90 protein-coding genes and 1 tRNA gene (1 of these 91 only partly in view) are annotated in these 115,343 nt (G+C 42.5%); 45 read left to right on the top strand and 46 right to left on the bottom strand.

From position 1 onward, the window contains the following. Positions 1 to 18: 18 nt before the first annotated feature. The 6 genes from ACE38W_RS08175 to metG all read right to left on the bottom strand — a co-directional run bounded on the left by ACE38W_RS08175 (position 19) and on the right by metG (position 7,696). Complete coding sequence (locus ACE38W_RS08175) at positions 19 to 318, bottom strand: hypothetical protein (protein WP_375829974.1); 300 nt, start codon at positions 316 to 318, stop codon at positions 19 to 21. A 45-nt stretch (positions 319 to 363) separates the two neighbouring features. Continuing rightward, positions 364 to 1,143 (bottom strand): 5'/3'-nucleotidase SurE, encoded by a 780-nt coding sequence (gene surE, locus ACE38W_RS08180; protein ID WP_375829975.1) that lies wholly within the window; start codon positions 1,141 to 1,143, stop codon positions 364 to 366. A gap of 83 nt (positions 1,144 to 1,226) precedes the next feature. Further along, complete coding sequence (locus tag ACE38W_RS08185; protein ID WP_375829976.1) at positions 1,227 to 1,997, bottom strand: ABC transporter permease; 771 nt, start codon at positions 1,995 to 1,997, stop codon at positions 1,227 to 1,229. Further along, complete coding sequence (locus ACE38W_RS08190; protein WP_375829978.1) at positions 1,997 to 2,890, bottom strand: ABC transporter ATP-binding protein; 894 nt, start codon at positions 2,888 to 2,890, stop codon at positions 1,997 to 1,999. Before ACE38W_RS08190 ends, ACE38W_RS08185 begins: the two co-directional genes overlap by 1 nt. 8 nt (positions 2,891 to 2,898) lie before the next feature. After that, positions 2,899 to 5,298, bottom strand: coding sequence for a 3-hydroxyacyl-CoA dehydrogenase NAD-binding domain-containing protein (locus ACE38W_RS08195; RefSeq protein WP_375829979.1), 2,400 nt, complete (start codon positions 5,296 to 5,298; stop codon positions 2,899 to 2,901). Positions 5,299 to 5,572: 274 nt separating this feature from the next. Continuing rightward, on the bottom strand, positions 5,573 to 7,696 hold the full coding sequence (gene metG, locus ACE38W_RS08200; protein WP_375829981.1) for a methionine--tRNA ligase: 2,124 nt from the start codon (positions 7,694 to 7,696) through the stop codon (positions 5,573 to 5,575). 132 nt (positions 7,697 to 7,828) lie between these two features. Between metG and ACE38W_RS08205 the strand changes: the two genes are divergently transcribed. Beyond that, positions 7,829 to 8,743 carry an LD-carboxypeptidase gene (locus tag ACE38W_RS08205; protein ID WP_375829983.1) on the top strand — a complete coding sequence of 305 codons (915 nt, stop codon included), beginning with the start codon at positions 7,829 to 7,831 and terminating at the stop codon, positions 8,741 to 8,743. Here ACE38W_RS08205 and ACE38W_RS08210 read toward each other — a convergent pair. Together ACE38W_RS08210 and ACE38W_RS08215 are read right to left on the bottom strand one after the other, a co-directional pair. Then, positions 8,740 to 9,552, bottom strand: coding sequence for a ThiF family adenylyltransferase (locus ACE38W_RS08210; RefSeq protein WP_375829985.1), 813 nt, complete (start codon positions 9,550 to 9,552; stop codon positions 8,740 to 8,742). The two genes, ACE38W_RS08205 and ACE38W_RS08210, sit on opposite strands and share 4 nt — an antisense overlap. Before the next feature lie 14 nt (positions 9,553 to 9,566). Next, positions 9,567 to 10,916, bottom strand: coding sequence for a sensor histidine kinase (locus ACE38W_RS08215; protein WP_375829987.1), 1,350 nt, complete (start codon positions 10,914 to 10,916; stop codon positions 9,567 to 9,569). A 729-nt stretch (positions 10,917 to 11,645) separates the two neighbouring features. Here ACE38W_RS08215 and ACE38W_RS08220 point away from each other — a divergent pair. Next, on the top strand, positions 11,646 to 12,197 hold the full coding sequence (locus tag ACE38W_RS08220) for a YqgE/AlgH family protein (RefSeq protein ID WP_375829988.1): 552 nt from the start codon (positions 11,646 to 11,648) through the stop codon (positions 12,195 to 12,197). 557 nt (positions 12,198 to 12,754) lie between these two features. Here the strand turns inward: ACE38W_RS08220 and atpC are convergent. After that, entirely contained in the window at positions 12,755 to 13,015 is a 261-nt protein-coding gene (gene atpC, locus ACE38W_RS08225) for an ATP synthase F1 subunit epsilon (RefSeq protein WP_167015466.1), read from the bottom strand. Positions 13,016 to 13,085: 70 nt separating this feature from the next. Beyond that, positions 13,086 to 14,585 (bottom strand): F0F1 ATP synthase subunit beta, encoded by a 1,500-nt coding sequence (atpD, locus tag ACE38W_RS08230; RefSeq protein ID WP_375829990.1) that lies wholly within the window; start codon positions 14,583 to 14,585, stop codon positions 13,086 to 13,088. A 352-nt stretch (positions 14,586 to 14,937) separates the two neighbouring features. Here atpD and ACE38W_RS08235 point away from each other — a divergent pair, with 352 nt between their 5' ends. Next, complete coding sequence (locus tag ACE38W_RS08235; protein ID WP_375829992.1) at positions 14,938 to 16,149, top strand: metallophosphoesterase; 1,212 nt, start codon at positions 14,938 to 14,940, stop codon at positions 16,147 to 16,149. A 60-nt stretch (positions 16,150 to 16,209) separates the two neighbouring features. Here the strand turns inward: ACE38W_RS08235 and ACE38W_RS08240 are convergent, their stop codons facing one another. Both ACE38W_RS08240 and pnuC read right to left on the bottom strand, forming a co-directional pair. Then, positions 16,210 to 17,112, bottom strand: a complete 903-nt coding sequence (locus ACE38W_RS08240; protein ID WP_375829994.1) for a DUF4349 domain-containing protein — start codon at positions 17,110 to 17,112, stop codon at positions 16,210 to 16,212. Positions 17,113 to 17,137: 25 nt separating this feature from the next. Next, positions 17,138 to 17,785 (bottom strand): nicotinamide riboside transporter PnuC, encoded by a 648-nt coding sequence (gene pnuC, locus ACE38W_RS08245; RefSeq protein ID WP_375829996.1) that lies wholly within the window; start codon positions 17,783 to 17,785, stop codon positions 17,138 to 17,140. A 350-nt stretch (positions 17,786 to 18,135) separates the two neighbouring features. On the opposite strand from pnuC, the gene ACE38W_RS08250 reads away from it, so the two are divergent. Next, positions 18,136 to 19,596, top strand: a complete 1,461-nt coding sequence (locus tag ACE38W_RS08250; RefSeq protein WP_375829997.1) for a DUF6600 domain-containing protein — start codon at positions 18,136 to 18,138, stop codon at positions 19,594 to 19,596. A gap of 83 nt (positions 19,597 to 19,679) precedes the next feature. On the opposite strand, the gene ACE38W_RS08255 is transcribed toward ACE38W_RS08250, so the two are convergent. Then, complete coding sequence (locus tag ACE38W_RS08255; protein ID WP_375829998.1) at positions 19,680 to 20,189, bottom strand: GNAT family N-acetyltransferase; 510 nt, start codon at positions 20,187 to 20,189, stop codon at positions 19,680 to 19,682. Between the two features lie 9 nt (positions 20,190 to 20,198). Beyond that, positions 20,199 to 20,822, bottom strand: coding sequence for a hypothetical protein (locus tag ACE38W_RS08260; RefSeq protein ID WP_375829999.1), 624 nt, complete (start codon positions 20,820 to 20,822; stop codon positions 20,199 to 20,201). 85 nt (positions 20,823 to 20,907) lie between these two features. On the opposite strand from ACE38W_RS08260, the gene ACE38W_RS08265 reads away from it, so the two are divergent. From ACE38W_RS08265 to ACE38W_RS08300, 8 genes are all read left to right on the top strand, one after another. After that, a complete protein-coding gene (locus ACE38W_RS08265; RefSeq protein ID WP_375830000.1) occupies positions 20,908 to 22,071 on the top strand; it encodes a hypothetical protein in 1,164 nt (387 codons plus the stop codon). Between the two features lie 363 nt (positions 22,072 to 22,434). After that, positions 22,435 to 24,468 (top strand): M48 family metalloprotease, encoded by a 2,034-nt coding sequence (locus tag ACE38W_RS08270; RefSeq protein ID WP_375830001.1) that lies wholly within the window; start codon positions 22,435 to 22,437, stop codon positions 24,466 to 24,468. A 122-nt stretch (positions 24,469 to 24,590) separates the two neighbouring features. Then, positions 24,591 to 26,489 carry a DNA polymerase III subunit gamma/tau gene (locus ACE38W_RS08275; protein ID WP_375830003.1) on the top strand — a complete coding sequence of 633 codons (1,899 nt, stop codon included), beginning with the start codon at positions 24,591 to 24,593 and terminating at the stop codon, positions 26,487 to 26,489. Positions 26,490 to 26,603: 114 nt separating this feature from the next. Next, positions 26,604 to 28,244 carry a pyruvate dehydrogenase complex dihydrolipoamide acetyltransferase gene (locus ACE38W_RS08280; RefSeq protein WP_375830004.1) on the top strand — a complete coding sequence of 547 codons (1,641 nt, stop codon included), beginning with the start codon at positions 26,604 to 26,606 and terminating at the stop codon, positions 28,242 to 28,244. 225 nt (positions 28,245 to 28,469) lie between these two features. Next, positions 28,470 to 28,976, top strand: coding sequence for a GbsR/MarR family transcriptional regulator (locus tag ACE38W_RS08285; RefSeq protein ID WP_167015442.1), 507 nt, complete (start codon positions 28,470 to 28,472; stop codon positions 28,974 to 28,976). Between the two features lie 62 nt (positions 28,977 to 29,038). Further along, entirely contained in the window at positions 29,039 to 29,986 is a 948-nt protein-coding gene (locus ACE38W_RS08290) for a TIGR01777 family oxidoreductase (RefSeq protein WP_375830006.1), read from the top strand. An 18-nt stretch (positions 29,987 to 30,004) separates the two neighbouring features. Next, positions 30,005 to 30,379, top strand: coding sequence for a CoA-binding protein (locus tag ACE38W_RS08295; RefSeq protein ID WP_375830008.1), 375 nt, complete (start codon positions 30,005 to 30,007; stop codon positions 30,377 to 30,379). A gap of 373 nt (positions 30,380 to 30,752) precedes the next feature. After that, entirely contained in the window at positions 30,753 to 31,226 is a 474-nt protein-coding gene (locus tag ACE38W_RS08300) for a ribonuclease H-like YkuK family protein (RefSeq protein ID WP_375830009.1), read from the top strand. 238 nt (positions 31,227 to 31,464) lie between these two features. Here the strand turns inward: ACE38W_RS08300 and yihA are convergent, their stop codons facing one another. Continuing rightward, entirely contained in the window at positions 31,465 to 32,073 is a 609-nt protein-coding gene (yihA, locus tag ACE38W_RS08305) for a ribosome biogenesis GTP-binding protein YihA/YsxC (RefSeq protein ID WP_375830011.1), read from the bottom strand. Between the two features lie 56 nt (positions 32,074 to 32,129). On the opposite strand from yihA, the gene ubiE reads away from it, so the two are divergent. From ubiE to ACE38W_RS08330, 5 genes are all read left to right on the top strand, one after another. After that, positions 32,130 to 32,876 (top strand): bifunctional demethylmenaquinone methyltransferase/2-methoxy-6-polyprenyl-1,4-benzoquinol methylase UbiE, encoded by a 747-nt coding sequence (gene ubiE, locus ACE38W_RS08310; RefSeq protein ID WP_375830013.1) that lies wholly within the window; start codon positions 32,130 to 32,132, stop codon positions 32,874 to 32,876. Further along, on the top strand, positions 32,849 to 33,550 hold the full coding sequence (locus ACE38W_RS08315) for a porin family protein (RefSeq protein WP_375830014.1): 702 nt from the start codon (positions 32,849 to 32,851) through the stop codon (positions 33,548 to 33,550). Before ubiE ends, ACE38W_RS08315 begins: the two co-directional genes overlap by 28 nt. Before the next feature lie 30 nt (positions 33,551 to 33,580). Beyond that, positions 33,581 to 34,924: a dihydroorotase gene (locus ACE38W_RS08320; protein ID WP_375830016.1), complete on the top strand. Its 1,344-nt coding sequence runs from the start codon at positions 33,581 to 33,583 to the stop codon at positions 34,922 to 34,924. A gap of 205 nt (positions 34,925 to 35,129) precedes the next feature. After that, a complete protein-coding gene (locus ACE38W_RS08325; RefSeq protein ID WP_375830017.1) occupies positions 35,130 to 36,458 on the top strand; it encodes a DNA mismatch repair protein MutS in 1,329 nt (442 codons plus the stop codon). Positions 36,459 to 36,594: 136 nt separating this feature from the next. Next, entirely contained in the window at positions 36,595 to 38,139 is a 1,545-nt protein-coding gene (locus ACE38W_RS08330; protein WP_375830018.1) for a YifB family Mg chelatase-like AAA ATPase, read from the top strand. Here ACE38W_RS08330 and ACE38W_RS08335 read toward each other — a convergent pair. Beyond that, the gene (locus tag ACE38W_RS08335; protein ID WP_375830019.1) at positions 38,136 to 40,265 is read right to left on the bottom strand and encodes an elongation factor G; all 2,130 of its coding nucleotides are present in this window, start codon (positions 40,263 to 40,265) and stop codon (positions 38,136 to 38,138) included. The genes ACE38W_RS08330 and ACE38W_RS08335 overlap by 4 nt on opposite strands. A gap of 164 nt (positions 40,266 to 40,429) precedes the next feature. On the opposite strand from ACE38W_RS08335, the gene ACE38W_RS08340 reads away from it, so the two are divergent. The 3 genes from ACE38W_RS08340 (at position 40,430) to ACE38W_RS08350 (ending at position 43,429) form a co-directional block, all read left to right on the top strand. After that, positions 40,430 to 42,220, top strand: a complete 1,791-nt coding sequence (locus ACE38W_RS08340) for an ABC transporter ATP-binding protein (RefSeq protein WP_375830021.1) — start codon at positions 40,430 to 40,432, stop codon at positions 42,218 to 42,220. Positions 42,221 to 42,237: 17 nt separating this feature from the next. Beyond that, the gene (locus tag ACE38W_RS08345) at positions 42,238 to 42,678 is read left to right on the top strand and encodes a DUF983 domain-containing protein (protein WP_375830022.1); all 441 of its coding nucleotides are present in this window, start codon (positions 42,238 to 42,240) and stop codon (positions 42,676 to 42,678) included. Positions 42,679 to 42,964: 286 nt separating this feature from the next. Then, entirely contained in the window at positions 42,965 to 43,429 is a 465-nt protein-coding gene (locus tag ACE38W_RS08350; protein WP_375830024.1) for a hypothetical protein, read from the top strand. Positions 43,430 to 43,508: 79 nt separating this feature from the next. On the opposite strand, the gene ACE38W_RS08355 is transcribed toward ACE38W_RS08350, so the two are convergent. The 7 genes from ACE38W_RS08355 to ACE38W_RS08385 all read right to left on the bottom strand — a co-directional run bounded on the left by ACE38W_RS08355 (position 43,509) and on the right by ACE38W_RS08385 (position 56,540). Continuing rightward, positions 43,509 to 44,954, bottom strand: coding sequence for a RagB/SusD family nutrient uptake outer membrane protein (locus ACE38W_RS08355; RefSeq protein ID WP_375830025.1), 1,446 nt, complete (start codon positions 44,952 to 44,954; stop codon positions 43,509 to 43,511). Between the two features lie 42 nt (positions 44,955 to 44,996). Then, entirely contained in the window at positions 44,997 to 48,089 is a 3,093-nt protein-coding gene (locus tag ACE38W_RS08360) for a SusC/RagA family TonB-linked outer membrane protein (RefSeq protein ID WP_375830027.1), read from the bottom strand. Positions 48,090 to 48,935: 846 nt separating this feature from the next. After that, positions 48,936 to 51,401, bottom strand: coding sequence for a TonB-dependent receptor (locus tag ACE38W_RS08365; RefSeq protein ID WP_375830028.1), 2,466 nt, complete (start codon positions 51,399 to 51,401; stop codon positions 48,936 to 48,938). Positions 51,402 to 51,498: 97 nt separating this feature from the next. Further along, positions 51,499 to 51,825 (bottom strand): hypothetical protein, encoded by a 327-nt coding sequence (locus ACE38W_RS08370; protein ID WP_375830029.1) that lies wholly within the window; start codon positions 51,823 to 51,825, stop codon positions 51,499 to 51,501. Positions 51,826 to 51,904: 79 nt separating this feature from the next. Then, complete coding sequence (locus ACE38W_RS08375; RefSeq protein WP_375830030.1) at positions 51,905 to 53,491, bottom strand: DUF1501 domain-containing protein; 1,587 nt, start codon at positions 53,489 to 53,491, stop codon at positions 51,905 to 51,907. A gap of 19 nt (positions 53,492 to 53,510) precedes the next feature. After that, a complete protein-coding gene (locus ACE38W_RS08380) occupies positions 53,511 to 55,130 on the bottom strand; it encodes a DUF1800 family protein (protein ID WP_375830032.1) in 1,620 nt (539 codons plus the stop codon). 231 nt (positions 55,131 to 55,361) lie between these two features. Beyond that, a complete protein-coding gene (locus ACE38W_RS08385) occupies positions 55,362 to 56,540 on the bottom strand; it encodes an acetyl-CoA C-acyltransferase (RefSeq protein ID WP_375830034.1) in 1,179 nt (392 codons plus the stop codon). Positions 56,541 to 56,664: 124 nt separating this feature from the next. On the opposite strand from ACE38W_RS08385, the gene ACE38W_RS08390 reads away from it, so the two are divergent. From ACE38W_RS08390 to ACE38W_RS08400, 3 genes are all read left to right on the top strand, one after another. Continuing rightward, positions 56,665 to 56,737: transfer RNA gene (locus tag ACE38W_RS08390), tRNA-Lys, on the top strand. 405 nt (positions 56,738 to 57,142) lie between these two features. After that, entirely contained in the window at positions 57,143 to 57,967 is an 825-nt protein-coding gene (locus ACE38W_RS08395) for a DUF6597 domain-containing transcriptional factor (protein ID WP_375830035.1), read from the top strand. 60 nt (positions 57,968 to 58,027) lie between these two features. Further along, positions 58,028 to 59,473 (top strand): nitrilase-related carbon-nitrogen hydrolase, encoded by a 1,446-nt coding sequence (locus ACE38W_RS08400; protein ID WP_375830036.1) that lies wholly within the window; start codon positions 58,028 to 58,030, stop codon positions 59,471 to 59,473. 83 nt (positions 59,474 to 59,556) lie between these two features. On the opposite strand, the gene ACE38W_RS08405 is transcribed toward ACE38W_RS08400, so the two are convergent. Beyond that, positions 59,557 to 60,045 carry a lipocalin-like domain-containing protein gene (locus ACE38W_RS08405; RefSeq protein ID WP_375830038.1) on the bottom strand — a complete coding sequence of 163 codons (489 nt, stop codon included), beginning with the start codon at positions 60,043 to 60,045 and terminating at the stop codon, positions 59,557 to 59,559. 2 nt (positions 60,046 to 60,047) lie between these two features. Beyond that, complete coding sequence (locus ACE38W_RS08410) at positions 60,048 to 60,617, bottom strand: short chain dehydrogenase (protein ID WP_375830040.1); 570 nt, start codon at positions 60,615 to 60,617, stop codon at positions 60,048 to 60,050. Between the two features lie 86 nt (positions 60,618 to 60,703). Here ACE38W_RS08410 and ACE38W_RS08415 point away from each other — a divergent pair, with 86 nt between their 5' ends. The 6 genes from ACE38W_RS08415 to ACE38W_RS08440 all read left to right on the top strand — a co-directional run bounded on the left by ACE38W_RS08415 (position 60,704) and on the right by ACE38W_RS08440 (position 65,544). Beyond that, a complete protein-coding gene (locus ACE38W_RS08415) occupies positions 60,704 to 61,549 on the top strand; it encodes an AraC family transcriptional regulator (protein ID WP_375830041.1) in 846 nt (281 codons plus the stop codon). 196 nt (positions 61,550 to 61,745) lie between these two features. Then, a complete protein-coding gene (locus tag ACE38W_RS08420; protein WP_375830043.1) occupies positions 61,746 to 62,378 on the top strand; it encodes a hydrolase in 633 nt (210 codons plus the stop codon). A 326-nt stretch (positions 62,379 to 62,704) separates the two neighbouring features. Further along, positions 62,705 to 62,935: a hypothetical protein gene (locus ACE38W_RS08425; protein WP_375830045.1), complete on the top strand. Its 231-nt coding sequence runs from the start codon at positions 62,705 to 62,707 to the stop codon at positions 62,933 to 62,935. Between the two features lie 487 nt (positions 62,936 to 63,422). Then, positions 63,423 to 63,578 carry a hypothetical protein gene (locus ACE38W_RS08430; RefSeq protein WP_375830046.1) on the top strand — a complete coding sequence of 52 codons (156 nt, stop codon included), beginning with the start codon at positions 63,423 to 63,425 and terminating at the stop codon, positions 63,576 to 63,578. 159 nt (positions 63,579 to 63,737) lie between these two features. Then, on the top strand, positions 63,738 to 64,577 hold the full coding sequence (locus ACE38W_RS08435; protein ID WP_375830047.1) for an SDR family oxidoreductase: 840 nt from the start codon (positions 63,738 to 63,740) through the stop codon (positions 64,575 to 64,577). 52 nt (positions 64,578 to 64,629) lie between these two features. After that, complete coding sequence (locus tag ACE38W_RS08440) at positions 64,630 to 65,544, top strand: helix-turn-helix domain-containing protein (RefSeq protein ID WP_375830049.1); 915 nt, start codon at positions 64,630 to 64,632, stop codon at positions 65,542 to 65,544. 51 nt (positions 65,545 to 65,595) lie between these two features. On the opposite strand, the gene ACE38W_RS08445 is transcribed toward ACE38W_RS08440, so the two are convergent. From ACE38W_RS08445 to ACE38W_RS08455, 3 genes are read right to left on the bottom strand one after another with little or no spacing between them, the layout of a single operon-like run. Then, positions 65,596 to 68,841 carry a hypothetical protein gene (locus ACE38W_RS08445; RefSeq protein ID WP_375830050.1) on the bottom strand — a complete coding sequence of 1,082 codons (3,246 nt, stop codon included), beginning with the start codon at positions 68,839 to 68,841 and terminating at the stop codon, positions 65,596 to 65,598. 47 nt (positions 68,842 to 68,888) lie between these two features. Beyond that, the gene (locus ACE38W_RS08450; protein ID WP_375830052.1) at positions 68,889 to 70,457 is read right to left on the bottom strand and encodes a pentapeptide repeat-containing protein; all 1,569 of its coding nucleotides are present in this window, start codon (positions 70,455 to 70,457) and stop codon (positions 68,889 to 68,891) included. 47 nt (positions 70,458 to 70,504) lie between these two features. Then, positions 70,505 to 72,748 carry a pentapeptide repeat-containing protein gene (locus ACE38W_RS08455; protein ID WP_375830053.1) on the bottom strand — a complete coding sequence of 748 codons (2,244 nt, stop codon included), beginning with the start codon at positions 72,746 to 72,748 and terminating at the stop codon, positions 70,505 to 70,507. A gap of 878 nt (positions 72,749 to 73,626) precedes the next feature. Here ACE38W_RS08455 and ACE38W_RS08460 point away from each other — a divergent pair. Continuing rightward, positions 73,627 to 74,655 (top strand): DUF2167 domain-containing protein, encoded by a 1,029-nt coding sequence (locus ACE38W_RS08460; protein WP_375830054.1) that lies wholly within the window; start codon positions 73,627 to 73,629, stop codon positions 74,653 to 74,655. Between the two features lie 72 nt (positions 74,656 to 74,727). On the opposite strand, the gene ACE38W_RS08465 is transcribed toward ACE38W_RS08460, so the two are convergent. The 4 genes from ACE38W_RS08465 to ACE38W_RS08480 form a co-directional block, all read right to left on the bottom strand. Continuing rightward, entirely contained in the window at positions 74,728 to 75,858 is a 1,131-nt protein-coding gene (locus ACE38W_RS08465) for an RtcB family protein (RefSeq protein WP_375830055.1), read from the bottom strand. 369 nt (positions 75,859 to 76,227) lie between these two features. Continuing rightward, a complete protein-coding gene (locus tag ACE38W_RS08470) occupies positions 76,228 to 77,625 on the bottom strand; it encodes a RagB/SusD family nutrient uptake outer membrane protein (protein ID WP_375830057.1) in 1,398 nt (465 codons plus the stop codon). A 23-nt stretch (positions 77,626 to 77,648) separates the two neighbouring features. Next, positions 77,649 to 81,224 carry a SusC/RagA family TonB-linked outer membrane protein gene (locus ACE38W_RS08475; protein ID WP_375830058.1) on the bottom strand — a complete coding sequence of 1,192 codons (3,576 nt, stop codon included), beginning with the start codon at positions 81,222 to 81,224 and terminating at the stop codon, positions 77,649 to 77,651. 23 nt (positions 81,225 to 81,247) lie between these two features. Continuing rightward, the gene (locus ACE38W_RS08480) at positions 81,248 to 82,261 is read right to left on the bottom strand and encodes a FecR family protein (protein ID WP_375830060.1); all 1,014 of its coding nucleotides are present in this window, start codon (positions 82,259 to 82,261) and stop codon (positions 81,248 to 81,250) included. A gap of 264 nt (positions 82,262 to 82,525) precedes the next feature. Between ACE38W_RS08480 and ACE38W_RS08485 the strand changes: the two genes are divergently transcribed. Further along, positions 82,526 to 83,140 (top strand): RNA polymerase sigma factor, encoded by a 615-nt coding sequence (locus ACE38W_RS08485; protein ID WP_375830061.1) that lies wholly within the window; start codon positions 82,526 to 82,528, stop codon positions 83,138 to 83,140. An 11-nt stretch (positions 83,141 to 83,151) separates the two neighbouring features. Here ACE38W_RS08485 and ACE38W_RS08490 read toward each other — a convergent pair whose 3' ends face one another. Then, positions 83,152 to 83,577: a secondary thiamine-phosphate synthase enzyme YjbQ gene (locus tag ACE38W_RS08490; RefSeq protein WP_375830062.1), complete on the bottom strand. Its 426-nt coding sequence runs from the start codon at positions 83,575 to 83,577 to the stop codon at positions 83,152 to 83,154. Positions 83,578 to 83,750: 173 nt separating this feature from the next. On the opposite strand from ACE38W_RS08490, the gene ACE38W_RS08495 reads away from it, so the two are divergent. The 4 genes from ACE38W_RS08495 (at position 83,751) to ACE38W_RS08510 (ending at position 88,242) form a co-directional block, all read left to right on the top strand. Continuing rightward, entirely contained in the window at positions 83,751 to 86,174 is a 2,424-nt protein-coding gene (locus tag ACE38W_RS08495) for an ABC transporter permease (RefSeq protein WP_375830063.1), read from the top strand. Positions 86,175 to 86,326: 152 nt separating this feature from the next. Continuing rightward, positions 86,327 to 87,175 (top strand): alpha/beta fold hydrolase, encoded by an 849-nt coding sequence (locus ACE38W_RS08500; protein WP_375830064.1) that lies wholly within the window; start codon positions 86,327 to 86,329, stop codon positions 87,173 to 87,175. After that, a complete protein-coding gene (locus ACE38W_RS08505; protein WP_375830066.1) occupies positions 87,126 to 87,650 on the top strand; it encodes an RNA polymerase sigma factor in 525 nt (174 codons plus the stop codon). The genes ACE38W_RS08500 and ACE38W_RS08505 overlap by 50 nt, the downstream gene beginning before the upstream one ends. Next, positions 87,640 to 88,242, top strand: a complete 603-nt coding sequence (locus tag ACE38W_RS08510) for a hypothetical protein (protein WP_375830068.1) — start codon at positions 87,640 to 87,642, stop codon at positions 88,240 to 88,242. Before ACE38W_RS08505 ends, ACE38W_RS08510 begins: the two co-directional genes overlap by 11 nt. Positions 88,243 to 88,341: 99 nt before the next feature. Here ACE38W_RS08510 and ACE38W_RS08515 read toward each other — a convergent pair whose 3' ends face one another. The 5 genes from ACE38W_RS08515 to ACE38W_RS08535 form a co-directional block, all read right to left on the bottom strand. Continuing rightward, the gene (locus ACE38W_RS08515) at positions 88,342 to 89,646 is read right to left on the bottom strand and encodes a RagB/SusD family nutrient uptake outer membrane protein (protein WP_375830069.1); all 1,305 of its coding nucleotides are present in this window, start codon (positions 89,644 to 89,646) and stop codon (positions 88,342 to 88,344) included. Between the two features lie 18 nt (positions 89,647 to 89,664). Next, a complete protein-coding gene (locus ACE38W_RS08520; RefSeq protein WP_375830071.1) occupies positions 89,665 to 92,784 on the bottom strand; it encodes a SusC/RagA family TonB-linked outer membrane protein in 3,120 nt (1,039 codons plus the stop codon). A 100-nt stretch (positions 92,785 to 92,884) separates the two neighbouring features. Continuing rightward, positions 92,885 to 93,631: a DeoR/GlpR family DNA-binding transcription regulator gene (locus ACE38W_RS08525; protein ID WP_375830072.1), complete on the bottom strand. Its 747-nt coding sequence runs from the start codon at positions 93,629 to 93,631 to the stop codon at positions 92,885 to 92,887. An 87-nt stretch (positions 93,632 to 93,718) separates the two neighbouring features. Next, positions 93,719 to 96,184 (bottom strand): glycoside hydrolase family 9 protein, encoded by a 2,466-nt coding sequence (locus ACE38W_RS08530; RefSeq protein WP_375830074.1) that lies wholly within the window; start codon positions 96,182 to 96,184, stop codon positions 93,719 to 93,721. Between the two features lie 77 nt (positions 96,185 to 96,261). After that, positions 96,262 to 97,407 (bottom strand): FAD-dependent monooxygenase, encoded by a 1,146-nt coding sequence (locus ACE38W_RS08535; RefSeq protein WP_375830075.1) that lies wholly within the window; start codon positions 97,405 to 97,407, stop codon positions 96,262 to 96,264. A 133-nt stretch (positions 97,408 to 97,540) separates the two neighbouring features. Between ACE38W_RS08535 and ACE38W_RS08540 the strand changes: the two genes are divergently transcribed. After that, positions 97,541 to 97,927, top strand: a complete 387-nt coding sequence (locus tag ACE38W_RS08540) for an SRPBCC domain-containing protein (RefSeq protein WP_375830076.1) — start codon at positions 97,541 to 97,543, stop codon at positions 97,925 to 97,927. 80 nt (positions 97,928 to 98,007) lie between these two features. Here ACE38W_RS08540 and ACE38W_RS08545 read toward each other — a convergent pair whose 3' ends face one another. Next, the gene (locus ACE38W_RS08545) at positions 98,008 to 98,652 is read right to left on the bottom strand and encodes an SMI1/KNR4 family protein (protein ID WP_375830078.1); all 645 of its coding nucleotides are present in this window, start codon (positions 98,650 to 98,652) and stop codon (positions 98,008 to 98,010) included. A 78-nt stretch (positions 98,653 to 98,730) separates the two neighbouring features. Continuing rightward, positions 98,731 to 99,564 carry a metallophosphoesterase family protein gene (locus tag ACE38W_RS08550; protein WP_375830079.1) on the bottom strand — a complete coding sequence of 278 codons (834 nt, stop codon included), beginning with the start codon at positions 99,562 to 99,564 and terminating at the stop codon, positions 98,731 to 98,733. 331 nt (positions 99,565 to 99,895) lie between these two features. Here ACE38W_RS08550 and ACE38W_RS08555 point away from each other — a divergent pair, with 331 nt between their 5' ends. The 5 genes from ACE38W_RS08555 to ACE38W_RS08575 all read left to right on the top strand — a co-directional run bounded on the left by ACE38W_RS08555 (position 99,896) and on the right by ACE38W_RS08575 (position 109,606). After that, positions 99,896 to 101,410: a malate:quinone oxidoreductase gene (locus tag ACE38W_RS08555; RefSeq protein WP_375830081.1), complete on the top strand. Its 1,515-nt coding sequence runs from the start codon at positions 99,896 to 99,898 to the stop codon at positions 101,408 to 101,410. A 240-nt stretch (positions 101,411 to 101,650) separates the two neighbouring features. Continuing rightward, positions 101,651 to 103,054: an alpha-L-fucosidase gene (locus ACE38W_RS08560; RefSeq protein WP_375830082.1), complete on the top strand. Its 1,404-nt coding sequence runs from the start codon at positions 101,651 to 101,653 to the stop codon at positions 103,052 to 103,054. 58 nt (positions 103,055 to 103,112) lie between these two features. Beyond that, on the top strand, positions 103,113 to 104,651 hold the full coding sequence (locus tag ACE38W_RS08565) for a glycoside hydrolase family 28 protein (protein ID WP_375830084.1): 1,539 nt from the start codon (positions 103,113 to 103,115) through the stop codon (positions 104,649 to 104,651). A 129-nt stretch (positions 104,652 to 104,780) separates the two neighbouring features. Continuing rightward, positions 104,781 to 107,873, top strand: a complete 3,093-nt coding sequence (locus tag ACE38W_RS08570; RefSeq protein WP_375830085.1) for a SusC/RagA family TonB-linked outer membrane protein — start codon at positions 104,781 to 104,783, stop codon at positions 107,871 to 107,873. Positions 107,874 to 107,890: 17 nt separating this feature from the next. Next, positions 107,891 to 109,606 (top strand): RagB/SusD family nutrient uptake outer membrane protein, encoded by a 1,716-nt coding sequence (locus ACE38W_RS08575; RefSeq protein ID WP_375830086.1) that lies wholly within the window; start codon positions 107,891 to 107,893, stop codon positions 109,604 to 109,606. Positions 109,607 to 109,687: 81 nt separating this feature from the next. Here ACE38W_RS08575 and ACE38W_RS08580 read toward each other — a convergent pair whose 3' ends face one another. Continuing rightward, the gene (locus tag ACE38W_RS08580; RefSeq protein WP_375830087.1) at positions 109,688 to 110,086 is read right to left on the bottom strand and encodes a DUF1634 domain-containing protein; all 399 of its coding nucleotides are present in this window, start codon (positions 110,084 to 110,086) and stop codon (positions 109,688 to 109,690) included. A gap of 4 nt (positions 110,087 to 110,090) precedes the next feature. Continuing rightward, positions 110,091 to 110,927 carry a sulfite exporter TauE/SafE family protein gene (locus tag ACE38W_RS08585; protein ID WP_375830088.1) on the bottom strand — a complete coding sequence of 279 codons (837 nt, stop codon included), beginning with the start codon at positions 110,925 to 110,927 and terminating at the stop codon, positions 110,091 to 110,093. A 139-nt stretch (positions 110,928 to 111,066) separates the two neighbouring features. Between ACE38W_RS08585 and ACE38W_RS08590 the strand changes: the two genes are divergently transcribed. Next, positions 111,067 to 111,897: a S1 RNA-binding domain-containing protein gene (locus ACE38W_RS08590; protein WP_375830090.1), complete on the top strand. Its 831-nt coding sequence runs from the start codon at positions 111,067 to 111,069 to the stop codon at positions 111,895 to 111,897. 113 nt (positions 111,898 to 112,010) lie between these two features. Continuing rightward, entirely contained in the window at positions 112,011 to 112,211 is a 201-nt protein-coding gene (locus tag ACE38W_RS08595; RefSeq protein WP_375830091.1) for a hypothetical protein, read from the top strand. A gap of 190 nt (positions 112,212 to 112,401) precedes the next feature. Here the strand turns inward: ACE38W_RS08595 and ACE38W_RS08600 are convergent, their stop codons facing one another. Beyond that, positions 112,402 to 112,779, bottom strand: a complete 378-nt coding sequence (locus ACE38W_RS08600) for a hypothetical protein (protein ID WP_375830092.1) — start codon at positions 112,777 to 112,779, stop codon at positions 112,402 to 112,404. Positions 112,780 to 113,039: 260 nt separating this feature from the next. On the opposite strand from ACE38W_RS08600, the gene ACE38W_RS08605 reads away from it, so the two are divergent. Next, positions 113,040 to 113,270, top strand: coding sequence for a hypothetical protein (locus ACE38W_RS08605; RefSeq protein ID WP_375830093.1), 231 nt, complete (start codon positions 113,040 to 113,042; stop codon positions 113,268 to 113,270). Between the two features lie 30 nt (positions 113,271 to 113,300). Here ACE38W_RS08605 and ACE38W_RS08610 read toward each other — a convergent pair whose 3' ends face one another. Further along, a complete protein-coding gene (locus tag ACE38W_RS08610; protein WP_375830094.1) occupies positions 113,301 to 113,522 on the bottom strand; it encodes a helix-turn-helix domain-containing protein in 222 nt (73 codons plus the stop codon). A gap of 313 nt (positions 113,523 to 113,835) precedes the next feature. On the opposite strand from ACE38W_RS08610, the gene ACE38W_RS08615 reads away from it, so the two are divergent. Further along, on the top strand, positions 113,836 to 114,066 hold the full coding sequence (locus tag ACE38W_RS08615; RefSeq protein ID WP_375830096.1) for a hypothetical protein: 231 nt from the start codon (positions 113,836 to 113,838) through the stop codon (positions 114,064 to 114,066). 5 nt (positions 114,067 to 114,071) lie between these two features. Here the strand turns inward: ACE38W_RS08615 and ACE38W_RS08620 are convergent, their stop codons facing one another. Both ACE38W_RS08620 and ACE38W_RS08625 read right to left on the bottom strand, forming a co-directional pair. Further along, positions 114,072 to 114,320, bottom strand: a complete 249-nt coding sequence (locus ACE38W_RS08620; RefSeq protein WP_375830097.1) for a helix-turn-helix domain-containing protein — start codon at positions 114,318 to 114,320, stop codon at positions 114,072 to 114,074. 292 nt (positions 114,321 to 114,612) lie between these two features. Further along, positions 114,613 to 115,343 carry the 3' portion of a PorP/SprF family type IX secretion system membrane protein gene (locus tag ACE38W_RS08625; protein WP_375830098.1) on the bottom strand. The gene runs 196 nt beyond the window's last position, so only the last 731 of its 927 coding nucleotides appear in the window; its start codon lies off the right edge, out of view — the gene reads right to left on this strand; it ends in the stop codon at positions 114,613 to 114,615.

The following is a 115,343-nucleotide window of genomic DNA, read 5'->3' on the forward strand; positions in this document are numbered from 1 at the left end:
TCCCGTTACTATTAAAAATTATCTGATCAGTTTCAACATGAGTATAGCAATTGCATACAGCATGGTTACCAGAAATATTCCTTTTGCAGTAATATCTCTTCTTTCTCTGGTATAAAGGTAAAACACTACCCCATTCAATAAGAGGCAGATGCTGACTAATTTAGGAATCAACTGACGGTTTTCTTTCAGCTGTCCGATAAAGTTCCACAGGTCGATGTTTTTAGGCATCACTGCTACCAGATAATACACGAAAAAGGCAAGGACAGGTGTAATTAGCCCAAGCACAATTCCTAATGGTAGATTGTCTTTTTTAAGCATATTTTAGTTATAATGGCGATAAAATGAATTCCTGACAGAAGAGGGTTATAAGTCTTTCCACTCTTCTTCCAGTTTTTCTTTCATCTTATAGTTGGTCAGATCAAACTGAACAGGCACCAGCGAAGCGTAATTATTTTCCAACGCCCAGACATCTGTATCTTCTCCTGTATCACGATTCTTGAACTCTCCTGTCAGCCAATAATATTTCTTTCCATGCGGATCTCTTCTTTCATCAAACTCTTCTACCCATTTGGCATCTGCCTGACGACTTATCCTGATGCCTTTGAAGTCTTTCTCATCCACAACAGGGATATTCACATTAAACAATGTGCCAGCAGGCAAAGGCTTCGCCAACATGCGTGCTACCACGTCTCTGGCTACTTTTGCTGGTAAAGAAAAATCTGCTTCGTAATCATATTCCAGGAAAGAGAACCCTGCAGATGGAATGCCTTCGATAGCAGCTTCCATGGCGGCAGACATCGTTCCTGAATAAATCACGTTGATAGAATGGTTAGCGCCATGGTTAATACCACTCACACAAATATCCGGCTTGCGGCCACCAAGGATCTTATCACGGGCCAGTTTCACGCAATCTACCGGCGTACCGGAGCATTGCCAGGCTTCTATGCCTTCAAAGATGGTAACCTGGTTCAAACGTAACGGTACGCCAATTGTAATGGCGTGTCCCATGCCCGACTGCGGGCTGTCTGGTGCTACCACCACCACTTTTCCAAAAGGGCGTACTGCTTCTACCAGCGCACGTATGCCTGGGGCAGTGATGCCATCATCGTTTGTTACCAGTATTACTTTTTCCTGTTCTGCCATGGTTCCGTTTTTTCTTTACCCAACAAATTTAAGTCCTATCCCAAACATTTCGCTTTAAAAGAATGTGAAATATAAAGATACTGCTATAGATCAGACTTTAATATCTTTCTGAATACCAACCAGATGGCGAGTACGATATATCCCACCATAAAGATGAAATATACAGCAAGTGGATACTGTTCCACAGCTATCATCTTTTCTATTATTGGCGGCGGCATCAGTTCATCTCCAGTTTGGATAGGGAGTAATCCACCCACCTTTCCGATATAGTGTTTTATTATCGACACTATCGGTTGTTCGAGCATTGTATATGCGAAAAAAATGATGATCGCAATACCTGCTCTTTTGGTGTAAACGGCTATTGCCAAAGCGATGGAAAGCGTCAGTACTACCTGCATGAAATAGATCAGCACATAATGATAATTTTCAAAGCTGAAAGAAGTAGTACTCGCGGGTGCTTCTACCAATCCGATGAGTGTTGTCACTACCAGTGCGAGTCCTGAAATCTTCAACAACCAGAACAGTTTCGCATAAACGAAATCTCTGCGTTCCCAGCCATCAATAATATTCTGGCGATTAGTGCGGAAGGTATATTCGTTAGTAACAAGTATGATTAACAGCAACCCATACAAGGCAGATAAATAACTTGATATGCTGGCAACAGTAAGCCACAAATTCGGGAAGTCGAATGGGCTTCCCAGGAGTGCCTGTGCAGGTTTCAGTTGTCTATCTGCGAGTATTTTCTGTACAAAAACATTTCCTGATATATGCACTAGTAGGGCTAATATCAGCACGACCCAAAAGGTACGATAGCTCTTTACTTTAAGCCATTCAGTTAGTATTATTTTTTTCATTAGGCAGAGGTATGGGTCAGTTCAAGGAATGCGGTTTCAAGACTCTTTCTACGTAATTGCAGCTGTTGCAGCCATATGCCCTGTCCAGCGCACCAGCTGTTGATGTTAGCCGGATCTGGGGTAACAGTGAAAGTGGCGATTACTTTTCCGCCGGCAACTGTAGCTTCAGTACAATCTGGATATTGCAGTAATAACTTGGCTAATGCCTGATTATCGGCAGCTGCCATTTCTATAAAGTCATTACGCTGCAGCACCTGATTCACTGGTCCTGACAACAACAGGTTACCTTTCTGCAAAATAGCCACGTGGGTACAAACTTTTTCTACTTCATCGAGCAAGTGACTCGCTAACAGAATGGTTTTGCCACTGTTTGCCAATTGTTGGATGAGTGTACGTACTTCAGCTATCCCAGCAGGATCGAGGCCATTAGTAGGCTCGTCAAGAATGAGTACATCGGGATCCCCTAGGAGTACCCCTGCTATTGCAAGCCGCTGTTTCATTCCAAGAGAGTAGGTCTTGAAGGCTGCATCTTTTCTTTCATAGAGTCCGCATACTTTGAGTACCCGTTCGATATCATCTTTGCCATGTTGTTTGATGCTGGCAGAGATTTCGAGGTTCTTCCATGCGCTGAGATAATGATAGAAATTAGGGGTTTCCAACAGGGTGCCTATTTTGCGCCTTTCGTTGCCGGAAGCTGGCTTTTCGAATAGTTGGAAGCTTCCGCTATCTGCTTTGAGTACATCGGTGACAATGCCCAGTAGCGTGGTTTTGCCGCTTCCATTGGGGCCTAAAACACCAAAGACGCTGCCAGCTGGCACCTCGAAAGATACACCTGACAGCGCCTGTACGGCACCATACCTTTTGGAGATGCCTTGTAAGGTTAATATTGACATAGTATAGATTAGTTCCTAACTGGTTTCCCTGTTTTGATTACGCTCTGTAATCTTTCCAGGGTTTTGCGTTCTCCGCACAGACTAAGGAATGCTTCGCGTTCCAAGTCCAGCAGATACTGTTCGCTCACGAGGGTAGGTTCAGTCAGATCACCGCCGCACATCACGTAGGCAAGTTTCTGTGCTACCTTTTCATCGTGCTCAGAGATATATTTCCCGAACTTCATGGCGTAGATGCCGGCCAGCAAGGCTCCCAGCGCACTACGGCCCATTACCTTCACATCAGTTCTTTCAATAGGACGGGTATATCCTTCATCTGCCATTTCGATCACGCTGCGTTTAGCATCCGCGATGAGACGGCCAGGGTTCATCACTACCTCATCATGTCCTTTCTTCATCACACCCATATCGTAAGCTTCAAAGGCGGATGTAGCCACTTTAGCAGTAGCCACGGTCATGAAGTAGTCTTTCAATGGCTCTTCTTCAATACGGCCTTCTTTGAATTCGTTGCTGGCACGCAGCGCCATTTCTTTGGTACCGCCACCGCCAGGAATCAAGCCCACACCGAGTTCTACGAGACCTATATATGTTTCAGCTGCTGCTACTACTTTATCGGCATGAATTGCCATTTCGCAACCACCACCTAAAGTAAGTGCATGAGGTGCCACTACTACCGGAACGCCTGAATAACGTAAACGCATAGTGGAACGCTGGAATAAACGAACAGCCATATCCAGTTCATCATATTCCTGTTCTGCCGCCAGCATGAATATCATACCTACGTTTGCACCGGCAGAGAAATTAGCGCCATCGTTGGCTACTACCAATCCGCGGAAATCCTTTTCAGCGCGGTCTACCGCCTTATTGAGTCCTTCCAGCACTTCACCGCCAATCGTATTCATTTTTGTCTGCCAATCGAAGCAAACAACACCATCACCCAGATCTATCAATCTGCTGGCATTATTTTTCCAGAGTACATTACCGGAATAATTTTCCAGGATGATGAAAGAACCTTCTCCAGGCAAGGTTTTATAAGCCTGGCTGGCAATATCATAATAGAATTTCTTACCGTTATCAACTTTATAGAAAGACTTGATACCTTTAGCCAGCATATCTTTCACCCATTGTGCAACCGTAAGTCCTTTCTCTTCAATTGTTTTTACATAAGCTTCTACTCCCAGCACATCCCAGCTTTCGAAGGGTCCAATTTCCCATCCAAATCCGGCTTTCATTGCATCATCTACTTTGTACAGATCATCTGCAATTTCTGGTAATCGATGAGATACATAAGCGAAGAGATAAGCATGGAATTGCTGATAAAATTGTCCTGCTTTATCAGCAGAATGTGCCAGTATTTTCAGGCGTTGTTTCAGGTCTTCCACAGGCTTAGCTGCATCTATACTCGCAAACCTTGCTTTTTGTTTAGGACCATATTCCATGGTCTGGAGGTTGAGGGTAAGAATTTCCTTGCCACCAGGGCCAGTGGTTTTCTTGTAGAAACCTTGCCCGGTTTTATCTCCGAGCCAGTTGTTATCCACAACTTTCTGCAGAAAATCAGGAATCTTAAAGATGGAGATAGCCTCATCATTCGGACAATTTTCCAGTACTCCTTTTGCTACTTTCACAAGCGTGTCTATACCTACTACGTCAGCAGTACGGAAGGTAGCGGATTTAGGACGTCCGATGATAGGGCCTGTCAGCGCATCGATTTCGTCTATTCCCAGGCCCATTTCCTGCATAATATGGAAAATAGCCATGATGGAATAAACACCTACACGGTTAGCGATAAACGCAGGCGTATCTTTACACAGTACAGTGGTTTTACCCAGGTACAGATCTCCGTAATGCATGAGGAAATCTATAACAGCAGGATCGGTATGTGGAGTAGGAATTATTTCCAGGAGGCGCAGATAGCGCGGTGGATTGAAGAAGTGAGTACCACAGAAATTTTTCTGGAAGTCTTCACTACGGCCTTCCGCCATCAAATGAATCGGAATACCGGAAGTATTGGAGGTGATCAATGTTCCGGGTTTACGGAATTGTTCTACCTGTTCAAAAACAGTTTTTTTAACAGCGAGATTTTCTACTACTACTTCAATGATCCAGTCGCATTCAGCGATCTTTTTCATATCATCCGTAAAGTTGCCGGTTTTGATCCGTTTTACTACGTCTTTCGTAAAAACTGGTGAAGGATTTGATTTAATAGCTGCCTGTAAGGCATCATTCACAATCCGGTTTCTCACTGCAGGACTTTCTAAAGTAAGGTTTTTCTTCTTCTCAGCATCATTCAGTTCTTTTGGTGCGATATCCAGCAGCAGTACCTGAACGCCAATACCTGCGAAATGACAGGCAATCCTTGATCCCATAACCCCTGAGCCCAGTACGGCTACTTTATTGATGTGTCTTTGCATATTAAGGCCAGCTTTAATCTGTTAGTGAATACAAACTAAGTTTTAGATTCCTGAATTTAGGGTTTTTTAAGGTAGAAACATGAGCTGGAATGTTAAAAAAATCGATGCGATTTAAATCTCCCGATTGGCTGACTGCCGTGGGAGGTCAGCCAATCGGGAGATAAGACCCTCGCCGCAGACAAGGGTCATATCTCTCCAAAAAAGAGAAAGGGCTTAATACACTGCAATAGCAGCGCATTAAGCCCTTAAAATTCATATTATTAATTTAGTCAGATCAAGCTACACCGGAACCTGGTGTTACACTTTCGTTAGGATTAACGAAAACCAGTTTACCGTTATCCTCTGCCATCAGGATCATACCTTGACTTTCAATACCACGCATTTTACGAGGCGCCAGGTTAGTCACTAATGTAACCTGTTTACCTACAATGTCTTCAGGTTTGAAGTGCATAGCGATTCCAGAAACAACTGTACGCTGTTCAGATCCAATATCTACCAGTAATTTCAGCAGCTTATCTGCTTTCTCTACTTTTTCAGCTTTAATGATAGTACCCACACGCAGGTCCAATTTTGCGAAGTCATCAAACTGGATCTCTGGTTTAAAAGGAGCAATAGGCTTAATTTCTTCAGCAGTCGCCGGTGCAGCAGCGATATTCTGCTGTTTGGTAGCCTCCAGTTTTGCCAGCTGCGCATTGATTACATCATCCTCAATTCTTGCAAACAGCATTTCCGGCTCACGTAAAGAATAACCTACACTCAGTAATTTTTCTGATCCGGCATTTTCCCAATCCAGCATTTTCTCTACTACTTTCAGCATATGCAGCATCTTCTTAGCAGTGAATGGAAGGAATGGATTGATGAGGATAGCCAGGTTTGCAGTTAATTGCAGACAAACATGCAGACAGATATCAATTCTTTTCTGCAACATTTCCAGATCAGCAGCAGTATACTTGTCATGAGTCTCGCCTTTATTGATTTTCTCAATTGCCTTGGCAAGAATCCATGGCTCATTTTTCTGCATGTACTGGTTACCTTTTGTAGATAACGCCATGATCTCTGCTAATGCTTCTCTGAACTTGTACGTTTCAATCGCCTTCTCTATTTTTTCTTTTGCTATTGCAAATTCAGCGAGCATTTGACGATCTTCTTCATTCACCACGTCTTGATGCAGCGCAGGTACTTTACCTCCGCATAACTTGTGCATCAACACCATCGTACGATATACAAAGTTGCTAAAGTTACCAGACAGCTCACTATTATTTCTGGTCTGGAAATCTTTCCAAGTGAAATCATTATCCTTCGTTTCCGGTGCAGTTGCAGTGAGCACATAGCGCAGGATATCCTGTTGATCAGGGAAATCAGCGATGTAATCATTTACCCATACTGCCCAGTTTCTGGAAGTAGAAATTTTATCTCCTTCCAGGTTCAGGAATTCGTTGGCAGGTACGTTATCTGGCAGTACAAATCCACCATGCGCTTTCAACATCGCAGGGAAAATTATACAGTGGAAAACGATATTGTCTTTACCAATGAAGTGTACCAGTTTAGTATCTTCTTTACACCAGTAATCCGCCCAGTTTTCAGTCAGTTCTTTGGTAGCAGAAATATAACCTATAGGCGCGTCGAACCAAACGTAAAGCACTTTGCCTTCCGCATCTGGTAAAGGCACTTTAATACCCCAGTTGCTGTCGCGGGTCATAGCACGTGATTGCAAGCCACTGGACAACCAGCTTTTGCACTGACCATATACGTTATTCTTCCACTCTTTATGACCTTCTATCAGCCACTCATTCAGCCATGGTTCGTAGTTCTGTAAAGGCATGTACCAGTGCTTGGTTTTTTTCTTTACGGGAACAGCGTCGCTCAATGCAGAATGCGGGTTGATCAGTTCATCAGGACTGAGGCTATTACCGCATTTCTCACATTGGTCGCCATAGGCTTTATCATTGCCACAATGAGGGCAGGTACCGATAATATATCTGTCGGCCAGGAACATGTTGGCCTTAGGATCGTAGAACTGTTCAGATTCTTTTTCTTCAAACAGTCCGTCATTATACATTTTCAGGAAATAATCGGAGGCTGTTTGATGATGCACTTGATTGCTGGTGCGGGAAAAGATATCAAAAGAGATACCCATAGCGGCAAAGCTGTCACCAATAATTTTGTGGTATTTATCTACCACATCCTGTGGCGTAATGCCTTCCTTCATGGCTTTGATGGTGATAGGAACACCATGTTCGTCAGTACCACAAACAAACTTTACATCAGCTTTTTTAGCGCGGAGATATCGCACATAAATATCTGCAGGAATATAGCACCCAGCCAGGTGGCCTATATGAACAGGGCCATTGGCATACGGTAACGCCGCAGTTATTAAATATCTATTAAATTTTCCCATACTATCTTAAAGAATGCTTAAATAAAATTTAAATATTACACTGTTTTTGGAATAGCCGATAACATTCATCAACTTAGACCAAGCGTCTCACTACATAGCGGGACGAATCTTGCAAAGGTAAACAAAACTACAATGGTAAAAATTCCGCCATATCTGAAAAAAGGCGATTTAATTGGTGTTACCTGCTCCAGCAGCAAAATGGACCAGGCTGCGGCCGAATTTGCGGCAGAAGTGATGCGCTCCTGGGGGTATCGTGTACATCTCGGAATTACAGTAGGTACCAGTTTCCACAACTTCTCAGCCCCTGATGAGCTTCGTTTGGAAGAATTACAGGATATGCTGGATGACCCTGAAATCAAAGCAATTGTTTTTGGACGTGGCGGCTACGGTATGGTATGTATCCTCGATAAACTCGATTTCACCAAATTCCGTAAACATCCAAAATGGCTCTGCGGATACAGTGATGTAACCACACTACATGCACATGTTCAGCAACGTCTGGGTATCCCCACCATTCATTCGCTAATGTGTAACGGCATTTCAGCAGAAAACTTTGAGAATGAATATGTTCAAAGTCTGGAGCAAATCCTCAAAGGAAAGAAATACAGTTACTCCGCAGCCAAACATGAAATGAATAAGGAAGGCAGTACAGACGGTATCCTCGTTGGTGGCAACCTTTCCATGCTGGCAAATCTTTCTGGTTCAAAGTCACAAATAGACACAAAGGGTAAAATACTGCTGCTGGAAGATGTGGGCGAATACCGGTACAATGTAGACCGCATGATGTATAACCTGAAACGTGCCGGATGGCTGGATAAACTGGCCGGAATGGTTGTTGGTGGCTTTACTGAAGGAAAAGAAACAGCTACACCATTCGGCCAGTCTGAATATGAAATCATTCACAACATGGTAAAAGATTATAAATACCCTGTTTGTTTCAACTTCCCAATCGGCCACCAGGACGAAAACTACGCCGTGCGCCTGGGCATGAAACACCACCTTAAGGTGGGTGAAGCTAAAAGCGTCCTGAAAATAAAGGAAGATTAATCCTCTACATCTGGTACTATCTCCAGTCCGTAGTCATCTGCGGACAGGATACCATTTGTTCTTACTGTTTCGATCAATTCCTTATTGGCAGTAAGTTCATGCACTTTAGTTGTATTGTGGAGATAGTCCATACCATAGATTTTGTTGGTAAGACCCATTGGCACTTCTATCAAATATTTGATGATATCAGTTACCATATGCATACCGGTAGCTCCATGCGTAAAGCCCAATGCACCTGCATCATAATTGCGGTAATCATCGGTAATGTCCATTGCACAACGATAAGAAGCAGATACGCTGCCGTCAAGCATTGGCATATTGAAACCTCCATACCAGGCCAGCCAGTTATGCACTTCACCTACCACAAAAGGTTTATTGAAAGCAATACATGCATCATTTATCAACAGATGAGAAGGCAAATGCTGCGTACAATCTACCACAATATCAAAACCATCTAACAAGAAGCCCATTGCTTCAGGCTTTGCCTGCAATAGTAACGGGAAAGGCCTTGCATATGGATTAAAGCCATACATTCGGCTGGCAGCCATTTTAGCTTTATGCTTCTTTATATCCTGCATATGGTAGATAGGCTGACGATGCATATCTTCCGTATTTATGGTACCATAATCAGCGATACCAATAATTCCGATACCACTGGCCCCAAGATATTGAATAATTGGACTTCCGAGTCCACCGGCGCCAATCACCAGTACCCTGGACATTTTCAGCTTTTCCTGCATTGATAATCCGAAGCCAGGTACGGCAATCGGCGTCTTAAAATGTTGTGTTTCCTTTTCAGTCAGAATCATGCGCTATTCCTTTACTATTCCTGTGGAAACTCGAGGGTAAACTTACTTCCTTTACCTACAACGCTTTCCACTTTAATTTTACCGTGATGTGCATCTACAATCGCTTTCACATAGCTAAGGCCAAGGCCGAAACCTTTTACGTTATGAACATTTCCAGTATGTGCGCGGTAGAATTTTTCAAAGATACGTGAAATAGTATCGCGGCTCATCCCAATACCGTTGTCGCTAATCACGATGAACAGGCTTTTGCGGGTGTTATAAGTTTGGATCCCTACCTCCAGATTGTCTTTGGAATATTTAATCGCATTGTCCAGGAGATTGAAAATTACATTGGAGAAATGCACATCATCAGCCATTATGACAGGATTGATGGCATCTAATTGTAAATCTACCACTCCGTTTTTGCTGGCTAATTGTAATTGAAGGTTGTCAGTGGTATTTTGAATTACCGCATGAACGTCCATGGCCTGGAGTTTCAGACCGATTTCATCTTTTTCCAGGAGGGCAGACTGCAGAATAGATTCTACCTGCTTGTTCATACGCTTATTTTCTTCCTTAATGATACCAGAGAAATAGCGGATCTTATCTTTATTGTCCATCACCTTTTCATTGCCAATGGCATCGATAGCCAGGGAAATGGTAGCTAATGGTGTTTTCAACTCGTGGGTCATGTTGTTGATAAAGTCGGATTTAATTTCCGATAACTTTTTCTGATTCAACATGGTGCGGATGGTAAGTGCAAAAGCCGTGATGATGATCAGCGTAAAACATACCCCGCCAATAATCATCATGGTGAGTTGTTTTACAATTTCATCCTGTGTGGACATGATCAGGAATAATTGCTCCGGTGTGGCTGTGGGCTGAGGATCCAGCGGAATAAACACCATTTTATAGTCCTTCACATGATTAAGCGAATCCTGGTTCAGGAGGTTAAAAAGCCGCTGGAAGTCTTTGGTTTGAATACGCCACATTGACACAAACCCCGACAATGGCGCAGGTCCGGAGATAGCGAATTCGAAGTGACTGGTATCCAGTCGATGTTGTTTCAGGCTGTTTACGATTACTTTCTGGATATCCTGTGGCGAAAACAGGTCTGCAACTCCTTGGTAAACAGGCCTGTGCATATCGAAGGTGAGCCCATTGATCGGCACCTGATTGTTGAATTTCAATTGAATAGAGTTACTTCTATGAGAAAGAAAATATTTTCTTACCTCATCTACTACTTCCACAGCACGTTGATCCAGCTGTTTATTCTTAATAACGATGGCATTTTTTATCCAGTTAACCTGGATATAAATGATTCCAAAGAGAGAGACGGTGATCAGACCAACAATGACAGGGAAAATGCGCTTCAACGGTATCATGCAAAAATTGAGTAAGACCTAAATTTAAATAAATCAATGGCTATGAACAGCATAAAATTGTTAAAATAGATGCTTGCTATAGCAACAATGATACAAAATTAGGGGCTTAGTATAGCTTGTAGGTACTGCAGTATCAATTCAATATTACTTTAACGTAATTTTAACGGCGAAATGCTGATTTTTTTATTTCATCTTTCCTTACCTTTGCTTCATCAAACTGGTACTAAATTTGCTTAGTTAAGTTTGACAAAAGCACAAGAATTTAAACTTTCTACATACATCGACGTGGATTCGTTCCATAAGCGATTTAGATTTTGGTTGATAAAATGGTAAGGAGGTTGTCTAGCCTCCTTTTTTTATTTTCTTTACTTTTTGCTGGCGCCATTGGCGCTATTTTTTTTCTCGCAAAGTCCGCAAGAGGTGCAAGCCTCGCAAAAAATTCACATTTCTGATTTTCATTTTATTTTTTCAATTATTCTTTGGGAAGAATATTCACCCTTTATGATGCTATTTATTACTCCCAAAATTCGATTTCAGAGGAAAAAGCCTAAGAATAGGGCAATTTCATTGGTAAAATAATTGGTATCTCCCAGAAAAAACTTTCTGGATCAGATCAATATCCAGTGCTCCTTTTATGGACATTACGAGAGAGATCAACTGCCGAAAAACCGCAGAATTACGGGAAAGAAAAATCACTTAAATTTATGTAAGCGATAAAAATGATTGCATATGGATACGTTGTCGCCTGGAGCTTTATTGATTGCAGATCCCTTTCTGAAGGACCCCAACTTTGCCCGTACAGTGATATTACTTTGCGAACATCAGGAAAAAGGGAGCTTTGGTTTTGTTATAAATAAATTATTTGACCAGCGTTTGGACGAGCTGATACCGGAAGTATTGGTTACGGGCGTTCCGGTGTATACAGGAGGTCCGGTACAAATGGATACGATACATTTCATTCATCAACAACCTGATATCATTAATGGCGGTATGATGATAGCACCAGGTATCTATTGGGGCGGTCATTTCGATAATGTGGTGGAAAGCCTGAACCAAGGGAAGATAGATCTTGATAAGATTAAATTTTTCATTGGTTACTCCGGATGGAGTAGTGGTCAGCTGGAAGAAGAGATGCGGGAGAAGTCCTGGATAACTTCTACTGCTACGCCAGCCTTGGTATTTGAAAAAGGGGAACAGCATGTTTGGCAGCAGGCTTTGAAGAATATGGGCAGTAATTTTGCGATAATGGCTAATTATCCGATAGATCCTTCTCTGAACTGATTATGTAATAGTCAGCATTTTATATACCCTTGTACTTCACTAATATCTGTATCCTACAGTAATGGGTAGACAATACCCATAAAAATGAACAGGATTAAATATGATTTTTTAAAACAAATTAAATATCTTGCTAAAGTAACGATAAAGTGAAAGCGAGCATTGTAACCCATTTCAGGTAAATGAAATTGAGAACCGAATTACACCTATGAAGGCAAAACCTATGAAAAACAAACATTTTTGGCTCCTTCAGGCGGCGAAAGACCCGAATTTTACCTGCATTGAAAAAACCAAGTTTAATAACATAAATAACAACGCATTATTCATTAGGTAATAATATACAGCCTAAAAAGGCATCCCTGTTGGCGGGTGTATAACTGCTGGCGTCTGTGTAAAAGCAGGCGTTTCAGTCGGTATTGCATTCACAATGGGGTTTGGGAATCCCCGTCGGGTAATCATACTATTGATCGGGTTCTTCTAAGATTGGAATAGTTAGGACAAAACGAAGGCCGGGTAATCTTACCCGGCCTGGTCGTTAAAAACGTTATATAACTGGATGGTTACTTCTTTTCCACTGCAGTAGCACCTTCTACTAACACGGTAGCTTTATTACGTAAAACTTCTACGAAGCCACCACTGATGGTGAAGAATTCAGTGTGAGATTTGTCTTTCAGCACTTTCATCTTACCATTTCCGAGCGCTGCGATCATGGGCGCATGTTTATCCAGTATTTCAAAAGAACCGTCGATACCCGGGAGTTGTACGCCGTACACCTCACCTGTGTATAACTTTCTTTCCGGTGTTAATACTTCTAATAGCATGTGAATGTTCGTAAATGGTTACATATGTTGAATAATCCCCGCTGGTAGCGGGGATTATTGACTATATTAATTATTTAGCCTGTTCCAGTAATTTCTTACCTTTTGCGATAGCATCATCGATGTTACCAACAAGGTTGAACGCTGCTTCAGGATACTCATCTACTTCACCGTCCATGATCATATTGAAACCACGGATAGTTTCTTCGATTGGAACGAGTACGCCTTTCAGACCGGTGAACTGTTCTGCTACGTGGAATGGCTGAGACAGGAAACGTTGTACACGACGCGCGCGGGAAACGGTCTGTTTGTCTTCGTCAGACAGCTCATCCATACCGAGGATAGCGATGATATCTTGCAGCTCTTTATAGCGTTGCAGGATCATTTTCACACGCTGAGCACAGTTGTAGTGTGCTTCACCTACGATAGCAGGAGTCAGGATACGGGAAGTTGAATCCAGTGGGCTCACAGCAGGGTAGATACCAAGATCGGAGATTTTACGATCCAATACGGTGGTAGCATCCAAGTGAGAGAAGGTAGTAGCCGGAGCAGGGTCAGTCAAGTCATCCGCAGGTACGTAAACCGCCTGTACGGAAGTGATTGAACCATTTTTAGTTGAAGTGATACGCTCTTGCATCAGACCCATCTCAGTAGCCAGGGTTGGTTGGTAACCTACCGCAGAAGGCATACGACCTAACAGTGCAGATACCTCAGAACCAGCCTGAGTGAAACGGAAGATGTTATCCACGAAAAACAGGATATCACGACCACCACCTGCAGAACCATCACCATCACGGAAATATTCTGCCAGTGTCAGACCAGATAAAGCCACACGTGCACGTGCACCTGGAGGCTCGTTCATCTGACCAAATACGAAGGTAGCCTGAGAGTTTTTCAGTAATTCTTTATCTACAGCGGTAACATCCCAGTCACCGTGCTCCATTGATTCTTTAAATTTATCGCCATATCTCACGATGTTCGCTTCGATCATCTCACGCATCAGGTCATTACCTTCACGTGTACGCTCACCCACACCAGCAAATACAGAAAGACCTTCGTGCGCTTTCGCGATGTTGTTGATCAGCTCCTGAATCAATACAGTTTTACCCACACCAGCACCACCGAACAAACCGATTTTACCACCTTTTGCATATGGCTCGATCAGATCGATTACTTTGATACCTGTGAACAGTACTTCTGTTTCAGTCGCCAGATCTTCGAATTTAGGAGGCTGACGGTGGATAGAATAACCAGTGCTGGCATCCAATTGACCCAGACCATCAATTGCCTCACCTACCACATTAAACAAACGTCCTTTCACCTGGTCGCCAACTGGCATTTTAATCGGCGCGCCCTTATCCACAACGGCCATACCACGAACCATACCGTCAGTGGAGTCCATTGCCACGCAACGAACGCTGTCTTCACCCAGGTGCTGCTGTACTTCCAATACTACTTTCTGACCATTTTCGCGGGTGATTTCCAATGCGTTGTAGATTTCGGGCAATTTGTCTTCAAAGTGCACGTCCACCACGGGACCGATAATTTGTTTGATCTTACCTGTGTTAGGCATATTTTTAAAGAGGTTTATAAAATACTAAAAGTTATTTCCTCAAAAACTTAAGCTGTTGGCAAAAGTTTCCAAAATTTGCCGCAAAGGTAAGAGTAAAAGCATATAAATCAAAACACCAGAACGGAAAAATATCGCTTTCACACAGGTTTTTAAGCCCTTTTTGTTTTTATATAAGCCTGCTATCCCCTAAATCCCTGTCCATATCTATAATATTATAAAAATATTTAACTCATAATAATCTAGGAAAATTTCTCCTCCATCCTTCCTGCCATCCATAAAAAAAACCTCCCTCCCCTTCCAAACCTTGCTTATTTTGGGTTATCTACCTATTTGTATTAATAATAATCTGAACATGAAAAAAAACAGTGATCAATCGCGCCGCACTTTCCTGGGGAATATCTCCAAAGCCGGACTCCTCAGCATGGTAAGCATCGCCCCGGCCATAGCGAAAGCTGCCGCTCCGGAAGCACAAGAGACCAACCACAAATTTCTTTGCAAACCCTACCTTCAGTATCCTGCTCCCAACACTATTTCTGTTGTATGGCTCACCGCAAAGCCTTGCTATAGCTGGGTAGAATACAACCTGGAGGGTCAACCTCCCCAAAAAGCACATACCGTCAGTCATGGCCTCGTAGATGCGAACAATACCCTCCATAAAATTCCCCTCACCGACCTGGTACCCGGAAAAAAATATAGTTATAAGGTATTTTCCAAAGAAATCACTGATTTCCAGCCTTATAAACTGACCTATGGAGAAATAATTTCCAGCGATACCTATACTTTTACTGCGCCTGATCCGCAAGTAAAAGAAGTATCCTGGCTAATGATCAATGATATCCACGACCGTCCTGAATCCATTCCGCACCTGATGGGGCTCAACGGCAACAATCCTTATCACTTCGTATTCTTTAACGGCGATGTATTCGACTATCAGGCGGATGAACAGCAGATCATCAACCATATGCTGACACCCTGCGGTGAGTCTTTCTCTACGCAAACACCGTTTATGTACGTACGTGGCAACCACGAAACACGCGGTAAATACGCCCGCGAATGGCATCAGTATTTCGAAAATCCTGGCAGAGATAATTTCTTTTCTTTCACCTGGGGGCCTGTACACGCTATCGTATTGGACACCGGTGAAGACAAGGAAGACACCCATCCTGTATATGGAGGCATAGTAGATTTCGATCGCTATCGAGAGCAACAGGCAGCATGGCTGGAAAAGCAACTACAGTCGCCAGCTTATAAAAAAGCAAAGTATAAAGTCGTGATCATGCATATCCCGCACTATCATGGAGGCGAGTGGCATGGTACTGTACATTGCAGGGAGCAATTCGGTGAGTTGTTCAACAAACATAAAATTGATATCCTGATCTGCGGTCATACCCACACCTATGGCGTACATCCGCCGGAACCAGGTAAACATAATTATCCACTGATCATTGGTGGCGGCCCTAAAGACGGCAAACGCACGCTGATACAGGTAAAGGCAGATCAAAAACAATTGCTACTGACCATGTTGGATGATAGTGGTAATAAGGTAGGAGAATATAAGATCTGATGTAAAGTACTAGCGGCGCCACTTGGCGCCGCTAGTACTTTGTTATATGTTAACTATTGATTATTCTGCTTTCTTATTATTAGTAGTGAGATTAAAACCAAATGCCTCCAATATTTTCACCAACACCAATAGCCCTATCAGGCTGACTGCCGCTCCAAACATCAGACAAGCATAATACTTGATCGTCCATTCAAGTGCACGCGTGATGCGGGTCCATACGCCAATAACAGCAGTGGTTTTCTCAACTTTCTCATGCATGTAAATTTTAACAGAACAGAATTCATGAATAGCATCAAAATTCCCTAATTCTACACCCAGGTTCTGCAATTCTGTTTCCGTGGCATAAATCTTATCATGCAATTGTAAGTACTCTTCTATCTTCCCGGATTTATTCTTCAAATCGTTGAGAGAGGCCAATGTCTTTTCTAATGAAACCCTTTGTGCATTGAGCTTCTGGTATTCATTCGTCTTATCGGTTTTTGTCACTTCTCTTTCTACGACAACGCCTATACGTTGTGCCGCATTGTAGAATGAATCAAACTTTTCAGGGTTCACCCCAACGAGCAATTGCAATTGCCGTTCACCTTTGTTTCCTGTCTTATTTTCAAACTGGATAATAGATTCGGAAGAATCAATCAAATGATATAGTGTAGATTCATCTTTGTCGTATTGATTTGATTTTGTTTGCAACCGTGCTACTTTCTCATATTTCTGACTTGCAGCAGGAGAGGACATTGCGTCACCATCATGTATTACAATATCTTTTCCTTTTGATTGAATTTTTTCAGAAGCGTAATTTTTTAATCGTCCGAAATTGAATACTGCATTCGAGCTTTCATTAATGAAAGCATTTACAGGCTTGAATTTGTAACCATATATCAATCTGATAAAGAACATGGCAACAAAAATGCCTACACAAATAAGGATACTTCGTTTCAGTACCTTGCGGGAAATATTGAACATAGGTAGTCGGTATATTTTATACGTTTTATTGGGTGTGCAATTGTGATTTATAGGTTTTTATCCATTTTATCAACCCCATCGTTGCTATGATGAATAAAATAAAATATTCCATACCGAGGAAACGCACATTTTTTTGGAAATAAATGATGGTAGCGATTAAATCTACTGTTACCCAAAGCACCCAGTTTTCCCAGATTCGTTTGGCAAGCAGGATATTGGCGATAACGCTCAACACCGCAACCAGAGAGTCTGTATAAGGATAGGCTGCAGGTTTTTCAAATACAGCAGGGAACCAATTGTGTAGATTGCTGATAATAAATCCAGCAGTAATAGTTGCTACAACTGCTAATGCAAATAGCCAGCAGCGGACACGATTACTTAATGCATAAATGGGTTCATTTTCTGGTTTTTTAGTAAACCAGAATATCCAACCGTATACGCCTGTGGCAAAGAAATAGATTTGTAGAAACATATCTGCATATAGTTGCAACTGCCAGAATAATATGAAGAAACAACTCACATTGACGAGTCCTACCGGCCAGGTAAGAATATGATCTCTGGCTGCCAACCAAACGCAGAGTAAACCTGTTAATGTACCGAAGAATTCTATAAAACTAACCTGATAATCAAGTACTGTAAATAGTATATGCTGAATACTAAAAATATCACCCATGCAGCAATATTACAGTTTTGAAAAATTATGCATAAAGGGAATTTTATCTTAATAAATATAAAAATAAGAATATGTAATCATTATGGCCTATAAAAAACTGTTTTATAACAAGTTAGCATAGCAAAAAAAAGTTGGAATCAATTTTGCAATAGTAGCATTGAACGATGCTAAAACGTCTTTTATGCTTTAGCAAAGTGTTAACAAAATTCTTTCATCAAGCAGATTGATTATTCTGCTTTTTAGACCTTACCATTGGCGAAACATCCTTATAAATGTGAAAAGGTAAACCAAGTGACCCGTTCCCCGGAAAGTCTAAAATTACAGAAACCAATCGTTTAAAATACAGGAGTATGAACACAATGGTTAAAAAAACACTTATCCCTTTTGCGGCGATAACCATGTTCCTGACAAGCTGTGCTGGTAGTTATTACGCTTCAGGTGATTATGCCAGTGGCTATGGTTCTCAGGTGCAGGTTGGTGCTTCCGTTTCTTTCTACGATGCCTTGAGTCCTTACGGTCGCTGGACCAGCTACGGCGGTTACAACGAAGTATGGATACCAAATGTAGGTGGCGATTTCCAACCTTATTCCAGTGGAGGACACTGGGTATACACAGACTATGGTTATACCTGGGTATCTGATTATTCCTGGGGTTGGGCGCCTTTCCACTACGGACGCTGGATGTTTGATCAGTTCTATGGATGGATGTGGATACCTGGTTATGACTGGGCACCTGCGTGGGTAGACTGGCGCTCTGGTGGCGACTATTACGGCTGGGCACCAATGGGACCTTCCGGATACAGCTATCCAGTAAACAGATGGACATTCGTCAACAGACAATATATAGGTAGTCCACGTATCAGCAATTATTATGTTGATAACAGAAGAAATACAACTATCATCAACAATACAACTATTATCAATAACACCACGGTTTATAACAATAATCGTATTAACCGCGGTCCTTCTGCTCCGGCAAACACCAGACCAGTGAGGATTACTAACACAGACAGACCAGGGCAGAACCAACTTAACGGTAACCAGTTAAGAATCTATCGTCCAGATGGCGCCACTGTACAACGTAATGATAATAACCGATTCAATGCTAACCGTAATACGATTAACAACAATGCAAACAATAATAGCAATAACGGTGGCAGAATAAATCCAGGTAATAACAACAATAATGTTCCTGGTAATAATAACAATAATGGTGGTGGTAGAATTGTGCCAGGTGGCAATAATAACAACAACACTATCTTGCCGGGCAATAATAATAATCGTCCGTCAAGAATAGAAAACAACAACAATAATAATCAGCAGATTCCTGGCCAGATGAATAACCAGGGAGACAGGATCAGACAACAACAGATACAACAGCAACAAATTCAACAGCAACAACAGAACCAACAGAACCAACAGCGAATTCAGCGCGATCAACAGATACAACAACAACAGCAGCAACAGCAACAACAGAGGATTCAACAGCAGCAACAGGATCAACAACGTCAACAACAGATACAACAACAGAGAATTCAACAACAGCAACAGCAACAGCAGCAGCAACAACAGCAACAGCGGATTCAACGCGATCAACAGATGAGAGCGCAGCAACAGCAACAACAACAGCAGCAGAGAATTCAACAGCAGCAACAACAAAGACAGGCGCAGCAACAACAGCAAAGGCAGCAGCAGCAACAGCAACAACAGCAGCAAAGGGCACAACGTGTGATGGAACAACAACAACGCCAACCACAACCACAGCCACAACAACAAAATAATGGTGGTGAAAGGCCAAGAAGAGATCAGTAAGTTTTTAGTTTTAGTTTAGATTATATATCCGCCTTTTATGGGAAAAAAATAAGAGCGTCTGCATTTGCGGACGCTCTTATTTTTTACAGATGATAAACGGTACTATATAATGCTTTCTTTATGTAGACGAAATCAAGGCCTGGTGGCAAGCCCAGGTGCATTAGCTTTAATTGAAGAAAAGGATAACCTGGATAATAAGGCGGCTGCTCATAATATTCCGGAAAGGTTTGATAGTTTAGGCGTTCATAGAAATTAATTCTTCTGATCGCCTGTTCTGTATTGGGTGGTTCCACTTCCAGCACTATGCTTTTCAGTTCTTCTTCCAAGAGCTTCATGACGGTGGTACCTGCGCCTCCTCCCCTGGTTTCGGGGGAAATGGCAAAATATTCAATGAATGCAAAAGCTGGTAATTGCCAGTAAAATACTAAACCAGCAAATTTCCCTTCTTTCTCCAATGTGAGTAAATGAATGGCTCCCTTTTCCAGGAGTTTCAGCTGATCGGGCCAGGGCCTTCTCTCTTCCAGCGGGAAAGCCGATTCATATAGGTTCCGAACTTCGTCAGTAGCAGTATTGCTTCGGTGTAATGCTATCATAGCCTGAAGTTACTGATTCTGACGCATACCGGTGGAAGCGGCGCAGGCATTAGGATCCGGATCACCTGGGGTAATGGGCTTATCCACTGCCCAGCAGAAATTCATGGCCTGGCTGGTAATGCTGACAAGTTTCACCACTGCCTTGCTGCCTTTACGGCTGTTAGAAGCAGCGATGGATTGCTGTCCCTGGGCTGGTATACTCTTAATGGAATATTGTTCTGTTTTAAAGACTTCATTGTTGTTCCGGAGGTATTGGAGGGACACGACAACATTTTCCAGTGGATAATCTGTCTGATTTCTAATGATAATATTCAGGTCGCGGATACCGCCCAGAAAGCCCGTCCGGTAATCATTGAGGGAAACGGTGATGAATTGGTTCCAATTCCTGCGGAAATATGCCCGTCGATCTGTAAATTGGGCGTTTTGCTGCTGCTGCATATCTTTGCGATCTGAAATTTGTCGGGCTACCATGCCGGATTGCTGTAAACTGCTGCGCAGGTCACGGTTTTCGTTATGAAGGCGTTCATTCTCCGCAAGGATTTTACGAAGGTGTTGCTGTTGCTGACAATAGCCCAGACCCAGAACGATCGTGAGCAGGAAGAAAAAGGACGGAATGATATAAGTTCTGTTCATAACCATTTTTCATTGAAAAAATGATGCCAGTAGCCGGTGGCGATCATAAGGAAGCATTTTTATTATTTTTATACAAACAGTCCCTATGGAATTGATTATCGTAGATAACGAACAAAAGGCGAAACAGTTTCTGGATGTACATATACAATTAAACAAAGACGTACCTGGCTGGATTCGTCCATTTGACAAGGATATCAACCAGGTATTTAATCCGGAACTTAATAAGGCGTACAGACACGGAGAATGTATCCGTTGGATTTTAAAGGATGACAAGGGGAAACTAATAGGCAGACTTGCTGCATTTGTAAATAAAAAATACAAAAGCAAGGGAGATACCTGCAAAGTTGGTGGCGTTGGTTTTTTTGATTGTATCAATGATCAGGCAGCAGCTAACTTCCTATTCGACACGGCCAAACAGTGGTTAATGGAACGAGGAGTAGGCGCCATGGACGGCCCTATCAACTTCGGGGAGCGTAATAACTGGTGGGGATTACTCACAGAGGGCTTCCACGAACCATTGTATGGTATGAACTTTAATCCTGTATATTATAAGGATCTGATGGAGAGTTATGGCTTTCAGGTGTTTTTCAACCAGATCTGTTATGGTATGAAGGTAAATGACCAGCTGAAAGACAAGTTTTTTACCCGCCATGCGGCGCTGGCAAAGGACCCTAACTTCCGCTCGGAGCATATAAAAAAGGGCGAATTAAAGCGTTTTGCGGCGGAATTCTGTTCTATTTATAACCGTGCATGGGCCAAACATGCTGGTGGTAAGGATATGACCGAGGCACAGGCCTACCTGTTGTTCAAACAGATGAAACCTTTGCTGGATGAGAAAATAGCCTGGTTCATTTACTACAAGGATGAACCAATTGGCTGCTGGTTAAACCTGCCAGACCTGAACCAGTATGTAAAACATATGAATGGTAAGTTTGGGTTATTGCAAAAGTTACAGTTCCTTTTCCTTAAAATGAAAGGCGACTGTAAGAAATTTGTAGGTATCCTTTTCGGCATTGTTCCTGAGTTTCAGGGTATGGGTGCTGACGCATACCTGATCATAGAAGGCGCTAATGTGATACAGAAAAGCTCTCCTTATACTGATTATGAAATGCAATGGATAGGAGATTTTAATCCTAAAATGATCAATGTGGCAGAGGGTTTAGGTGCTAAGCCTACCCGTACGCTTACTACTTACAGGTATCTGTTCGACCGAAATGCTGAGTTTAACAGACATCCAATATTGGAGTAATCACCAATGATGAATAAGTCGTTTAAAGGGCCTCTACTGCGTAGAGGCCCTTTCTTGTTTAATAGCAGACGAATGTGATAACATACAATAAAGAATTAACATATATATTAAAAAAATATCCAATCATTTATCTACCTAAAACATTAACTATAAAGGGGTTTCAAAAAATCATATTTATATCCGATACTTGATTATTCAACATTTAGGGCTTGAATTGTGTCTTTAATTAAATCCCGATTCTAGTAACAATCGTATTTAACGTGAGGATTAGTTATGACCAACTTAAACCTGGGCTGCAGGTCTGATAGTGACCAAGCGGTTATTGCCACCACCATTCCAAACAGACTACAAAAAATGAGGGTCTTGGGCTTAATCATATTGTTCTTTTTGCTGTATGTGGTATTAATTTCCATCGCTGTAGCGCTTGCCCTGGGCTGTATTGCCGGCGGACTAGCGCTGATGAGATATTATTATGTGTTGTATTCAGTTATCCCTGGGATAGCGTTGATCGCGCTTGGGAGTAGTCTGTTATATTTCCTGGGGCGTTTTTTGTTTCACAGGAGCCAGCCTTCAAATCCATACCGTACGCAGATCAAGGCGGACAATCATCCGTTGTTGTTTGCTTTTTTAAAACAGTTGGTCACCGAAACCAGGATTAGTTTTCCCAGGAAGATATTTGTAGTACCTGATGTCCGGGCTTCTCTTTTTTATAATGCTAGCTTTATTAATCTCTTCTGGCCGGTACGTCGCAATCTTGAAATTGGGCTTGGGTTGGTAAACAGCGTCAATATTAGTGAATTTAAAATGCTGTTGGCCCATGAGTTTGGGCATTTCTCCAAAGGCCATTCTTCTCTTAGCCGTTATGTATATGGCTTGAATAAGATGCTGCATAATATGCTATATGAAAATGATGACTGGAATGAACTGGCTGGTCACCGCCATAGTGGTTCTATTAGTGGCTTCTTTATTCATATTACTCTCCTGGTATTAAGCGGAATGCAGTACCTGCTAAGGCAAATGCATCGTGTTATTAACAAATATTACCATGATATTAGCAGAGATATCGCTATACAGGCAGATGATATAGCTGTACATATAGCAGGTACGCAGGCTGCCACCAGTGCCATTCGCAGGGCAGATATAGGCAGCTACTGTATGGAGCATTGTATGCATAAACTGCCGGAGTTATCTGAACATAAGCTACGCTTTCAGAATATTTATGAGGTACAGCGTAACCTCATTAGGTATTATACATTGCAGAGTTATGGCCGGTTGGATGCCGAAGGTTTGCCGGTGGTAAATGGCCCTTTTACAAAAGCATATCTGAAGAGCAGGGTTCAGCTGCGGGATGAGTGGAGTTTGCAGCCGTCCCTGGAATCCAGGATCAGTATGTTTTTGCAGGCGAATATAGATAGGGAGCTCCATAACACCAGTGCCTGGCAATTATTCAATCAGCCTGCCGCTATACAGGAAGCGATGACCGGACAGGTATATAATGTATTGGCGATGGAAAGTAATGACTGTTCCTGGATATGCCCACAGCAGTTTGTGGAAGACCTGGAACAACGGCAACGGACATACGAATTCCCTCCAGCATTCAATAATTATTATGACAACAGATCCTTCTCACAGGCAGATTTTAGGTTTTTGCAACCACTGAGTGAAGAAGAGTTACAGCTAACCAGTCTGGAAAGCCTTTATCATCCGGATATTGTGATGCGCATGCGCACTTGTTACCGGGATTTACAGGACTCTGAAACCTTGCAGGCTATTGCTTTGCAGCAGTTGCAAACCAGGCATTTTGAATTCGATGGCCGTCGATACAGGGCTAATAAAGCGGCTAGATTAGCCCGCAAACTAAGCAGGGAGGCAGTAGAAGAAAAACAATGGCTTACCGGCAATGATTTGCTGGCTTGTCGCTACCATTATACAGTAGCGCTGTCAATAGGCCAGGAAGTGGCCGATAACCTGGTGAGGCGTTACCAGGAGATCCTGGACTACCAGAAAGATGCCAATCAGCTGAGTGATCTGGTGATCAGGATTATTCATGGTATCAGCCTGATTTTTAATTCCAACCACCAGACTATGGAAGAGGCTTTGCCTTATTTTGAATTGCTGACACAATCGGCCATCTCTTTCAGAAAACTATTGCTCCATCTGATAACGGCGCCGGCTATACGTAATAATTTACCTGTGCGCATAGAAGAAAGTATTGAATATTTCCGCCAGCATGATTGCCAGTTTATTCGCCATGCCATACCTGATTATGCCGGTATTAAAGAGTTACATGACGTGAGTAGTGGTTTGATGGAGTACTTGAACAACTGTATTATCCTAATGAAAAAAAGTTACCTGGAATTATTAATCGAGCATAATCATCTCCATACAGTCAATTAATTATAATAATAAAACATATATAATACAATTAACTATCAAATATTTTTGATAACAAAGCGAGTAAAAAAGCGAATCTCGGAATGTTCTTCGTATTTTCGACGCTCGCGAAAGCGTAGCAGTATATGGAGAATTTTATCGTTTCAGCCCGTAAGTACCGTCCACAGAATTTTTCAACTGTAGTTGGACAATCACATATCACCACCACATTAAAGAATGCAATTCGCAATCATCAGTTAGCGCATGCCTTTTTATTTTGTGGGCCAAGGGGAGTAGGTAAAACCACGTGTGCCCGTATCCTGGCCAAGACTATCAACTGTGAGAACCTGCAGCCGGATGGAGAAGCATGTAATGAGTGTCATTCCTGTAAATCCTTTAATGAGGGTAGCTCTTTCAACATCCATGAGCTGGATGCGGCATCTAACAACTCAGTAGATGATATCCGTACGCTGGTGGAGCAGGTTCGATTTGCACCACAGGCAGGAAAATACAAGATATATATAATAGATGAGGTTCACATGCTCAGTTCATCCGCATTCAATGCGTTTTTGAAGACGCTGGAGGAGCCGCCATCTTATGCCATATTTATATTAGCCACTACTGAAAAGCACAAGATACTTCCTACTATCCTGAGCCGATGCCAGATCTTCGATTTTAAGCGCATTACGATTCAGGATACGGTAGACCATCTGCAGGACATCTGTAATAAGGAGCATATCCAGGCTGACCAGGACGCATTGCATCTGGTGGCGCAGAAGACAGATGGCTGTATGCGTGACTCACTCAGTACGTTGGACAAGATCGTCAGTTTTACCAGTGGGCATTTGACTTATCAGAATACCCTGGAGCACCTGAACATCCTGGATTACGACTATTTCTTCAAGGTAATGGATTATGTATTGCAGCAAGATGTAGCTGCGGCATTATTATTATTTGATGAAGTTTTACAGAAAGGATTTGAAGGAGATAATTTCCTGGGAGGATGGGCAGAGTTTTTAAGGAACCTATTGCTCAGCAAGGAAGAAAAGGCTGTTCACCTGGTAGAAGTTTCAGGTAATTTAAAAGAGCGATATAAGCAGATGGCCGGCAAGGTGAGTCCTGCTTATTTGATTACCGCCTTGAACCTGTTAAACGAAACTGAGATCAATTACCGACTGGCGCGTAACAAGCGACTGCATGTGGAGATGGCTTTGATTAAGCTATGTTTCTTACAACAAGCAGTGACTTTAGTGAGTGAGGATAATACCGGAGAGGTAGCAAAAAAAAAACTAGTTCCTGATGGTAGTGCGCCGCAGAAATTGCGGGCGCCAATGGCACAGCCTGTTAGCGCAAAAGCCATAACCGAGAAACCAGCTACTACAGCCAGTATCCAGGCAGAACAAGTGGCAGCAGTACAGCAACCAGTGATGCCGGCAGCTCCAGTAGCTCCGCCACCACAGCCTATACAGCCAACTCCTACACCGCAACCACAGCAGCAAGCACCGGTTTCCAATACGCCCCAAAGTAATACTGTGGCCGTTAATACGGCCGGCGCCGCAGCTAAGCCGACAACGGGAACAGCTACGGCGACCAAGCTGACAGGGTTGGCAGCTATGAAAGAAGCTATGGCCGCCAAGCAGCAGAATAATCCTGTGCAAGAGATTACACCACTAACGATGGGTGCTATCACAGTATATTGGGAAGAATTCATCGACCGTTATAGGCAGGCCAATAAAATGACTGTGGTGAGTAATCTTGCGCTGGCAGTATTAAAGATGCTGAACACAGATGAGATTGGCATTGTGAGCAGGAATATTGTGCAGTTTAGGTTTATGGAAGAAGAAAAACTGGTGATTTCCGAGTTTTTCAAGGAGAAATTCAATAATCCGGCGCTTATATTGACACTTCAATTAGATGAAAGTCAGCAAACGCAGGATATTGGTCCGGCCCCATTATCTAGTAGAGAACAGTTCCAACAGATGTCAGAAAAATATCCGTTGGTAAAAGAGTTGAAAGACCGACTGGGGATGGAATTGGATTTTTAAGTCCAGACTTGAATGTATTTACTTTCTTTAGATATTTTTTGAACAGTTTAAAATTCCTTCTTTGCGTTTTTGAGCAAAAACGCGTAGGTTTGAACAAAATTTTGAATAAACACTATGGCAGAAGTTATCAGAATGCCCCTTTTGAGTGATACAATGACGGAAGGGGTGATTGCGGAATGGCATAAAAAGGTGGGCGATACCGTAAAAGCAGACGATGTTATTGCTGAAGTGGAAACGGACAAGGCAACGATGGAAGTAATGGGTTATGTAGAAGGAACCATTTTGTACATCGGTGTTGAGAAAGGGAAAGCAGCGAAAGTTAATGAAATCATAGCCATTGTAGGTAAACCGGGCGAAGATTATAAGGCATTACTGGATGGAAGTAATAATGGAACTGCTGCTCCTGCGAAAGAAGCTGCTGTTCCTGCTCCGGCGCCAGCTGCCGCACCTGCTGTATCTGCTGCTGATGACGCTGCAGTTAAAGAAGCGCTGAAAAATGCTACTGTTATTCGTATGCCGCTGTTGAGCGATACTATGACAGAAGGTAAAATTGTAGCGTGGAATAAAAAAGTAGGTGACACTGTAAAAAGTGATGATGTACTGGCTGAAGTAGAAACCGACAAGGCGACTATGGAAGTTATCGGTTATGCTGACGGTACTTTATTATATATAGGCGTACCAGAGGGTACTGCTGCAAAAGTGAATGGTATTATTGCTATCGTGGGTAAACCAGGTACTAATGTAGATGCTATTCTGGCTGCTGAAAAAGGTGGCGGCGCTCCGGCTCCTGCTGCAACTGAAGCTGCACCTGCGGCTACTACAGCTGCTCCGGCTGCTGCACCTGCTACAAATGCAGTTGCATCTACCAGCGCTGATGGTCGTGTTAAAGCATCTCCACTGGCTAAGAAAGTGGCTGCTGAAAAAGGCATTGATATTTCTCAGATCCCAGGTTCTGGTGATGGTGGTCGCGTAATCAAAGCGGATGTGGATAACTACAAACCATCTGCTGCACCTGCGGCTACTACCGCTCCTGCTGCTGGTCCGGCTGCTCCTGCATTCGTACCTGCTGGTCAGGAAGGTTTCACTGATACGCCGCTGACACAGATGCGTAAAGTGATCGCTAAACGCCTGAGCGAAAGCAAATTCACTGCACCTCACTTCTACCTGAAGATTGACGTGATCATGGATAAAGCCATGGAAGCACGTAAAGCTATCAACGAAGTATCTCCTGTTAAGATTTCCTTCAATGATATGGTGATCAAAGCATCTGCACTGGCGCTGAAACAGCATCCAGATGTAAATGCAAGCTGGATGGGTGATTTCATCCGTCATAACCATCACGTACATATTGGTTCTGCAGTGGCTATCGAAGATGGTCTGATCGTTCCGGTTATCCGTTTTGCTGATCAGAAATCACTGAGCCAGATCGCGGGTGAAGCGAAAGGTCTGTACGACAAAGCTAAAAACAAGAAGCTCCAGCCACAGGACTTCACTGGTAATACCTTCACTATCTCTAACCTGGGTATGCTGGGTATCGACGAGTTCACTGCTATTATTAATCCTCCGGATTCAGCTATTCTGGCGGTAGGTAATATCAAAGAAACTGCGATCGTTGAGAAAGGTCAGGTTAAGATTGCCAATATTATGAAACTGACGCTCAGCTGCGACCACAGAAGTGTGGATGGCGCTGTAGGTGCACGTTTCCTGGCAACACTGAAAGGTTACCTGGAAAATCCGGTTACTATGTTGGTGTAATGCACTAACTGTTGATATTTAAAACGCCGTCTCTACGCTGTAGAGACGGCGTTTTTGATTTTAGCGGATTATGGCTGGATTTGGGAGGCATTGCAAACCCGGGAGTGAGTGTAATAGCGCGGATAGAGTCCATCCTTAACCTTAATAAATAACAATTTCTTATTTCATTATTTTTTGAAAGTTCAAAAACTTGGTTTACATTTGCCAGTATCAAAATATTCTGTAATGAATTTACCTGAAGCAAAAGCGCAATTTATTCAAACATGGGGATCACTGGGTGCACAATGGGGCATTAACCGTACCATGGCCCAGATTCATGCGCTGCTGCTGGTGATGCCGGACCCACTCAGCGCAGATGATATCATGGAGGAACTGAACATTTCCCGTGGTAATACCAACATGAACGTGAGAGAACTCATCAACTGGGGCCTCGTAGAGCGTGTACTCATCCCTGGTGAAAGAAAAGAATATTTTATTGCTGAAAAAGATATCTGGAAAGTAGCTACTTATATCGCACGCGAACGTAAAAAACGTGAGCTCGATCCTATCATGAAAGTACTCCAACAATTGCAGCAGGCCGAAGGCGACCCTAAAGACAAAGAACTCAAAGCCTTCAAAGACTCTATCCAGAATATCAACAAGTTTGCACAGCAAACAGACAAAACCATTTCTGCTTTCATCAAATCAGAAGAGAACTGGTTCTATAGCAGCCTGCTGAAACTCATAAAGTAATTTTTTTTGCATCAATATTTCAATATTTTCTGAAAGTTCCGAATTATCAAAATAACTGCAAAATGAAAAACAAAAAAATCATCATAGCCGGTGGCAGCGGATTTCTTGGAAGGAGTCTGGCTAAATACTGGAGCCCCGACAACCAGATCATCATACTCTCCAGGGAGCCACATATCAATGCGGGTGCTATCTCCTATCAACAATGGGACGGAAAAACATTGGGTACGTGGACTGCCGCCCTGGAAGGCGCAGACCTACTCGTAAACCTCTCTGGTAAAAGTGTTAACTGCCGGTACAACGAAGCCAACAAACAAGCCATTTTTGACAGCCGCACCTTTTCCACGCAGGTTTTAGGCCAAGCGGTATTGCAGGCAGTGAATCCTCCGAAAGTCTGGATCAACGCAGCTTCTGCCACCATTTACCGACATGCGGAAGATCATCCGATGGATGAATTCAATGGTGAGTTTAAAAATGACTTTTCTGTACAGGTTTGTAAGAAATGGGAGCAGTCTTTCAATGAACTACAACTGCCACAAACAAGGAAAGTAATATTTCGTATAGGCATTAGCTTAGGTAGTGAGCCAGGAGGCGTGATGCATGCATATTGCAACCTCATTAAATTTGGACTAGGTGGAAAGCAAGGCAGTGGCCAGCAGAAATACACCTGGGTACATACTGAAGATGTAGCCGGCATGATGGCCTGGGTGGCTGAAACCCCTTCACTGGATGGAGTTTTCAACTGCACCTCTCCCAACCCGGTAAACAACCAGATATTTATGGCCACCTTGAGAAAAGCAACAGGGCATCTATTGGGGTTACCAGCGGCTAAATGGATGTTGACAATTGGAGCAGCCATCATTGGCACCGAAACGGAATTATTACTGAAAAGCAGATGGGTGGTACCTACCAGGGCATTACAATGTGGGTATAAGTTCCGTTATCCGCTACTGGAGCCAGCCTTGCGTAATATAATATCCGAGATGCCGCGTAGCAGTTATCACTTGTTTTGAATTTTGTAAATTCGGTATATGGAAACTACCGATAAAAAATTAACAGTTGTGTTGGGAGCCTCTCCCAATCCCTCCAGATATAGCTACCTGGCTGTTTCCATGCTGCAAAAGCATGGACATCCGATTGTGGCTATTGGTAACAGGGACGGCAACATAGAAGGCCAGGAAATCACCAAAGAGCATCCAAATGTTGCCAATGTAGATACAGTGACGCTGTATATGAATCCTACGCTGCAAGCATCTTACTACGACTATATTTTACAGTTGCATCCCAAGCGGATCATCTTTAATCCGGGAACAGAAAATCCCGAGTTAAAAGCGCTTGCCATCAAAAATGGTATACAACCGCAGGAAGCTTGCACACTGGTATTATTAAGCACAGGACAGTATTAAATACTGTCCTTTTTCTTTATTAACCTGTGCTATCTTTTTTATCTGGATCTTTCAGAGGCAGACAATTTGATAATTATCAGCAATGGAAAAATCATCACAAACGCTTACCTGTATTGAATTTGCAACAGACGCCTTCAGTATCAGCTGGATAATTCAGCGCTGCGCGCGGTAGGCTAACACCTGATCAGTGAATGGTTAGTCGTTGTGTTTTATATTTAAATCCGAATGGCTGCGTTCAATAACAAAAAGCATTTCGTATATTCGGTACGTTAACCCTATACCCAAAGCAAGGACTTACTACAATTGACAGGACCTGATTAATCATCTAATTAAATATTATGGCTACGCTTGTTCACCCTTTAATATATATTTTATGCAATGGAGAAGATTTAATGGAGAGCCCATTCATCTCCCGGTCAAAGAGGAAGTACGGCGGGCCATCATCCGCGAAACTGCGAGTGGCTACCGGCTGAAAGTATGCATTGGCACGGATTCACAGGTGAAAGGTCTGGATACCGAATTTGCTACGGTAATCGTATTTCTCAGGGAAGGCCATGGCGGGTTTATGTTTATCCAGAATGAAAAAACGAGGACCAGTTATTCCATCAAAGAAAGAATGCTGGTAGAAGTTTCCCGAAGTATTGAGATTGCTTATGAATTGTGCGACCTGTTTACAGAATATGAAGTAGATATGGAAGTGCATGCAGACATCAATACTAATCCACAATTTAAAAGTAATCTGGCATTACGTGAGGCCATGGGTTATATCCTCGGAATGGGGTTTGCCTTTAAAGCCAAGCCAGAAGCGTTTGCTAGCAGCTGCTGCGCTGATAAGATTGTAAATTAAGCAGCACTGTGTTATACCTCCTTCAATAATTACCGATGGGCGCTTGCCTACCGGCTGGTATTTTCTCCCCTCATTTTCTCCAAATTACTGTATTGTCATTGCTCGCCAACGATGTCTTTTGCGTAAAATATTTTAGGCAGATGCCTGTATTTTATTGACTATTGGCAAAAAGAGAGGGCACCAAAGGCGCCCTCTCTTTTGCGCACGCTGGTTATTACGTGCAATACAATGTAATGCATTATGCAATAGCCCTAAATTGAGCATTCAATTCTTCGATATAGCCCAGGATGGCGTCTCTACCCATTTTTTTAACGGTAGAAGTCACAAAATGAGGCGGTAAGAATTCCCAGGTTTCTCTCATTTTATTGAGGAATAGCTTTACATTTTTGCTTACTTCTGCCTGTGTGCCTTTATCAGCTTTGGTAAATACGATACTGAAAGGCACCTGCCATTCGCCCAGCTGGTTAATAAATTCTATATCGATCTTTTGAGGCGCATGACGGCTATCGATCAATACGAATACGTTTACCAGGTTTTCCCGCTTACGCAGGTAGTTTTCGATCATTTGCTCCCACTGGCGGCGCTGCGACATACTTCTTTTGGCAAAACCATAACCAGGCAGATCGACCAGGTACCAGGCATTATTGATGATGAAGTGGTTTATCAGCTGTGTTTTACCTGGTGTACCAGAGGTTTTAGCCAGTTTCTCGTTATTAGTCAGCAAATTGATCAGAGAAGATTTCCCCACGTTGGAACGGCCGATAAATGCATATTCCGGCCAGGTCGGCTTTGGACACTTTTCCCAATCTGGACTACTGATAAGATATTCTGCTGTCTTAATTACCATAATAATTACTTTGTATATTCTGTCATATGCCTACAAATTATATAACTTTGCGTGCTATGTCAGGAAAATTAAATGTTGAGAAGATTGTTCCCTTTTCGGAGTCAAAATTAAGCAAGAAGCAGCAGATAGCCACGATGTTTGATGACATTGCTCATCGCTACGACTTTTTGAACCATTTCATGTCTTTAGGTATTGATGTTATCTGGCGTAAAAAAGCGCTGAAATACCTGAAAAGCCTGCAGCCCAAAAATATGCTGGATGTGGCCACAGGAACCGGCGATTTCGCCATTATGGCTTCCAAACGCCTTAACCCAGACCATATTACAGGCATTGACATCTCTGAAGGAATGTTAGCCCATGGCCGTGAAAAGATCCAGAAACAAGGACTTTCGGACAAAATTACCCTGCAGCTGGGCGACAGTGAGACAATAAGTTTTCCAGATCAGACGTTTGATGCGATAACTGTAGCCTTTGGTGTGCGTAATTTTGAAAACCTTCAGAAAGGGCTTGCAGAGATGAGAAGGGTACTGAAACCTGGCGGCAAATTGATCATTCTTGAATTTTCCAACCCGACAGTTTTCCCTATTAAGCAATTTTATAATTTGTATTTTCGTTATATAACACCCCTGATCGGGAAATGGATAGCCAAGAGCAAAGCTGCCTATAGCTATCTGCCAGAATCCGTGAAAGCGTTTCCACAGGGAAAAGAAATGAGTAATATTTTAACCAATACAGGATTCCAGGCCGTTACATGCAAAACGCTCACATTCGGCATATGTTCCATCTATTGCGCTTCGCGCTAACAGGATTATTCCTGTTGCTGCTGCTTCCCGCAAAGGCTCAGCAGAATCTCAATATGATAGAACACGATGCAAAACCCTATTACTTCGGAATTACACTGGCTACTAACCAGTCTAATTTCAGATTATTACATGCACAGGCTTTCCTGGCCGATGACTCTATTATGATCGCCGAACCCCTGAAAACAATGGGGTTCAACCTGGGATTACTCGCAAATGCCCGCCTGACAGAGCATTTCGATTTACGTCTTAATCCCCAGCTGGTATTCGCTTCCAAAAATCTTTACTATAAAGAAACGTATCCATCTATGACGGATACGCAAAAGAAAATTGAATCCATCCTCCTTAGCTTTCCGCTGCAGATAAAATTCAAATCGGATCGTATCGGTAACATGCGTGTTTATGCTATTGGCGGGATGAAATATGATTATGACCTGGCTTCCAACGCCCGTATGAAGAAAACAGAGTCTATGATCAAAATCAAAAAAAGCGACTATGGCTATGAAATAGGCGCTGGATTTGAATTCTATTTCGAGAGCTTTATCTTCTCCCCGGAATTTAAAGTAAGCAACGGTATCGGCAACGTACTTATCAAAGACCCGAACCTGCGCTATTCTAATGTGATCGACAAGCTACAGTCGCACATGATCGTATTCTCCATACATCTTGAAGGATAAAACCAACCTGCGATTAGCTATATTTGCATCATGCAAAACTACATCATCAGGAATATAGCCGTGGTTAATGAAGGACGCACCACGGTACAGGATGTTTGGATCAAGGATAGCCGCATTGAAAAAATAGCGCCCAATATCTCTGTTAGTGGAAATTACAAGGAAATTGATGGTACTGGCAAACACTTGCTGCCAGGCGTTATAGACGATCAGGTACACTTCCGTGAGCCCGGACTGACAGAAAAAGCCACCATCTACACAGAAGCCCGCGCTGCAGTTGCCGGCGGCACCACCAGTTTCATGGAAATGCCGAATACCAAGCCTGCTGCACTTACACAGGAATTACTGGAAGATAAATATCAAATCGGCAAACAGCATTCCCTGGCCAACTACTCCTTCTTCATGGGAGCTGCCAATGATAATGTAGAAGAAATCCTCAAAACAAACGATAAGAAAGAAACAGTTTGCGGTGTAAAAATCTTTATGGGATCATCTACCGGAAATATGTTGGTAGATAATTACCTCACCCTGGAAACTGTTTTCTCCAACAGCGAATTGCTCATCGCTACGCACTGTGAAGATGAAAAGATCATCAGGGCTAACATGGAGCTTTTCAAAAAAGAAAAAGGGGATCACCTCACCGCTGCTGATCATCCGCTGATCCGCAATGTGGAAGCCTGTTTCGAGTCTTCACTGGTAGCTATCCAGTTTGCGCAAAAGCACAACGCACGTTTACATATTCTTCACATCTCTACTGCAAGAGAATTACAACTCTTCGGTAATATGTTGCCACTTGCTGAAAAGCGCATCACTGCTGAGGTTTGCGTGCATCATCTGCATTTCACTTCTGATGATTATGCAAAATATGGTAACCTGATCAAATGTAATCCGGCGATCAAATCTCCTGAAAACAGGGCAGGCCTCTGGGAAGCCTTACTGGATGATCGTTTGGACATCATCGCTACCGACCACGCACCTCATACCTGGGCGGAGAAACAACAGCCATATATGGAGGCGCCAAGTGGTGTGCCACTGGTACAGCATAGTCTGCTCCTGATGTTGCAATATGTACAGGAAGGAAAAATCTCTATCGAGAAAGTAGTGGAAAAGATGAGCCACGCTCCTGCAGTATGTTTCCAAATCAGAGAAAGAGGTTACCTGCGTGAAGGCTACTATGCCGACTGTGTAATTGTGGATATGAAAGGCGCTTCAACAGTTGAAAAAGAAAACATTTATTATAAATGTGGTTGGAGCCCGTTTGAAGGACATACCTTCCCGGCTGCTATCACACATACTTTTGTAAGCGGTCATCTCGCCTATGAAAATGGCAGATTCGATGAATCAGTGAAAGGTCAGCGATTACTGTTTAATCGTTAGTTTCCTGTAATTTATTTGTCTTGCGGATTGCAGTGCTTCGGTACAGGCATCCGCAAGACAAAACAAAAGCGAGCGCTGTCCGCGCTCGCTTTTGTTTTGTCAGACCAAGGCAAACAACAGGTGATGCAAAATGGAAAATTTATGGAATATCACCATCTTTGCATCCTATCCCTTGTATACGTATATTCACTAAAAAAAGGACTGCATGCAACTGGACAAAACATCCTATTACGACCTATCCATCTTCAACCGCGATGAGGAATACTCACTGTTCAGCAGGCTTGACTTTACCATTACTGCCGGAGGACGCGATTATCTGCGTCAGCTGTTTAATAAACCGCTGCAGGACATCAAATCGATCAAACAACGACAGGATGCGTTGAAATATATCCTGCAACTCGAAAATCAATGGCCTTCGGTAATTACGAATGGTACTGTGGTGGTTGTGGAAAACTATCTGGAAGCACAGATAGAGCCCATCAGCAATACGGAAGGATTAGGCCTCTTAATACAAACCGCATTACATAAAACTGTTTATTCGCCCGACTATAAACATATCAAGTTCGCTTTCACTGAGATGTTAAACCTACTAAGAGGCTTCAAAGCCTTTGTAGAGGTTTTCAACGGTGATGATGCACCACAGGTATTGAAAGTACCACTGGACAGGGCCGCCAGGTTGTTGAATCAGCCAGACTTCAACGCTATCCTTCGCGCAGATGCTGAAGACAGGATCAATGCCGCTAATATCCTTCGTTTTGATAACTATGTCCGTAAACGTAACCGTAAGGTTGTGCAGGAGCTTATTACACTGTATTATCAGTTGGATGCATTTTATGCGATGGCAAAAGCGATCAAACATCATCAACTCAATTTCCCGGAATTTCTGGATACCACAGCGCCGATTATCAGAGCAAAACAACTCTATCATATCATTCTTGATAAGCCCGTAGCCTATGATATGGGCCTCAACCAGGATAGTAATTTCATGTTCCTGACAGGCGCTAATATGGCTGGTAAAACTACGTTTATACGTGCTGTTGGTATTGCTACTTTCCTGGCGCATTTGGGTATGGGCGTACCTGCAGAAAAAATGGAGCTGAGTTTCTTCCATGGTATTTTCAGCAACATTCAGGTACAGGATAATATCTTCAAAGGCGAAAGCTATTTCTATAACGAAGTACAGCGTATTAAGAATACCATCTTACAAATTAATAATGGCAAAACATGGCTGGTATTAATTGATGAGATGTTTAAAGGAACGAATGTGGAAGATGCCCGCAATTGTTCTATTGCTGTGATCAAAGGATTGCTGAAAAGCAGTAACTGTCTGTTTATTCTTTCTACACATTTGTATGAGGTGGCGGAAGAATTGAAGCATGAAGCGAAGATTCAGTTTAAATATTTTGAATCCACTATTATTGATGAAGATCTTCATTTCACTTACCAGCTGAAAGATGGTATAGCAAAGGAAAAGATCGGATATCTGATATTACGGAGAGAAAAAGTTCTTGATCTGTTAGAGCAGATAAAGTAATATATTTGAAGCGCCTCCGGCGCTTTTTTTTTGCACACAAAGCAGCATAAGAGGCAAAGCAGCAAAGGATTATGTTTTGTTGTTTCTGTATTTTTTTGTGCAGATAATAATTTTTTGTTAACCCAGCTACATCCATATGATTGTTAAAACCTACGGCAGCGCCTTACAGGGCGTGCATGCCATTACGATCACCATTGAGGTGAATGTATCTTCACAGGGCAATAAATTCTTTATTGTCGGATTACCAGATAATGCGGTGAAAGAAAGTGAGCAACGGATTACTTCTGCTTTGCAACATTTGGGTTTGAAAATGCCCAGAACAAGAACCGTTGTAAACCTTGCTCCTGCTGATATCCGTAAGGTGGGTACTGCCTATGATTTACCTATCGCCATCGGTATACTGGCAGCCTGCGAAAGAATACCCGCTGACATACTAACAGGTTATTTGTTGATGGGAGAATTATCGCTGGATGGCACGCTGTTGCCGGTCCGTGGCGCTTTATCCATGGCGATGCAAGCCAGAACAGAAGGTTACACTGGCATCATATTACCGGCATCCAATGCGGAAGAAGCTGCACTGGTAGAAGGTATTGAAGTGTATGGTGCCAATCACCTCGAAGAAGTGATTACACATCTTGCCGGTGAAAAGTTATTAACATCTGCCAGCACCGCTGCGGGAGCGCGTTTCTTATCTGCGCAATTACATTATGATTTTGATTTCAATGAGGTGAAAGGTCAGCAGCATATTAAAAGAGCTTTAGAGATTGCTGCTGCCGGTGGGCATAACGCCATTTTGATAGGGCCACCAGGGGCGGGTAAAACGATGCTGGCCCGAAGGTTTCCTTCTATACTGCCACCCATGCTACCAGAGGAAGCACTTGAAACAACGAAAATTTATTCTGTAGCCGGGAAGCTGGCGCATGCAGCTGCATTGATTTCGCAACGACCTTTCCGCGCGCCGCATCATGGCATCAGCAATGCAGCGTTGGTGGGCGGTGGCAGTAACATTCAACCAGGTGAAATTTCGCTGGCACATAACGGTGTTTTGTTTCTTGATGAGTTACCGGAATTTAAACGCGATGTGCTGGAAGTAATGCGACAGCCTATGGAAGAGCGTTTGGTGACCATTGCCAGAGCAAAACAAACAGTAGAATTTCCTGCAGATTTTATGTTGCTGGCCTCTATGAATCCTTGTCCATGCGGTTATTTCAATCATCCTGAAAAGAAATGCAGTTGTGCGCCAGGTATGGTGTATAAATATCTGAATAAAATTTCTGGGCCTTTGATGGATAGGATAGATCTTCATGTAGAGGTGACACCCGTTACTTATTCTGCGTTATCTGCGCCTTTAGAAGCCGAAAGCAGCAGTATAATCAGAGATAGGGTCATTGCTGCCAGGATGTTGCAGCGCGAACGTTTTAAGGGGTTTACAGGCATCAGTTGTAATGCACAGATGAATGCACGTATGATGCGTGATCATTGCAACACCGATGATTATAGCAGGGAACTGCTAAAAAGCGCTATGAAAAAGCTACAATTATCTGCCCGTGCCTACGACAGGATATTGAAGGTAAGCCGCACTATTGCTGACCTGGACAAGAGTCCATTGATTTCTGCCATGCATCTGGCAGAAGCAATTCAGTACAGGAGTCTTGACAGGCAAAGCTGGGGCGGCTCTTAAACTTCCGCTTCTGTTTTGCGATAATCTTCACTGAGTTTTTTCTGGATCTCCGCAGGTACTGGCGCATATTCGGCAAAAGTCGATTTCAGCTTAGCTTTCCCTTGGGTAACATTGCGCAAAGCTGCGAAAAGCTTATCCAGCTCTGCTTGTGGCGTTCGTGCTTTGATCACCTGGAATCCATTCAGTGTATCCATTCCCGTTATAATGCTGCGATGACTTTGTAATTCGCTCATGATATCGCCCATCATTACATCGGGGGCAGTGGCTTCGAGGTCGAAGACTGGCTCCAGCAGCTGCGGTGCTGCCTGGTGGAAAGCGTCTCTGAAAGCCATCTTACCAGCAATTTTAAAAGACATGTCATTACTGTCTACCGGATGCATTTTACCATCATAAACGCTTACGCGGATATCACGTACATACGATCCCGTTAGTGGGCCTTCTACCATTTTTTCCATGACGCCTTTCAGTATGGAAGGCAGGAAGCGTGCGTCTATGGCGCCACCTACAATACAGTTATTGAAAACCAGTTTTCCTCCCCAGTTGAGAGCAATTTCTTCTGTTTCTCTGACTGGATATTCTTTTAGCTGGGGCATGCCTTCGTACCAGGGTTCTATTTTAATATACACTTCCCCGAACTGGCCTGCGCCACCAGATTGTTTTTTGTGGCGATAAGAGGAAAGTGCTGGTTTCTGGATAGTTTCGCGGTAAGGTATTTTAGCAGGCAGGAATTCTATCGGCATTTTATAGATATTTTCCAGTCGCCATTTGGTAACGAGCAGGTGAAGATCTCCTTGTCCATGGAGGATTACCTGTTTTAGTTCCCGATTGAACTCTACTTCGAGAGTAGGATCTTCCATGTGAATTTCCGACAATACTTCGCTGAGTTTTTCGTCATCAGCTTTATTCTTAGTTTCAATTGCCACTCTTACTTTAGGAGCCGGGAATTGAATGGGTTCTATTTGTCCGGAGAAATTTTTATCGCAGAGGGTATGATTGGTCAGCGTATTTTTTAGTTTGATGGTGCAGCCGATGTCGCCAGCGCGGAGATAGTCTACGTTATTACGATTTTTACCGTCAACGATCAGCAGTTGTGAGATACGTTCGGTAGTATTACCTTTTTCGTTTATAAGTTCCATTCCTGTTTTCACTTCACCGGACATAACTTTGAAGAAGGTGAGTCGGCCTACATGTGGTTCCAGTATGGTTTTATATACGAACAGGCAGGTAGGTCCGGCGGGGTCGCAGGGGATTTCCTTACCATCTTCGGTGATATCTGCGGGCATGTCGATGGCACTGGGGGCTACGTTATCGATGAAGCCCATTAGTCGGCCACTGCCCATATCATTTTTAGCGGAGAGGCAGAAGATGGGGAATACCTGGTGTTTGAGCATACCTATTTTAAGGCCTTCGCGGAGTTCATCTTCGTCGAGGTTACCTTTTTCGAAGAATTGTTCCATGAGGGTATCGTCGTTTTCGGCGGCTTTTTCGACTAATTCGTTGTGGAGTTTGTCGGCTTGTTCTTTTTCGTTATCGGGGATGGGGAGTTTTTCGGGTTTTCCACCGTTTGTGGGGAAACGGTACATGGTCATTTTGAGGAGATCAATGATGGCGTTGAATCCGGGGCCTTGATTGACGGGGTATTGCATTATGGTGGCAGCGTTTCCGAACACCCGTCTGGCATCTTCCACGGTCTTTGTAAAGTTGGCTTGTTCAGTATCTAGTTGATTAATGGCCAGTATGGTGGGTTTCCGGTATCTGTCTATATAGTCCCAAATCATTTCTGTACCGACCTCTACCCCATATTGTGCATTGAGCAATAATACAGCAGTATCGGAAACGCGGATGGATGCTATTACCTCGCCAATAAAATCTTCCAGGCCGGGGGTATCAATGATATTGATTTTGTAGTCTCTCCATTCCGTATGCATAGTGGTAGCATATACGGAATTACCGCGTTCATGTTCTATTTCGTGGTAGTCAGAAATAGTGTTGTTTTCTTCAACGGTACCGCGTTTGCTGACAATGCCGGCTTCGAACAGCATTGTTTCAGAGAGGGTAGTTTTTCCACTCTTGGCAGCGCCCAACAGTACGATGTTTTTAACATGTTTTTCATCATACGTTTTCATATGTGGAGATTTAGTGAGATGAACCGATTATCACTAGTAACCTTTACAAAGAACTTCTATATTAAGTTAGTCATTTTTGAGCAATGGCGGAACTACAATGTTATAACATCTTACCTTTGATAAACTATTTTAGAACAGAACCAAAGACTCCGTAAAATTGGATTATGAAACTACTACTACAGTATCTTAAGAAATACAAATGGCTTTGCTTTTTTGCTATGTTGCTGGCTGCAGTGAACCAGCTGTTTTCCCTGATGGACCCGTATATTTTCGGTCGTATCATTGATAAGTTTGCCAATCATCCTAAATTTTTTGATAAGCTCAATCAGGTTCCCCGGGCAGAAGGTGGTTATCTGAATGGTGTGCTTTTATTATTGGGCGCATCAATAGGGGTGGCGATGGTATCAAGGATTGCGAAAGCATTTCAGGATTATTTCGTAAATGTAATTGTGCAGAAATTTGGCGCACAGGTTTATACAGATGGCTTGAAGCATTCACTGCGTCTGCCTTACCAGCAATTTGAGGACCAGCGTAGCGGTGAAACGCTGGCTATTTTGCAGAAAGTAAGAACAGACTGTGAGAAATTCATCACCTCTTTTGTAAACGTATTATTTGTATCGATGATAGGCGTTGTTTTTGTAATGATATATGCCTATTTCGTGCATCCTACCCTTCCATTCGTTTATCTTATTGGTTGTGTATTGTTGGGGGTACTGATGAACGTACTGAGTAAGAAAATCAAGGTTATTCAGCGTACCATCGTAAAAGAAACCACTGCCCTGGCAGGTTCCACTACCGAGTCTCTCCGAAACATAGAACTGGTAAAGAGTTTGGGATTAACAAACCAGGAAGTGCGTCGTCTTAACAGTACAACGTTGAAAATTCTCATGCTGGAACTGAAAAAGGTGAAGAGTATACGCAGTATCAGCTTTGTACAGGGAACATTTGTGAACCTGATGCGTTCTGCTATCTTGTTCCTGTTGTTGTTCTATATTTATCATGATTACGTAACCGTAGGACAGCTGATGTCTTTACAGTTATATTCCTTCTTTATTTTCGGGCCATTACAGGAACTGGGTAACATTATCCTGAACTACAGGGAAGCGGAAGTTTCGTTGCAGAGTTTCAAACGTATCCTGGATACGCCGGTGGAAGCTATGCCAGCAGACCCGGTATACATCTCCCATATAGAAAAACTGGAATTTAAGCAGGTAGGCTTCAAGCATCTTACTGCTGATGGTAAGGCGCTGGACCATGTTAGTTTTAATGTAAAGCTGGGCGAAACGATTGCCTTTGTGGGGCCTTCCGGCTCCGGCAAAACTACCTTGGTAAAGCTGTTGGTGGGCTTATACAAGCCTAACGAGGGGGATATTTTGTATAATGGCGTTACAGCCAGTTCAGTGGATATGGAATCCCTGCGTCACCAGGTGGGCTTTGTAACACAGGATACCCAATTGTTTGCCGGTACTATCAAGGAGAATTTACTGTTTGTGAATCCGGGAGCTACCGATGCAGAGATTATGGACGCATTGGAAAAAGCATCTTGCTATACTATTCTGGCGCGTGCAGATAAAGGTATTGAAACTGTTATTGGGGAAGGCGGCGTAAAAATCTCTGGTGGAGAGAAACAGCGTTTGTCTATCGCCAGGGCGTTATTGCGTAAACCAAGGCTGATGGTTTTTGACGAGGCTACCTCCGCGCTGGATTCAATTACAGAAGAAGAAATCACCCGCACAGTGAGGGATATTACGGCTACCAGACAGCATATTACGGTGATGATTGCACATAGGTTGTCAACGATCATGCATGCGGACAGGATATTTGTACTGGAAAAAGGTCGTATTGTTGAAACCGGACGACATGCAGATTTGTTGGATGAGAAGGGGCTGTATTACGCGATGTGGCGTCAGCAGATTGGTGAGCGTAAGTTCGAAACGGAGACAGCTTCGAAGTAATTGATTAAATTTGCGGAATGAGTACGAATAAGCCTAAACGCCCGAATTACTTCCTGAGCATCCTGACAATGAAATGTCCAAGGTGCCGTAAGGGACCGATGTTTAAAGATCCGAATCCGTTCCATCTGCGTTTTTCGAAGATTTTTGACATGCCGGAGCATTGCCCGGTATGTGGACAAAAGTATGAGCTGGAAACCGGTTTTTGGTTTGGGACGGGGTATGTTAGTTATGCCTTATCAGTGGCGTTCAGCGTTTTCAATTTGATTTGGTATGCGTTAATTTTTGGTATTAGCTGGAGAGACAACAGTATATTCAAATGGTTGGCGGTAAATGGTGTGTTGCTGATATTAATACAACCATGGTTGATGCGGTTGTCGCGGGTAATATACCTATACTTTTTCGTGTATTATGATGAGGATACTGCAAATTTGGAGGCGCCTCATCACCATCATCATTAGTAAAAAATTGGTTTTAAAATATTTGGGGCTGTGAAAACAGCCCCTATCTTTTTCAACCAAAATCTGAACCAATGGTGGTCAGAAGAATTTTAGAGGCAATAACGAAACAGAGGGAACAGCGTGCAAAAGTTTAAGAATTAGAACATTCAATATTGCACAAAATGTAACTTTCGATGCTAAACTACAAAATCCGCATATATTCACTTCAAATAATTATACCAGTGGTAGATGCACCATATTTGCAGATATTCGCATTTTTGCAGCATCAAACGCAAACCCGATACTAATGACAAGAATAGGTTTTTACATAGCAGTCATCCTTTTTGCATGCCAGGCTTGCAGTAGCGCACCAGAGCCTGAGGAGGAAGTGCATGTGGCAGACAGGACCAGAAAGACCATTCATCCGCAACATTTCAAGCTCAAGTCTGGTCATCCTGGTGATGAATCGACTATATATACGGCTGCCAATATTACCATTACGGTGGAAAACGGGGCTGATTCTATGCAAACAATTACGATCAGTAACAAGGATAAGCGGTTGATCAACTATATCCGCAAGATTGATACGTTACCAGCGCCTTACCTATATATTAACGAGGGGGACACAATATTAGGATTGTTTACTGCCGGAAAATTTACGGCCTACAAGATAAGAAACAGTAAAGCATTATTGTTTGATCACTTCTTCACTCATGAGTTGCCGGAGTTACAGCGGCGCGATACGATATTAGAATTTATACATCATAAATAAAAAAGAGGGGCAGAGAAATCTGCCCCTCGTTTTTATTGGTTTTTTACTTTTTATATCAATCAAAATCAAGAAATACTGATTATTGAGCGTAGCCGTCATTCTGTTTCATCAGCTTATTCGCATTCAGTTCTGTTTGCGGGATAGGCATTACGAAGCGGAAGTTATCAGCAGGCAGCGTTACAGCATTTGCATTTGGAGCATCTGATGCAAGGCGGCTAACAGCCAGACCTCTTCTTTTCAGATCCCAGAAGCGGTGACCTTCGAAAGGCAGCTCTTTAAAGCGTTCGTCCATGATAGCGGAGATAGCAGCATCTTTGCTTGCCAGTACCACAGGAACATAAGCTTTAATACGTGCTGTACGGAGGTCGTTCAGATCACTTTCAGCGCTATTAGCACCAGTGAATTTATTCTGTTCAGCTCTTGCTTCAGCGCGGATCAGGTACATTTCACCTGTACGGAAAACTTTAGCATTAGCTACGTTTTCAGAAGTAGAGTTATAACCGCCGCCGGCATACTTTTTAATGATTTTAGACGGGCGGTTGTTATCTGCTGTCAGTAAAGGTTCATTTACCAGGTATGCAGTGAAACGGATATCGTTTGTCTGATCATACATATTCCACAGCTTATCAGAAGGCAACCAGGTGATGGAACCAACTTTCACTACGCCACCAGGAGCAGTGGAGGTACCACGCCAGAGGGAACCCAGACGAGCAGAGCTTGAAGGGCGTACGATCTGGTAAGATACTTCTGCTGTATTTGCATCAGTCCAGATGCCTGGGAATTGGGCCATAGTAGCCAAAGGCAGTTGGTTGATGAATTCAGTAGCATAAGTTTCTGCTTTAGCCCAATCTTTGGTGTAGAGCGCTACGCGAGCTTGTAAAGCGGAAACAGTTGCCTGGTTTACGCGGTTTTTATCTGCGAGTGATGCAGGTACGAGTGCTTTAGCAGCGGCCAGGTCAGCATTGAGTTTCTGGAAATAAGGTTCCATATCCATGCGTGACTGGTTAGACAGGGTTGCAGCCTCCATGTATGGCATAGCCATTTTACCTGGAATATAGTTTGTGCAATAGTATCTGAATAATTCGAAGTGTGTATAAGCACGGAGGAACAGACACTCACCTTTAATACGATCGCGGAGGGTGTTATCACCTGCACGAGTGGAATCAGACTTTGGTAATGCAGCCAATACGCGGTTTACCCTATCAGCAATGATACCATTAGTAGTGAGTGCGGTAAAGTTATCTCTGATGGTTACATCGGAGGCACTGAACTGCCATTCATGTACGGTGGCGGAGTTATAAAACTCACCTGGTTTTACTTCATCAGATAAAACTGAAGCGAAGAGAATGTCCATGTTGGTGGATAATTCTGCATAAGCTCCTATGGTACCTTGTTCACAGTTTTCCACAGTTTTCAGTGCCAGGTCACCTGCGATCAGATCCGTTTCTTTTATATCGAGTACTTTGCTGCAACCAAATGCGGTAGTGAGCAGCATTGCCATTCCAATTATATTTCTTGATTTCATGTTCTTTTCAGTTTAGATGGAAAAAGAAATAGTCCTTTTTCATTAGAAGTTAATATCAATACCAGCTGTAAAGATTCTCGGATTAGGATATTCGTTTAAGCTAATGTTGTTATTATCCTCAGGATCCTGTCCTTTCCATGGGCTCCATACGAACAGGTTATTAGCCTGAACATAAACTTTTGCTGATTTAATCAGTTTGGTTCCTTTAATTGCCAGTTCAGGAATAACGTAAGCAATATTGAGGCTTCTGAAACGGAGGAATTTAGCATCCATCAGATCGCTGGAAGTAAAGCCTCTGTCATATTGAGAAGACTGATAGAATTTAACATCGCCTGGTTTCTGCCATTGGTTGTTGATCAGGTCTGGACTAGCATTCAGAGAAGCCTGGTATCCAGGAGTACCTCTGGTGATGAAGTTCCATGCGTTATTGCTTCTTACTACGTCAAACTGGTAAGAGAACAGGGCACTGAGAGAGAGGCGTTTGTAATGTGCATCCAGTGTAAAACCACCAGTGTGTTTAGGTACATAAGAACCGAAGATTGCCATTTGTGGCGCCTGGCTTACATCGTAAACTGTTTTACCGTCTGCACCTTCGTACATTGGTTTACCAGTGGTAGGATCAGCACCTAAGTAATGGTAAGTATAGTGGGAACCAAAAGGTAAACCTTTCTTGATCAGGAATGTACCGAGTACATATTGATCAACAGATCCGAGGTCTTCGATGTTATTTTTATTGAATGCATGATTCCATCCTAATGTAACACCATAATCTCTCTGTTTAACTACATCAACACTCAAAGCCAGTTCAATACCTCTGTTACTCATTTTACCGGCGTTAATATCCAGGCTTGAGAAACCAGTGGTATAAGATAATGGCTGTTTCACGAACAAGTCGATAGTCATATTGCGGTAGTAATCTGCACTAAATCTTACGCGGTCTTTCAGCACAGCCAGGTCAAACCCAATGTTGAATTTTTTGATGTGTTCAATTTTGAGGTTATCATTACCAGGCGTTACTGGTGCGATACCAGAAATAGTAGAACCAGGGAAGCTTACAGTACCATAACCAGCTAACTGTGAACCCATGTAGTTGGTCACACCTACAAGTCCGTTGGAGTAAGTTCCGGTAGCGATACTTCCGATGTTAGGCACGATACCATAAGATGCTCTGAAACGTAAATCAGAGAGGATGCTGTTGTTAGCAAGGAAATCTTCTTTAATGGCGTTCCATGTAAAACCAGAAGACCAGGTAGTGATTTCTTTGTTAGCAGGGTTTAAGATACGAGAAGTACCATCTCTGCGGATTACACCACTAACGGTGTATTTATCGTTATAGGTATAACGCAGGCTTCCGAAGTAAGAACGGATACCGTAACCACTTTTAGCGCTGGAAGCTGGCTGAGAATAGCTGGCAGCACCACCTGTTGGCAAGTTACCAGCACCTTGTCCGGTAAGGGACAGACGTGGATCCAGGTTATAGAGGGTGAATCCTCCACCTTGTTGCCAGTTACGAACAATTTCAAAATATGCACCGGCTTCAACATCATGTCTGCCACCAAAAGTTTTGGCATAAACCAGGCTGGAAGTATTTACTATGTTAGCAACCACTCTGGTATTTTCCATATCAATACCTTTTTTCTCAGTAAATGCAGCACCAGTACCATAGTAGGAACCTGCCTGAACATAACGCTGAGTGAAGTCTGCCGCCACATCTATACCCACTACGTTACGAGCAGTCAGGCTAGGGAGGATTTTGAATGCGATATTCAGACCAGAGTTGATTTTAAACTGTTTGTCGCGCAGTGTAGATGACTGAATTGCGTCCAGTACGTCTGCCATTTGTTTCAATGCCAGGTTAGAGCTTGGGCCGATGTTCAGTGATCCATCAGGGTTGTATGGATTTTCGTAAGTTTTTGCTCTCCAAACCATTTGGAATACGTTACGGGCGCTGTTACCGAGGTATTCACCTTCAGCAAATTCGCTGATGGAATAACCAAGTTGGTTATTGAATTGAATGGATAAGCGGCCGAGAGTTTGGTCCAGGTTAAAGCGAGTAGTATATCTTCTGAGTCTTGATTTCAGGTCCATACCTTTTTGATCAAAGACACCTGCAGAGAAATAATATTTAGATTTATCGTTACCACCGCTTGCATTGATTTCATGCATTTGGGAGAAACCTTTACGATAAACGATGTCTCTCCAGTCTGAATTAATATTTCTCATACTGTCGAGCATAGTAGCGTATCTGTCTTTCTGATCCTGTCTGAGGCCTGCGTTTGCAGGGTTCAACGGAGAGTAGTTCCATCCAGGAGTACCAGCAATTTTCTCTCTTTCTTCATATGCCAGCATCTGTGATGAATTCATCAGGTCGAAGTTAGTAGGTTTAGGAGCTGTGGTAACACCTACCTGGCTACGAACTGTAAAGTTGTTTGTACCTGCTTTACCTCTTTTAGTAGTGATAACGATAACGCCAACACCACCACGAGCACCGTACAAAGCTGCAGAAGCTGCATCTTTCAAAACGGTCATTGACTCAAAGTCGTTCGGGTTGATAGTTGCCATGTCATTAGCTGGTAAAGGCACACCATCTACGATGTAGAGTGGTTGTATACCGGAACCGCTAATGGATTGAATACCACGAATAACAACGTTAGCACTTGAACCTGGCTGGCCAGAACCGGAGTTTACCAGAACACCTGGTGCACGTCCCTGGAGAGCCTGATCAAAAGCACCCATTGGTACCGCATCTACCACTTTATTACTCAGGACAGTGGAGGCCCCTGTATACTTGTTACGTTTAACACTACCGTAACCTGTAGAAATTACTACTTCATTGATGGTCCTTTCGGAAATCTTCATAGAAACATTCACTACGGACGAATTGCCGAGTTCTACTTCCTGAGTGGCTAAGCCTACAGCAGAAAAAACCAGCGCTTTAGCGTTATCCGGTACGGTGAGAGTGAAAATACCTTTTCCGTTAGAAATGGTTCCTTTTTGAGTTCCTTTTACAACAATCGATACACCCGGTAATAGTTCTCCCGTATTATCGGTAACCTTTCCGGAGATTGTTCTTTGGGCAAATAGCGACACTGTAGTTAACAGGCAGGCCACCAATGCAAATAGAATTTTTCTCATCTGCGATTTGTTAAGATTTAGTAATAAATAGTATGGCACATTCCCTCCTTCTAAGGAACTGCATCAACAATAAAAAGTCTCTAAAAATTATTATCGTATATCCGTATACGTTATATACAAGGACATAGATTTTATTGTAGGTTATGTATCCAACGTTATTGAAATACTGATTCAGGTATTGGGACCGGGCATAACAGTATTATTTCGTATATCCGTTGATGTTATACATGCGGAGATACTGATTCGATAAAGTAGTTGGTAAAATACTACAGACTATTTCATATGTATATTAACATTAATTACAAGCATTGAAAATTACAAGCATTGAATTCTATTCTAGCAATCACGATACTGCTATTTTTTTACAAAGTTGACAGCAAAGCCGAAGTTGACGGCGGCCAGGAACTAACTAAAAAAATTTGGGAGCTTTTTAATTGATGTACAGACTTTGGCGGCATTTTCACATTTCAAACAGACTTTCTCATAAGTCGGCGTTGTTACAATCATTATTGCAAACCCCTTACAGATTTTGGCATTTCCTCTCTCAAAAGCGATTTTCTCTATTCAAACTACTACAGTAAAATTTTTCTATTGCTCATTTACTATTCGCTGTTGTGGGAACTAAAGTACGAATTAATCTCGTGAAATCACAAACAAATTTAACATATATTTTTATTTTAAATATAAATAACAGGCTAAAATCTAGATAATTTTAAAATGAGAAAGAGCCATAACCAGGAAGCTCACACCACCAGTCATGACTCTCGCTTTAATGATCATCGCTGCATTATTTCAGCATATTCCTACCATCTCTATTTAAAAAATATTAGTAAGGAAAACTAACTATCAATTAAACTCCAATGGAATTGACAATTTCACACTGAAGGTTCTGCCCATATTAAACACACCTGCTCTTCCTGTCACTTCGTTCACTGGCGCATACTTCAGCCTGCTCAGATTATTCTGATACGCCACATCCGTAATATTATTCATCGCAAGATGTAATGAGAACAGCGTTTTGTTCTTCTTATTTACGAAATCAGTACCGATACCAGCGTTTAATAACGTATATGCTGATGTTGGTGTTTCTGTCTGATAAGCAGAAAAAACATCATTCTGTGCAAAGTTCATGTCCATTTGCAGGCCCACATAAGCATTCTGCAGACAACCTTTTCCTATCTTCTTAAACTTACCTTTTAATTCTGCCAACCATCTTCCTGCTGGAATATTAGGAAGATTTTTCGTAGAGTCGGTAGCGTTAGCAGCCGTACCACGTACGTAAGACAATGTATTTTCGAAGTGCAGCCAGTCTATCGGATGTGGATGTATATCCAGCATCATTTCGCCACCATAAAGGTTTGCATTGGTTTGCTGGTATTTAAATGCAGCGAATCCTTCTTCATTGTCATTTGCAGGAATTGAATCAGTGCCTGCTGCATTAAATAACTTACGGGAATAGATGAAATTATTAATATGGTTATAGAATACGTTAGCGGTGAGGGATACGTGCTGGGTATTGAAATCAATACCGATGTCGCCCTGTGTACTTACTTCCGGCTTCAGGTCTGTATTACCATATTCGTATTTGATTGTTCCTTCGTGCACGCCATTAGCAGAAAGTTCTGCAATATTTGGTGCGCGAAAACCGCGGGCAGCATTAGCTTTCAGCGTTACGCGATCGCTGACAGCATAGCTGATCCCCACACTACCGGATACATTATTAAAGTTCTTATTGAAAGCATCAAACTTGGTTTCCCCAGTAGCAGCTGGCTTGCCATCAGCATCCAGGAACAGGGCTTTAGAATTGAGTGAGCGATTGTCGAAACGCAGTCCACCGCTCAATGTCAGCTTATCGAATGTTTTACGAGTTACTGCAAAAGCGCCGATATCAAACAGGTCATAAGCAGGTATCAGGAATTCTTCTCCTTTATTTTTATTCGTTTGCTGCATACCGTTGATACCTACAGTAGTTTGCCAGCCGTTCATCTCTGGTAAGAAGTAACGCAGGCCATAGTTCAGCGTTTGCAGGTAAAGATATAAACCTGGCTGATTCGGATTTAATACATCACCAAATTCGCGGCGCTGATTCAATTGATAACCCAGCGTTAAGCCTATACGGCCGCCATTATTCAGGTACAGGCTATTGTCCCATACCAGTTTCTGGTGATTGATCTGCTGTTTAGGCACTGTCATGCTGTAATCTCTATGATCACTGTTGCTAACCGTTTCTTCATCTGCCACACCATTGTTATTAACAGGTTTTACAAACTGGCCGGTACTATCACGATCGCCTTCCACGAGGCCAAGATGTTGATTGAAGGAAGTAAACGTCAGATGTGAATAACCCCATTTCTTGTTGATACCAATGCTGGCGCCGTAGTTAGTGTTATTATATCTTGAGTTGAATACATAACCATCATATTTATTCTGGTAGTCATGCGCTTGTTTCTGGGTAATAAAAGCGCTCCAGTTAAAACCGTTCTGGTTACCGGCGATATCTGCGTGATAAGCCATGGTACCGTTGTTGGTCATATAGTTTGCATCCAGATTACCTTTGATTTTACCCACTGGCAACGGCGCTGGTGTTATAATATTTACTACACCGGCCAATGCATCAGAGCCATACATCAGGGAAGCAGGCCCTTTCAAAACCTCTATCCTGCTAACATTATAATCATCTACCTCAATACCATGTTCATCTCCCCATTGCTGTCCTTCCTGGCGTACATCATCGCTTACCACTACTACACGGTTATAACCTAATCCTCTAATGAAAGGCTTGCTGATAGCGGGTCCTGTAGACAATGTACTTACTCCCGGAACTTTTGAAATTGCATCAATAATATTTGTAGAGATGTTTTCATCGAGATAATCACGACGTATTATGCTGATAGGAACCGGATTGCTTTTGGCAGATGTAGCCAGATTCACACCGGTGATCACTACTTCGTTCTTTTCGATTAAGGTTTCAGAAAGCTCGAAATCCTGATGGGTAGCGCCATTAACGGCGATGGTGGTGGTATAGGCTGCATACCCCATGGAGTGCAGTTCTACCAGGAATTTTCCTTTTGGAAGATTTTTGATGACATAGTTTCCGTTGGCATCGGCAGAAGCTCCTACCTTCAGGTCTGGCATATAGATGGTAGCACCAGGCAAGGCGCTATGCGTTTTTTTGTCGACGATTTTACCACTCAGTGAGTTATCTGCCAGGTCTTTTCCTGACAGCGTTTTGGCATCAGTTGAAAGTTGTATTCCCAGGAAGCCCAGTAATACAAAGAGAAAGCGAGGTATAAATACACGCAGATATTGCATATCAGTAGGATGATAATTCAAAAAATAAATAAGGGGATCATCAGCAGATAATCCAATTAAATACTGTTTTTAAAACAGTGTAAGCACACATTGTATGTTAAGCCACAGGAGGGGCTCTGGGGGCGAGATCACGAAATGTCTGGTGACTGATAGCAGCAACAGCTGGTGTAATAAAAACCCAGACCAATTTCTGCACAGGAGTTATATGATGAGCGACAATCTCTTCATAAGGCTCAATACCTATCTGTAAAAATTCACAGTGGCGGTGAGCGGTAGAAACACTCGATTCCCCTTTTGGATGAATAACATCGTGGGTATCGTGGTGGTTTGCAAATTCATGTATAAATTCTCTCGGAAGGGTATTTAAAGTAAATACCCCCAGCAGCAAGATTGCTAATATCCGTTGCCAGTATTTTTTATACATGGCGACAAAGATAGTTAAATCTAACTATTTGCAACAATGTTGCACAATATTTAATCTGAAATTAAACTAATCAAGTGGATTATTTCACCTTCAACATAGGCCTAACTTGTTGTACAGGTCCATTTTGGAACCTGGCATAATAAATCCCGCTTGGCAGGTAGGTAGCATCAAAATCGATGGTATAGGTTCCTGCGGCATGTATTTTATTTACTGGCACACTTACCAGGCGGCCCATCGTATCAAATATCTGGATCATAGTATTACCAGCGCCAGTGATATAGGTGATTCGGGTTGAATTAGTAAATGGATTCGGGCTATTAATGATCAGGTGCTTGTCTTCAGACGGATTGATATCCGGGATACCTGTGATAACACCACAGGCCACACCGCTGATTAGTGGCAGCTGTTGATAATCCTTCTGGAGGATGCGTTGGAGGTCATTGGGCGCCACGCAGAACCATTGCTCCAGGATAGAAGCGTATACCGATCTGAAGTCATATTGCATCGGGATATTATCATTCACAGAGGTAGCATCTGGAATAGCTGGTGAGTTGCCCAGCACGCCTTGCATCACATAATCGCCGAAAACGATCATAGGTGCAGCGGCGCCATGGTCAGTACCGATACTGCCATTAGATTTGATACGGCGTCCAAATTCGGAGAACGTCATTCCCACTACGCGGCGTGAAGCCTTGAGGCCGCGCAAATCGCTCATAAACGCCGCGATAGCATCAGAAACCCCACCTAACAGGTTAGCGTGGTTTCCTTTGGTAGTATCGCCGCTTTCTGTTTGGCTGGCATGGGTATCAAAACCACCTGTGCTCACCATATAGAGACGGGTTTTGAGTCCGCCGGCAATGAGTCGGGCTACGATTTTCAGCTGTGCAGCGAGACCGTTATTAGCTGGATAGTCGCCCTGGGCCGTCACTTTAGCGGCGGCTTTTTTTATTGACTGTTCGTAACTATTCGTTTGTTTGGCAATGAGGCGGATATATTCCAGTTCCTTCCCTGCTTTTGTATTAGGCACGGGGTCCATCACACCATCTATCAGGTTATAGAAGTCGGTGGCACTGGTGATAGCGATGCCCATACTGGCGTTGGTGCCCTGGAATGCAGGCGATACAATTGAGCCTATCTGGATAGCCAGCGGATCTGGGTTGTCTGCACTTGGGTAGCCATTCGGGAAATCCGGGTTCAGGGATTCCAGGTACCTGCCGGTCCAGCCGGTGGTGAGTATTTCGTTGGAATCAGAACCAGTGAGCCATATATCGGTAGCGCGGAAGTGCGAGAAATTAGGAGAAGGATAGCCTACACTTTGTATGAGACTGACTTTTCCGTCGTTGTAGAGTTTCTGCAAACCTGTCATGGCAGGGTGCAAACCTGATTTCGTATAGCCGTCAAGTTTAAGGACTTTCCCTTGAGGGATGGCTATGTTGGTACGTGCGGCTTGATATTTTCCGTAGATATCCAATGGGATAACCATGTTAAGACCATCATTTCCACCTGTCATCTGAATCATTACCAGCACATGATCGTTATCAGAAGCGGCGCCACTGAGTGCAGACAACAGCGGAGTGGTACCAAAAGCTTTTACTGAGAAACCACCCAGGAGACCAGGCAGTACCGCGGCAGGAGCTGTATATTTAAGGAAATCTCTTCTCTTCATATAAGGGTATTTCAGCGGATCAGGATAGTTGATATTCAGACAGGTCCATGATATATTTATACAATGCCTGTAATCGGATATGCACATCACTTTTCGCCTGCATATCATTAGGATTATTTACATAATTATTCCAGGCATTGGTCCAGTAGTAGTCAGATTGTTGTCCGGTGAGCAGGATAGTGGTTTTCAGGAAATCCTTCACATTATCGGAAACGCCTACACGATAAAGTATATCCAGCGAATCAGCTACCAATGCGATAGGGTTGGAAGGGTTGGGCAGTTGCGCTGCGAATGCCATTGGATCGATATGTACGCTATTAAAGCCATTGTCGCCGATCAGTGCATCACTGAGCTGATTACGTTTAGGCAGCGTATCTGTATTGATCCAAAGCTCATGGAAAGAAGGTTCCTGGTAGTAGGCATCCCATCCGGCTACCAGTGGCGGGTCACCGAGATTTTGCAGCATTAGTGCTGCTGCGCGATGGAAGCTGCTCCAGATCTTATATTGACCAGGATAATCTGTTGGAAATTTCACAGAAAATTCTCTGCAAATACCTATACAAAAATCAGCCGGGCTTTTGATAAGACAGGCCATATTTAACGGATCGAAGAAATGATCGCTGGTAAACAAGGTGTTGAGTACTACTTTAATATCGTAGCCGCTGGTACGGAAAACGTCCGCCAGTGGTGCTATTACGTTTTGTTCTGTGGCATCATCGATATCGTAGTATACAAAGAAGCGGTAAATTTTTCTGCAGATAAATTTAGCGACCTCCGGTTGTGCGAAGATGATATTAAGTAGATCATCCAGTTCTGTGGCGCCATCGGGGCCTGTTTTACCGGAGATGACTTTATTCAGATAGAAAGAGCTGAAGGTCTTGTTAGTGATATCGTGTTGTGTAGTATTGAAGGTACTGACGATATTGACAGGGTCTACCCGGAAGCCGGTAAGTACGCGGGCTGTGGCTTTCACGTCATCTTCGGTATAGTGTGAATCAGGCCCTTTTCCTACAGTGAATAATTCATGTAGTTCGCGGGCGTAGTTTTCATCAGCGGCGCCTTTAGAGTTGAGGTATCCGTTGAGATATACCAGCATGGCGGGGTCCAGGGTCACTGCTTTAGTAAGTGCCTTGAAATTTCCCAATGCATTTTGGCGGAGGGTAAGGTTATATTGATAGATGTACCTACTGTCTTTCACCATACTTGTTTCTGTAACGAAGTGGTTATGCCAGAAGAGTACCATTTTTTCGTGTATGCTTCGCTGTTGGGCCAGCATTTGGCCTACCCACCAGGCTTTATAGGAGGCGATCCTGTTATCTTCGAGGGTTTCGTCGCCTTTGGGAGCGCGATTCCAGGCAGCGCCGGGGGCTACGCCAGTGCTATCTACACCGTAATCATTTACGGGAGGAGCGGGATCGGACTGCGGGGTGAGGAGTATATCCACTACCTGTTGCATGGAAAGGCCTTTGAGGGCATTGACATCTGCAGGAGTGACACCGAACAGGGTGCGTTTAAGGAGATGGATAAGTTGTTGAGTGCCCCATTGGCCGGTATATGCTGTGATGCCACTGATAGTACGGGCAGCAGCGGTGTTCCGGCTACGTGCAGGCGATAAGGTTAGGAATTGTCTGCGATCCATAATAAATGATATGGTTGACAGCTTTTTGGCTGAATCGGCAGTAAATTAGTAAAAACTTTAATTCATCTAGATTAAAAAATTAAATCATATGCATTCCTAATTGGCTGAAGAGGGGCTAACCTATTGAGTTTGAACCACTGGGGTTAGAAAAATATTTTAGTAAGAAGAAGAAATAAAAAAGGGCAGTCTCTAGATATAAGAGACTGCCTTTTTGAATTTAGATGAGTATAATTAGTTGATATTTTCGATGATACCGGCGATACCTTGTCCACCACCAACACAAGCGGTAACGATACCGTATTTCTTGTTGAGTCGTTTGAGGTCTCCTAGGATTTGAACGGTGAGTTTAGCACCTGTACAGCCGAGTGGGTGACCGAGAGCGATAGCGCCACCGTTGATATTTACGATATCAGGGTTGATGCCTAGTTCTCTGATTACGGCGATAGACTGGGAGGCGAATGCTTCGTTGAGTTCTACCAGGTCGATATCGCTTAATTTTTTATTTGCTCTTTCCAGTACTTTGGGTACGGCGGCTACAGGACCAATGCCCATGATGCGTGGGTGAACGCCTGCGGATACGCAGCCTACCAGTTTGCCAATAGGTTTGATGTTCAGTTTATTGACCATTCTTTCGCTCATCACGATTACGAAGGCAGCGCCGTCGGAAGTTTGTGAAGAGTTACCAGCGGTTACGGATCCTCCGGCGGCGAATACTGGTTTGAGTTTACCGAGTGCTTCTAGGGAAGTATCAGCGCGGGGGCCTTCATCGGTATCTACCACGTAGTTTCTGGCTGCTTTTTTTCCTTTGGCATCTACATATACTTCTTCCACATTGATGGGGAGAATACCATCCTTAAAATAGCCGTTTTTAATGGCATTTAAGGCTTTCATATGAGATTTATAGGAGAATTCGTCCTGATCTTCGCGGCTGACTTTAAATTCATTAGCTACGGCTTCAGCGGTGAGGCCCATGCCGATGTAGTAATCGGGAGTATTTTTAGCAACGGTGTAGTTGGGAACGGTTTTCCAACCGGCAACAGGCACCAGGCTCATACTTTCGGTACCGCCGGCGATGATACAGTCGGCCATACCTGTTTGTATTTTGGCGGTAGCGATAGCGATGGTTTCGAGACCAGAGGCACAGTAGCGGTTTACTGTCATGCCCGGAACATCGATACCGAGTGCTCTTACGGAGATCATACGTCCAATTTGCAAGCCTTGTTCTGCTTCAGGCACGGCATTACCGACGATGAGGTCATCTACTTGTTTAGGATCGAGCTGAGGAACAGCTTTCAGTAATCCAGTAATGACATCAACTGCCAGGTCATCGGGTCTGTAAAAGCGGAAACCTCCTCTCTTCGATTTGCCGACCGCCGTGCGGTAACCGGCAACTATATACGCTTCTTGCATTAGACAAATATTTTATAGTGAGCTAACCATGTTTTTTTACTATCCTTTCAAATTTAATTAAATAAAGTTGATAAAAATTCAATAGAACCGTTAAATTTGGAGATAGGTAATTTAACATTTGTTAGACTCTGTAGCTCAGTTGGTAGAGCAGCTGACTCTTAATCAGCGGGTCTAGGGTTCGAGTCCCTACAGGGTCACTTTTTTATTCATTCGCCTGAATTTGATTTTATCAGATTCAGGCGAAATTCGTTTAAGGACGTTGGTTTTAGAGGAAAGAGAGGTTAAGGGAGAAAAAGTAGCGGAAAGTAGAAGAAAATAGAAAAAGTCCAGAAAATAGTTCTTTTTTTCCCAATATCGTACCCTAAAAAATGTACCCCTTAGAACATCCTACATTAATACTAGAAAAAACATCTCCCGTAACAACAACATAAGCGCAACATCAAGCTTTTATCTTGTAGCTTAATTCCAACAATAGTATCTTCCATCCCTTCGGATATTCCACAAATTCCTATCGCAGTAAATTTTATGATTATTGTATATTAATTTAGGCTAAGCAACCGACACAGAAGAAGCAAGAAGAATAATCTGATTTTTATCGATAAATGCTTTATTACCAGCAATATTATCCATCCGCTCCACTGGCAAACTTTATAGAATGCTATTGGGTATTACATGCGCCAAATCGATTTATGGATACACCTGATCGCCTCATACCCGGCGGACGCGTGGAACTGATCTTTAATTTCGGCGACCCGGCAGATTGGTTGATAACACCTGAAAACCCTCATGGAATCCGCTTGAGCGGGCCAGTAATCATGGGACAACGCAACCAAATCTTCTATGTAAAAAGCACCGGTAAAACCAGTATGCTTGGCTTGCGCTTCAAACCCGGCGGACTGGCAGCATTCACCAATGTACCAGTATCTGACTTGTTGAATATCCTGCTGCCAGCTGAACTTATCTTAGGAACGGCAGTAAAAAGTCTTGAGACACAGTTATCTGATTATCCTGATGATGATCAACGAATACAAGTACTGGATACTGCCCTAAAGGCTGCTTTGAAAATCACACCTGCCGACCTGTTAGCAGTCAATCAAACCATTGATATACTACGCAATAGCCAGGATGATATATCTATCGACACCATCTGCCAGCAAACAGGCTGGTACTATAAAAAGCTGGAACGGATCTTCCTGAAAAATATCGGTTATACACCTAAACATTATCATAAGATTCTTCGCTTCAATAATGCAGTAAGGTTTATGCAAACCACGAATACACTGACTAATGTCAGCCATGTATGCAATTACTTTGACCAGGCACATTTTATTCGTGACTTCCGATTGTTTACCGGCACTACACCCAGTCAGTTTAAAAGAGAGGATAATAAAATTGCGGATATTCTCATAAAATATCAGCCTGTCTAAAATATACAATTCTGCCCCGGCAAAACCCGCTAGCTTTGCAAATTATACTAAACTTATATCATGTCGGATTTTAAACCGGTCCCCAAAGCATTATTAGCCGCCGGACTACTCTTTGCAGGTATTTGCTGGTATTTATCTTTTAGCCTATCTGCACATCTCTGGTGGCCTATATGGGTGGCGCCCATTCCTATACTTTATTGTTCCCTACAGCTCAAAAGCAAATGGGCATTCTTGTATGCTTTTACTGGATACTTAATTGGAAGGCTTAGCTGGGTTCCTTATCTATCAAGCGTTTTGCCTGTGCCACTGGTATTCATGTTTACACTGACTATGCCTTTAATTTTTGCAGTACTGTTGACAATTGCGAGAAAGGTGATGATTACCTATTCTCACTGGTCCACAGTATTTGTTCTCCCTGTTTTGGTTACTTCCGTAGAGTATCTCAGTTTCCTTACCTCCAGAGATGGTACGATGGGCAGCATCGCCTATACGCAAAGCGATTTTTTGCCAGCAGTCCAAGTTGCTTCTCTGACAGGCATCCAGGGAATTACTTTTCTAATCACCTTTATTCCTTCCGCCATTACACTAATCATCTACCGGTACCAACACAAACAATCAATCCGTGGACTCACTCTTCTTACGATTGGTATTTTTGCAGCTACCATGCTTTGGGGTGAGGTTCGATTAAATCATACAATCGCGGGGACACCAACAAAAATAGGCATGATTGCCATTGATAGACAGGCTTATCACCAAGACCTTGCAAAAGGACAAGATCAGGATCAGTACCTCGCAGATCTTTACCTGGACAATGTAGGCACCCTGGCAAAACAGGGCGCGGAAATAATACTGTTTCCCGAAAAAATGTTTACGGTAAGAGAAACCCACCGAGCAGCATTCTTGCAGCAGTTTAAAGATAGCGCCATCGCACATCACGTAAGTATCGTTGCATGCATATCGAATCAAAAAGAGAACTATTACGAAAACAGCGCATGGGTAATCGGAGAAGATGGCGTACTCCTGGAAGATTACCAGAAAGTAAACTTGTTTGCAGGTGAGCTGCTGGACAGTATAAAACCAGGAAAAGAACCCGGAATGTTTCAAAGGAAAGGTAGACTTGAAGGTGTGGCTATTTGTAAAGACATGGACTTTCAGCACTACATCAGCAAGTATGGCAGCGCAAGTTGTAATATTATATATGTGCCTGCATGGGACTTCGACCAGGATGGTTGGTTGCATAGCCGAATGGCAATTATGAGATCCGTAGAAAACGGATTTGGAATGATAAGAAATGCCAGGCGAGGAAGGCTCACTGTCAATGATTATTGCGGCCGGGTGCTGTATGAAGCCAATTGCGATAATGGCACGCCAGCAATATTATCAGGCAACATTGAGATACAACATCATCCTACTCTTTATAACAAATGGGGAGATTGGTTCAGTATTTTAAATGCCATTGCATCATTGGTATGTATTGCACTTTTAGTAAAAGCCAGACGAATGTAATTGTGACGATAGTAAAAATTATTTCGCCTGTATTTGATAAACTCAAATTCAGGCGAAATGCGCAATATAAACAACATGCTTTGCTAATCTTTCTTCCACGTCACCTTTGCTATTGAAGCGCCCCCACTAGTAGGAGTAGTCACCGTATATGTCAGCTTATTGTTTTGCAGTGAATAAGAACGCACCTGCGTAACGCCTTCCCAGTTTGGATAAAAAGCATGCTGCACTTTAAATACAATTACCTGTTTTTTTTCATCTACGGTATAATTACCAAAATGAGCATTAGTGCCTCTCACCAACGCCGCATTTTCTTCGGCTGTTGCCTTATCTTTATCATTGGCGGCAACCTTACCTCTATTAGCTTTTAATATCTGAATAGCATATTTCCCTGATGGCATAAATATAAGCATCCCTACAGGATGATCGCCATAAGGCGAAATAGTACTACCATCTGGATTTATATTTTCCACCGACACTAGTGACCATGTACCCAAGATCTGCTGTGGATAAGTATTCTGCGCCTGCACAAAACAGCACGACATCATAAAGAAGAGATATAACAGATGTTTCATTCCTAATTATTTTTTTGATAACCTACTCGGATAATTTCTCCATTTATATCTGTTTCCAGACATCTCAAATAAGCCGCTACTAATTCATTACAATCAATATCTGAAACCTTGGCTGGGCTGATAACATTTAATCTTATACCTCTGGGCAGTTCCTGTGCCATCGCCATTACAAAGCTGTTAATTGCTCCATTCACGAAGGCTTTTCCAGATGAGCCCTTAGCAGGCAATTCCCCCATTTTCCCGGAAATCAGCGTGAACGAACCATTATCTTTCAAATATTTCACGCCGGAAAGGACCAGGTTTATTTGCGGCCATAGCTTCTGCTCAATACCAACCATGAATTGCAACTTAGTTATAGCTGATAGTTTATCTGTACTACTGTCACCTGCAGCACAAATAATGGCATCAATGTCCGGCACCTGTTCGAATAAATGCTCCAATGCTGCATCTTCAGAGATATCAGCTTTGATCGTTCCAGTTTTTCTTCCTACTGTGATGACTTCATGTTCTTTCAGTGCTGCAGTAACTAGCTTCCCAATAGTACCACCCGCACCAATGATTAATATTTTCATTTTAGCAGTATTTTATATAGCAAAAATATACAAGGAAGCCGGGCCAATACTTGTACATTATTACGCTAATTTTGTATATTTAATTCATGAGGCGAGCAACACTACATCAACAATATGAAATCGAATGGAAGGAATTAGAGCGCTTCGAAAAACCGTTGAAACACAATAATTTCTTTGAGCTCATCTATGTAATGCATGGAACAGGTGTTCAGTTTGTCAATAACCACCAGTTCAATTATCGGAAAGGAAATTTATTTTTGTTAACACCGCAAGACGTTTACTCGTTTGATATTGACCAAAAAACCAATTTCTTTTTTCTGAGATTTAATGAATCTTATGTTAGAGAAAAAACAGGGAAAGATCAGGATACGGTTACGCATGTAGCATACATTTTACAAAATGCCAGCCATAGACCGGGATGTATCTTAAAAAACAAAACAGATAAACCTTTAATTGCGTCACTGATAAATGCCATCATGGACGAACATGCCAGGCAACAGATCTATTTCACACGTATTTCAGAGCAAATCATTAGTACAATACTTACTGTTGTCGCAAGAAATATTGCGTTGAAATTACCCAAGAATATAAAGGAAAATACCGGCGAGCCAATTTTAGAAATATTGAATTACATACAGTTAAATATTTTTGACCCCAAGAAACTGCATACAGAAAAATTAAGCCATCATTTTAATATCTCAACAAATTACCTGGGCAGATATTTTAAAAAACAAACCGGAGAAACACTACAGCGTTACATTACGCATTATAAAATCAGATTGGTAGAAACCAGACTTTTACACAGCGATATGCGCATGAGTGAAATCGCCTATGAGCTTGGGTTTACAGATGAAAGTCATTTAAACCGGATTTTTAAAAAATATTATGGTGTCAATCCTTCTGAGTTTAAGAAAACAGGAAAGAAAATATAAATAGATCCTCAATTTTTAATTAAAGGAATTCCCCAACCGCTTACGTTCCTATTAGAACATACCATCAATTCAGTTTATTAGAACAATGTTAAGCCTGAACATGTTAGAATTCAGTGGATGCCAGAAAGCTGCCGTCGTATGCTTTCGTTCATTCAGATAAAATAATCAATTGTTTATAACTGTAAAATGCGTCTGTATGACTAGTATTACCCCTATCAGAGATCCTAAAACAGATCACTTGATCTCACCGGAGAACTCAGCGCTTATTCTGATTGATTACCAGCCTTTACAGGTTAATTCTGTAAAATCGATGGATCACGAAGAGCTTGTCAGAAATATTGTAGTTGTTGCCAAAGTGGCAAAAGGTTTTAATATTCCCATCATTCTTAGTACTGTAAATGTAAATAGTGGTATCAACAAACCCACGATCAAGCAACTCAAAACAGTTTTATCAGATGTCACCGAAATCGATAGAACAACCGTGAATTCCTGGGAAGATAAAGAGTTTCAAGAAGCTGTAAAAGCGTTAGGAAAAAAGAAACTCGTCATCTGTGCATTATGGACAGAGGTTTGTCTTGCATTTCCTACACTGGACTTGCTGAAAGAAGGATATGAAGTATATACTATTGCAGATGCAGTGGGTGGCACTTCGAAGATAGCGCATGAAACTGCGCTGAGAAGGCTGGAACAAGCCGGCATGCAGCTATCTTCAGTTACGCAGTATGCCTGCGAACTTCAAAGAGATTGGGCGCGGTTAACAACCAAACCAATATTTGTGGAGGCGCTGATGCAAAACGGTTCCTTTTTCGTGGAAACATTACGTTGGTGAAGGAGAACAATGATCAATTATACTGAAGCCAGTCTGCAAAAGGGCTGGCTTCAAAAAAGAAAAATATTATTCACTGCCAATATAGTCGCAGTATTTTTTTATAATAAAAAATACCTCATAATTTAAACAGTATAAACAGGCCACCATTTAACAGAAAAAATTTTCCTCTTCAAAAAAATTTCCTACATTCATAACGTACTGATGCCAGCTTAGCTTTCCGAATTATTTAACCCGATGGATCTATCAGACTAATCATTGTTTCCACTGGCCTTTATCTCCGCATCTGTATATCTCCCTGTAAAAATATATTCATTCAAGCTATTTATATGCTGAACAACCGCTCCATGGCATTGCTCCCCAGGCTGAAGACAGGAGAGGACAAAATCACCATAATGCTTTCCACCATGAAACAACAATCCACCAAAAAACTCCGCTTAGCAAAAGTTAAAGTTGCTAACCTTAGTGCGCCAAAATCAAGAGGAAAAGTTTGCCTGACTTCTGTAGACCAAACTACCTGTGGCTGCCGCACCATCCTGACGCTAGATACCTGCATGTAATACTGTAAATAATCCGGCAATACAATTTTATTTACTGTGGCTACCGCCGGCAGTGTTAATCCAGACTTCTTCTCTGAGGTGTGATTTACCAATGCTGAACAACTGCTCCATGGCATTGCCTCTGGCTAAAGACAGGAGTGGGCAACATCAACTTATGCTTTCTATTATGAAACAACAATCTCCAAAAAAACTGCAGTTAACAAAAATTAAAGTTGCTAATCTTAATGCACCAAAATCTAAAGGACACATCTGCCTGACTTCCGCAGACGAAACTACCTGTCCTAATGGTTGCCGCACCACATTAACAACTACTGCCTGCATCTAATTTAAAAGATAATATACTATTCCATTCGCCTGCGGAAAATTTCCGACAGGGTTAATCAATGCGCATAATCTGCTGAGTAATTCCCAATGCTGAACAACCGCTCCACGGCATTGCCTCCCAGGCTAAAGACAGGAGAGGACAAATAACCTAATGTAATCCACCATGAAACAGCAAGAATCTAAAAAGAAACTGCAGCTGACCAAAATTAAAGTTGCTAATCTGAACATGCCTAAACAAAAAGGACAGGTTTGTATGACCTCCGTAGACGCAACTACCTGCCCTGGCTGCCGTTTAACTTTAACTGTAGACTGCCTGTAATCGTAAATCATTAACCAGGTCACAGGCATAATGTTCCACCCCTGGGCCTGGTTACCTATCGTTCATTCACGATATTGCTACAAAATTTAATGATCTAGCTACATCCAATTTTTCATATCAGCTCACCTTTGTACCATCAATTTAAATTAATAATAAAGTATGGAAACAAAGAAAGTATGGCTGGTAACAGGCGCCTCCAAAGGCCTGGGATTGTCATTAGTAAAAAAACTATTAGCTGCGGGCTACTCCGTAGCAGCTACTTCCCGCAATGTACAATCGCTGATCACCGCTATTGGCGAGCCTTCCGCGACATTCTTACCATTGGCAGTAAACCTCACTGATAACAACGACGTACAATCTGCTGTGGCCGAATGTCTCACTCATTTCGGACAGCTTGATATTGTTGTCAACAATGCCGGATATGGCCAGATTGGTACACTGGAAGAACTCTCTGATACAGAGGCTAGAGAAAATTTTGATGTAAATGTTTTCGGCGTGCTCAACATCATCAGGAATGTAATGCCACACCTACGCCAACAAAAGAAAGGGCATATCTTTAACATATCCTCTATCGGTGGCTACCATGGCGGATTTCCAGGATGGGCCATTTATCTTTCCACTAAATTTGCAGTAGCAGGCCTTACCGAATCCTTAGCAGCAGAAATAAAAGAATTTGGCGTACATGCAACCGTAGTATATCCTGGATACTTCCGCACCGACTTCTTAAGCAAAGACTCTGTATGCCGTCCAGAACATCCAATCGATGCCTATACTGCCGCCCGTAAGGCAGAACAGGTGCATATCGATGACATCAATCATCAACAACCTAATGACCCAGACAAAGCTGCAGATGTATTGATCGCCATTAGCAAGGAAGCTAACCCTCCTGTACACCTGTTCTTAGGAAAAGATGCTTATGAGCTGGTACAGGACAAACAAAGTATCCTTAATAAAGACGTAGAACAATGGAAAAATTATACTTTTTCCACCGCCTATTAATCACGACCTTTGCAGTAAAGAGTCATATATAGTTGTTGTTAAATTAACTAGTATGGATAATACATTCCGCTTTAATTCAATTGCCGAGTTTCATAGTTTTTGCCAGCTCCCTGGCCCTGACCATCCATTGATCAGCCTCATCGACTATAGTAAGGTTAATTATCCTAATGATATTGCCGAACTTAAATGGATTCAAAACTTTTATTCGATTGGATTAAAGCGGAATATTCAAGGAAGATTTAACTACGGTCAGCAACCATATGATTTCAATGCTGGTGTATTATGTTTTATATCACCATTACAGTTTCTCCGATTGGAAATTCAAACGGAAATAGAAGTGCAACCCAGCGGATGGTTACTATTAATACATCCTGATTTTTTATGGAATACACCGCTGGCTTCGAAATTAAAATCTTATGATTTCTTTCAGTATGCAGTCAATGAAGCGCTTTTTCTTTCTGACAAAGAAGAAAGTGTAATTGTGGATATTTTAAAAAATATCGAAAAAGAATATCAGTCCAATATTGATCGATTCAGCCAGGATGTAATCATAGCACAGCTTTCATTAATGCTGACGTACGCGGAACGGTTCTATGAGCGTCAGTTTATTACCCGTAAAAAATCAGGGCATGAGTTACTTGAAAGATTTGAAAAAGTATTAGATGAATATTTTGAAACAGGCAAATTGCTGGAAGAAGGTATTCCTACCGTTACTACTATCGCACAAAAATTAAACATCTCACCTAATTATCTTGGTACGCTTTTACGATTACAAACAATGTTTAACACTCAACAACATATACAGCGCAAGATGATTGATTACGCTAAGGAACGTCTGAGCAGCACTCAGCTTACAGTGAGCGAAATCGCCTATGAGCTTGGGTTTTCTCACTCACAATCTTTCAGCAAACTTTTCAAGCAAAAAACGAATCAGTCTCCATTGGAGTTCAGGGCTGCTTTTCAATAAAAAACACCAGCCAGCACTTAGAAAAATGCTGACTGGTAGTTATTAGTGAAATTAACTTTTGGGGATTGGTGGCAGCCATTCGCTCACCGATGGTACTGTCCGTCCGCCAGGACCTGCATTATTTCCGTTTCCATCTTGTGTCATCTGCCAGTTAAGTGTATACATGGTATGCCACATATCCACATTAATTGCGGCCGCGGGTACATTAGGAGTGGTTACCAGCAGGCTTCCAGCAGGAGCATTTTTGCCATACTTGTAAATGGCCATATTATAATCTGCCGGGGAGTCTCCGGAATTGTTATAATATAGCACAAACAGGAATGTAGACAAATTATCTCCAACAGCCACCATATCCAGATAAGCTCCTGATGTCGGTAGATTTAATATGGGTGAGGGTTTATTATCTACAGAAAAGCAACTAACTGGTTTTCCATTCAGATCAAAAGCCTGTATTCTTGCGAAGTTCAAATCTTCTGATCTTAGTTGTTCCAGTACCAGTATGGTGCCATCATATGAACAAGTAATGGCAACCGGGGTAAACAATAACCCAGGTCTACCTCCGCTTCCATTAAAGTCGAGTGCTTTCCCGGCAAAGCTAAGCGCCAGTGGGATGTTATCATCTGCGAGTCCATCATCTGGAGGAAGCGCAGTTATCATCATTTTGCAATACTTTTTGTTGATGGCTATTGCATGTTTACCGGGATGCAGCACAATAGCATCAGGAAAATATGGAAACCTGCCGTAACTAGGCTGGCCTTCGAGCACATTAAAAGTAGGAGACTTATCATCAAGTATCACTTTACGAAGATGGTATCCTCCATCCTTGTTTTGATCACCATCAGCTTTACGCGGATCAATGTAATAGCTGCCGAGATCCGGAAACGCGGGATCCGGTTCAGGGTTGTTATTACCATCCAATACGAACTGGCCATTATCCATTAAGAATTTCGGCGGGAAGCAATCATATACGAGTTGGGACAATCCTGAAAATGCACAGGTAGGGAACTTTACGTCGTTCATTGGCAGTTCGGGTATATCGACGTTCATAAAGGTATATAGCTGACCATCGGTTTTATTGATACAATCAGTAATGCCCAATCCTGCTGCCTTCCACGAAAAGCCGATCATTCGATGACGCTGGCTGATACAGAGTCCCGTCCATTCCGAGATGGCGTTTCCTGTCTGGCTGTTATTTGCATTCCTAAGTGTTCCTGTTGGATGTTGTGATTGCCGTAACCAACTATACTGGCTATTATAAGTTAGTATAGCAGTATGTTGATAAATAGATGTACTATTCAATGGGATTGGCTGTTGCAGGAGAAAAAGTGTAATCGTTGCGGTGTGATCTTCATCGTTTTCTAATATACCGGTTGTAGCTTTTCCGGCCATCCAATCATCGATATAGAAGTCTACCTCAAATTTCACCTTTCCTCCCAGGGTGTTAGTAAAACTTGACTTTAAGACTGCAGGATAATTGGAAGGGTCGAGCATAACAGGATCCGAGGTAATTGCAGGACGATTCTGTTCCTGATAAATCATTTTGGCAATATAGCTAGCTTTGGAGCCTTCAGGTACAGCAGGAAAAGCGCTACGGCGTGGATCTGGATGAATGGTAAGGCTGCTGGTAATGGTGGTAGCAATACTATTGGCAATCATCCATGGACAGTTAACTACTTCAATAATAGTTTGAGCCATTTGCGCTGCGTCTGCTGCGATATTGACGGCAAGCATAACCCATCCTGCAAATGGTATTTCATCTTCAATTTCTCCCTCTACGATAATCGTTTCGCACCATTCCAGCAGTCCGTCTGCAGATTTATCAAATATTATTTCACCAAGTGTGGCTAATAAATTCCAGTCAATCTTTTTATTCACCACCTTTTGATAAATAAATTCGCCGCCAAAATAGGTCAGTCCTAATGCTACAATAGGTACAATAAATTTACGATCCTTGAATAACTTGTAAGCAGGGAGCCAGGTTTGTGCAGTCACTCCAACGCCCAGAAAAAATGAAGGAACAACAAAATTCAGCAGGCATGTAGTAACACCTCCAATGATGGCACTCTTCGGAAACAAGTTGCTGCCTACACCCAGGCCACATCCATAAATCCTAGCCGAAACTGCTCCTTCAGGAAAGGTAATCTTTATAGTAAGCTCTCCGGGAAGCCCAGTAACAGGAACACCATAAACTGTTTCTACGGCCGATACCCAGCCTAAAAAGCGAAGGTTATCATAGTTCAGTCCGAGCCCATCAACCACAGTATCCGCATAACCATCATCATCCGGAAACCATACTGGCGTTTGCATATCGTTACCATCAGCATCTACAAACTGGATATAGGCACCCAGACAACGGATATAATAGTTTTTTAGCGTCAGCTCCACTTGTCGTTTAGTCGAATCCGTTACTGTAATGCTAGATTGCAGGCCATATGTTTCCGTTGTATCTGAAAGCGCTGCGGTCCAATTATCATCTTTTGATGCCAGCGAAGATGGTAGATAAATGCCTTGTTCTTTTGAGATGTTTTCACCGGCAGAGTGCACACTAACACCATCCTGAGCATGCCATGAAAAACCTTGTAACCGGGGATCATTTTTAGTACTCACTAATACAGCCGTCATGGCGTCGCCGGCCTTTTTCATAATATCATCAGTGGGTATCAAAGTTTGCTGCGTACCCAAACTACCAGCGTTAAAATTCACGTAATGCGCCCAACCTGAATTTGTTGCTGGAGGGCCTGCAGCCTTCATCTGATCGGCCAGATCAGAGATAAACTGATATGTATTGGTGGCTTTGTCTGGCGACATATGCTCTTTAATGAAAGCAGCCACCTTGGCATCGCCGGTGTTTAAATCGCCATGATGGGATATTAGCGATATAGCCGTGTCTACATAATGCGTTACATGTGATTTTACGGCAGGCTGTTTATTTGCAGCTAACGCTTCATTGCTGAGGGATGGAGTGACCAATATTGATACATGATGGATTCCATTTTTACCGGGCAATGTTTTCGTTTTATTCAAGTGCCTGACAGTATATCGGATTACCGACCCATGGGGTACTTCAACAGCATCTGCTGTGTAGTGGGTCAGTTCATGGTCCTGGAATATTTCCAGAGAAGGGAATTGTTTTCTTGCTTCAGCGCGGCTTTCTGCGGTATGCTCTGTAAGTGGATATCGCTTGCCCCTGATGAAAACCCAGTAATCTTCACCTGGTAATTTGTCGGAAAGATTGGAATGAAAGATATACAATTGCCCCTGGACGGGCGTTTCCGTTGACGATTTTTCGTTAGACATAAGAAATGGTTTTGAGGTTTGGGTTATTGAGAGAAGAATAAAAGTGCTTAAAATTGAATGGTCTGTCCTACTATTCCGGGAAATCCATCCTGACCATTTTGTCCGGAGCAACCTTTAGTGGAATTATAGGAGCTACTACCTCCTTTGCCGCCGCTTCCTGCTGTGCCCAGGTAAAAACCGTACTGGCCATTAACAGTAGCATTTCCTTTCAGGCCTATACATCCAGAAGGGCCACCATTTCCACCTGCGCCACCACCAGCACTCACAAGACCACCTCCTCCTTTGCCGCCGTTACTTCCAGCAGCAGCTGTAATAATCGAAGTAGTATCAATATTCAGTGTCGCATTGTCTAACATTACGCCAAAACTACCGCCACCCTGGAAGCCAGGAGCGCCCGGACATAACTCATAGCAGGGATCATTGGTACCTGAACCTCCTGCTCCGCCAGATATGCCAGACCATCCAAAAGGCAATGTGCAACAGGTTCCTTTCACATTACTACTGGCAGTACCGCCCGGGCCACAGTTTGCATAGTAGGCCCCATGGCACATAACGCAACATCCTGGCCCTGCTCCGGTAAATCCATCCCTCGCATTATAAGGGCTCCCTGCGTAAATATTTACATCATTGAATGTAATAGTTGTTCCATTATAGGCCAACAAAACAACATTAGCTACTGCAGTACCACCTTCAACACCATTCAGCATCAGATTGGAAAGAGTGACATTTGTATTCTGCTGGGAAATAATAAATATAGGCACCCCCATTATACCAGCAGTTATAGAAGTCTGATAAATCGTAGCCTCCCATTGGTAATCAGCATCTAATCCTCCAACTATTTCAACGTTCTTTTCTACATCAACAAATTCATCAACAACAAATGAATCAGATGCTAATCCTACGATGCCATTCGCAGGTGCAATCGAGACAGCGTACGATATGGATTTACAAGGGTTACCTGCTGTTCCACAACCGTTATTGTCTGCACCTCTAAGCGCTACATACACAGTATCACTGGCACTTTTTCTACCACTTTTTTGTTGTTTTATTTTAGGTGTTATAGGAGGAAGAAAAGATATCTTACTTAAGTCATCATTCTTCATAAACCTTTTCAGTTCATAAGGTAGCCTAGTATCCTGAAAGCTAGGAGGTGTACTACTTTTATCACCTCTAAGCAGGAGACTTGTGCCAAATTTCGCTTCTCTTAAATCACTCTTATTAAAGATGGTACCATTGAGATTAGCAAAAGTAAAAACCGCACGTTGCAGGGAAGCGCCTGTAAAATCGGCATAACTGAGATTTCCTTTTGAAAAATTCGCAGGACTTATATTACTGGCATTAATTTTTGCATTCCTGAATATAGTTTGTTGCATACTGGCATTATCGAACATCGCTCCATTCAACGTACAATTACTGAAGTTCGCATTATCCAGTTTCGCAAAAGAAAAGTTCGCATTTGTTAGGTCCTGACCACTGAAATCATGTCCTCTCAAGTCGCAGGAAGGGCATGTGTAGCGTGTTTGCGCCATTCCATGCATGCATATATTCATTAGAAGGAATATGGTTACATACAAATTTCGAGGATGCGTAAAGAGATGAACTATCTGGTTTTTCATAAAATAATATTTAGAGATTAACAATAGTCTGTGAGAAGATGACGTTATTATTTAGCGCGATTGCAGCCTACACCTGTGTTAACACCACACTTTGAGCTTTGCACAAAATCCCTTTCTTCAGGAGTTGAATCCAATCCTAATGTGGTACAATCGAAATCATGGTTGCAACCGATGTCCATATAACTGAGGAAACTATGGCCATTATTAAAGATCTTCTTTAAATTCCCAATGCTTTTCAGTGAATTATTCTGAAGGAAGATCGCCGTAAGAAAACTCATTTGGCTTAAGTTTCCCACCGATGTTAGCCTATTATTGGATAGATCCAGGTAGTTGAGATAAGTTTGCAACGTGAGGTTTAAAACAGAGAGTTGGTTAGAAGAAGCGTCCAGGAAATTAATGGCAGCATCCGGACAAATATTAATACCAGTCAATGCATTATCGGATGCATCGAGATAAGCAAGGAGCGAATCGACGGAGAGATCCAGTGTACCGGAAAGTTGATTATGCGCAAGTTTAAGCGCATTAACGGAAGGTAGCTTCACAAAAAAATCCGCCTTGGTAAGCTTATTCTGCGAAAGGTCCAGGGTACGTAGTGAGGTAAAGTTTTCCAATCCTCCGAGGTTGCTGATATTATGATCAGAAAGATCCAATGCCAGCACCTGCGCGGCCAGAGAGCGGGTAATCGGTTGAGGACTCTTTCCTTTGAACAGAAAATCAGTGATTGCTTTTTTCAGATTAGGGTCTGTAAATTTAATTACACCGGTAGTATCCTGACTATTGCTATTGCAGGTGGGCCTTGTCCATACAATCTCTGTATTATGTTGCTGGTTACAACGGTTGGTCTTCCACCCGGGAACGAGCCATTGCGCAGCCTTACATTTATCATAATCACCATTTGGGCAAGTGACCTTATTCGTCATCTTGGGAAATATTGTTGCCGAATAGCCATCATTATTGATGGTAATCGTTCCGCAATGATACCCGTCTACCTGTTGACAGCAGGAATCGGCTGGGATCATTACTGCATCAATAAAATTGGCTGATTGTACATCAGCACTAGTAAAGTCGGCCCCTCCTAACTGAGCACAGGAAAAATCAACGCCTGCTCCTCCCTTTACATTTTGAATGGTGGTACTTTGAAATTTTGCATTCTGCAATACGGCACCAGTAAACAAAACACCTTGCAGGTTGCTGCTGCTGAAATCTGCTGCGGGCATATCAGCATCCGTAAAGTTGGTGTTTTGCATGGTGGTATTACTAAACGATGTTTTAATTGCAAGGACATTACTAAATGTTACTGCATTTACCGCCGCGTTGCCAAAAGAGGAGTAGGAGATATCAGCACTACGAAAATCTGCAACATCCACGCTATCTGTCGATTGAAAATTGGCATAATTGAACGCGCAGCTATCCGCAGATGCGTTGAGTAAAGAAGCACCAGCCATCACTGCATAAGAGAAATTTCCACCATGCATGTTGGCATTATTCATAACAGCAGCTGTAAAGTCAGGCCTGTTGTTATCATTGCTATTATTACATTGAACGTAAGATAGATTGGCGTAGTTGAAATGTGTACCGATAAATTTCGTATTATATAAGATAGCCCCAGTTAGATTTGCATAGCTTAAATTGGAGCCGGAAAGATCCGCTCCTGTCATGGTGCAGTGCTGAAAATTAAAGCGTGAAAAATCATTCCCCCGTAGTATGGCGCCGGTAATATCCTTATTGGCAAAAGAGAAGGCAGCGGGAGTCATACCAGATATCCTGCTGTTACTGAGATCTGTATAAGACCAGTAAACAGTGGGCCATCGTGCAATAGGAAAACGGTTGAGGTCCAAAATAGTGCCCACAAATTTTGTTCTTATTCCATCGGAAGAGGACCTTATTACCATATTTAACCCAAACAACGCCCCTATCAGTTTTGCATTTGTAAAATTTGTAGCTGTTAAGGTCACATATTGCAGGTTAGCATCTGTCATGTCTGCATTCGTAAAGTTAGTATGATTCAGCGCGGCTGCTGCCAAGCTACAAGGACCTTTCTGTGAGCGGCCCATAACTGCACCTGTAAAGTCGGCATCACTTAAATCCATATTGGCAAACTGACATCCATTCAAAATAGAATTAACAAACTTTGCCCCTACCAAAGCATCTCTGTGCATGGTAGTAAAATTATGATTAGTAAGATCCTGACCAGAATAATCAAGGTACTTGTTGGAAGGTTTCGTATGCTGTGCCTGTACCTGAAATGCAAATAGACACAATACGATCGGTAACATTTTGAGGGTTTTCATATACGACAATTTTATTTATGCAGTAAGAATTATAACATTCTCTCACAACCGGCTTACTGGGCAACAAAGTAACAACGGAGTACAGTAGCCTCCGAATAAATAAAAAGAATGAAACGTATAATTTTAATCTGACAGTAAAGGTTTACATAGAGCAACAAACACAACTAATATTCCTGGTTATTGTCAGCATTGAAAAGTATCCAAATTTAATTAAAACAATAAAACAAAAACATTTCCAGAATAAAATTTTATAAAATAATAGTTAGAAAACCTAACATTATAATAAAAAAACAACACCACACCAACTATCACTTGATTAGCTCGTCAAAAAATATCTCAAAAAACGTCCACTAAAGAATTCAGGTGGCATACCACTATAGAAACAACTATCAAATATGCTATTATGGAAATTATGTTATTAATCATCTCTTCTAAAAAATGCAACTTATCAGATGGATCATAACGGCCATGACTATCTTATTTACCAATCTCCTTACCCAAGAAATATCAGGATATAGTTTTCGGGTAATAGATCTGGAAGAAATAAGCGTTACAAATATCATCCACGCGAAAAACATGGAACTTTGGCCCTGGTATTTGTTCTTTTCTTTTCTATTATTGTCACAAGGATTTTTATTAGCATCCATAATCCTGAAGAGCAATAAGCTGTGGTTAACTATCTTATTGGTAATCCTTCTTTTAAATTTCTTATTACATACAAACACACTGAGGTGGATAATTAATCGTGTCAGCTAAATGAGAAATAAGTGGTTTAAAACTTATCAAGATTACCCCCCATTTAAGTTGTAATCTATGCTGGTGTCTTTCTTTTCCAGAAGAATTATCGCATTTTTGCGCACGTAACCAAATTTAACCAAATGCATAAGTATCTGTACCTGGCATTACTATTGTTTGTAACGATTAACCTCAAAGCCCAGAAAGTAGTTGACTCTGCGGCAATAGAGGAAGAACAAATTAACGCCTATATCGACTCCCTACGCGGAGCTATGAAATACCAAACAGGCCTGGTTCAATTGCCAGGCGGTGAGGCAGAATTAAAAATTCCTGCTGGTTTCAAATTCCTGAATCAGTCTCAAAGTCAGTTTGTAATTGAAAAACTTTGGGGTAATCCTCCTGAAAATGCGGCTAAAGCATTAGGTATCTTATTCCCTGAAAAAGCAGACTGCTTCACAGAAAATAGTTATGTTTTCATTGTTGAATATGAAAACATGGGCTTCGTCAAAGATGATGACGCTGAGAAAATCAACTATGACGACATGCTGAAGCAAATGCAGAAAGAAGAAGTAGAGGAAAATAAAGAACGTCAGAAAAATGGTTTCTCCACCATTCACTTTGTTGGTTGGGCATCAAAACCTTTCTACGATAAAGAGCATAAAGTATTGCATTGGGCCAAAGAGATTCATTTTGGCGATGATGAAGAAAAGGCTAACACCCTTAACTATGAAGTTCGAATCCTGGGCAGAAAAGGCGTTTTATCACTGAATGCGGTTTGTTCTATGAAAGAACTGCCAATGGTGAAAGCTAATATTGATCAGGTGTTAAATATGGCTTCTTTTACAAATGGCAATACTTATGCTGACTTCGATCCTAAAGTAGATAAAATTGCAGCATGGACTATCGGCGGCCTCGTGGCTGGTAAGATCCTCGCTAAAGTTGGTTTCTTCGCAGTGATCCTGAAATACATCGGCGTACTCTGGAAATTCCTGGTAGTAGGTGTGATGGCGGTTATTGCTTTCATCAGAAAGAAAATTCTGGGTAAAAAAGACGAACCCACTTACGTGCCTAACAAAGAAGAACCAGTTGCTGCTAATGAAGAAGTTAACGAGAATACCCCTCCACAACTTCCTTCTTCAGAAGATCATAATGAAACGCCTCCACAGGCTTAATCAATATATTTTTTATAAGCAAGAAACCCACGGCATGTCCGTGGGTTTCTTGCTTATGGGAACTACATCCCGCTATATTTCTGTATACTTCACGGTTACGATCGGCGTTGTTTGTGTGATCTTTTTAAGATAAGGCTGATAGCGGAAAATATCTGATGCATCCTTATACGCAAAATCAAACTCCTGAATATACCCCGATGGGAAATTGCCACTGCGATCCAGCAGTTCGCTGAACTGTGCCTTGTAAGCTTTTCGTTGTTTTTCTTTCAACACCGTTTTCCAATGCTTCATAGCTGCATATCTTGATAACTTTCTTCCGGCGCCATGTGAGCAGGAGTTAAGCGCGTCTTGCGCCTGGGACGGGTTATGGATCGTTACCAGCAAACTACCTCTGGACATCGACAACGGAATAACCGCCACTTTGCCTTTTTCCAGCTCTGTACTGCCTTTGCGATGAATAATATGTCCATCAGTAAAGCGCAGATGATTATGCACGGAATCTGAAAGCAAAAAGGGTGTTCCATTCAATGTTCCTTCTGATACCATATCCTTATAATTTTTAGCAAGATAATCGCCTGGTATGGCCTCCTTTTCACATCGGATATAATTAGCCTGTTGTAAAAAAATTAAAGTTTTTATACAGAAATTCTTACGACGTTGATAACCAAATGCCAACGTCTCATCATAATATCTCACAAAATCTTCTCCTGGAAAATCTTTGTGAATAAAATCTACTTGTTGCCCATAGACTTGTGAAAAATCACGCGTGAGCTGCAAACAATGCTGATACAGCGCTATTCCTCTGTCGCGGGTACCGGTATGACAAACGATATAAATCGCCTGTTCATCTTCTTCAATAGAGAGAAAATGATTACCGCCACCGAGGCCATCGTCGGTCATTTTGGTATGAGCCAGTTGAAAGGCTTTATAATGGGCCTTCTTGTCGAAGGGCTTCAACCAATGTTCCTTGCTGATCCGAAGATACATCACACCACAACCGATATCTTTACCGGTGATGAGTGGATAAAAATAATCCGTGGTACGAAAAGCGACACCTACGGGTAAGGCCTTTTCATCACAGTAATGAATATCCGTAAATGCTCGGATACTGTCCAGGAAAGGTTTTTGGGCATACTGCCTCAGCTGCTGCATAGCATTCTCTTCAATGCTTTGGGCATCGCAATAGAATCCAATAGATTCCATATTCCTTATTTTATGTAAAAAAAGATTAGTTCGTGGGGCTTGGTAGGAACATCTGCCCCGTTCAGAGATGTCAGCAGCCTGTTACAGGCGGGGCAAAGATAGTAAGAAATCTGTTATGCAAGCATTATTAATATAATGCTATCTATTTTAAGAGCTTAATCTTCCAAAAAATTTGATTAACTTTTCAGTCTGAAATTAGAATAATGACTGTAAAGTTTTTATTACTATTAGCCTATATTTTCGCGAATTAATCCAGGGGTGTATCAATTTGATACGCCCTTTTTTATTTTATAAAAAACAAACAGGGAGCCTTTATGGGCCCCCTGTTGTTTTCTAAGAGTTGGTGGTTTGATTTATACTAAACGGACATTAATGTGAGTTCTGTGTCAGACGTCCGTCGCCATAAGCGATCGCGGTCTGAGAGAACGGCATGATCCACAGATGTGAATCTGGTGCTATGGAATAGGTGTTTGTTCCTTCAATTTTAGTGATAGTAGTCTTATACACAGGGTCTACGTTAAAGCGGCGGTAATCCAGATATATCATGCCGGTACCACGGTATTCGCATCTCAGCTCTCTGCGGATCAGCGCGATCGCTTCTGCTTCTGTAGTTGCTACTGCATCCTGATACAAAGTAGTGATGATACGTTTACGACGAACAGTATTCAGTGCATCCATAGCGCCTTGCAGATCACCAGAACGAGCCAGGCACTCTGCTTTGATGTAATACATCTCTGGGGTACGGATACCTCCAACATTCACATCGTCCAGTCGGCGGTAAGATAAAATCACTTCCTGGCTGACTGTTCTTGCTGCAAAGTTTACTTTCAGACGTGCATCTCCTTTATCATACAATACGCTGTCCTTCGCTTTAATAAACGAAATATAGAATCCTTGTAATCTTGCCATAGAACCGCCATAGTTGAAGACGTAGTTCTCAGGGTTTTTGAATTCATATTTAGGAATAGTGATAGAAGGACTGGTACCGTCAGCAAGTGTTTTATTATCCATGTAATACTGCACGAAGTCGAACAGCTGGCTATTGGATTTCAGTGCATTATTAGCGGCTTCCTGGGCTTTCGTATAGTCACGCTGGAACAGGTATACTCTTGCCAACAAACCATAGCCTGCTGCCTTAGTGGCAAACAGTGCGTTGATAGAAGTTTCTGGCAATGCTTTCAGCGCTTCATTGGTTTCGCTGATGATGAAATCGTATACTTCTTTTACGGAAGACTGATTCAGCTTTTGCTCCATGGCATCGCTGGTGTTGATCAACACACCTTTATCGGTAGCCGCAGTAGATGCATCATAAGTTTTAGCATAACTGTTTACCAGGTAGAAGTAATGCAATGCTCTTGATAAACGTGCTTGTGCAATCAGGACGGCTTTCTGGTCGGCAGTACCGGTAGTAGCTTCGTTTACATGATTGATCAATACATTATGTACAAAGATGCTGCTGTATGCTTCGTTATAGCCTGCATCTTGCTGCAGGTATTGTAAACGGTCGTTTGTTGCCAGCCAGTTATAATTGATGGTGGTAAGGTTTACGTTTACCTGGCTGCTTTGCAGCATACCCCACTCATTGGCTACATAAGCCTGGTTGGCGTAATCCATGTAATGCGCATTACCCGCTTCCAGTAAGGCTTTGTAGTCTTCCAGGGTCTGAGGAATTTTCTGACCTTTGGGTACTATATCAAGATATTTTGTACAGCTTGTAGCCGCTGTTAAGGCAGCTCCGCACAATATCAGTTGAATTAACTTTTTCATTTTCTAATCTTTACTGCCAGTTATTAAATAGAAATATTGAGACCGAAGTTATAAGTTGGCATGTTAGGCAAACCGCGGCTGGCGCTACCACCACCGAATGAACCGGCTTCTGGATCCAGATGCTCACCATTGAAGCTGATGTAGAACAGATTATCTACCTGCGCACGGATTCTTGCATTTGCTACTTTCACACGCTGTAACCATGCTTTAGGCAGATTATAGCCAAGGGTGATGCTTCTTGCTTTAATGAAAGAAGCGCTTTTCACGTTAGCATCACTGTATAACCAGTAACCATTACGGTAATTATTGCTAGGTGTATATTCCCAGTTGATTTTTGGAATATTGGTAGTCAGCTCGTCGCCTGGTTGCTTCCATGCATTGGAGATACCTGCCATTGGTGTACCAGAAGGGAAACTGCCGTTCATATAAGGTACTTCCACTCTCATCACATGTCCGGCATTATACACGAACATTACAGACAGGTCGAATTGTTTATAGCTAACGTTGTTGATTAATGCGCCAGAATATTTAGGAACATAAGTACCCAGGTTATGAACTACGTTTACAGCAGTGATATTTTTATCAGTTGCTTTACCGTCTGCACCGATGATTTGTGGTTCGCCGGTGTTAGTCAGTCCTGCATAGTAGTAGCCATATACACTTTGGTAAGGATCACCGGTAACATAATAACCACTTACGTTAGGAACCAGATCGGACGCCATTTTCGGCGTATAATCCACACGGGTAACAGTGTTCTTGTTGAAGGAGTTATTCACGGTGATATCCCAGTTCAGGTTGCGATTTCTCATTACATTTCCTCTTAAAGAGAGTTCTACACCCTTGTTCTGCATTGCACCGTTATTCACATAAGCAGTAGTGAAGCCTAATGCAGGATCAATTGTTTTGCTCGCCAGCAGGTCATTACTATTTCTAACATAGAAATCCATAGTACCAGACAACCTGTTTTTCAATACAGCAAAGTCGAAACCGATGTTGCTGGAAGTAGTTTTTTCCCAGCGCAGGTTTGGATTTGGTGGTGTATAAATACTACCACTCATATTTCCTGTCAGTGAGCTTACACCGTAAGTTGCCACCATGAAAGGACCTGCGTTCTTAGCAACGTTACCGTTGATACCGTAGGAAGCTCTCAATTTCAGCATATTTAACCAGGTAAGGCCAGACATAAAGTTTTCTTTAGTCATAATCCAGCCACCACCTATTGACCATAGAGGACGATATTGATATCTAGGGTTAGTACCAAAGAGGTTAGAAAGGTCGTAACGCATACTTCCTGATAACAGGTACTTATCATCATAAGTATAGCCGAAGTTACCATAGAAAGAAAAATACCTGTTTGTATTTTCTCTGAAGCTGTTCAGACTACCGGCGCTCAGTGAAGAGCGTTTAGTATTCAGACCTACCACGCCCACTGCAAGGTCTGCAGAGTTGATTGGCATATAAGTCATCGTCAGCGGATCATAACCATATACAGCAGCGAAATCTCTGTTAGCTTTCACTTCACGGGTTTCAGAACCTAACACCGCAGTAAAGTCATGTACTTTAGAGAAAGTATGATTGAAGTTCATCTGTTGGCGGAAGGTATAGCTACGTGTATTAGCAGTCATGCTTCTGAATGCATCACCTACAGGTAGCTTCCAAATTACGTTCCCTTTAGTATCCAGCGCAGAGAAAGAGTTGAACATATCATGCATGTATGCAGATTTCTGACTCAGCAGTTGTTCTGTTTTGTTGTTATTTCTTTCGTACTGGAACATTACATCATAGTTAAACCAGGATGTAATTTTAGCATTCAGGCGCAGGTTAGCTCTTGCATCCAGGCCTTTTGTAGTCTGCGTATTATAATTCAGCTCATCTGCAATATTTCTATCGATAGAATACAGATTATACTTTGCATACAGCAGTTTATCTGCAGCAGTTTGTTTATTGCGAAGGGTAGTAACATTGCCGTTAGCATCGTAAATAGATTCATACGGCTGTAAATTGTTCAGGTAAGAAGTAGGAGAACCGTTGTCTGACTGGCCATCAGGCGCTTTATTATCAGTATAGTTCAGGTAGATACCCACATCTGCTTTCAGCCATTTGGTAAGATCTGTGGAGTTACGCATGTTAACACCCAGATAGCTGGAACGATCTGTTTTAGTATATCCCTGAGAGTTACGATAGGTAGCAGAGAGATTGAAGATATTAGATTCACTTGCCTTACCCACAGACATATTGAACTGTTGGTTTGTTTTCAGGCGTGTAAACTCATCAATAATCTGTTGGTTATACTGACCACCTTTGCTGCGCATAACAGCCAGCTGTGCATCTGCCTGAGCACGGGTGATCTTACCTTCAGCCACTTGCAGGAGCAGGTCCAGCGCAGGAGTAGCAATACCAGCACCATCTCTCAAACGAGTAACTTCTGCAGCAGGATTACTTTTAATATATGGATTGTTATCATAGTAATCTACCACCAGGTCAATTACTTCGTTGGCGTTAGCACGTTTATAATAATCCAGGTTATATTTAGGAGATACCGCGTAGTCAGCAGAGAAGCTTAGCTGCGCTTTACCTGATTTTGCTTTTTTAGTAGTAACCACTACTACACCATTTGCTGCGCGGGCGCCATAGATGGAAGCCGCAGCCGCATCTTTCAGTACAGTAATGCTTTCAATATCTTCCGGGTTGATATTAGGAATACCTTCTGTAAGCGTACCGTTGGTATTATAATAAGTATTTTCAACAGGGAAACCATCAATTACATATAATGGATTGTCGGTAGCATTGAAAGTACTTTTACCGCGGATAGTGATATCGCCTCTGTAGCTCACCACACCTGGCAGGTTACCTTCCAGTACTTGTGCAAGGCTGGTCACACGGCGTTTTTCGAAGTCGGTGGATTTAATAGTAGCGAAAGAACCGGTAGCGCGCTCTTTGGAGAGTGTCTGGTAACCGGTAACTACCACTTCATTCAGGACTTTGTTTTTCATTACTACATTCAGGTTACGGGTAGAGCCTTGCAGCAATACTCTTTCGCGTTCCATACCGGTATAGTTGAAAACCAGCAGTGGGGTTTCTTTAGGAATGTTGATGGTATAACGGCCGTTGTTATCAGTAACCGCCCAGTATTTACCACTTTCAGTCTGAACGTAAACACCTGGCAGCGGCGACTTTGTATCATCCGTTACCATACCAGTAATATGGATAATTGTCAGTGTGACATTTCCATTTTCATCATAGGTTTTGTACTTAGCCAGTTCTGGCGACAGGGTTGCATCCTGGATGGTTTTCTTAGTGCGTGGAACAATATTATAATGATTATTGCTCACATACAGGAAATATAACTCCGGATATAATACAGCCTTCAAAACCTCTTCTACAGGGCGTTTGGAGATTGTGTTTACATCGACGGTGGTTGTTTTTCCATTTACCACTGAACTTTCATACATGAAAGTGGTGCCATAAATTTTGGTTACCTTGTCCAATGCTTCTTTCACAGAATACACTTTCTTCTGTGCGTTGGCATAGGTACAGGTGACTAACAGTACGCATAGGTACAGCAAGCCCCGTAGGCTTTGTCTGGTACAAATCCTCATTGATCTTGGTTTTTAAAAAGTGTTTAATACCCCCGTTGACTATTATTCTTAAAAGTCAGCGTATCATTGTTCTTTTCGATGGTAACACCTAAAGTCGCCTGTAATTCAAATATCACAGTGTTGATATTTCCCAGGGAAAGTGTTCCTTCTGTCGACCGGTTGACAATGGATGAATCTTGGAGGATAATGGTATAGCCATATGTATCCCGCAATGTTTCAATAATTTCTTTAACAGAGGTATTCCTGAGCTGCATTTTATTTCCCAGCCAGGCCACAGCGGCCTCGTTGCCGGGATTAGCTCTGATAAGCGTTAGCTTTGTTGCATCATAGTTGGCTTTGTCTTCTGGTGTCAGAATAACTGACTGCTGACGTTCCTTTGATACTACCTTGACCTTACCTGATTGTAGGTAAACTTCGGTTTTTTCTCTACGACTCTTAATATTGAATACTGTTCCTAATACTTCTACATCTATGTTTCCGGCATGCGCGATAAACGGAAATGCCTTGTGTGTTGCCCGTACATTAAAGAGGCCTTCGCCCTCCAACCAAACCTCTCGCTTACCTTCTTTCCACGGGTGATACCTCAAAACAGAATTACCATTTAATGTTACCAGCGTAGAATCCGGAAGGGTAACCTTTACCATTTCTCCATATGCTGAAGTAACAACGATGGTCCTGTTGACATATTTATATAATCCTCCTACAATGGCTAGTGGCAACACTACAGCTGCTGCTGCGTAAATCCACCATTTTGGCCGCGAGGCAATTGGATATATATTTTTTTCTGTTGATATTTCTGTGAGAATATTATCCCAAATGGCCGACTTTAATCCAGTAGGCGCCTTTATACGCTCCAGCCTATAAATCCCTTCCACTATGGCTTTAGCCTCCAGCATTATCACTAAATTTGCTGGTGCCGATGCCTGCCATGATTCCCACCTGGCACAGCTTTCCGGCCGGGCATTCTTTACCCAATCCAGAAAATCCGCATCTTCCAGAAATTCTTCTTTAGAAAATAAATGATACGCTTTATCCAATATCCATTTTCGTTAGTACCACAAATGCAATCACAGGATGTAAAAAATCGTCCCGTGTTTAAATAGAACACAAGGATTTTACAAAACACCCCACTTTTTTTTAATTTTTTTAATTTTTATTAAATGAATTTTTAACTCAATTGTTTTTATATTTTTACGACTGCATTTATATCCTTATATCATATCAGCCAAAACTATAATAGCCAACTACCACCAACGGCTACGCTGATTTTTTTTGTACATTTAATGCGAAGAAGTTGGGACATGGATCTTTCATCTGCATCTGATATTGCGCTCTGGGAAGCATTACAACAAAGCAACGAACAGGCATTTGCTGAAATTTATGATCGGTATTTTGACCGGTTATACGAATATGCTATTCGCCTCCATCAAGATGAAGACCTCGTAAAAGACGTTATCCAGGAGCTATTCATCAAATTATGGACAAACAGAGCAACCCTCAGTGCCACGGTAGACCTGCGCCCATACCTCTTTGTAGCGCTTCGCAGCACCCTCTATAACCGCCTTCGCCCACGGCGAAATGTTACGCTGGTGGCCTTTGATAAAGAACAACACGACTTCCTCGCGCACTTCTCTTACGAACAAACATATATTAATAAAGAACAGGTAAAAGCGCAACAACAACAGCTCACAGATGCCCTCAACCAGCTAAATAACCGGCAAAAGGAAATTATATACCTTAGATATTTCGAAGAATTAGATTATGAACAGATAGGACAAATTATGGATATCTCCGTAAAAGGAGCCTACAAACTCGCTGCCAGAGCCCTGAAGAGCATGCGCGACCTACTACAGGTTTCTACTGGCACACTGCTCATCATGCTCGCCGCTTATAAAATTCATCGTAACGAAAATTAATCAGGACTCCTTTATTCTTCTCCCCATACCGTAATCACCAGACTCCTGGCGCCACCATCATTCCTGTGTTCACATAAATAAATACCCTGCCAGGTGCCAAAGGCAAATCGGCCATTATGCACAGGAATCATCACAGAACTCCCCAACAAAGAGGCTTTCAGATGTGCTGGCATATCATCCGATCCTTCATAGTCATGCTCATAATCAGGATCATTCTCCGGCACCACCTTGTTGAAATAAGTCTCGAAATCCACACGCACCGTAGGATCTGCGTTTTCATTAATGGTCAATCCCGCAGAAGTATGCTGAATAAACACCTGGCACATACCCATCCGGATACGCGCCAACTCCGGCATCGCCTGGATTATTTCTGCCGTAATAAGATGAAATCCACGCGCCCTGGGCCTCAGCCTCACGCCTTTCTGATATATCTTCATTAGTGCCACTTTTACCTAAAATTAAAAAATGTAACTTTAAACAGTCCTGGATACCTGTCTGCATTTGAACACCGTTGTCTCAAAACCGGACATTATCCCCATGAACCGGAGCAGCTAAATTATTGATAATCATCATCAATACAATACGGCATCTCCTTTGATTTCCTTCTGGCATGATACACAATTATCTGAAAATAGCCTTCCGTAACCTCTGGAATAACAAGGCTTTCACAGCAATCAATATAACGGGACTGGCTATAGGAATAGCCACCAGCCTGATTATATTATTGTATATCAGCCACGAATTAAGCTACGACCGCTTCAATAAAAGAGCCGGTGATATCGTACGCGTGGTCTTCCGTGGTCATGTGAAAACAGAAACCATGAAAGAATCTCATGTCTTTCCACCTGTAGCCCAAACCCTGAAAAATGAATGCCCCGAAATAGAGGAAGTAGTACGTATCAAGCAGGTTGGTGCACCGATGGTCAACTATAAAGAGAAATCTTTCGAAGAAAATAACTTCGCCCTTGCCGATGCCTCCATATTTAAAGTATTTACAATACCGCTGCTGAGCGGCGATCCCAATACCGCCCTCACCGAACCTAATACAATCGTTATATCAAAAGCCACAGCTACCAAATATTTTGGCGATCAAAACCCAATTGGGCAGATTCTACACTTCAAAAATGAAAGCCAGGATGTAAGAATAACAGGTGTATATAATAATATACCGGACAATGCACACTTTCACTTTGATATGATTGGATCTCTGGCCGGTTTTGCAGATGCCTCCTCCAATTCCTGGATGACCTCCGGTTATCGAACCTATTTGCTGTTGCGTCCCGACAATGACTACCACCACCTGCAAGCCAAACTACCGGCTATCATGGATAAATACATGGACCCACAAATGCAACAAGCCATGCATATGAACCTGAAAGAATTCAGGGCAGCAGGAAATGATGTGGGCATCTACCTGCAACCCTTAACAGATATTCATTTGCACACTGATTTCCCTGATGAAATAGAGCCATCCGGAGATATTAAATACATCTATATCTTCGGCGCTATCGTACTGTTCATGATCCTCATCGCCTGTATCAACTTCATGAACCTCACTACCGCCAATGCAGTAGGCCGTGTAAAAGAAGTGGCCATGCGCAAGGTGTTGGGTGCTCCAAAAATCAGACTGGTGGCGCAATTCCTGTTGGAATCCATCGCTATTACACTAATAGCAACACTACTGGCGGGTATCCTGGCAGTTATACTGTTACCATCGTTTAATCAACTGGCACAACGAAACTTAAATATCTCTGGTCATGACCTGTTTTGGCTGATTCCAGGCTTATTCCTTTTTGCTATCCTGGTAGGTGTCTTTGCTGGCAGCTATCCATCCTGGTTCCTGTCATCCTTTAAACCCGATGCTGCACTGAAACGCAGCTTTACTCCAGGAGGTAAACAAGGTAACCGTCTTAGAAGTGGCCTTGTAGTATTCCAGTTCTTTATCTCTATTACCCTCATGGTAAGCACGGTGGTCGTATATAAACAGTTATCTTATATACAACATAAAAAACTCGGTTATAATAAAGATCAGGTTATTATTCTCAACCAGGCCGACCGGCTCAGTCCAACCACTTTGGCACATTTGCGTAGTAACATCCAGCAAGATGCCCGGGTAGCCGATGTCACTATCTCGGGTTTTATACCTTCCGGACCTAGTTATAACAATAACTTCTTCATTTTTGAAAATGGAACCAGCGCTCAGGTAAAAACGATTTGTTATGAAGTAGACGAACATTATATCCCAGTGATGGGCATGACTATAGCTGCAGGCCGTAATTTCTCTCCTTCTTTTTCTACCGATTCTTCCGGCGTAATAATAAATCAGTCCACTATAAGGGCTATGGGCTGGACAGGGAATGTGTTAGGTAAAACTTTCAGACACCTGAATAATGAAGGCATCGGCAAAGAATATCATGTTGTTGGTATCGTCAATGACTTCCACTTCAGATCTATGCACAGTCTCATTTCTCCATTGGTCATGGTGCTGGGCCAGGGTTATGGCAATATTCTTATTAAGGCTAATAACAGCGACATGTCTGGCCTTTTGACCACATTGAAAAATGAATGGAAACAGCTCAATGTAGATATACCTTTTAGCTATTCTTTCCTGGATCAGCGTTTTGAAGACACCTATAAATCAGAAGCCAATGTTGGCCGCATCCTGGCCATATTTGCGGGCCTCACCATATTTGTGGCGTGTTTAGGAGTATTCGGACTGGCTACCTTCACTGCCAAGAAACGTAGCAAAGAAATTAGTGTGCGGAAAGTATTGGGGGCAAGTGTTGCCAGTATAATAACTATGCTGTCAGCAGAATTCCTGAAGCTGGTAGTCATCGCCTTTGCTATAGCCGGCCCCGTGGCATGGTATATCATGCACAACTGGCTGCAAGGCTTTGCTTACAGAGTACATATCAGCTGGTGGATATTCCTGGTGTCCGCACTTACAGCTATTATTATAACATTATTAACTGTCGGCACACAGGCTATCAAGGCAGCCATTGCCAATCCTGTGAAAAATTTAAAAGCCGAATAACGTTTCTCAGCCTAGATTCATAATAAAGCGCATGTACCTCTCTGGCATGTGCGTTTTTTTTTTATTGATTATCAGGCGCGAAAAAAAATTTTAAAATTTTCTGTAACATTTTGAAACGTCGCGTATCTAAAAGGAAATTTAAAACGAAAAACATGAAAAAATCATTCTTCCTCTTCCTGATACTCGCTTTAGGCGCTTTATTCCTGAACCTTTTTGCTAATGCACAAACTACTTCTAACCTTCAGGTAAAAGTGGAAGGAAAAGGAAAACAAGCCGCTATATTTATCCCTGGATTTACTTGCAGCGGTGATGTATTTAAAGAAACTGCCGCCGCTCTTGATAAAAATTATACTTGCCACGTATTTACTATGCCTGGTTATGCAGGCGCTCCTGCTGATAGTACCCCTAGCATCGAAAGATGGGCAGATGAAATTGTAGCATATGTTCGTAAAAACAAACTTAATAAACCAGTAATTATCGGACATAGCCTCGGCGGCGGTATGGCTTTGATGCTCGCAACCAAATATCCTGATGTGTTTAGTAAAGCTGTTATTATAGATGCACTGCCTTGCCTGAGCGCTGCCTTCAATCCAAATTTCAAATCAGTAGAACATCCTGATTGCAGCAAAATGGCCGCCCGTATTATGTCTATGTCTGATTCTGCCTTCTATAAAATGCAGATTACTAACCTGGAGCGCATGATCGTAGATACCGTACACCGTGCAGATATAGCCATGTGGGGTGTAAAATCTGACAGAAAAACGTATATTGACACCTATTGCGAATTTTCAAATATGGACCAGCGCCAAAGTATTGCAGCAATTAAAATCCCTACCCTGGTTCTGTTTGAATCTGTATTTGCTAACTATAAACCCGCAATCGAGTCACAATATACAAATCTGAAAACAGCAACCCTGAAATACGCAACCAAGGGTCTACACTTTATCATGTATGACGATCAAGAATGGTATCTTAACCAAATCACCGAATTCCTCCGCTAAACAACAGGCAGCATTCGATGATATCTATGCAGATTATTGGGACAAAGTATTCCGACTATGCATGGGTTATGTAAACGATGATGACTGGGCCAAAGACATCGCACAAGACACTTTCATCACTGTTTGGCAACAACTGCCTAACTTCCGCCAGGAAGCCTCCATTGGAACCTGGATCTTCCGGATTGCCTGTAACAACTGTCTTAGACAACTAGAAAGAAGCAGCCGCTTTGTAAACAAAGAAGTCGATAGAGCCGATGAAATCAGCCATCATGTAAACGAAGATGAAGTTAATTTTCTTTACAAATGTATTGCTACTTTAAATGAAACAGATAGGCTGATCATCTCCATGGAACTAGAAGAAGTGAAGCAGGCAGAAATAGCCACCATTCTTGGATTATCAGAATCAAACGTACGTGTACGTATTCACAGGATCAAAGAAAAATTAACAGAAAAATTTAAGTCTTATGAGCGTTGAGGATAAACTGCAAAAGTTGTGGCAAAGCAAAAGAACTGCACCTGCACCATCAAAAGAAGAGCTTCTGAAAAAAGCCTTCCAGGTGCAAACAGGGATAAGACGTAAGTTAATTCGCAGCAGCGTCTTATTACTGTTAACCAGCGCCTGGATCATCTACGTAGTAGCAGCCGCCAAACCTACTATGATCACCACCTGGATAGGAACAGCACTGGCGCTCATTGCTATGTTCATGTTCCTCTTTTCTTCCGCTGGTATGATGAAGATGTTGAACAATAATAATCATACAGATTTACCAGTAGTAGATTACCTGCAACATATGATCCAGGTAAGAGAAAAACAGAGATTCTTACAAACCACCATCATGAAATTATATATACTAATACTTTCTGCTGGTGTTTGTTTATATATGATAGAATATACCCGCCATTACAGCACTACCGTCCGGTTACTCATACTGCTGCTAGCTTTGGGGTGGATGGCCTTCAGCTGGTTCATACTCGGAAAAAGAGTGATAAAGAAACAGGAAGCAGCTATCACAGAAGTAATCGACAAACTACAATCACTGGCAAAAGCTAACAATAACTTACAATAAAAAAATCCCGGCTGGTGCCGGGATTTTTTTTGTTTCACAAGCAAAATAAGCAAAGACTGAAAACTGATCTCTACTCAAAGAGATCTTTCATATGCATGGTTAGAACGAAGGATCATTAGGTGTATTCGGATTATCATTTCTTTCCACAAATGGATATGGTAAATAACTACGTCTGCGCTCACTGTCCGGGCGTCCGAAACGACGCGAATCAATCAGCTCCTGCCCTGCCATAAACAACTCGATACGACGATGTTTATAAATCAGGTCCAGCAATTGATCAGGCGTAGTGGCTGAAACAGGTGCCAGGCCGGCTCCTATACCAAATGGATCACTGGCCGGAACTTTGGTTACCACTTTATTCAACTCCGTCAATCCATCAGGCAAATCTCCTTTACGTGCATAACATTCCGCTTTAATCAATGTGATTTCGCCTGGCAGATAAACAGGTATCGGCGTTGTAGTGGTATTGTAATAACCATTGATAGTCCAGGTTACAGTTGTACCAGATACCTTACGAAGCATATAGTATAGTACACGCTGATCTCCTGCATCCGGCCTGAATCCTACAGGTAACCCCATTGTACTGTCTACTGCCTGGAAAATATTTCCAGTTGAGGTAGCCAGCGTATAAATTGGGTTCGTAATAGTAGTGTTGAAATTAAAGGTAGATTTTACAGTAAGGTCTACCTTTGCTGCCGCTGCCAATGCAACATCATACTGACCAGCATAAAGTGCATAACGTGCTTTTAATGCATACAGTGTATTTAAAAGATTAATACCTGCAGGTACATACTGAGCAAAGGTGGTACTTGGTGCATTCGCAGTAACCACGTTGATGGCGTTATCCAATATGCCGACCGCCTTTATAAAACCCTGCTGTGCAGGGATAAAGTGAACATCATAGTGAGCAGTATCTGGTTTGCCGGTGGTATCAGGCACTTGTGTCCAGTAAGTTCCCTGAATACCGATAGACATCGCTTTAAACATTCCTGCGTAAGCAAGTATACCACTTGCATCAGCCGCCGTGGGTACAACTTTTGGAGTTGCCGCAAGAATATTATTGGCGTCAAAAATGATTTTGTTGGTAACGCTCCAAAGGTTACCTACTACTACGTTTGTATTTAATACATTAGATCCACCGGCACCTAATTGTGCTTCATCGGTATTACCTCCATTGGTAACATATGTTTCTCCGGTGAGTAAACTACCTGCACAAACGGTGTTATAGATTAACCCATTTCTGTCTTTAGCATACCAGGCCTGCAAACCAACCGCGGCATCAGTGAGGGCTACACGTGTCTGGAATACCTGTGTAGAAGAAGGACCCGAAGGATCCGTGAAGTTCTTGGAACAGGAACCCAATGCTAATGCTCCTATTAAAGAAAGTGTTATGTAGCGTTTCATGATTGTTCAGTTTTGAATTTAGAATTTAGCACGTACTCCAACATTCCAGGTTCTTGGAATAGGAACGGTTCCGAAGTCGATACCACGCAATAGGGTACTTTGACCTGCAGCATTGACTTCAGGATCATATCCCTTGTAATTATCCCACGAAATCAGGTTACGTCCGCCGGCACTCACTGTCAGGTCACTGAATACACCTGTTTTTCCAAAGTTATAGCTCAATGAAACCTCACGCAGTTTCACATAAGATCCATCGTCTACTCTCCATTCCTGAATCTGATAAGCACCATAAATCCAACCTCTTGGCAGTTTACCCAAATCTTCTGCTTCTGCTACTTTTCCATTATCAACACCCTGTCGCGTTCTATAATCTGCATTAAATACATTCACTCCCTGTACGAAGTCAAACTGTGTATGTAAACTGAAACGTTTATACCTAAAATCATTAGTCAATGTACCCGTCCATTTTGGATTAGGATCACCTATTTTTTTGTTCAGCACGGTAGCAAGTGTATCTGGTAAACCACCCATAGAACGATCTACGGTATATGTTAGCGGTGAATTCTGAACACCTTTTTCAATGATCGGAATACCTTTAGCATCCAGCAATAAATCACCGTTTGCTTGTCTGGCGAAGAAAGTTCCATAGAAGAAACCTATCGGCTCACCATTAGCAATGGCGATAGGCGCGCCACCAATGGTATTGAATACCAACAAGGAACCACCAATATCTAGTGCTTTATTTCTGTTTCTGTTGAAGATCGCTGTCATATTCCATTCAAAATCTTTTGTCTGAACGGGAATAGCATTTAATACAACTTCAAAGCCATTATTCTGTAAAGATCCTACGTTAGAAAGGTAATTGGAATAACCATTGGTAGGTGCGATCGCACGGCTGATCAACAGGTCTTGTACCTTTTTACGGTAGTAGTTAACGCTAAGGCCTATACGATCTCCAAAGAAAGACATATCAGTACCGAATTCCAGCTCTTTCTGTCTTTCTGGTTTAACATTCGGATCGGTATAGGTGGAAGGCGACTGGAAGGCCAGCGCACCGATAAATGCAGAACCTGAATAGGTATTATAACGTGCATACGCTGGGATTCCTGTCAGGTTCCCTGACTCACCATATGCCGCCCTGAATTTCAGGAGTGTCCACCAATTAGAGATATTGGAATTTTTCCAGTAATCGGCACCAGATAATACATAGCTTCCACTCAATTTGGAGTATAGCTGATTACGTTCACTTTTACCAAATACAGAAGAACCATCCACACGTAATGCACCCGTCAGGAACAGATGATCGCGGTACTTGAAGTTTTGCTGAATAAATTCACCATTGATAGAAATCTCTGTACGTTGATCATCCCCTGGAATAGGTGTTATCGCCTTGCTTGGGAACTGAATCTGCGGACCAAGTCCGCGCCCCTGGCTCAAAGAATATGTCATCTTCTGATATTGTAAAGAATAACCTACCTGCGTTACAGAAGATAAATTTTTGTTGATATCTGCCGTATAAGTAGCACCCACATCATGATTGATCATGAAGGAAACGTTATTGGCGGTACTCGCATAACCATTCTGGGTAGGATCAAGGTTAGCACCACCACCATAGAAAGAAGGACTTACAAAGTAGGCATATGCCGGAATGTAAGTAGAACCATTCTGAGAATAGTTATCGATACCAACCTTATAGTCAATGCTCAGATTTTTTATTGGTTTGATAGATAAGCCTGCGCCTGTAATGATACGACCTACCTGTTGGCCCTGACGGAAATCTTCAATAATAGATACCGGGTTTACACGGCCAAAGTTACCCACTTTCATCAGCTCTCCGTTCGCATTCCGCTGATGAATATCATAGTAGTTTCCTATAATGGTGATAGAATTGAGTGGAGAATAGAAGGTATTACCATCAGGTTTTTCGTTGGATTTACTGTAGATGTAGTTTACAGATCCGTTGAAGGTTAACCATTTGGTGATTTCCTGGTCCAGGTTCAGTCTGAAGCTATAACGTTGGAAATCAGTATTCTTGATGATACCCTGATTATAGAAGTAACTGGCAGATGCAAAGTATTTTGTTTTCTCTGAACCACCGGTTACAGATACGTTGTTATCTGTACCTACACCAGTGCGGAAAATGTAATCCTGGTAGTTATACCTGTTAACATTAGTTTTCTGGGTAGAAAGTGGTTTGGTGATAAGGTCCTGGGTAGTTACCTGCGGATCGCCACCAAACTTGGTAGGGGATTCGTTTACATCCAGTTCTTTGCGTAAGCTGTTTACGGTCAGGCCAGTAGAGAAGCTGACTGTTGGCTTTCCGGAAGTACCTCTTTTAGTGAAGATTTGTACCACACCTGCGTTTGCCCTGGAACCGTAGATGGCCGCAGCAGCAGCACCGTTCAGCACTTCGATATGGTCAATATCTGCCGGATTAATATCTGCGAGCCTGTTCTGACCAATATTACCTACCTGCGTATTTCCGTTATTATAGTTAGGGTCTGTATTGGTAACACGGGTAGTGCTGTTATCTACAATTACACCATCAATAATATACAACGGCTCTGTGGAACCACTGATAGTACTAATACCACGCAATTTTACAGACATAGCACCAGAAGGATCACCTGAATTCTGAATGATCTGAGCACCTGCAGTTTTCCCTTGCAGTGCTGTCAAAACGTTACTGGTAGCACCTTTATTAAGCGCGTCTGCTTTTACTGAACTGATGTAACTACCCAACTGCTTACGTGTGGTACCAGCGGATGTACCAGTTACTACTACTTCATCCAGCTTGGATACAGACTCACTCATCTTTGCATTCAGTGTCGCTGTACCAGACGCGCCAACTGTTACGTTTTGTTGCTGTTGCGTATAGCCGATACCGGAGAAAATAAGTGTATAAGTTCCTGCTGGCTGCGTCAATCTGATTGAATAATGACCTGCAGGATCTGTTTGAGCACCCTGTGAAGTATTTTTAACCGCTACAGTAATACCAGGCAGCGGATTACCTGCATCATCTGTCACCTTACCGGAAATGGTACTTTGCGCGGAAGCTGCCAGGGACACACAGCAGAGCAGTAGAAAGAGCAACATGGAGCGCGGACACGCTGCTCGCTTGAATCGGAGCAATTTCATAATAAATATTTAGACTTGTTGATAAATGGGTGGTTCCCCTAACCCTTTACAGGCAAAGCTTTTGGTTACTGATTTAGTCGAATAGCGGCAAGAGATAGGATTATAAAATTTTGACTCCTTTCCTGCTGTATGGTTGTAATTTCTTTGCCTTTGGATGTAATTCTGTAATTAAAATATCGATATCATCCACATCACAGACCTTCAAACGATCTGTAGTATCTACTTTTTCTGAAATGCATAAGGCAACGACCTTTCTCGACGTGGCTATCATCGCCTTCTTTACCTGCACTACTTCCCAGTCGTTATCTGTTAATCCGGCATCGGCATCGATCGCATTCACGCCCAGGAAACATAAGTCCGCACGGATATTCATGATTTTGGTAATGGCTTCACCGCCTACCGTTATTTTAGAGTCTTTCGCCAGCCTGTCACCAATAACAATGACTTCTATATTCGGATGGTTGGCATATTCAAATGCAGCTGGTAAACTTACTGTAATAAATGTTGCGCGTAATTCTGAAGGTAGTATCCTGGCTAGTTCTATAATGGTTGTTCCTCCAGTGGTAAGTACAAACATACCATCCTGGATCAACGTCACCGCCTTCATTGCTATAGTACGTTTTTCCTCCGCAGCATATACTTCACTCGAGGTTATCCCCTGGTGAAATGAGTTTGACAAGGCGCCACCATGCACTTTCAATATCTTACCTTCCTTCGCAAGCTCCGTCAGGTCACGCCTGATCGTATCTTCTGATACCTGAATCTGCTCGCTCAGATGGGATGACAATACTTTATTATGCAGGTTTACCTGATGAAGGATATATGCCTGGCGTTCTTCTTTTAACATGGATCGGAATTCGTTCTGTCAAATTCGGCAAAAAAATGCACGAATCCAAATATAAACCTGCAAAATTTTGCAGGTTTATGCACGATTTCAGTTTTTAAGAAGATCATCAACCCGTGAAAACGCATAACCACGCGCCCTCAGCGTATCTATCAACGCCGGTAAACGATCATAGAACTTATCCCGACGACGTGGATCTGTACCTATATGAATTAATAACAGAAAACCATTCAATCCGGTTGGCTGAATGTTATCATAGGTGAGTATTGATTGGAAAATTTCATCGCTGCCTACATAATTTTTCATCTCCGGCCACGTATAATCTGCATTGGAACGCGTGCCTGGTGTGAAACACACCAACTTCAACCCCTGTAGGCCTGCCCAGCTACTAATCGTATCATTCCACCATTCATAAGGTGGTAAAAAATAAGGCGCATCCTTCTTAGTAATACCATAACTCCCCATAGTCTTATATGCCGCAGAAATATCCGTGTCAAACTCCGCGCTGGTTACCAACAAACTATCCCGCTTTTCCCAGTCGCAATACAATAAATGCTGGTCCGAATGAGATCCCAGGTAATGCTTATCTGCTTTTAATGCTTTGATCAATGCAGGATTCTGCCGGTAAAATCTTCCTGTAAGAAAAAAAGACGCAGGAACCCGTTTATCTTTCAACGTATTACGTATAGCCATTCCACCATCTGCAAATTCATCACCAGTGAAAACCAGGGCTAAAGTTTTTTTTTGAGTGTTGCCGCGGATAACTGCTCCCTGCACCTGTTGCTGCACAGGCATGCCTTCCGCCGCTTTAGCGGCAAGCAAATACACCATAGATGCCGTACCATCCATCGTAGGTTCGTTGGTGCTATAATCCCCGAAATCATCATGATATACCGCCAGGTCACTCTGGAAATCAGCATAAGCATCCGGCTTAGATAATTTGATCCCTATCAGGTTTTTGTAAATGGCCGTATACACCGGGCCATCTACCAAACCTCCATCTATAGGGAAATTACCCAGATGCGTAAACGCAGCATGCGGGTCCGTAGGGGTATCCCCGTTAGCAGGCAACCCATATACCATACTGGTGCCCCAAGGGTTACATCCAAATAACCAATCTACATTGGCTTGTTCCAGTTGCGCAAAGCCGTTATCATGGCTCAACTGCCGATACCAATAACACTGAATAGCAAAACTGGTCGTCAAATTATTACTACACCAGATAAATGGTATTGCTCTATAGAATGCGTTTTTCTGCGCCTTTTCCCACACAAGCCGAATACCATCTTTATAATAACCAATGATCTCCTGCTGCTCCGCGCCTTTCAACTGCTTCGCCAGCTCATAATGCCCCAGGTTAATAAACGGATACCACTGGTAATGATTAGCCGTATCTTTTCCCAACCATGGCGTAACCTTCTCCTGACGGGCATACTGGATTCCCTGCGACAATAACTGCTGACCAGGAATCTGCCTACTGATCGCTGCTGCAGCCAGTTCCATATCATCTGTCCAGTTATCTTCTGCATATATATAAGGGGAAACAACAGAGGCTGTCTGACAAACGCCTGGTTGCTTTACACCCATCTGCCAGGCAGACAAAGCACGGTTACGCAACAACGAAGCATAAGCAGCATCTTGTTTCAGCAAAGTAGCACCCAACGCAAAAGCACTCGCATACTTGCCCGCCGTAGAGGCCACACCGGTAGTATTGTTTTTATATTTCCCCAATCCCTGCGGCTGCCCGGTACAGAAATATACCGGACGCTCAAATCCTTTTCCATAAAAAGGATCCTCTCCCGGCAATCGTAATCCATGATGATCTCTGTCGTCTGCAATCTGGTTGAACATGATGTTGTCTGCAGGATGCATTTTCAACAGCCAATCCAGGCCCCATTTAGCCTCATCCAGCACGTCTGCACGCTTATTACTGCCTGGTAGCCCATTGGCCGCATATTGGTCGCCAAATACGCCAGGAAAATCACGCCATGCTGCAAGTAAATGATAAGTAGCATTTGCAGAGGTAGTCACATATTGTAAATAGTCCGTAGCATCATGCCAACCACCAGCCACATCTATGTGTGAACTATCGGGCATAGGTCCATACATCGTATATCCATCATGGGTATGACAGGAATCCCTCATGAAAGGATTAAACCAGCTACGTTGCTGGCGCATATAACGCAGACAAAAATCGGCTGCACCTTTATAGACGTCGTTATTTATTTTGAAGTAGGGAGAAAACGCATCTGCTGCCTGGAGACGATAGGTACCTCCTTTATGCCAGGAGCTGAAATCCAGTCGGGCCGTATTGGAAAAAGGACCGTATGCCCCGAAGTCCTTGCCAGACTTGCCAGTAAAAACTACTTTGCCCGTAGCAGAATCTATCAGCTGGAACGTAGCGGGAACAACAGTCCCCTTTGCTCCAAATACAGCCACTTTCACCCCTTCAGGCAGATAGCCCAGCTGGTTAATTCGGATCCATTGACCAGTCTGCCCAAAACAGGTAGCAGTTATCAACAGCAATAGCAGTGTGAATAATGAATAGTTCTTCATAAGCACGCGTGGATTAAGTGAATAAAGCTATAAAACTTCTCCGATACCTTCAACGCTGCTTATGTGGCGGCAATAAATTACCACTTCACATTATAGAGAAACTCCATTTGCTGTTGTGTTATACTATTAGGCACCATACGTACCATCATATCGCGAATAGTGGTGGCTATAGCGCCTTTCCAGTTGGTGATTTGCGCCAGCTTCCAGGATATTCCCACTACTTTGCGTACACGTGCAATACGTTGCTCCTGGTAGCTACGGAATGCATCTGTATAGTTTTTCGTTTGTGCGATACAGTTAGACAGCATGAGCGCATCTTCTATTGCCTGACTGGCGCCCTGTCCCAGGTTGGGTGTGGTAGCATGGGCTGCATCTCCCAATAAAACTACTCTGCCTTTATACCAGGTATCTATTGGCTCAAAGTCGTACAAGTCGCCACGGATCAACATTTCAGGTTTTAATGCGGCGGCTACTGTACGCATATTCCCTGTAAATACAGCTAATTCTTTCTGTATAAACGTAATAGCCGCTTCATCAGAAAATGGTGTGTTGGCAGGCATTTTCTTCGTAAACCAAAAATATACCTGTTGCTGATTTACCTGCATATAGGAAGACCGGAGTCCATTGCCATTACCCCATACTTCAGCACCATTAATTTGTTCTTCTCTGGAAAGCGTCATTGGGATAATCGCACGCCAGCAGCTTTGGCCGGAATAACGATAATTCGCGTGTGTGATATATTGTTCCCTTACAAGAGAGCGTATACCATCCGCTCCAATTAGAATATCTCCCGTTGCTGAAGTACCATCTTCAAAATATGCCGTTACACTATCTGCAGTATCTTCTATGCTGATCAGCTTCTTCCCCCACTGCACCGGCTGCTTTGTGGCCAGGATCAATTCATGATGCAAGGCTGCACGATGTATCATATGCGCCCCTTGGCCATAACGTTGACGGATATACACATTACTCACCTGTTGAAGGGTCTTTCCTTTGTAGTTCCGGATAAAAATATTTTCAGGAAAAATAGATTGCTTGCGGATCGCCTCACCAATTCCCAGGCGTTCATACACCGTCATGGCATTTCCGCCGAGCATTATGCCGGCCCCTACCGGTCGGTTCTCTGGTACAGCGTCAAAGATCTCATAGTCTATTCCTTTCTGTTGCAGCGCGATAGCCGTAGATAAGCCACCAATACCTGCTCCGATGATGATTGCTTTCATAATTATTCCGTTTTACACTACAAAGATAAGGAGGTTTTGTACAATTAGTACATTTGGCCTAATTTATTTTTTTAGGTAGATAAAAAGGGAGTAGGAGTGGAAAATCTTAGCTTTGGGCCATCAAATTGAAAACATGAAAGATTTCAAAAAATACTTTGCCGTTGCGGCTCCGCCAGAGGAAGTGTATGCAGCATTAACCAATCCGGCTACTATTCAGTTATGGAGTGGAGAAAAAGCGGAGATGTCGACCGAGCCTGGCTCTGAATTTTCTTTATGGGAAGAGAGTATTGTCGGTAAAAACCTGGAGTTTGAAGAAGGCAGAAAGATTGTACAGGAATGGTATTTTGGTGAAGACAGTGATGAAAATCCTTCTATAGTTACCATTATCTTACATCCTTCTAAAAAGGGTACAGATGTGGAGTTACGTCATACCAATATTCCTGATGAAGCATTTGATGATATCACGGAAGGTTGGATAGATCAGTATTGGGGTGCGATTATTGATTTTTATAAAGAATAGTATTTGCGCTTTTAGCGTGTCTTTTACGTAAGCAAAAAGGGCTGCCGATGGCAGCCCTTTTTGCTTACGATAGTATGTAATTATATCACTTCTTCCTGATAAGGAAAGCTGCTATCCATTAATTGAAAGCTGAGTTCCTGCTCAAAGATATCATGCAGTTCTGCGTTGGTAAGTGCACCTTTTTCAAAAGCAGCTTTAATCACTTCTTGCTGACGCGCTGTCAGGTATGGCGCATGGCTTTTCAGCCACAGCTGGCAATTCTCTTTAAAATCAACAGCACTGATCAGGCCAGGATAATTGGTATCCATATCTGTAATCGCTTCCAACATCTGCATAAAAATGAATTCCTGCAGGTTACGGGCAAGGATACACGCTTCGTTGGAATCATGCCAAACTAATACTACCGGTACATCGTCGCCATCCTGAAGATTATAGTATAAAGCGTACCAGTCGCCGGCGCCGCTGGTGGCCACTGGCACAAAGCGATGTACAGGATCTGCAAACAATATTCCTTCTTCCAATAGAGCCGCTACATCAGGAACATCTATTACTTCCAGGTCGTTGCCGAAAAGCAATAATGGCGGATGCGAGCGCAGTTGTGGAAATACACGGCTATACCATTCTGGTCCGAATGTTCCCCAGTTGAGCATACCATCTGCATATAATTGTTTATAAAGCGCAGGGTATCTAAAGTTGTGTAATTGCTCTAATGCTTCGAGTGTCATGATACAATTGATGAAAACAGGTTATTCCATCGTTCAAGATACTCACTTTGCCGAATTCTCCGCAATTATTATCAACAATTATTTGACAGCCACAGCCTTACGAGTATATTCATTGAAGCGCTCGTATGGATTCATCATATAGGTCAGCATGCTATTATCTTCCTTCAGTTCCACGATTCTGAACCCGTGATATTTAGTACCCCAGCTCCCACCAATATGGCTATCAAACAGGAATGGAATAGTGTCTTCCAGCAACTTCACGCTATCCTGGTCATGATCGTGGCCGTTGAAGATGGCTTTCACATTAGGGTATTTTTTAATCAGACTGGCAAACTCAGGAGAGGACGCGCCGAATTCCGTCCATTTAACCGGCGTGATATGTAAGAATATAAAGATGTTTTGGGCGTTTTTATGTTCTTCAAGTTTTTGGGCAAACCAGGCTACGTTTGGCGTAAGGAAATCTCCTGCCAGGTTGCTTGTATCTCCAAAGAGGAGTACCTGATTCTTGATCTTCTTTTCAAAGTTGAGCGGGAAGCCCCAGTTTTTTTCCCAGCTGGCATCAGTTACCCTGTCGTGATTACCACGGGTTGCAAATACAGTAGGGTGAATGGTTTTAAAGAGTTTCACTGCAGGGTCCAGCAAGGTAGGTTCATTGTGGATAACATCTCCGTTGAGGATAAAGCAGTCGCAAGGAGTTTGCTGATGCACTGCATCAAATGCTTTTTTCAGGTCCAGGAAATACTGTTCATAAGGTGTATTAGGCTCTCCATAGTGCCAATCGGAGCCAATGGCGAACCTGAATATGGTTTTACTATCGAATTGCTGTTTAGTGGCAGCTTTGGCAAATTTTCCGCAGGCGGATATAATTACCGCTGCTGACATGCCGCTGAGGAAGTCTCTTCTGTTCATCATGGGTATAAAAATATAATGGTTGAAAATGGATTTAAAGGGTTGCTGTCAGGGTTAACATAAATATAAAACAAGCGGCATTTTATTCATAGGCAGCTCTTGAAAAAGGTAGATTTTAAGCTAGATAAGTTTATAAAAAACTATTTCTGAGAAAATAATTTGCCACATATAATTATTTTTAATATAACGTATGCTTCTGTACGATTGATATTAAACTTTCAATTTATTCAGAAAGAATTGTAATCAGATTGTTAATATTGGAGTAAAGGAGCAGATTATTCGCCCTGCTTAATAGTTTGTATTGTAACTTTGCACCTCGAATTAAATAGGGGTTATGTTTAGAAGCAAGAGTACGTCTGAAACAGGTCCGGATGTGGTTTTAATAGGCGCAGGCATTATGAGCGCCACCCTTGGGATGCTCCTGAAGGAGTTAGAACCGGAACTGACCATCGCCATTTATGAGAGACTCGATGTAGCTGCAGCCGAAAGTTCCGATGCGTGGAACAATGCAGGTACTGGTCACTCCGCATTCTGTGAGTTGAACTATACTCCACAGAAGCCTGACGGGTCCGTTGAAATTAAGAAAGCTGTGAACATTGCTGAGCAGTTTGAAGTTTCCCGTCAATTTTGGTCCTACCTGGTAGAAAACAACATCGTTTCCCATCCTCAGGAATTTATACAAAGTATTCCTCATATGAGCTTTGTATGGGGTGAGGAAAATGTGGAGTACCTGCGAAAGCGTTACAAATCCCTTCAACAATGTCACCTCTTTCAGGGTATGGAATACGCTGAAGATCATCAGCAACTGCGCGATTGGATGCCGCTGGTTATGCAAAACCGCGACCCTCAACAGAAAGTAGCTGCTACTCACATGGAAATGGGTACCGACGTAAACTTCGGTGCGCTGACCCGTGCGCTCTTCAAACACCTCCAGCAAATGGAAGGCGTTTCCCTACACTTCAACCATGATGTCCGTGATCTGAAAAAAACAGATGATGGCCTCTGGCAGATAAAAGTAAAAAACCGCGATACCCGCGAAAAAAATACCCTTAGAGCTAAATTCGTATTCATTGGCGCTGGTGGTGGTTCCCTTCCACTGCTGGAAAAATCCGGTATCCCTGAAGGTAAAGGCTTTGGTGGCTTCCCGGTTAGTGGTCAATGGCTGCGTTGCAACAACCCTGAAATTATTGCTCGTCACCAGGCTAAAGTTTATGGTAAAGCTTCTGTAGGCGCACCGCCAATGTCAGTGCCACACCTCGACACCCGTATGATCGATGGTCAAAAAGCACTGCTGTTCGGACCATACGCCGGCTTCTCCACCAAATTCCTGAAAAACGGCTCTATATTCGATCTCCCAATGTCTATCAAAGCCAACAACATTCACCCAATGGTGTCTGCCGGCCTTGATAACATTCCACTGACCAAATACCTCATCGCACAGGTACGCCAGAAACCAGAAGACAGACTCGAAGCTCTCCGCGAATATTTCCCGGATGCAGAAATGAAAGACTGGGAACTGGAAATCGCTGGTCAGCGCGTACAGGTAATTAAGAAAGATCCTGAACATGGTGGTATCCTCGAATTTGGTACCGAAGTAGTTAGCGCGGCCGATGGCTCTATCGCTGCTCTCCTCGGTGCTTCTCCTGGTGCATCTACCGCCGTATCAATCATGCTCAACCTCCTTAAACGCTGCTTCAAGGAAGAACTGGAAACAGAAGAATGGCAGACTAAACTCAAAACAATGATTCCTTCTTACGGACAGTCTCTGCTCAATAATCCTGAGCTGACACTGAAACTCCGTAAATGGACGACTAACGTACTGGAATTGAAACAAATGGAAACTGCTTAACAGCAGCCACGCAGCGTAATATAAAAAGCTATCTCTCTAAACAGGAGATAGCTTTTTTTTGTCCTTGTGAAAAAAATACCTGCTTAAAGCAAAATCAAGTCAGCTTCAATCCAAAATATTATGGATTTTTAATCCTGCAATCGTTTTATAGCACCAGTAGTTCCATTCATTAAGCGTTTAACGCTTATTTTTTTCAAGAATCATGCAAACGATTGCAAAGAACTAAAAAAGAATTCCATTATGAAGAAACTTACCTGCTGTCTGGCAGCCATGCTAGCTGTTTATTCCGGCCTTTATGCCCAGACACCCGTCAAAGCAGCAGCCTCCGTTACAACCAATGCCGCACATGACCAACATATGAAATGGTGGAGAGAAGCCAGGTTTGGCATGTTTATCCACTGGGGCGACTATGCCGTGCCTGCGGGAATGTACAAAGGCCAACAGGTACAACGTGGCGGCGAATGGATCATGAACCGCGCAAAAATTCCTGTTGCAGAATATCAACAGTATGCCAAACAATTCAATCCTATTCAATATGATGCAGATGCATGGGTGAAAATGGCCAAAGATGCCGGTATGAAATATATCGTCATCACCGCCAAACACCACGACGGATTTGCCATGTTTAAATCCAATGCCAGCAAATTCAATATCGTAGATGCCACACCGTATGGTAAAGATGTATTGAAACAACTCGCCACTGCATGTAAAAAATATGGTATCAAACTGGGATTCTATTATTCACAGGCACAAGACTGGAATAACCCAGGCGGCGCAGCTGCTCGTAAAGTAGCGTCAGAAGGTTGGCCTAACCCAGACTCCGCCCGCATCGATGCTTATACACAAGCAAACAGCGGCCATTGGGACCCAGCTCAAACCACTGCTACCATGTCTGAATACATCGATAAAGTAGCCGTACCACAAGTAAAAGAACTGCTCACCAACTATGGCGACGTAGCCGTACTCTGGTGGGATACACCTACCAATATGACAGATGAATACGCCCAGAAATTACAGGACGTATTGAAAATCCAACCTAATATCATTACCAACGACCGACTGAAACGCCCGAATTTCCCGGGAGATTATAAAACTCCAGAGCAGAAAATCCCTACCAAAGAAGAACTCGATGGCCGTGACTGGGAAACCTGTATGACCATGAACGGCACCTGGGGCTTCAAAAGCTGGGACCACAAATGGAAAAGCACAGAAACACTGGTGCGTAACCTGATCGATATCGCTTCTAAAAATGGTAACTATCTGCTCAACGTAGGCCCTACCGCTGAAGGTACCTTCCCTGAGCCTACCATCGAATCGCTCGCTGGTATCGGCAAATGGATGAAAGTAAACGGCGAAGCCATCTACGGTACTTCAGGAAGTAGCCTGCCAGCCCTCGACTGGGGCCGCTGCACACAAAAAACAGCAGGCAAGAAAACCATTTATTACCTGTCCGTTTTCAACTGGCCGGCAAATGGTAAACTGGTAGTGCCAGGATTGAAAAATAAAGTCAGCAAAGCTTCCCTGCTTGCCAATGGAACCTCCCTGACAACCAGCACAGACGGAGATGCACTGGTGGTAAACCTTCCGGCTACCGCACCAGATAACATCGCCTCTGTTATCAAAGTAGAATCCACTACTCTATAAGTACCAAATGGGTAACCGCAAAAAGTGCTCGTTGCCCATTTTTTCTTAATTTATAGTTATGTTGAAAACCTACCTATCCACCCTGATATTATTTTGCACAGCATTGCTTGCGGTACAGGCTACTCCCAAGCTCCCCATCACCATTAATATTGCTACTACTGGTGCTAACGGCGACGGACACACGCTAAACACCACGGCTATCCAACATGCGATAGACAGCTGTACTGCGCTTGGTGGTGGCATCGTGCAAGTGCCCGCAGGAAAGTGGCTCACTGGCACTATTCTGCTTAAAAGCAATGTCACCCTACAGCTGGATGAAAACGCCACGCTGCTGGGAAGCACTGATATCAAAGACTATCAGGTAATTGATGGCTTCAAAGACGGACTGGGACAACAAATGGGATACGCACTCATTGGTGCAGTAGATATTCAACATACAGGCATCACCGGCAAAGGCACCATTGACGGACAAGGAAAACTAGTTTATGCTTCCGGCGGACATCAACGCCGCCCCTTCCTCATCAGGTTCGTACGCTGTGAAGATGTAGCGATGAAAGGTGTTATGCTGACCGCTCCCACCGCCTGGACTCTTCACTTCTTCCGTTGCAAAAACATTCAGGCAAAAGATCTCAGGATCTTCAGCCGTGGCCTCGGAAACAATGATGGTATCGATATAGACTGCTGCGAAAAAGTAATTATACAAGACTGTGATATCAACAGCGGCGATGATGCTATCTGTTTTAAAACCACCAGTCCATTCCCATGTAGAAAAGTATTAGTCAGCAATGTCCGTATCAATACCGGCGAAGGCGCCATTAAATTCGGTACTGAATCTGCAGGCAACTTCGAAGAAATTCTGGTGAAAAATATTAAAGTCATCTATGCAAGAGAAGGTGGCATAAAAATATTTTCTGTAGATGGCTCACATATTAATAAAATAGACATCGCAGATATAGACATGGATAGTGTGAACATGCCCATCATCATGCGATTAGGAGCCAGGCTCAAAACCTTCCGTGATGGCGATACCAAACAACCTACCGGTACCATTACCAATGTAAGCATCAAAAATGTAAAAGTAAAAACCGGCACCTGGACAGGCATGCTCATTTCTGGTATCCCTGATCATTATATTGCCAACGTTACCCTTGAAAATATTCATATCAATGTACCTGGTACCGGCACAGCAGCAGATGCAGGCATAGTATTAGAAGAGAAGACCGCCGACTACCCGGAAATAAAAATGTTTGGAAAGATCATTCCCGCCTACGGTCTTTATGTAAGACATGTAGCGAATATCCGTTTCAATAACATTGTATTTACTTCAGATAAAACAGATGAAAGACCAGCTATTATTGGTTATGATCTGGCTAATATAACGATCAGCAAGTGGAAAATCCCTGCCAGCGGGGGAAACGAACCTGTAGCAAAAATTTCAGATGCGAATAATGTGCAGATAAAAAACATTACGCTCCCCGACAACAAGAAAACCTTTTTACACTTGAGTGGCGTTAAAAGCGGAGGTATTGTTATTTCAAAAAATCTGACCGTGACAACCGACAGCAGTGTACCTGAAAACGCTGTAACAAAGCAATAGTATAACCATATTACCACATTACCCAAGGCTGCGTAAAACCGCAGCCCGACAGCCTATTGCCCGTAACCAGCAAACCTGTTTCCGGCAAATACATCAACCATTTATCATCCACACAAAAAATCAAACGTTATGAAATCACTCCACTCCTACAGGAGATGCATTCCACCTGGTATCAAAAAATACTGGTACATTTTACTCTTATTAATTTGCGTATACCCATCAACGTTATACGCACAAAATACCGTCAACATCCACGGCCGCATTACTTCTCAAAACGGCGAACCTCTGCCCGGTGCAAACGTAGTGATAAGAGGTACCACCAAAGGAACCACCACCACCGTAGACGGAACCTTTTCTCTCACCGCACCTTCACACACTTTCTTAAGAATTACCTACACCGGCTTTCTTACTAAAGAAATAGAAATTGGTAATACCGATATGCCACATCTCAACATTCAACTCAACGCCAATAAAGGTGAATTGAATGAGGTAGTGGTAGTAGGATATGGTACGCAAAAAAGATCTGATCTGACAGGCTCTATAACATCCATCAATGCGCAGGCCTTAAGAGATGTACCAGCAGCCAACTTAAGCCAGGCACTGAAAGGACAAGGCGCTGGTATCGATATTCAAAAAAGCGGCGGCAATAGTAAACCTGGTGCAAAACCAACCATCCTGGTGCGTGGCAGCAGATCTATCAGAGCTACCAACGCGCCACTGTTTGTTGTTGATGGTATTCCATTCAACGGCGACATCAACGATATAAACCCCGATGATGTAAGCTCCATACAAGTACTCAAAGACGCCTCTGCCACTGCGATCTATGGTTCACGCGGTGCTAACGGCGTTATTATCGTCACTACCAAACATGGCAGCGCAGGCGGCACCACCATTACCTATGGCGGATATGCGGGCTTTGTAAAACCTTCTGGTAAGTATGACCTCATGAATTCTGAACAATACGCAGGACTCAAAAAATGGGCATTGTATAATGCAGATAACGTGAAATACAGCAGTCCAAATGATCCTAAAATTATGCTCGATGGATTTGATGCGATAGAAAGAGATGGCTTGGCAAAAGGCCGCAACACAGACTGGCAAGACCTCGTATATCGGACAGGCCTGCAAACCAACCACCAGATTGGTATTTCAGGTGGTAATGAACGTACACAGTTCAGCATCTCCGGAGGATATTATAAAGAGACAGGCGTTTATCCAGGTCAATCTTTCGAAAGATTTTCTGCCAGGATCAGTGTAGATCATCAGATCAATAAAATTTTCAAAGTAGGATTAAGTTCACTCAACAACTTTTCTACCACCATTGGAGAAAACGCCAATCCTATGGGGCAAGTACTTCGCGCAAGCCCTATGGCGCCTGCATTTGACAGCACCGGCGCTATCATCAATGACTTCGTTGCCGGCAGCGCCGCGCAGATCTGGAACCCGCTGTCCAACTTTATTCCAGGCGCTGTGGTAGAAAGAAGAAAAAGAACCGGAACATTTACCACGGCCTATCTCGATGTGAACATCATCCCTGGATTAAAATATAGATTGAACGCCGGCGCAGAAATTAAAAACGATAACTATGGTAATTTCTACGCCAGTAAAACTTCAAACAACCTTGGAGGACTGAATACCAGCGAAACCAACTATGGACAAAGCACCAGCTTTACTATAGAAAACCTCTTGTACTACGATAAAACTATTCGCAAACATCGTTTTAATCTCACCGGATTATATAGTGTGCAGGAATCAAATGCCCGTAATACAAAATATAACAACAGTAATCTACTGTATGATAACCTGGAATATGCCAATGCACAATATGGCTCCAACCTTTCTGGCAGTGGTACTGACCCTAAGTGGGATATCATTTCGTATATGGGTAGATTGTTCTATAGTTACGACGACAGATATCTCGTTACGCTTACCATGCGCTCCGACGGCAGCTCCAGACTCGCGCCAGGTACTCAGTTCAAGGGTTTTCCATCTGCAGCGGTAAGCTGGAATATTATCCAGGAGCCATGGGCAAAAAACTCACAGACCTTTTCCAATCTCAAGCTGCGTATGAGTTATGGACGTACTGGAAATACCGCGATTGATCCTTATCAAACAAAAGGTTCACTTACAGCGATCAACTATAACTACGGCAGTACCAATGTTACCGGAGCCTATCTCAATACCGCCCCTAATATGAAACTGCAATGGGAGTATACCACCACATCCAATGCTGGTCTTGATTTCGGACTATTCAACAATAGAATTACCGGTAGTGTAGATGCTTACATTCAACAAACCAGTAACCTCTTATTACCACAGAAACTTCCCGGTACCAGCGGTATCCCAGGGAATGTGCTCGTAAACGTAGGTAAAACAGAAAACAAAGGCGTTGAAGTTCACATCGCCACCGTTAATGTACAATCCAAGACAGCCAATGGTTTCAACTGGACAACAGATTTGAACTGGTATATGAACCGAGGAAAAATTACACAACTATACAATGGTATCCAGCAAGACCTTGCCAATGGCTGGTTTGTAGGCCAACCTATTGGTGTGTACTACGATTATAAGCGTGTAGGTATCTGGCAGGACAACAAGCTAGATTCTGCTACAGCACTGGCTTACAAGCAAAATGTAACCGGCCCTACTTCTGTTATCGGAAATATTCGTGTGGCTGATGTTAATGGAGACAGTACTTTCAGCGCGGCAGACAAAACAATTATTGGTAGCGCACAACCTAAATGGGAAGGTGGTATGACCAACCGTTTCAGCTACAAGGGATTTGATTTTACCGTAGTTGTTTTTGCAAGAGTTGGCGGATTACTGAATAGTAAACTCTATGGTGGCGGTTTTGCCAATACCTTCCAGGGAAATTACAATAACCTGAACGTGCACTACTGGACGCCAGGCAGCGGTGAAAACTATTATCCAAAACCAAATAATTCATCTACCCAAACACAGTACAATACAACACTGGGTTATATCAACGGTTCCTTCCTGAAAGTCCGTAGTCTCAGTCTCGGTTACAACGTACCACAATCTTTTGTACAACGCCTGAAAGCAAAATCACTACGCGTATACGCTACCGCGCAAGATCCGCTGATCCTGTTTTCACAGTATAGGAATAAATATCATGGCGTAGATCCTGAATCAGCAGGTAACATCAACGCAGATACGCCTGGTACCTGGTCTATGATTTTTGGGGTAAATCTTACTTTATAATTTTTAAAGCGTTTTTTATGAAGAAACTATTATACAGCATCTGCATACTGGCTACTGGTATTATTTTCAGCGGATGTAAAAAAATGCTGGAAGAAAAACCACACGCTGTACTCACGCCTGATTTCTATAAATCTACACAAGGATTAAATGCCGCATTGGATGCCTCTTACGCAGGCACGCGCACTATTTGGGGTTGTGAAGATTACTTCTCTATGACTACACCCGCAACAGATGAATTCATGCGTGGCAACGATGGTAACAAAGATATGTTCCTGTTAGCACCTTCTTATCAATCCACTGATGGTAAAGGCACTTCATTATGGAATAACTGTTACACCTACATTAATACTTGTAATGCGGTGATTCAGTATTCAAAAGATGTAACAGGAATTAAGGATGATGTGAAGAAGAGAATGGTAGCAGAAGCGAAGTTCCTCCGTGCAAATTATTATTTTGTGTTGGTACAGCTTTGGGGAGATGTAACCTTGAACACTGCCTTCAATGCAGCCCCCTCTACAGCTGCAAAACGTGATCCCATGGCGGATGTATACAATGTAATCGTTCAAGACTTAAAAGATGCGATTACAGATTTGCCTTTGAGTCCACGCGCGAAAGGAGTAGATCCAGGTCGCGCTACGGCGGTAGCTGCGCAGCACCTCTTGGCGAAAGTTTATCTGACACGCGCCGGCAGTAAGGCTAAACAGGCTACCGACTACCATGACGCCTATACGACAGCATTGGATGTCATTAATAATGCAGGTGCTAACGGGCTGGCGTTATTACCAGATTTTGCAAGTGTATTTGCAGAAGGAAATGAAAACAGTACAGAAGTATTATGGGCCGTGCAACATACGTCCAGTCTGGCTTACAATGGATCTCCCAATCAGGATAACCGCACGCCTGATAATATGCTCGTACATCTTTTTGTACCTCAGTATGAAAAAGTGGATGGTATGCAACGTGATATCGCAGATGGCAGGCCCTATATCAGAACGATTCCTACCTTGTGGCTGATAGATACTATTTTCAAGGAGCGTGTCAATGATTCCCGCTTTAGCAAAACCTTCCAGACAGTTTGGTATTGCAATAATGCGAGCAGCATTCCTAAATGGCCTACTCCTTTGCCAGCGGGAGCTCCAGCAGGAGCCGTGGCTGGCGGACCTAAATTTAAACTGGGCGATACCGCTATCTATCTCCCCCAAGGCCCTCGTAGCGCGGCACAGATAGCAGCAGCGCCGTACACGCTGATACCGTCTTCTCAATATAATCCTCGTATGGGGCCAGCTTTGAGCAAATATCAAGATACTAAGCGTGCAGATATGAATGCGCCTTCAATCAGGCCTATTATCGCTTATAGGCTAGCGGAAACTTACCTGGTAGCAGCAGAAGCCCTGGTGATGGATGGCCGCGCTGCCGACGCAGTACCGTTAGTGAATGCAGTCAGGGAAAGGGCCGCCTATCCTAATGGTAACAAAGCAGCCATGGATATTACAGTGGCAGACCTAAATCTCGACTTCATACTGGATGAACGTTCCAGAGAGCTGGCAGGTGAAAATGTCCGTTGGCTGGACCTCGTACGTACCGGACAGTTAGAAACACGCATCAAGAAGCATACACCGGATTGCAGAGCGAATTTCCAAAGTCCTAAACATTTGCTGCGTCCAATTCCTTTAGATCAGATCAATGCCGTTACCACAGGGCCGGCGTATGGTCAGAACCAAGGTTGGTTGTAATAGTTTTGCTTAAAAAAGCGGCAGCCTGCAGAAGTGAATATCTCATCACTTTTGCAGGCTGCTGTTATTTTATGAAGATGATTATCCGGCCAGATCTCCCAGCATGCTGAAGAGTATCACACCTAATACGATCAATGTAAGGACAACGTACAAGTAATCTTTCTCTAATAAAAATGCAAATACGGATAAGGCTACACGAAGAATAGGTGTAGCAATCAGGCAAACAACGCCCAACTGAATGATTTCCATTCCGTGGATACCACGAACGCCATGGATAATGCCAGCAAAGCTATCGAGGCCTGCACGAACTCCCGTAAACTCCCTATAGGAAGGCATTTCAGCCCCATGCCGATACAGGTAGATAATGCCGCCTATTAAAACCAATGTGCTGGACATGATCACGCCTAAACGTAATTGTTTTCCGATCATCAACTGAATATCCTTGTCGGCCCAGTAATTCTTTGAAAATAGTTGCTTCATGGTATCAGAGTTTTCCGGTGTAACCATTGTAAATCATCTGGATAGCGAGCAGGCTGATGACTACGCTAAAGACTAAACGAAGTCGTTTTACATTTGCTTTTACCAGTAACCTCGATCCGCCGAAAGCCCCTGCCAATACGCCTATCACCACAGGAAGGCAAAGTCCCGGGGAGATATAACCGCGTTGCAGGTATACTACTGCGCTGGCGGCGGCCGTAACACCAATCATGAAGTTGCTGGTGGTGGTAGATACTTTAAAAGGAATACGCATGATATTGTCCATAGCCAACACTTTGAGAGCCCCGCTGCCTATGCCGAGAAGACCGGACATAATACCAGCAAACATCATCATAAAGTAACCGCCAGCTACACGGTGCACGGTGTAAGGCACCGGGCCTGTAGGAGTTGGATAAGCGCCGTTTAAGCGTAGTTTTCTGGCTAGTTCGCTGGTATCCTCGTCTGTTACATATTCTTTTTTAGGTTTAAAGGACATTAATGCCGTGAAAATCAGCACCAGACCGAATATGATGGCCACTACATTGGTGGGCATAAACACGGCTATCAGTGCGCCTATAACAGCGCCGGTGGTAGTAGCTATTTCCAGGAACATTCCCAGGCGGATGTTGGTAATACCTTCTTTTACATAGGCAGAAGCAGATCCGGAAGATGTAGCGATAGCCGCAATAAGTGCAGTTCCGATAGCATAACGTATATCGGTGTGAAATACGAGGGTTAGCAAAGGAATAATGACTACACCGCCACCAAGGCCGGTGAGCGACCCCAACATTCCCGCGAGGAATGCCCCCACTAAAAGGATTAGGGTAAATGATAAAATCGTCATAAGAATGGTTTGGTTGGTATTTGTTGGAATTTCAGGTATTAAACCAGATTTTTATCTGATTGTTACAAAAGTAAGCAGAATATGATTCTCGCAATCCGGTAATCTATAAGTAACTTGCACCCGCTAACTAATAATAATTATGGTAAGAGTAGGTGAATTCAATTTGCTGCGTGTAAAGAAAAAAGCTGATTTTGGTGTATACCTGGAAGCTGTAGATCAGGAAATCCTGTTGCCTACCCGGTTTGTACCCGCAGGCACCAAAGTAGGCGATGAGCTGAAGGTTTTTATCTATCATGATTCAGAAAACAGGCTGATCGCGACAACGCAGAAGCCTTTTGGTGTTGTAGGAGATATCGTCAACCTGAAAGCAGTGAGCACTACCCACCAGGGCGCATTCCTCAACTGGGGCCTGATGAAGGACATTTTCGTTCCTACCAGCCAGCAGATGAGTAAAATGGTACCTGGGCAAGAATACCTGGTAAAGATTTACCTGGATGAGATGACAGGTCGTGTAGCCGCCACCGAGCGTATTGAATCTACACTCAGCAATGAAAACATTGAGCTGAATGAAAAAGATAATGTAGATCTGATCATCTATCGCCGTACAGAAATTGGTTACGTGGTAATTGTCAACAATACACATACGGGTATCCTGCATTTCAGCGATATTTTCCGTCCTGTGGATATTGGTGATAAATTGAAAGGGTTTATAAAAAGCGTGAAGGGAGATAAAATAGATGTGGCATTAGGACAGCCAGGATACAAACGTGTAGAGGATGAAGGCGAAAAAATCCTGCGATTATTGCAAGAAAATAATGGTTACCTGCCTTACCACGATAAATCTACCCCTGAAGAAATCCAGGCGTTTTTTGGTATGAGTAAGAAGACGTTTAAGATGACTACCGGTAGTTTATACAAACAACATAAGATCATCTTTACGCAAACAGGTATTAAGGCAGTAGAAGAATAATTTCCAGATAGGATTAGAAAAATCGAGGGATAAATATTAATTTCATACATCGGAAAACCTATAGATATAACCATAATGTTATATCATTTTTTACTATCCTAACCATATTGAGAATGAAAAAGTTAGCAATCATTGTCGCAACCCTCGGTGTAATCATTGCCATTTCCTCGTTTATTGCGAGCGCCAATTCCCTGATTGGTATCAAGACATTTTTTAAGCTGGGACTGGGAGGAATTTTCCTGATGATCCTGGCGAGTGTCTATTTTTTGATATCGACCTTGAGGCTCAGGCAAAATGTTCCCGAGTTTGAATAAGATTTGATTTAACGTTAAAAAACAAAGGCATGGACCCAACATCCTTGCCTTTGTTATATCATTTAATAAAGCTGATTCTCCTACCTGTTCTTAATATTCCATTTTCGTCAAGCTTATCTGTTTCACGTGCACATTGTAATAAAAAATTTGTATCCACAGTTGGATAGAATGGGGCTGCCATAACATTTATTTAAGCTGCTAATTCTAATTTCAAATGTGGATTTACATAATTATCACATGCTTTAAAAATGCCCTGGAGAAGAATGTCTCCATGATCTATATCGTACTCTAATTGGCTATTGGTAATTGATTTCCATCCTAATACCTCTAATTCCTTTTCTTTTCCCCCGCCAAATTTCTCTGCAATTACACAAAAAGATATTGTCGCTTCTTCGATAGCCACTTCGGCATCTTCATCATTTTGTGCTAAAGCTTCCAAACCCAACAAGGGAATTTGGATAGATAAATGACCGAAATCATTCCACTTGGTCCAAATTGGCATTAGAACCGAAATGGCTGTGATTTTCCCGTTTTCTTTGGTGATGTTAATATTTGCTTCTGTTGTCATTGCTTAAGGTTAAAATGGTTGAATGTTATTTATTTCTTTAAAAATGAAAAACAATTATTTTCAATAGTGGTAAATACGGTTGAATTTCCATTACATATTTACAATCAGTAATTTTTACATTAAATGATAATATCATTTAAAAAATAATTTCTTGGATATTAAAATGATAAATAGCCTCTCACAGACAAAGCACTAAAATACTAGCACTATTGTACAATATATTTAAATGGCTTATATTCACTAAAAATTAGGGTTCCCCAATGGAAAAAAATGAAGAAATTTTAGTGATTGTTGAGCGCTTTGTTGAGAGTATAGCGGCTATAGATAAGGATATAGCCAGTTTGATAACCATTACGATGACTGTAGACGGCGATTTTTTGCCCGCGAAAGGGCATAATAAAACGATACTGATAGATGGTAACCGTAAAAGAATTAATGAAGTGCAGGGGTTTACACCCTTGCAATATTATGTGACTTGTTATGAGCAGTAATCAATCAGGATAACTTCCGCTAGAAGGAGATCAAACTGTAGTAATCAATTCGCAGGGGTCTACATCCAGTGCGCTGGCCAGCGCACAGATGGTGCTGAGGGAAGGATCAACTTTGCCATTTTCAAGGCGCGTCATATAACTTGGCTCAAGTTCTGCCTCAAAGGCAACATCAACCTGAGTCATTTCCTTCTCTTTCCTGATACGTTTCAAGTTGGCACCGAAGGACTTTATTATATGTTCGTTTTTCTCCATCTACGTGGGAAATTACCACCTGCAATTATGATAATACCAGTACAAAACGACTAGTATTATGCTACTATACATATAATTAACTGTATGTCAGAATAATAAGTAGGATATCTAACATAAAAATAGATTAACAAATTTTAATCCGGGTTATCAATCTGGTTGCAAAATTACTAATTTTTTTAGTAAAAAGAGGCTCTCAATAAATCAAGTCTACCCTTAAAAACGAAGTAGTTATGCCGTAACATGATTACTTCAAGGGTAGCAAATGAACCTCTGCTACTTATACATTAATATAATATCCAACAAACCATATTTCATGAAAAAACAGGAGCGTATCCCTGCATTGGTAGAAAAATTTATCGAAGATTTAGCAGGCATTCAGCCAGGCGCCATTTCTCTCATCACGATAACTATGACAATAAATGGGGCATATCTTCCCAAAAAGGGCGTTACAGAAACAATTTTAATTGATGGCCTTCATAAAAAAGTGAATGAGCAACAGGGTAATCAACCAATTACTTACTATGTTACCTGCTTCGAGAAATAAGAAACTTAATTGTCTTGCACATCTGGTGGAGGAATGTATTTAGTACATAGATATTCTATACTAACTTTAAAAACATCTGCAAATGCTGCCAAGGTACTTGTTTTAATATCTCTCTTGCCATTCTCAATCTTTGTAATGTAACTAAACGTAAGGCCTACTAATATTGCAAGTTCATCCTGATCCCATTCATTTTGTATCCTGAGTCTTTTTACATTCTCTCCGATAATGTCTAGTAAAGGTTGATTACGTTTCATAGACGAAAATTAAATCAAACCATTACTTTGATACGCGTATTATAGTACTAACACTATAGTACTAATATATCAAATAACTGATAATCAATGATTAACAAGGGTTCATGATTAGATTAACATAGATATAATTAAAAAAATTATTTCCAATTCATCCAACGTTCCCCAAAACGACCTGCCCAATCGCAGATCGCCCCTTCTTTTCTCCTTTTGAGCCATATCTTGTAAAACCCTAAAAAAAAAGCAGTCTCTATTACATAGAGACTGCTTAACATGGGTTTTCAGTGATAGCTATTTACTTGAACAGGTGTACCACCAATCCTACTTCCAAAGCGCCACTGGTATAATTCTTCAAACCGGCCGTCTGCGTGGTATACATTACCTGGAAACCCGCTATAGAACGATAGTTGAAGCCAGCGCCTACTGTGAAATTGTTGCTGGTATGATACAACCCGAATACATTCAGATATTGCTGCAGAAAAACTACGTTGGCGCCTATATCCACCAAAGCATCATATCCTCTTACACCACGATAGCATACTTTTGGTTCTATATAAGGAACAGACTCGCTAATATCAATCTTATAAGATACTGCACCATAGAAGGTTGTAGCGTCTACTGTCTTATTATCATCCTTACGTAGATAATTCATCATATTAGGAATGGCTGCTTGTATTGTCCACTTATCATTCGTATAGGCCATCCCGTAATCGACCTCAAAATAATCATCTCTACGATTAAATGCATTAATTGTTGGATCATTTTGTTCACCATTTATGGCCGACTTATCCAGTCTTTGTGCATTTATCCCCAATGACAACCCAAAATGTAGCTTGTCTTTTCCTGTTGCATTTAATGGTAAATGATAAGCGTAAGTCAAACCAACCTTCGTACGATTGATCAATCCAGCTTTATCATTAAATACGGTCAAACCAGCGCCTACCCTGCTTCCTACGTAGTAATCCGCAGTAGCTGCCTTTGTTACCGGCGTTCCTGGCACATCAGACCATTGTCCACGATAGGCAA

The sequence above is a fragment of the Chitinophaga sp. Hz27 genome, assembly GCF_042263525.1.
Lineage (GTDB): Bacteria > Bacteroidota > Bacteroidia > Chitinophagales > Chitinophagaceae > Chitinophaga.

What these genes read in the sequence shown, in the direction of transcription:
- ACE38W_RS08495 (WP_375830063.1), top strand. Translation starts at nt 83,751, where the DNA reads ATGATACACAATTATCTGAAAATAGCCTTCCGTAACCTCTGGAATAAC.
- atpC (WP_167015466.1), bottom strand. Translation starts at nt 13,015, where the DNA reads ATGCTATTAGAAGTATTAACACCGGAAAGAAAGTTATACACAGGTGAG.
- ACE38W_RS08430 (WP_375830046.1), top strand. Translation starts at nt 63,423, where the DNA reads ATGAAACAGCAAGAATCTAAAAAGAAACTGCAGCTGACCAAAATTAAA.
- ACE38W_RS08475 (WP_375830058.1), bottom strand. Translation starts at nt 81,224, where the DNA reads ATGAGGATTTGTACCAGACAAAGCCTACGGGGCTTGCTGTACCTATGC.
- ACE38W_RS08380 (WP_375830032.1), bottom strand. Translation starts at nt 55,130, where the DNA reads ATGGATCGCAGACAATTCCTAACCTTATCGCCTGCACGTAGCCGGAAC.
- ACE38W_RS08175 (WP_375829974.1), bottom strand. Translation starts at nt 318, where the DNA reads ATGCTTAAAAAAGACAATCTACCATTAGGAATTGTGCTTGGGCTAATT.
- ACE38W_RS08410 (WP_375830040.1), bottom strand. Translation starts at nt 60,617, where the DNA reads ATGAAAATATTAATCATTGGTGCGGGTGGTACTATTGGGAAGCTAGTT.
- ACE38W_RS08385 (WP_375830034.1), bottom strand. Translation starts at nt 56,540, where the DNA reads ATGCAAGAAGCGTATATAGTTGCCGGTTACCGCACGGCGGTCGGCAAA.
- atpD (WP_375829990.1), bottom strand. Translation starts at nt 14,585, where the DNA reads ATGCCTAACACAGGTAAGATCAAACAAATTATCGGTCCCGTGGTGGAC.
- ACE38W_RS08280 (WP_375830004.1), top strand. Translation starts at nt 26,604, where the DNA reads ATGGCAGAAGTTATCAGAATGCCCCTTTTGAGTGATACAATGACGGAA.
- ACE38W_RS08395 (WP_375830035.1), top strand. Translation starts at nt 57,143, where the DNA reads ATGCTTTATTACCAGCAATATTATCCATCCGCTCCACTGGCAAACTTT.
- ACE38W_RS08275 (WP_375830003.1), top strand. Translation starts at nt 24,591, where the DNA reads ATGGAGAATTTTATCGTTTCAGCCCGTAAGTACCGTCCACAGAATTTT.
- surE (WP_375829975.1), bottom strand. Translation starts at nt 1,143, where the DNA reads ATGGCAGAACAGGAAAAAGTAATACTGGTAACAAACGATGATGGCATC.
- ACE38W_RS08400 (WP_375830036.1), top strand. Translation starts at nt 58,028, where the DNA reads ATGTCGGATTTTAAACCGGTCCCCAAAGCATTATTAGCCGCCGGACTA.
- ACE38W_RS08185 (WP_375829976.1), bottom strand. Translation starts at nt 1,997, where the DNA reads ATGAAAAAAATAATACTAACTGAATGGCTTAAAGTAAAGAGCTATCGT.
- ACE38W_RS08435 (WP_375830047.1), top strand. Translation starts at nt 63,738, where the DNA reads ATGGAAACAAAGAAAGTATGGCTGGTAACAGGCGCCTCCAAAGGCCTG.
- ACE38W_RS08285 (WP_167015442.1), top strand. Translation starts at nt 28,470, where the DNA reads ATGAATTTACCTGAAGCAAAAGCGCAATTTATTCAAACATGGGGATCA.
- ACE38W_RS08320 (WP_375830016.1), top strand. Translation starts at nt 33,581, where the DNA reads ATGCAAAACTACATCATCAGGAATATAGCCGTGGTTAATGAAGGACGC.
- ACE38W_RS08585 (WP_375830088.1), bottom strand. Translation starts at nt 110,927, where the DNA reads ATGACGATTTTATCATTTACCCTAATCCTTTTAGTGGGGGCATTCCTC.
- ACE38W_RS08600 (WP_375830092.1), bottom strand. Translation starts at nt 112,779, where the DNA reads ATGACAACAGAAGCAAATATTAACATCACCAAAGAAAACGGGAAAATC.
- ACE38W_RS08465 (WP_375830055.1), bottom strand. Translation starts at nt 75,858, where the DNA reads ATGGAATCTATTGGATTCTATTGCGATGCCCAAAGCATTGAAGAGAAT.
- ACE38W_RS08250 (WP_375829997.1), top strand. Translation starts at nt 18,136, where the DNA reads ATGAACACAATGGTTAAAAAAACACTTATCCCTTTTGCGGCGATAACC.
- ubiE (WP_375830013.1), top strand. Translation starts at nt 32,130, where the DNA reads ATGTCAGGAAAATTAAATGTTGAGAAGATTGTTCCCTTTTCGGAGTCA.
- ACE38W_RS08210 (WP_375829985.1), bottom strand. Translation starts at nt 9,552, where the DNA reads ATGATTCTGACTGAAAAGGAAACACAACATTTTAAGACGCCGATTGCC.
- pnuC (WP_375829996.1), bottom strand. Translation starts at nt 17,785, where the DNA reads ATGGGTGATATTTTTAGTATTCAGCATATACTATTTACAGTACTTGAT.
- ACE38W_RS08215 (WP_375829987.1), bottom strand. Translation starts at nt 10,916, where the DNA reads ATGATACCGTTGAAGCGCATTTTCCCTGTCATTGTTGGTCTGATCACC.
- ACE38W_RS08485 (WP_375830061.1), top strand. Translation starts at nt 82,526, where the DNA reads ATGGATCTTTCATCTGCATCTGATATTGCGCTCTGGGAAGCATTACAA.
- ACE38W_RS08615 (WP_375830096.1), top strand. Translation starts at nt 113,836, where the DNA reads ATGAAAAAACAGGAGCGTATCCCTGCATTGGTAGAAAAATTTATCGAA.
- ACE38W_RS08610 (WP_375830094.1), bottom strand. Translation starts at nt 113,522, where the DNA reads ATGGAGAAAAACGAACATATAATAAAGTCCTTCGGTGCCAACTTGAAA.
- ACE38W_RS08450 (WP_375830052.1), bottom strand. Translation starts at nt 70,457, where the DNA reads ATGAAAAACCAGATAGTTCATCTCTTTACGCATCCTCGAAATTTGTAT.
- ACE38W_RS08235 (WP_375829992.1), top strand. Translation starts at nt 14,938, where the DNA reads ATGAAAAAAAACAGTGATCAATCGCGCCGCACTTTCCTGGGGAATATC.
- ACE38W_RS08345 (WP_375830022.1), top strand. Translation starts at nt 42,238, where the DNA reads ATGAGTACGAATAAGCCTAAACGCCCGAATTACTTCCTGAGCATCCTG.
- ACE38W_RS08365 (WP_375830028.1), bottom strand. Translation starts at nt 51,401, where the DNA reads ATGCAATATCTGCGTGTATTTATACCTCGCTTTCTCTTTGTATTACTG.
- ACE38W_RS08620 (WP_375830097.1), bottom strand. Translation starts at nt 114,320, where the DNA reads ATGAAACGTAATCAACCTTTACTAGACATTATCGGAGAGAATGTAAAA.
- ACE38W_RS08560 (WP_375830082.1), top strand. Translation starts at nt 101,651, where the DNA reads ATGAAGAAACTTACCTGCTGTCTGGCAGCCATGCTAGCTGTTTATTCC.
- ACE38W_RS08440 (WP_375830049.1), top strand. Translation starts at nt 64,630, where the DNA reads ATGGATAATACATTCCGCTTTAATTCAATTGCCGAGTTTCATAGTTTT.
- ACE38W_RS08525 (WP_375830072.1), bottom strand. Translation starts at nt 93,631, where the DNA reads ATGTTAAAAGAAGAACGCCAGGCATATATCCTTCATCAGGTAAACCTG.
- ACE38W_RS08590 (WP_375830090.1), top strand. Translation starts at nt 111,067, where the DNA reads ATGGTAAGAGTAGGTGAATTCAATTTGCTGCGTGTAAAGAAAAAAGCT.
- ACE38W_RS08445 (WP_375830050.1), bottom strand. Translation starts at nt 68,841, where the DNA reads ATGTCTAACGAAAAATCGTCAACGGAAACGCCCGTCCAGGGGCAATTG.
- ACE38W_RS08370 (WP_375830029.1), bottom strand. Translation starts at nt 51,825, where the DNA reads ATGTATAAAAAATACTGGCAACGGATATTAGCAATCTTGCTGCTGGGG.
- ACE38W_RS08520 (WP_375830071.1), bottom strand. Translation starts at nt 92,784, where the DNA reads ATGAAATTGCTCCGATTCAAGCGAGCAGCGTGTCCGCGCTCCATGTTG.
- ACE38W_RS08515 (WP_375830069.1), bottom strand. Translation starts at nt 89,646, where the DNA reads ATGAAACGCTACATAACACTTTCTTTAATAGGAGCATTAGCATTGGGT.
- yihA (WP_375830011.1), bottom strand. Translation starts at nt 32,073, where the DNA reads ATGGTAATTAAGACAGCAGAATATCTTATCAGTAGTCCAGATTGGGAA.
- ACE38W_RS08260 (WP_375829999.1), bottom strand. Translation starts at nt 20,822, where the DNA reads ATGAACAGAACTTATATCATTCCGTCCTTTTTCTTCCTGCTCACGATC.
- ACE38W_RS08405 (WP_375830038.1), bottom strand. Translation starts at nt 60,045, where the DNA reads ATGAAACATCTGTTATATCTCTTCTTTATGATGTCGTGCTGTTTTGTG.
- ACE38W_RS08575 (WP_375830086.1), top strand. Translation starts at nt 107,891, where the DNA reads ATGAAGAAACTATTATACAGCATCTGCATACTGGCTACTGGTATTATT.
- ACE38W_RS08555 (WP_375830081.1), top strand. Translation starts at nt 99,896, where the DNA reads ATGTTTAGAAGCAAGAGTACGTCTGAAACAGGTCCGGATGTGGTTTTA.
- metG (WP_375829981.1), bottom strand. Translation starts at nt 7,696, where the DNA reads ATGGGAAAATTTAATAGATATTTAATAACTGCGGCGTTACCGTATGCC.
- ACE38W_RS08530 (WP_375830074.1), bottom strand. Translation starts at nt 96,184, where the DNA reads ATGAAGAACTATTCATTATTCACACTGCTATTGCTGTTGATAACTGCT.
- ACE38W_RS08240 (WP_375829994.1), bottom strand. Translation starts at nt 17,112, where the DNA reads ATGTTCAATATTTCCCGCAAGGTACTGAAACGAAGTATCCTTATTTGT.
- ACE38W_RS08360 (WP_375830027.1), bottom strand. Translation starts at nt 48,089, where the DNA reads ATGAGAAAAATTCTATTTGCATTGGTGGCCTGCCTGTTAACTACAGTG.
- ACE38W_RS08220 (WP_375829988.1), top strand. Translation starts at nt 11,646, where the DNA reads ATGGATACGTTGTCGCCTGGAGCTTTATTGATTGCAGATCCCTTTCTG.
- ACE38W_RS08190 (WP_375829978.1), bottom strand. Translation starts at nt 2,890, where the DNA reads ATGTCAATATTAACCTTACAAGGCATCTCCAAAAGGTATGGTGCCGTA.
- ACE38W_RS08500 (WP_375830064.1), top strand. Translation starts at nt 86,327, where the DNA reads ATGAAAAAATCATTCTTCCTCTTCCTGATACTCGCTTTAGGCGCTTTA.
- ACE38W_RS08605 (WP_375830093.1), top strand. Translation starts at nt 113,040, where the DNA reads ATGGAAAAAAATGAAGAAATTTTAGTGATTGTTGAGCGCTTTGTTGAG.
- ACE38W_RS08325 (WP_375830017.1), top strand. Translation starts at nt 35,130, where the DNA reads ATGCAACTGGACAAAACATCCTATTACGACCTATCCATCTTCAACCGC.
- ACE38W_RS08355 (WP_375830025.1), bottom strand. Translation starts at nt 44,954, where the DNA reads ATGAAATCAAGAAATATAATTGGAATGGCAATGCTGCTCACTACCGCA.
- ACE38W_RS08595 (WP_375830091.1), top strand. Translation starts at nt 112,011, where the DNA reads ATGAAAAAGTTAGCAATCATTGTCGCAACCCTCGGTGTAATCATTGCC.
- ACE38W_RS08265 (WP_375830000.1), top strand. Translation starts at nt 20,908, where the DNA reads ATGGAATTGATTATCGTAGATAACGAACAAAAGGCGAAACAGTTTCTG.
- ACE38W_RS08205 (WP_375829983.1), top strand. Translation starts at nt 7,829, where the DNA reads ATGGTAAAAATTCCGCCATATCTGAAAAAAGGCGATTTAATTGGTGTT.
- ACE38W_RS08290 (WP_375830006.1), top strand. Translation starts at nt 29,039, where the DNA reads ATGAAAAACAAAAAAATCATCATAGCCGGTGGCAGCGGATTTCTTGGA.
- ACE38W_RS08460 (WP_375830054.1), top strand. Translation starts at nt 73,627, where the DNA reads ATGCATAAGTATCTGTACCTGGCATTACTATTGTTTGTAACGATTAAC.
- ACE38W_RS08550 (WP_375830079.1), bottom strand. Translation starts at nt 99,564, where the DNA reads ATGATGAACAGAAGAGACTTCCTCAGCGGCATGTCAGCAGCGGTAATT.
- ACE38W_RS08350 (WP_375830024.1), top strand. Translation starts at nt 42,965, where the DNA reads ATGACAAGAATAGGTTTTTACATAGCAGTCATCCTTTTTGCATGCCAG.
- ACE38W_RS08315 (WP_375830014.1), top strand. Translation starts at nt 32,849, where the DNA reads ATGTTCCATCTATTGCGCTTCGCGCTAACAGGATTATTCCTGTTGCTG.
- ACE38W_RS08300 (WP_375830009.1), top strand. Translation starts at nt 30,753, where the DNA reads ATGCAATGGAGAAGATTTAATGGAGAGCCCATTCATCTCCCGGTCAAA.
- ACE38W_RS08535 (WP_375830075.1), bottom strand. Translation starts at nt 97,407, where the DNA reads ATGAAAGCAATCATCATCGGAGCAGGTATTGGTGGCTTATCTACGGCT.
- ACE38W_RS08570 (WP_375830085.1), top strand. Translation starts at nt 104,781, where the DNA reads ATGAAATCACTCCACTCCTACAGGAGATGCATTCCACCTGGTATCAAA.
- ACE38W_RS08340 (WP_375830021.1), top strand. Translation starts at nt 40,430, where the DNA reads ATGAAACTACTACTACAGTATCTTAAGAAATACAAATGGCTTTGCTTT.
- ACE38W_RS08545 (WP_375830078.1), bottom strand. Translation starts at nt 98,652, where the DNA reads ATGACACTCGAAGCATTAGAGCAATTACACAACTTTAGATACCCTGCG.
- ACE38W_RS08580 (WP_375830087.1), bottom strand. Translation starts at nt 110,086, where the DNA reads ATGAAGCAACTATTTTCAAAGAATTACTGGGCCGACAAGGATATTCAG.
- ACE38W_RS08425 (WP_375830045.1), top strand. Translation starts at nt 62,705, where the DNA reads ATGCTGAACAACCGCTCCATGGCATTGCTCCCCAGGCTGAAGACAGGA.
- ACE38W_RS08255 (WP_375829998.1), bottom strand. Translation starts at nt 20,189, where the DNA reads ATGATAGCATTACACCGAAGCAATACTGCTACTGACGAAGTTCGGAAC.
- ACE38W_RS08335 (WP_375830019.1), bottom strand. Translation starts at nt 40,265, where the DNA reads ATGAAAACGTATGATGAAAAACATGTTAAAAACATCGTACTGTTGGGC.
- ACE38W_RS08510 (WP_375830068.1), top strand. Translation starts at nt 87,640, where the DNA reads ATGAGCGTTGAGGATAAACTGCAAAAGTTGTGGCAAAGCAAAAGAACT.
- ACE38W_RS08565 (WP_375830084.1), top strand. Translation starts at nt 103,113, where the DNA reads ATGTTGAAAACCTACCTATCCACCCTGATATTATTTTGCACAGCATTG.
- ACE38W_RS08470 (WP_375830057.1), bottom strand. Translation starts at nt 77,625, where the DNA reads ATGAAAAAGTTAATTCAACTGATATTGTGCGGAGCTGCCTTAACAGCG.
- ACE38W_RS08330 (WP_375830018.1), top strand. Translation starts at nt 36,595, where the DNA reads ATGATTGTTAAAACCTACGGCAGCGCCTTACAGGGCGTGCATGCCATT.
- ACE38W_RS08540 (WP_375830076.1), top strand. Translation starts at nt 97,541, where the DNA reads ATGAAAGATTTCAAAAAATACTTTGCCGTTGCGGCTCCGCCAGAGGAA.
- ACE38W_RS08415 (WP_375830041.1), top strand. Translation starts at nt 60,704, where the DNA reads ATGAGGCGAGCAACACTACATCAACAATATGAAATCGAATGGAAGGAA.
- ACE38W_RS08195 (WP_375829979.1), bottom strand. Translation starts at nt 5,298, where the DNA reads ATGCAAAGACACATCAATAAAGTAGCCGTACTGGGCTCAGGGGTTATG.
- ACE38W_RS08455 (WP_375830053.1), bottom strand. Translation starts at nt 72,748, where the DNA reads ATGAAAACCCTCAAAATGTTACCGATCGTATTGTGTCTATTTGCATTT.
- ACE38W_RS08490 (WP_375830062.1), bottom strand. Translation starts at nt 83,577, where the DNA reads ATGAAGATATATCAGAAAGGCGTGAGGCTGAGGCCCAGGGCGCGTGGA.
- ACE38W_RS08505 (WP_375830066.1), top strand. Translation starts at nt 87,126, where the DNA reads ATGACGATCAAGAATGGTATCTTAACCAAATCACCGAATTCCTCCGCT.
- ACE38W_RS08420 (WP_375830043.1), top strand. Translation starts at nt 61,746, where the DNA reads ATGACTAGTATTACCCCTATCAGAGATCCTAAAACAGATCACTTGATC.
- ACE38W_RS08375 (WP_375830030.1), bottom strand. Translation starts at nt 53,491, where the DNA reads ATGAAGAGAAGAGATTTCCTTAAATATACAGCTCCTGCCGCGGTACTG.
- ACE38W_RS08295 (WP_375830008.1), top strand. Translation starts at nt 30,005, where the DNA reads ATGGAAACTACCGATAAAAAATTAACAGTTGTGTTGGGAGCCTCTCCC.